This window comes from uncultured Helicobacter sp., from assembly GCF_910577135.1.
In the GTDB taxonomy this organism is placed as follows: Bacteria; Campylobacterota; Campylobacteria; order Campylobacterales; family Helicobacteraceae; genus Helicobacter_C; species Helicobacter_C mastomyrinus.
This window is the reverse complement of sequence record NZ_CAJTLL010000001.1, coordinates 1-115,343: the sequence shown is the minus strand read 5'-3', so window position 1 is coordinate 115,343 and position 115,343 is coordinate 1. Positions and strand designations below refer to the sequence as shown.

Here is a 115,343-nt window from a genome sequence, read left to right as displayed (position 1 = left end):
GCGGGTAGGGAAGATTCTATCCCCTTTGCCACAGCCTGAATGTATCCCCACACAGCTTGAAATCCCGCCAGAAAATGTATGTGCGATATTAGAGCAAATTTATGCGGATAAATATGAAAAGCTCAAAGCAGACAAGAGGCAAAATGTACTTAGAAAACTTGAAAGCAAGAAGCAATCCCTCATAGATACATTAGCTACATTACCCAAACGCGAGGAGCTTTTAGAATCTGCTAAGGAGTATGCTATGTATGGAGAGCTGATTTTTAGTTCATTGCATTTGCTGCCCACACATAAGATCATCACAACGCATATTGTGCTAAAAGATAGTAACGCAAATGATGTGAATCTCCCCTTGCCTTCACACGCAAGGGATTTGCAAGAAGCGGGGAATTGGTATTTTACGCAGAGCAAAAAATATCATAAAAAGGCAAAATTTTTAGAGAAGCAAATAGCCAATTTGCAGGAGAGAATTGCCTTTATCACGCAGCAAATAGGCTTTACCTTGCAGTTTGATGAGAGCGGAGAGGTCTTTGCTCCAGCACACAAGAGGGCAAAAAATATAGGTACAAAGGATATAGAGAGCTTTTTTATACAGGGGTATAAGGTGAGCATTGGGCGCAATGCAAAGGACAATCAAAGGCTTTTAGAAGTGGCAAAAGCCGATGATTTGTGGTTTCATATCCGTGATGTGCCAAGTGCGCATTTGATTATTCATTGTGGTAAAAAAATGCCCCCAAATACCCTACTACAAAGGGTAGCTGAAATCTTAGTGGGGCTTTATGTCGTGCGTAAGGGGGGTGGGGATTTTGTAGTGGATTGGACAAGGAGGCGATTTGTCAAGCCATCATTGAACGCACAGGCGGTATATGCCAAGCATAAAAGCATACATTACCGCGCAGATAGCAAGAGCATAATACAAATATAATGAGAATGTCTCAACCCCCTTATACATAAATTAGAATCCCCCCCCTTTTTTTTAAGCACTTTTTGCATAGATTGCAATAACTCTCTTAGCCCTGCTTTTGTAGGCTTTAAATCTTCTACTCATTTTGTATTTTTAGCTACACTCTCATTTATGGAAGATTCTAAAAACATAAGCTTTAGCCCATTACAAGAAAAAGCACTGCATATAGCCCCGTTATGGCGCAAAAATATACTTGCTTGGTATAAGGACAATGGAAGATTCACTTTGCCTTGGCGTAATCTACAAGGAGAAAATGCGCCCTATGGCGTGTATGTGAGTGAAATGATGTTGCAGCAAACACAAGTAAAACGTGTGCTAGAGTGTTACTATCAGCCTTTTATGGAATCTTTTCCCACGCTCCTTGCCCTCTCTTATGCTACAGAGGAGCAAGTGCTTAAAGCTTGGGAGGGATTAGGCTATTACACACGTGTAAGAAATATGTTAAAAACCGCACATATATGCGCTCAAAAATTCTCCCATACTTTACCACACACATATAATGAGTTGATTGCACTGCCGGGCATTGGTGCATATAGTGCGGGGGCGATTTTATGCTTTGGTTTTAAACAAAATGTATCTTTTGTAGATGGGAATATTAGACGCCTACTCTGCCGTATTTTTGCTCTAAGTAATCCAAAAATGGTGCTTTTAGAAAAGCTTGCTCAAATCCTTTTAGATATAGATTCTAGTTTTGATTACAATCAAGCCTTGCTTGATATTGGTGCTACCCTATGTACTCCTAAATCCCCCTCTTGTCTCATATGTCCCTTGCAATCTTTATGTGATGGATATAATGCCCCTCATCTCTATCCCCTGCCTAAGCAATCCACCCTTATACCTTTAGAACTACATCTTGGTATTTGTGTGCATAATCATCATATTGCTTTAGTGCGATCCTCCAAAGGGCTATATCACGGGCTTTATAATCTTCCCTTGCTTACTAGTGATAGCCTCACGCAAACACATAAGTGTGGAGAATGCAGACATCACTATACTAAATATCATATCAGGGCATATATTTATCATATAGATTTTAAATGCTTTCAAACCTTAAATATCTTTGATGAAATCACGTTGATTCCTATCAATGAGCTTAACTCTAAACCACTTTCATCATTATGCAAAAAAGCCCTTAAAATCGCAGGGCTAGAATACTAAACACCAACTCGCCCTATGAGACTAAAATTAGCTTAGGACTGCAAAAGAAAAATATCAAAAGGATAGTGCTTGCCAAGTGATTTTAAATCTAAATACGCATCAATGAGCTTATATTCGTCCTTAGCGTGACTGCGATGGCGCTCTTTTGCCTTATCTATCATTTCTAGTTCAAATAGCACATAAAAAAATGCCATTTCTGCACTTTCATCATTATCTGCACAAGATTCAAAAAATTTAATCCACTCATCAGGTGTAAGTATCCCTCTACTCATAATGGCATATTGGATATATTCCATTGTGCTTGTTTGGACTTTTCTTAAGGCTTCGCGCATATCTTTAGCGTCTATGCTTTGGGGGTTTTTAAGATAGGTTTTGAACATCTCCTGCGCGAGCGTTTTATTAAGCGTGATATGGGAGATTCGAGAGAGGAGCTTTTCTTGCTCTTTGGGCTGAGCGTTTTTAAGAATCTCAAGCACTGCGTAGTTTTTCAACTCATCGGGATAATCTTGTTCTAAGATTTCAAAGCCATATTTGTAGTGTTGATGGATTTTATTTTTAAGATTTTGGACATTAAATTTATTATCGCGACTTAGATGATAGGTTTTCAAATCCACTACCTTACCGCTCATCACATCTTTATAATTTTCAAAAAGCGTATCAATCTTACGATTGAAACTCTCTGTGGAATCTAATCTGGGCTTCAAATAAAATCGCTGCAAAATTTTAGATAGATTAGAAAAAGCTTTGCGTTTATACACACGAGGCTTGATATCTTGGTTGAGGGATTGCTCATTGATTTGTGAGAGTAATTTATCGTAGTCATTTTTGCGATGATAATTCTCTAGCAAATCCTGCGCCCACGCAGAAGCAAAAAATATTAAAGTCGCTACAAAAAATAAAGCCACAATCCCCACAATCCACACAGCCAAAGGCAGTGTAATCTGCATTTGCGTGAATGGAATCTCATACGTATAGTTATAAGATTCTAAACTATACACATATAGCCCAATAACGAGCATAAACACAAAAGAAAATATCACATAATATTTCAGTTTCACTATCGCTCCTTTTTTTGCGTTTTTTCAAATAGCTCACGACAATTAATGCAGTATTTTGCGTGAGGCTTGACTTTGAGGCGCTCTACATCGATTTCATCATCGCACATTTCACATATCCCAAATATACCATCTTTGATTTTTTGCAGAGATTTGCGAATATCGCGGATTTCATTTTGATATAAATTAATCATACCCATTTCTAGATTCCCTTGTAATCCAGCCCCGACAATATCGCCCTCATCTTTATGATGAGTGTTTTGAATATGTGTAATATGCGTGTTTTTATGCTCGATGCTCTCACAAAGCTTATGTAAGCGTTGCTTAAGAAGTGTCTCAAAAAAAGTATAATCAATCATAAATCCTCCTATTTATGATAAGGGTGAGATGATAAAATGCTTAATGCCCGATAGATTTGCTCACATAGCACAAGCTTGGCGATTTTATGGCTTAATGTCATCGCGCTTAGGCTCACCGCGTGAGTGAGATTCACAAAAGATTTTTCAAGCCCATAAGCCCCACCGATAAAAAATTGTATGAGTTGGTGAGATTCTATCAAATGCGCAAAACTATGAGAATCATAGCTTTTTCCCCCTGGGTCAAGGGCGATATTAAGCCCATTCGTATTAAGATAAGGGGTAAAAATATGCGTATAGCTCTGCTGTGCTTTATTTAAAGAGATTTTTTGGGCATTTTTCACAGATTGGGGGAATAGCTCAAAATGCTTGATATTTGCACCAAATGGCTTACATCGCATACATAGCTCCTCTTGCAATGCTCGATAAGCGGCGTCTTTTTTAGTTATAGAATAAATGTTGATTTGCATAGTTTGGATTAAGCATTTTGCTAATATCGCTCAATGTCTTTTTTAAATCTTTACGATGCACTACCATATCAATAAGCCCGTGTTCTAGGAGAAATTCAGCCGTTTGGAATCCCTCTGGTAAGTCCGCACCAATAGTTTGCTTTATCACACGTGGTCCTGCAAAACCAATAATCGCGCCCGGCTCAGCGATGATAATATCTCCTAAAAATGCAAAAGACGCGCTCACGCCTCCAAAAGTAGGGTCAAGCAACACAGAAATAAAGGGCAATCCCGCATCAGAGAGTTTATTTAACGCACAAGAGGTCTTAGCCATTTGCATAAGTGAAAAGGTGGATTCTTGCATACGTGCGCCTCCACTTGTGGAGAGAATGACTAATGTTTGCTTTTTTGCCACTGCTCGATTGGTAGCACGGACGATTTTCTCTCCCTCTACCGAGCCTAGAGAGCCACCCATGAAGGCAAAGTCAAAAAGCACGATTTGCATTTCTATGCCATTTATAAGCCCCTCCCCTGCGATTACCGAACTTGCCCTGCCGGTTTTCTCCTCACTCTCGCGGATACGTTGTTTGTAGCTTTTTTTATCGACAAATTCAAGCGGGTCAATAGGACGCAAATCCTTATCGATTTCAATAAATGTATCTGTATCGCAAAGCATTTCTATACGCTCAGTAGCAGAGATTCTAAAATGATAATTGCATTTAGGGCAGATATGGCTTTGTGAAAATACCTCTTTATAGTACATCATAGCATTACAACTAGGGCATTTAAGCCAATGATTAGGAGGTGCGTCAATCTTCTGTACGTCTTGGTTTTGCTCTTTATCTTTGTTTTCTTCTTTCTTTGGTTTAAACAAACTACCCAATCCCATTTCTATCCTTTAGATTCTAAAACGATATGTGAAATCATATCAAAAATATGCTTATCTTTGCTTATAAGTGTAAAATTATTTGTGCGAATATGATGCAGCTTTTCGCATAAAAACAATCCTGCCTTGCTATCAAAATCGCGGATATTACCCATAAAAAGCATAAAATTCACTTCATAAGATTGCGCGATAGATAGCGCACTCGCCCCTAAAGAGCGGAACTTTAAGTGATTTTGATATAAAAGTGCAGTGATATGCGGATTAGAATACGCTTTTTCAAAAATTCCGCATTTTGTGAGTGGCAAAGATTCTAATGCGATAAAAGCCGCCTCGCCCTCTTGCAGATAGGATTCAATAGCAAATCGTATGACTTTATCCTCCACTCGCGCTCTGCCCTCTTTAGTGCAGAAGTTAAAAATTACAGCCTCCTTTACTCTGCCATTTGTATCACAAAGTGCCAAAGAAGCGCCATAATAAGGGATATGAGAGAGGAAGTTATCGCTCCCATCGAGCGGGTCTAGCATAATATAATCACTTCTCGCCCCCTGTATAAAGCCGCTCTCTTCGGAATTGATACTTGCCAAAGGCAGCAAATACTCCTTATAAATGCTCTCGCTCACTAAGTCCGCCCCTATGCTTCTATCGCCTCCTGCACCGATTTGATGCAGGGTATAGAGTGATTTGTCTTTATGCTGCAAGGTATCAATAATCTTTTGTGTGGCAAGAGTAGCTTGATATAAAAATGTCCGCAAGAGTGAACCCCTTAAAGCATATAAAATTCAGCTAGAATTATGCGTTAGAAATGCTTAAAGTAAGGATAGTCGTGCAAGGGTATATTTTGTATATGCAAAAAACGCGCACAGAAGATATGATTGTGAAGATTCTCACACCTATGTATATTAAGACATTATATCGATTCTATGGGGCGCGGCATAGCATCATTAATATCGGGCGCAAGATTGATTTTGAAGAAGAGCTCAACCTTGCTTTCCTCCCTAAGCTTAAGCATATTTTGCATTTAGGGCATAAATGGGAATTTGATAGCACACGTTATTATATATGGCAGCATTTTATCAAATTGCTTCATCGGCATCTGTTTGATATATATGAGATTGATACATTTTATTATACGCTTTTAGATGAGGGCGCACATAAGCTACATTCACAGAATCCCAAGCGCGTGGTGCTTGAAATGTATGCTAAGATACTGCACTTTGAGGGGAGGGCACATCAAAGCAAGGATTCTTTATGCTTTATGTGTGAGGGGGCACTTGCCACATCTGTCAGTTTAGCACAGGGCTTTATTTTTGCACATCAGGGCTGCATTGGCGGGAGTAGCTTTGATATAGAGCGGATTTTATCCTTTCTCCATACGCAAAGCACGATTTTGCTTGAAGATGAAGAAGTGAATGGATTATGGGAAATTTTGGGACTTGGTTTGTAAAAATTACCTTTAATTAAACTTAATTAAGAATATTTAAGGTTAATTACTTTATAATGCGTTTGCGTTTAACGCATATCTCAATTTGAAGGAGACACTATGTCGTATGCAGTCAATGTCCTCAACAAACTTAAAGAGCAATATCCTTCACAGACGCTTTTTCATCAAGCTGTGGAGGAAGTATTTGAATCGCTGAAACCAGCACTTCAAAAAGATAAGAAATATGAATCTTATGCGATTTTAGAGCGTCTCACGATTCCAGATAGAGAAATCCACTTCCGCGTAAGCTGGGTTGATGATAAAGGTAAGATTCAAACCAATCGAGCCTATCGTATAGAATTTAATGCTGCTATTGGACCCTATAAAGGTGGATTGCGATTTCACCCAAGTGTAAATGAAGGTGTGATTAAATTTCTAGGATTTGAACAAATTTTGAAAAACTCTCTTACCACACTTGCTATGGGCGGTGGTAAAGGTGGAAGCGACTTTGACCCTAAGGGGAAAAGTGAAGGTGAAATTATGCGTTTTTGTCAAGCGTTTATGAATGAGCTTTTCCGCCATATTGGTGCCACTACCGATGTGCCAGCGGGTGATATTGGTGTAGGTGGGCGAGAAATCGGCTATCTCTATGGACAATACCGCAAACTTACTAATCGTTTTGATGGTGTGCTTACAGGCAAGGCTCTCTCCTGGGGCGGAAGCTTGGTAAGAACGGAAGCTACGGGCTATGGCTGTGTGTATTTCGCTCAAGAAATGCTCAAAGCACGAGGTGAAAGCTTAGAGGGTAAAATCTGTACCGTTTCGGGTGCTGGTAATGTGGCAATTTATACCGTTGAAAAACTTCAACAACTCGGTGCAATTCCTGTTACTGTGAGTGATTCTCAAGGTATGATTTATGATAAAGATGGTATTGATTTAGCATTGCTTAAAGAGATCAAAGAAGTGCGCCGTGCCTCATTGACAGAATATGCTAAAGAGCGCCCAAGTGCGAAATATACTAAGGTGAGTGATTATCCTGCAGGGACAAATGCAGTATGGGCGATACCTTGTTTTGCTGCGTTCCCATCAGCGACACAAAATGAGCTTAACGCTAATGACGCAAAAACACTTCTAGCCAATGGCTGCAAATGCGTGAGCGAGGGAGCGAATATGCCCTCAACCATAGAAGCTGTCCATCAGTTCCTTAATGCAAAAATCTGCTACGGACCGGGCAAGGCTGCAAATGCTGGTGGTGTAGCTGTAAGCGGACTAGAAATGGCACAAAATGCAAGTATGAATCCTTGGACTTTTGAAGTGGTGGATAAACGTTTGCACGGTATTATGGAAAGCATTTATGCTAATGCAAGTGAGACTGCTAAAGAATTTGGTGAGCCTACAAACCTCGTGCTAGGAGCAAATATCGCCGGATTTAGAAAAGTGGCAGGAGCGATGATAGACCAAGGCGTTATCTAATCTCTCAGCTTCTCTTTTAATGTAAGGAATCTTATTTGATTCCTTACACACTTCTCATACTATCAGTTCCTTTTAGGTTGGGCATATTTTCTTTTGAATCGAAGCATTTTTGATTTTTATTTGTGATATGTAATATCGTAAATTAAATTTTGAGCATTGAGGTTTTAGCACTGCAGACAAACAATTATCATAAAATCATATGTCTTTTTGCGCTCCCATTTTTATGGATGTATATGATGTATGCCTTTGATATTTTTGCACAATCTTTGCGAAAATATAAGATACTATATTTTGATTTTTATGTTTGTAGTCTTGCAGATTTAAGGCGTATCAATATGAATATACTTAAAGTATTAAATCTTGAGCTTGCTTATTGAGTGAGTTTTAAAGATTGAGGCTAGAATCTTTATTTATCTTGCATTCAAATCTTTTATGACAACTTGAAACTTTTGTTTTGCAAGCTCTATATACTTTTTTTGGGCTTGCTCACTCATTTTGGAAGTTCGCTGCTTGAGTATGACAAATAGCTTCGGATTCATCGTTTCCCCAACCCACACAAAGCTATCCCTCCTGCTGCAGAGCCAAATCATTGGTGTGCCTAGATTATCTGCAATATGGCTAAGCCCTGTGCTTGGGCTAATGAACAGGGAGGTAGATTCAAGCAATGCTACGATGTTAAGCAAATCAGAATCGTTATTGAATATAGCGACATTTTCCATATCATCAAAGCAAATCTTAGCATTATCTTTATATGTAGGGATAACAAATCCTATATAAGGATAGGTGCGTGCAAGATGTGTGATAAGCTCACGCCAACCCTCAAGCGTTAAATTATGGCTCGTGGTATAGACAAAAGGATTGATGGCGACTATGGGGCGATTTTGCAGGTTGTGCTTATGCAGGAAGTCTGCGATTCTCGCCTTATGGCTTGGGCTGCTTTGTAATCTAATGGGTGAGAAATCAATCTTTGGTGGTTTATGCAATAAGTTACAACGGGGGGGGGGGGGGTTAATAGAATGATATACAAGCTTTAAAATGCGTTTGTATTGGGGGAGTCTCAAAACATATGGCACATAGGCGATGGAAAATCGTGGAATATATACGGTATCAAATCGCTGCTTTGCAAAACTCCAGCGCGTCATAAATGTGATGATTCGTTTGATATTTGTTTGCTTAAAGATATGGCAAGCTGCACGATTTGACTGTGTGAGGATAAAGAGCGCAAAATTGCGGCTATTAATGTCCTCTATAAGCGTTTTTTCGCTCATCTCTCCCACATCGATAAGGACATCAATAAAGTGAAATTGGCTATATAGATTAATACCATAGGCATTTGTATAGACGATGAGCGTAGCATCAGGGTGGAGGCATTTCATAGCGTAGATTCCATACAGAGCGACCATATTATCCCCAATAAGAGATGCTCGATAGAAACCGATATTCATATAATTCTCCTTGTTTGTATCACTTTGAGGGAGGCATTATAGCCTATGTATCATAATGAGGCAATGAGGGGGGGGGGGGGGGGATGTGGTGAGTTTTTTGTTTTGTTAATGAGTAAAAATATTTTGAAATATTTAGAATACGTAAATTTTTATGTTGTGAAAATATTGATATCACTAGAGTAAATTCCTTATAATTGTTAAAAAAGCAGTAATATATGGATTTTATGGTAAAATTAGTGCAGGCAAAGCCTTGAGATCTAAAAATCAAGTGGTGCGTGGATAAGTAGCAGCGAGATAAAAATTTCTAAAAACTCCTTTGTGATTAAAAATGGAATGAAAACAAAGGAATTTTGGAATGGCAAAATCACTTGTGATAAATTTACCCTTAAGATTAAAAGTGCGTAATATATGTGGCGCTGAGAGTGTGATAGAATTAAAATAAGGAGTAAATATGGCAAAAGATATGCATACACAAGAATGGGATAGTGCCACTCTTACAAAACTTGATGTTTTTGAGCAATATGTGCATGATTGGTTTAATATAACTTCAAGCTATGGGCAAAATGAAAAATTTAATGCTTTAGAAATTTATGATTTATTTTGTGGAAGTGGATATGATGGCACAGGCAAATATAAAGGCTCACCATTAAGAATACTTGATGCGATTCTTAAAAGAAATCTCAAAGGAAAGACAATTAAACTTTATTTTAATGATAATAATGAAGAAAAAATTAAAACTTTAAAAGAAATTATCAACAATGAATATAAAATTTTAAGCGATAGAAAAGATATAAAAATAAAATATACATCAGTAGATACTGATGTATATACACTTTATTCTCAAAAATATTTTAAACTAGTATTTTTAGACCAATATGGTATCAAACATATTCATAAAGCTCAAGAATTTTTAACAAAAGGTACTGATATTCTTATTTTCATTGCTTCTTCATATATAAAAAGATTTTTAGAAGAAAAAACATTTAAAAAATATCTTGATGTTAATTCTATTTCAAAGCGAGATTTCGAAAATAAATCAAATTATGAAACTCATAGGATTATCACTCAATATTTTAAAACAATTTTTAAAAATCATTTTATTGCTCCTTTTTCATTAACAAAAGATAATGGAAATACTAATGGATTAATTTTTATCTCTACCCATCGAAAAGGGCAAGAGCAATTTTTAAAAACAGCATGGAAAATAGATGAAAATTTTGGAGAGGGAAACAAAAATATTGATAGAGATTTTACAAAAGATGAGACCAGTTTATTTTATGAACCCAATGAACCAAGTGAAAAAGAACGAAGATATGCAGAATTATTAAAAGAGTTTTTAAAAGAACAAAGAAGCAATATTGAAATTAAGTATTTTAGCTTAGATAATGGTTTTTTATCAAGGCATACCAATAAGATTCTTAATAGTCTAAAAAATCATTTAGAATGCGAATATTGCAATAATGCTAAGAGAGGTTTTCATCTAGATAGAGACGAAGTTAAAGTAAAGGTAAGGCTTAAGTAATAATGAAACCCACCAAAATCGAATGGGCGCAAGCTGTGTGGAATCCAACTATTGGATGCGATAGGGTAAGCAGTGGGTGTAAAAACTGCTATGCTGAAATTATGGCTAAAAGATTGCAGGCTATGGGAAATAAAGACTACAAAGATGGCTTTCAATTTAAAATGCTAGAACACCGCTTAAACGAGCCTTTAAAAAATAAAAAGCCTACTCTTTATTTTGTTAATTCTATGAGTGATTTATTTCATCAAAAAATGAAAATTTATTTTTTAGATTCTATTATGAAAATAATCTCACAAACTCCCTATCATCAGTATCAAATTCTCACTAAACGACCTCAAAAAATGAGGGAGTATTTTTTACATCATAATATACCAACTAATGTATGGCTAGGCACCACGATAGAAAGCAGTAGAGTAAAAGCAAGGATTGACTTAATAAGAGATTTAAAAGCTTCTGTAAAATGGCTTTCAATTGAGCCTTTGCTTGATGATTTGGGAGAGCTTGATTTAAATGGTATTGATTGGGTTATAGTAGGCGGTGAGAGTGGCTATAATGCGCGTATAATGCAAAAATCTTGGCTTATAAATATCAAAATACAATGTGATAGGGCTAAAATTCCTTTTTTCTTCAAACAATGGGGAGCTTATGGAGAAGATGGAATAAAGAGAAATAAAAAGAACAATGGGGCTTTGTTGGACGGAAAAATCTATCAAGCCTTTCCAAACATTAAGCAAGATTATTTAAATTGAGCAATAAAAATAATATTCATTGCTACAGGGAATAGTGTTATGAGGTCTATTTATATGTTAAAATAATACATAAAGGTTTCTCAAACCAACTTTGGTTTGCATACAAGCTAGTGTTTTTACTCTCATTTGATTTAAAACATCTTCTGCATTTGCTCTCTTAAGTTCTTGCTTTTTTCTAAGAAGTCTTCCGTGGTGTAAAAGGGTAAATGAAAAATTCTCACTCCCGTATAAGATTTAATAAATTCATCAATGCTTTCATCTCTTTCTCCCATCATTACAAGGGCTATCAGGGGAATCTCGCGCTTTTTTAGCGCTTCTAAGGAAAGTAAAATATGATTAATCACACCTAGATAATACTTTGCAACTAAAATGCAAGGCTTTTTACATTTATTTATATAATCAAGCATTGTAAAACGCTCATCAATAGGCGTGAAAAGCCCTCCAGCTGTTTCTATCAGCGCATTTTCACTTTGAGGAAGCTTTATATCAAAGGCTTTATAATCAAGCTTTTCAAGCCTTTTACCAATGTGAGGTGAAGCGGGGGTTTGTAAAAACACGCCTTCTTTAAAAATCTTTGTTTGAGGGCTAAACTTAGCTATAAAAGTGCTATCTGTGGGTATGCCTGCTTGAATAAGTTTAAAATAATCATATTTAAAAGCCGCGCAAAAAGCCGCGCAAAAATGCGTCTTTCCCGCATCTGTGTGCACCCCGCAAACATAAATTTGCATAGATTCTAATAATCTCTAAGAATTAAATTATATTTTGAAATAGGACATATACTCTTTTAAAGAATCCGAAATATTTTTCAGCTCATCAATGGTTTTGTTTGCGTGCTCCAAAGATAAGTGCGTCTCTTGAGAGAGCGTAGCAATACCCTGCATATCGTGTGAAATGCTTTGCATAGTGCTTTCTTGCTGGCTAGAAGAAGATGCGACAGTTTGGGCTTTTTCTAGTGAATCTTGAGCTTGAGCTTGAATTTCTTCTAATGTTTGCACCGAATCCATAATAAGCTGCTGTCCTTTTTCAATCTGTGGTACAATCGCTTCAATAGCCTCAACAGAAGTGCCTATGCTATCTTGGATAAGTTTTATCATATTAGCAATTTCAGCCGTTGTAGAAGCGGTACGTTCAGCAAGTTTTCTTACCTCATCGGCAACCACAGCAAAGCCTCGCCCGTGTTCCCCTGCTCTTGCTGCTTCAATAGCAGCGTTAAGCGCTAAAAGATTGGTCTGGTCAGCAATTTCTGCAATGAGATTCGCACTGCCACCAATTTCCATAGATTGCTGTTGTAGCCCACGTATATTATCTGCTGAAGTGCTTATCATCTCGGTAATTTTGCCAATTTCTTGTGCGGTAACATTGATGATTTCCACACCTTTTGTAGAGATCTCCACACTTTTGAGGGAATTTTCCTCTGTTTGTTTAGCGATATTTGACACTTCAATCACAGATTGATTCATTTGCCCTATTTTATCGGTTACGTGTGTGGAGCTTTGCATTTGTGTGTTGGCAGCATCTTGAGCCTTATGAGAAGTCTTAGACACCCGCAAGGCAACATCGTGGATTTGATTTGATGAGTGTATGATATATTCTACAATTTCTCTAAGCCTTTGTTGCATTGCTGCAATAGAGTGGAGCATAGAGTTCTCTCTTTTATAATATACAGGGTCAGAGAGGTTACCATTTGCAATTCTCGATACAATATCCGAAGCAGTGTGAGGCTCGCCCCCAAGGAGATTGAGAAGCATACGTATGATAATAATCGCATCAATCACACCAAAAACAATGCTGCACGCTAAAAGCACCAAAAGAATAAGTCTAAACTTATTAACATTTTCTCTTAATTCTATTGTAAGTCGCTGATTTTCATCTTCTTGATAGTCAATAAATTGATTAATTTCTTTGAGCCATTGCGTGAAATAAGGGGCGAGAGTATTAAGTAATGTATAGGCTTTTTGTGAATCTCCTGCAAGCTTGGCTTGTGTGATTTGCACAATTAAAGGAATGCTCTTAGCCTGTGTAGCTTCAATAGCGTTCAAAATGCTAAGTTCTGTCTCATCAAGCAAATGGGTATCAATAAAGTTTTTCTTCATATTGTCTTCAGCTTCTTTGTAGAATTGCTCTAAAGTGTGGATTTGCTCTAAAAGATCGTGCAATCCTTTTTTGTCTTCATTATCAATAAGCACCACATCACGCACGGCTATGGCTCTATCATGGACGCTTCCACGGAAATTAATCGCGTAACGTTGGGCGAGGGCATTTTTGTCATTAATGTCTGTAAGCGAGGCGTTAATGCTACTTACACGATTAAGACTGATAAATGTCATAATACACGAAAATACAATTAAGACACCAAAGCCAAGACTTAGCATAAAGCCTACATTTATTTTTCTTCTAGCTTTAGATGGTTGTTCTATGTCTATCATATTTTCTCCTTTTGTAAATATTTTCATGTAAAGCTTCATATGATTATAGCTTTATAAAATATATTTTTAACAAATATCATCCCCATCTGCAAACTTAATATTAAAATATGCTACAATCTCGTATCTTATTGCCAAAGGGGCATTGTTGATGAATACAGGAATAATTGCGGTTATGTTGGGCGTTTCTCTCATACTTGGTTTATTTGGGCTTCTTGCTTTTATATGGGGGCTTAAGAATGGACAATTTGATGACGCAAATAAGATGATGCAGGGTGTGCTTTTTGATTCTGTAGAAGATTTGAATCTTGCCGCAAGAGCTGATAAAAAACAAAATACATTACATTCAAATACAAAAGGAGAAAATAATGAGCAAAATATATGATGTAGGCGTAATAGGCTGTGGTCCAGCGGGCATAAGCGCAGCCATAGAGTGTATAAATAAAAATTTAAGTGTTATCGTATGCGAAAAGGGCGAAAGCCATAATATGAGTATTCGTAAATTTTACAAAGAAGGCAAACGCGTGGATAAAGACTACAAGGGGCAGGTAGTGGAGCTTAAAGGCAGTATTGACTTTAAAGATGGCAATAGGGAATCAACACTTAGTTTTTTTGATGAGATTCTCTCTCCTGTTGAGGTTGCCTATCAAAGCGATGTAGAATCTATCACGCCACTTAGCGATAATGAGGGATTTTCTATAAATACAACGGATAATCGTAGCTATAAAGCACGATTTGTTATCATAAGCATTGGCAAAATGGGGCAGCCCAATAAGCCAAGCTATCCTTTTCCTTCCTCTATGAGAAAACGTATCAACTTTAATGCCAATGACGCACAAGGCACAGAGAAGATTCTTGTCGTGGGTGGTGGTAATTCAGCAGTAGAATATGCCTATGATTTAGCTCAAAATATCCAAAATAGCGGAAGTGTAACGCTTAATTATCGTCGCACAGAATTTGCACGCATTAATGATACCAATGCTATGCAGCTTAAAGAAGCCATTACAAAAGGTGTGCTTCAAACAAAACTAGGCATTGATATTCTAAGCCTTGAGGATGATAGTGGTATCGTGGGCGTAAATTTTAGCGATGGGAGCAAAGAGAGCTATGAGCGTGTGATTTATGCTATTGGCGGGGCAAGTCCTGTGGATTTTCTCAAAAAATGTGGCATACAAACAGATGAAAAGGGTGTGCCTACAAGTTCAAATCTTTGGGAAAGCAATGTGAAAAATATTTTTGTCGCAGGGGATATTGCCCTAAAAACAGGCGGTTCTATCGCTGCAGGTCTGCAGCACGGATATGAAATTGCCCAAGAGATTGCAAAAAGACATAGAGTATAATAAAACTTAGGGAGCTATCCCTATCGATATATCTATAACTTGATTCCTTATATAACCCATAGATGTGTTTGGTTTAATGCTTTCATACTACAAAACAAAGCAAGATTAAGTAATGAATCTTGCTTATAAAGTTTATATCCTCGCTACACCACTTTTGATAGCCGCCTCTGCCACAGCATTAGGCACAATATCGATAAGACGTTCGTCAAACGCAGAGGGGATAATATAATCCACTCCAAATTGCATTTTTTTCTTTAAAAGCACTTCTAATTTTTCCGTGATAGGTTCTCGTGCAAGTTCGGCTATCGCCCTTGCAGCGGCAAATTTCATTTCTTCATTAATCTTACTCGCCCTCACTTTAAGCGCACCCTTAAAGATAAAAGGGAAACCAATGACATTATTGATTTGATTAGGGAAATCACTTCGACCTGTTGCTATTATCGCATCAGGTCGGGCTTTTTTAACCACATCAGGCATAATTTCAGGGATAGGATTGCTTAGGGCAAAAATGAGCGGAGAGGCATTCATACCCATAATATCATCAGCCACCAATAAATTGCCCTTTGAAAGCCCAAGTAGCACATCTGCTTCATTAAGTGCGTCTTTAAAAGACTTATAGTTCTCCTTGCAAACAAATTCTTGTTTCATAGCATTTAAGTCTGTCCTATCCGCACTAATAGCCCCCTTAGAATCAAACATCACGAGATTTTTCACGCCAAGTGCTTTATACATTTTCGCACAGGCTATCGCTGCTGCTCCTGCCCCAAATACAACGACTTTAATATCTTCTGCCTTTTTATTAACTAAATGCAGAGCATTAATGATAGCTGCAGTGGAGATAATAGCTGTGCCGTGCTGGTCATCGTGCATAACGGGTATATCAAGTTCTTTAATCAAACGGGATTCTATCTCAAAGCATTCAGGAGCTTTAATATCTTCTAAATTAATGCCGCCAAATGTAGGGGCAATTGCCTTTACCACAGCGACAAACTTATCCACATCTTTTTCATTCACTTCAATATCAAAGGCATCAACATCGGCAAATGTTTTGAATAAAATCGCCTTTCCTTCCATAACGGGCTTGCTCGCTACCGCGCCAATATCGCCAAGCCCAAGCACAGCTGTGCCATTACTAATAACAGCTACAAGATTGCTTTTAGAAGTATAATCATAAGCACTTAAAGGATTTGCTTCAATCTGCTTGCAAGGCACTGCCACACCGGGCGTATAAGCTAATCCTAATTCATCAATAGAGCGCAATCGCTTGCGTGGGGCAGTGCTGACTTTCCCACCTTTATGATACTTTAAAGCCTCAGGGTAAGCGGCTTTGAGTGTTTCTAAATCCATAGCATATCTTCTTTGGCTTTTTAAATAATGGAGGATTTTAGCACTTTTTGACAAACAAAGTATAATAAAAGGCAAAACTCGCATAAATACCTCTCTTATTTTCTTTTACATATTTTTAAAGTTAATCTTTTGCTTACTTTTGTGATTTTTAAGCATTTTTAGAATTTATGCCTTCTAGCACTAAATGCACGATTTCGCTTGGAGCAAGAAAGCGGATAGCCGGTCCCCAAAAGCCCACGCCGCTACTCACATAAAGTTGGGTACGTTTGGGATTAGGCAATGTATAAAGCCCGTGTATATAATGCTGGTCTAACCACACAAGCAAAGAAAGTGGGAACACTTGCCCGCCGTGCGTATGTCCGCACAGCACAATATCAAATTCACTCACATCATTTTGTCGCACGAATTTTGGCTGATGCGCGAGTAATATACTTGGCTTATCTGCATTTATTCCCTGCTTCGCTGCATTCAAATCAGGAGGGAATAGCTTAAATTGCTCTCCTGCTATATCGCTTACCCCTACAAGATTCACATTTTCAAGCTCTGTATTGGTATTATTCAAAATGCGAAGATTAAGTGTTTTAAGATGAGCTAAAATTGGCTCGATGCTGTGATAATACTCGTGATTACCCGATACATAATACACGCCTTCCACACTTTGCAAATCTTTTAGCGGCTCTAAATCATCTTTGATAAGATGTATTTTATCATCGACTAAATCCCCTACAATAACGACAATATCGACATTAAGTGCATTGATACGAGCTACAACTTTTTCTAAGAATTCTCTGCCTAATGTCTTGCCTATATGCACATCGCTTATCATCGCAATACTCATTTTGCGCCTTAAGTGAGGGACTTTTAAATAAACTTCCTTGATATGTGGCACACTTAGGGCGTTTGTGAGGCTTTTGAAGCTAAAGTATGCAAAGAGTGTTGCTACGCTCCAATCGATGATTTTGCGTAAAAATACGCGGCGAGAGGCAATAGCTTTAGCATCTGTAGATTCTACACTCTCATTCAGGGAGGCTGTGCGCGATATGTGCTTAGAATGTCGCCTTTGATATTTTGTTGCTAAAAAAGCACAGATTCTAAACATATCCACACATAAACACGCTAAAAAAAGCGAATACCCTAGCACTACACAAGATCCTACGAGCAAATACTGCCAATGAGCAAAGTGTGAATCCCTCACCACAAAGAGTAAAATCTCTCCTGTTGCCAAAAGCACTAAAAAGCCTAGCCCTAGCCATTTATTAATCATAGCACTATGCCGCATAAAGCGCATATACACATAGGCTTTCATCAATGTCAGCACAGCAAAAATAACACCCACAAAAATAAGAATCTTCATCATCACTCCATTTTGTAATCTATCCCAAAGATTCCCAAGCAATGGGACTTATGCCATTTTGTGCCAAATAGGCATTTGCCTCTATAAATACATTGCTCCCTATGAATCCTCGCGCTAAAGGGCTAGGGTGCGGTGCGGTGATAATCTTATGCTTTGTGCTATCAATTAGAGTCGCCTTTTTCTTCGCATAATTCCCCCATAACATAAATACCAAATGTGTTTTATGTGAGGAAAGCGCCTTAATCACGCCATCGCTAAATCGCTCCCAACCAAAATGCTGATGGGAGGCTGCCACATTGGCACGAACACTTAAAATCGCATTGAGCAGTAGCACCCCCTGTCTTGCCCAACCGCTTAAATCTCCGTGTGTAGGCGGAGCGATATGCAAACTCCGTTCTAGTTCTTTATAGATATTTTGCAATGATGGTGGAATCTTCATACCACGTGGCACACTAAAACTTAAGCCCATCGCTTGAGGTGTAAGCTCTCCATTTATTACCGCGCTTCCGTGATAGGGGTCTTGCCCGAGTATGATGACTTTGAGTGAATCTAAGGGCGTGAGGGCAAAGGCGGTAAATATATCTTTAGGCTTGGGATAGATGACTTCTCCCTTTTGCAAGGCTGCCATATAATGTGCTTTAATATCTGCAAAATAGGGGCTTAATAGTTCATCTTTAAGGAGCGATTTCCAATCGGGTGGAATCTTTACCCTATCAAGTGCGATACTCATTCAATGATTTTGGGCACGATGAAAAAGTTATCTTCCGCACAGGGCGCATTTTTAAGCACATCTTGGGCGATAGCAGCATCTTGTGGGACATCTTCTCTTAATGGCGTTTTTAAATCCTCTTTGAAACAATCCTGCGGCACTTCTATACTTGCGATATTTTCTACAAATCCTAGAATCTCTGTTAGCTCTGTTTGCATACTTTGACGCTTATTTTCATTAATATGTATCATAGAAAGTCGCTCTAAGCGCGATAGTAACGCTTCATCAATATGCATTTGCCCTCCTTTAATAAATAAATGCAGATTATAACACAGAATCTTGCCCTTAGGGTAAAGCCTCGCCCATTAGTGTAGCAATGGCATTTGATTCACACTCAACTCCCATACTCGCACTAAAAAGCTCAAAGGCAAGGGCGGCTTGATGGATAAGCATAGCTCTCCCATCACTGCAAATAAGCTTAAATTCACTTGCTAGATGTAAAAAAGGCGTTTGCTTCCCATAAATCAAATCAAAGGCATAAGAAGCGTGGGTAAAGAGCGCTTCAAGCTGTGATTTAGCACAAGGCAAATGTGTATCATTTAGCCCCGCACTCGTGGTATTGATGATTAAATCATACGTGTTATTTGGCTTAAATGCACTACTTACACTACATTCAAAGCCTTTATCTGCAAAAAATGTAAGTTTAGAATCCGAGCGATTGATGATGGTCGTGGGGATTTGATATGCCTTTAGAATCATCGCTACCGCCTTAGCCGATCCACCCGCACCGATAATAAGGGCATTTTTTATCTTATAGTCTTTAATGCACTCATAAAAACCCTGTGCGTCTGTGTTGTAGCCTATGATTGCGCCATTATCGTGCACCCACGTATTACACGCACCTATGTCCTTAGCCACGCCACGCACCTCATCGCATAAGCTGAAGGCATATTCTTTAAAAGGAATGGTGATATTTGCGCCATTTAAATGATGAGATTCAAAGCTCTTGTAAAGTTCCTCGCCATTTTCTAGCAAAATACGTCCGTAATAGGCATTTATATCACATTTTGCAAAGGCATAATTATGCAAAAGCGGGGATTTAGAATGTGCGATAGGATTCCCATATACTGCGAAAAATCCAAGCATTGAGGGCTATTCTTTAGCAATAAAGTTTGTTGAGATATAGCCATATTGTTTATTAGGGAGTTGAATCTTCGCCCACTCGCCTTGTGTCTCAAGCACAGCAATACGTGTATGATAATTTAAACGCCCAATAATAGCTGCTTGCGTATCTGGCTTAAGGCGGACATTAAGCGTTGTTGATGAGACAATATATATTTTTCCCTCAAGATTCTCTTGTTTTGTTAAAAGACGTGAGGCGACATAACCCTCTACGCCTGATTGTTTTCTTACTTTGCTCCATTGCTCTTGCCAATCAAGCACTTCTAAAGCCTCTCCTACACTTGCACGAGAGATAACCATTCCTTCACTGGAGGGCATATTGCGGATATTGATACGATATTGCGCATAATAGATAGAATCTTGATGTGATTGCTTGGGTGGGGATATTGGATTCTCGATAGGGGTGGGCTGTGAGGCTATACTCTTATCCTCTACATTTTCTGTATTATGGTTATTGTCAATAGTTGTAGCGGGTAAGGATACATTATTAGGATTTGTGTTTTTTTTATCATCACTTTTGTCTAAATGTGCTATATGCTCTAAAGTCGTGAGTTCGTGGGAATGGTTGGGACGAGAGAGAATGAGATTTCCTTGATCCATAAAAATAATAATACTAGCATATATAGCAAGTCCAATGAGGACGATAAGGAATGGAAATGAATAGATTTTAAAAAAAGTTCGTGTGTTCAAATTAAAGCCTCTTTTAGTTTATAAATAATTTATATGAAATGCACACCGCTTTGCGCACACACTTCGCCAATAATATACCCATCAAAAGGATGGACAAACTGCAGCATTTCATCGCTTTTAGCCTTATCGACAGCAAGAATCATACCAGTTCCCATATTGAAAGTGCGATACATTTCATCTTTTTCTACATATCGGCTAAGAAGCATAAAAATAGATGGGATTTTCATCGCTTTTGAATCTATTTTGGCACCAAGCCCATTAGGCAATATACGAGGTAGATTCTCCACAATGCCTCCACCGGTGATATGCGCTAATCCGTGCAAATATGGACGCAAAGTAGATTGATAGATTGCCTTAAAAAGCGGCACATAAATGCGTGTAGGAGTAAGCAATATATCAAGTAAAGGCTGTCCCTCAAAATCTGCCTCAAGAGACATTTGCAATTTCTCAAAAAGCACCTTTCTCACTAAAGAATAGCCATTACTATGCAGTCCACTACTTGGTAAGGCGATAAGCACATCTCCTGCTTTGATACATTGGGTTTGCACATCTTCTTTTTCTGCAATCCCTACGGCAAATCCAGCTAAATCAAAATCATCTTTGGCATACATACAGGGCATTTCTGCACTCTCTCCGCCAATGAGGGCACATTGGGCTATTTTACAGCCCTCAACAATCCCGCTAATAACTGCAAGCGCATCTTTTGAGCATAATTTACTCGTAGCATAATAATCCAAGAAAAACATTGGTGTGGCAAAATTGCAAATCAAGTCATTTACGCACATTGCCACCAAATCAATGCCAACGCTAGAAAGTCTATGGCTATCAATAGCAAGGCGAAGCTTTGTGCCAACACCATCAGTCGCACCCAAAATCACAGGATTTTTATATCCACTAGGCAAAGCGTATGCCCCGGCAAAAGAGCCTATCCCGCCGATTACATTAGTATCAAAGGTTGATTTCACAAGTGGCTTTAAACCCTCCACAAGTGCATTTCCTGCATCAATATCCACACCAGAATCTTTATAGCTTATCATTAAATATCCTTTGAATACTGCATATATTTTTGAGTCAAAATGCGTAAATATACCATAAAAATGATTTAGATTCTGTTGTATAGTTTTAGCTTTAATTACTCGTGCGATAGCGGAATTGTCCGTTTTTGTAGACAAGTTTTGCACCACCAATGCTAAAAAGCCATTTATTTTCAATAAAGTTTTTCAAAAACGCTGCCAGTTCACCGTTGATATGCTTTTTATACACCACACCCACGCCATCAGTATGCCCGATAGAACACACAGTGCCACGATGTTTAAAGCGAAAGGTCTTTTTTTGTTCTTGCTTGCGGAGTATTTTTAATAAACTTTTGCCGACATAATCGCCCATTTGTGCGGAAAGTTGTGCAGTAGGAGCGTGGATTACATCACGTGAGGCAAATAAAGCACAATCCCCCACCACATAGATATTTTCATATTGTGGACATCGTAGATAGCTATCCACTTTTATACGTCCCTTTTTGGTTTCAAAGCAGGATTTCTCAAGGCTATCATTGCCTTTTACTCCAGCGCTCCATAAAATCGTATTGCCCTTAATATGTTTGCTTTTTCCATTATGTTTGATTATCACGCCATCCTCGAGGCATTCTTGTACTTCTCCATTGCATATTACCTCCACACCAAAGGCTTCAAGCTTCTTTTGTGCCAAGGCACTTGCCTTTTTGCTAAACATTGGCAGGATTCGCTCACTCCTGCCAATACAGGTAACCTTAGGCACATCACGTGGAATCCCGCTAATTAAACATAGCTCATCAAGCCTAGAGGCAAGCTCTGCGGCAAATTCAATGCCTGTGAATCCTGTTCCACACACAATCACACTTAAATCATTTGCATTCTTTGTGTGGCAATATTCTTTGAAACGATATTCAATGAGTTTATCAAGCTTTAATGCAGCATTGAGAGATGAAAGCTTATGAGCGTATTTTTTCACCCCTTTAATGCCAAAATCATCGGGTCTAAAACCAAGCCCTATTACCAAATAATCGTATTCATACGCTCCGCCATTACCAATAACACGCTTTTTTTCTGGTTCAAAGGAGAGAATCTTATCTTTTATAAAATGCACTTTGTCTAAATCGAGCACCTTGCGAATGTAGATTCTCGCTTTACGTGCGCTCAATGTGCCAATGGCTACTTTATGCAAAAGTGTCGTTTGGTAGTGATAGTCGTGTTTACTAATGAGTGTAACCTCTGCCTCATCTTTAAGATTCTGCTGTAGCGTAATGGCTGTGCGTAAGCCCCCATATCCCCCACCAAGAGTTAGAATTTTGGGTTTCATACTTTGCCTCTTTGAAAAGAAGTTGTAAATATGTAGTGAAATAGTATCGATTTTTTATCAAAATAAGCATAAATAATATTAAAAAGTAAAAAAATAATTTATTTTTTGTGAATTTTACTCATTTTTGCAGCTTTTAGTATTCTTAAAAAAGCGAAATATTTAGAATAGTCTAAAATGTTTCAGGGACAGAGTTATTTAATCTTAATAAGAAAGAAAGTATAGTTTTGTTTTGAAGGCTTAGTTTCTAACTATTATGGCTGCGCTGTTGTAGCTAAAGCTACCGTGTAGTCTTGCTCGTTCTGTATTATACACTCATTTCATAGAGTCTTTTGCGTTCATTAGAGCTTGCTATATCAAGCTGCTGGCGGTATTTAGTAATCGTGCGCCGCACCATTTTAAGCTCAAACTTTTCCTCTACCATTTTAAGAATCTTCAAATCACTTAAAGGCTTTTTTCTATCTTCATTTTTGACAAGATTTAAAATGAAATCCTTAATAGATGCATTAGAAGTATCCCCATCAATAGCTGCAGTAAAGAAGCTTTTGATAGGGAAAATCCCCCTATCGCATTCAAGATATTTGTTTGCAATCGCACGTGAGATCGTGCTAGGGGCATAGCCTAAGTCTTGGGCTATATCTTTTAGCTTCATAGGGCGAATCTCCCCACCCATAAAAAAATCATATTGATTTTCCCTCAAAGCAATAGCGATTTTAAGAATCGTAGCCTTGCGCATATCGAGTGCATCGACTAAATCTTTTGCTTCCTTAAGCTTTGTTTTCAAAAACTCCGCACCCGCTTTATCTTTTGTGCTTTTAATATTTTCTTCAATAAGAATCTTAGGATAGTAGCTGTCATTGATGGAAACTTCAAGCTCATAGGCAGTATTTTTAAGACTATCACTTTTGGTGCGTTCAAAAATGAAAATATCAGGTATTACTTCGCTTTCTCTTGCGCCAAATTCAATAGCAGGGGGATTTTTAAAAGTCTTAATTGTTTTCATCACTTCATTATAGGAGCTGTGATTCTTATATTTATTATGGCAGTGTAAATCACGTATGATAGATCGAGCCAACTCATAGCTCTCCCCTTCTAAATCGGTGTTATCAAGTTGAAAGAGAAAGGATTCTATAATATCCTTCGCTCCCACACCATAAGGTTCTAGATAGGCAAACCTCTGTCTTATGCGCTCAACCTCATATTCATCTATGCCCAAATCTATGGCAATCTCACCCACAGCTACGTCTAAATAGCCCTCATCATTGAGATTTTCAAGAATTTTAAAGGCAATTTTACGTGAAATTTCTGTGGGAAAAAGCACAGAATCAATTTGTTCCTCAAGCACCTCATAAAGGCTTTTTTCACTAATATGGGTAGATTCAAAATTATCATTTGAAGTAGGCGTATGGTTTTGAGATACTCGGCGATTTTTGCCTTGCAAGCTATGTGTTATTTGGCTTTGCACATTGGCATAAGGATTTTCTTCCACTACATTGTTTAAAGTCTCTTCAAGTTCTGTTAGCCCACTTTGTAAGATAGGTAGCCAACTTTTCAGCGTTGTAGAAAGCCGTGTTTTAACATTGGGTTTATTTTTTAACCTACCACCTACACTCATACTTTGAAATGCTCTCCTAGATAATATTTTTTCACTAATTCATTCGCATAAATTTCCTCTGCATTGCCACTTGCTAATAACGCACCACCTTTAATAACATAAGTGCGAGAACAGACAGAGAGTGTTTCACGCACATTATGGTCGGTGATAAGCACCCCTATGCCAAGTTCAGTGAGCTTTAGAATAATATTTTGTATATCACTTACTGCGCGGGGATCTACTCCTGCAAAAGGCTCATCAAGCAAAATAAATTTTGGGTCTTTGACTAAAGCACGAGCAATTTCTACACGTCTTCTCTCTCCACCACTTAGACTTATGCCTTTTCTGGCGCGGATAGGCTCGATATTAAATTCTGCGAGCATATTTTCAATTTTTATTTGCCTATTTTTCACACCTTTAATGCTAATTTCAGCAGCTAAAATAAGGTTTTCTTCCACACTTAAATCTTTAAAAATACTTGATTCTTGTGGGAGATAGCCTATACCTAGATTAGAGCGTTGGTGCAAGGGGAGATTGGTAATGTCTGTGTGATTAAGCAAAACTTTACCCGCACTTGGGTGCAAAAGCCCACATATCATATAAAATGTAGTTGTTTTCCCTGCACCATTAGGACCTAAAAGCCCCACAACCTCGCCACTATTAACTTCCAAAGAAATATCTTGCACAATTTTAGTTTTTTTAATATGTTTGCTTAGATTTTGTGCTGATAATTTATTCATGGCTCACCTCATAGATTCTGTGATGTGAAGGTGTGGGTGTAATGTGAATGAAGATTACTTGAAAACCATTTTGTTTTAGTATTTGCCCTAAGTTTTCATCGCCCCATTCGATAAAATGTAATCCTTCCTGCATAAGCATATCAAGCAAGCCTAGTTCAAGCATTTCTCGCAGGGATTTGCGATACATATCATAATGGTAAATTACACCATAGTGCGGATTGTCATAAGCAAGAGAGAGGCTAAAGGTAGGGGAATTTACTCGTGTAGTAGTATCAAAAGATTCTACGAAATGGCGCACAAGAGTAGTTTTTCCACTGCCTATATCACCTTGTAAAAGCACAACATACCTATCTTGTAATATATTTTTTAATTCTTGGCACAATATATGGAGTTCATCTTCTGCTAAAGTAACCTCATTCACAACAAATCCTTTGTGATTACTTTTTTAATCCCCACGCTTTCATTGATAGCCATTATCAAATCTTTATTTTGATTTAAGAAGGCTTGTTTAGAATCGCTTGAAGACACATTTTGTGTTTCTGTGGATTGTGCATCATTTGGAATATTTGGTGTGGGTGCTGCTAATGACTGTGTGTGAGGGATTGAAGTAGGCTGTGCTATATCTGTATTCATAGTATTTGTAGTGGATTCTAAAGATGGAGTGGGAGATTGGGAGGTGTGGGTGGTATCTTGCGAAAGAGGCTCTTGTGTGGTAACTTGCTCGATTTGTGTGCCATCACCAAAAACAGCCCGAACAAGAGAAAAAACAATTTTGCTATGCTCTTTTAAAAGTGCCTTATCTGCACCTTGTGCTACACTCTGCCAACGCAAAAGATGGCTAGATTCTATAAATTCGACAAAGCGGACATTGTGCTCAAATGCTACGCCTAATTGCTCATTGCGGTCTTTGAGTTTGGTAATCAATGTATCAAAACGCATTTTTGCACTAAGTGGGGCTGTTGTGGCAGGGGGTATTTGAGCGGGAGTAGGTGTTATAGTATTGGTTGTATTTGCCATAGGGGTGGGGCTAGTAGGAGATGTATGCGGGATTGAAGGACTTAAGGGGTTTTGTCTATTTTGTATATGAGTGGCATCTTGCTGTCCAAAAAGCTCATTTTCAAGCTCTTCTATCATAGATTCTATATCTTTTACTTTCATTGCTTCTTGCATTTTGAGTGTGCATAAAAGCAGCACGAACACACCATCGGTATTAAGGCTTAAGAGGCTTTTAGATTCGCTCAAAATCCTTGCAAATCTATCAAGGAGCAATGGCGGGAAATCGTTATCTTTTTGCAATAATTTATCTTTTAAAAACAGCATCATCTCATCAAGTATCATTTCGCATTCATATTCAAAGAGCATCTCAAGTATGCCATGCGTTTTTGCCTCATCTTTATGTACGATACTTAAGAAGTAATCCCCCAATACCTGCGGATCTACCACGCCTAGCATCTCACTTATGGCTGCTACTTCAATGTGATTTTTGCAAAATATAATGGCTTGGTCTAGTAAGGTAAGAGTATCGCGCAAACTTCCCGCCCCACTACGTGCGATAATATCAAGGGCTTGTGCCTCATAACTTACGCCCTCTTTGTTAAGAATGTTGCTAATATGTTCTATGACAAGTCTGTGAGGGATTTGTTTAAATCTAAAATGCTGTGTGCGACTTAGAATAGTTGCTGGAAGCTTCAATGGGTCGGTAGTAGCAAGGATAAACTTTACAAATTCTGGTGGTTCTTCAAGTGTCTTAAGTAAGGCGTTAAAAGCCTCTTTGCTTAGCATATGCACCTCATCGATGATAAAAATCTTATATCGTGCAAAGCTCGGGCTGTATTTTGTCTGCTCGATTACACGCTTAATATCATCAATCCCCCTCGAACTTGCTGCGTCCATTTCTATAATATCTATATGTCTGTTTTGCAATGCCGCTACACAGCTCGCGCAAGTGCCACAAGGCGTGCTTGTAGGTCCGCTTTCGCACTGCAAGGCACGGGCGAAGATTCTCGCTGAACTCGTCTTGCCACTTCCGCGAAGCCCACTAAAAAGATATGCGTGAGAGATATGCTTAGAATCTAATGCTAAGGAGAGCGTTTGAGAAATGGCATTTTGCCCTATTAAATCACTAAAGCAAGTAGGGCGGTATTTCAAGGCTAGGGCGGTAGAATTCATTATTTATCCTCTAATGAAACAAACTAAAAATAGCATTGTATAAAAAGAATCTAAAAGTATCATAAGGGCTTATTTGTGTCCTTGTCTTCTTCCTCGCTATAAGTAAATACAGGCAAAGAGAGCTTATAAAAAATTGCGAGTAGTCTTGCACTCACACCAATAGCTAAGGTAATGAGTGTTGCAAGCATTATATCAAGTTTAATATATTCAAGCAGTGCGTAATAAATCGCTCCAGCGATAATGGCAATTCCTGCGTAAATTTCTTTTTGAAACACAAGGGGAATCCGCATACATAAAATATCACGTAAAATCCCGCCAAACACTCCTGTGATCACCGCCGCGCTGACCGCGATAATAAAGCCATAACCCTTATCAATAGCCACCTGTGCGCCCAAAATGCTAAAGACAACCAACCCCACTGCATCGAGTGTTAAAAATACATTTTCTGAACGTGCCACTACGCGGGGGACTTTTGTCGTAAGTAGTGCAGCAACACAAATAAGCACAATATATTGAGGGTGAGCCACCCAAGTGAGCGGATAATGCTCCAATAGAATATCACGAATAGAGCCTCCGCCAATAGCCGTAACAAGCGCGATAAACATCACGCCAAAAAGGTCCATTTTATGCTTTCCTGCGGCAAGTGCGCCTGTCATACCTTCAGCTGTGATGGCAATCACATAAAGTGTAGTAATGAGCATATTTCTCCTTGCCCTATTGTTCATCTAAAAAATTAAAGGTATTCTAACTTGATAGAGCTTAGAAAATTAGAAAATATATTTTATGGAATCACATTTGCTTTAAAGATATGCATAAAAACGCACAAGATTCTAAATGCAAAGGATAGCACAATGATGAGGTCTCTCTATACTGCCACCACAGGTATGCTAGGGCAGCAGTTACAAATCGATACGACATCAAATAATATCGCCAATGTCAATACCACTGGCTACAAAAAGCAGAGGGCGGAATTTGCCGATTTGTTTTATCAAGTGTTGCAATATGCAGGCACAAGCACGAGCGAGACGACTATCTCTCCCACAGGTATTGAGGTAGGCATTGGTGTACGTCCTGTGGCAATTCAAAAGATGTTTTCTCAAGGGCACCCAAAAGAGACAGAAAACAATCTTGATATTGCCATTCAAGGCAATGGATTCTTCCAAATCGAGCTTCCTGATGGGAATATTGCCTATACACGTGCAGGGAGTTTTAAGCTTGATAATGAAGGCAATGTAGTCAATGCCGATGGTTATCGTTTAATACCTGAAATTACTATACCTGAGGGAGCGACACAAATCAATATTGGCACTGATGGGACGGTGAGTGTGGTTGAGGGGAATGAAACGGAAGTGAATATTTTAGGACAAATTGAAATTGTAAATTTCATTAACCCTGCGGGTTTACACTCTTTGGGTGACAATTTATTTATTAATACCAATGCTTCAGGCGATCCCATAGCTGGAGTAGCAGGACTCGATGGCTTTGGGCAATTAAGACAGGGATTTTTAGAAATCAGCAATGTAAAGTTGGTTGAAGAAATGACAGATTTAATTACCGGGCAAAGAGCCTACGAAGCAAATTCAAAAACGATTCAAACTGCAGATTCTATGCTGCAAACGGTCAATAGCTTGAAGCGATAATAATTATTCTTTATAAATTAGAATATGGGGATAAGAGACTTTAGCTATAATCAGTAAGAAGAAGCTGCATTGCATTTAAGAGAATTTTATTTTTTAGATTTCTTAAAAATAGGTGAAATCTATAAAAGTTGAGTTTTAAACCCCCTAAATATTGCTTCCAAGCTCTCCCTCACATAGCGCACCTGCTCTTTAGTGATGATATAAGGAGGCATAAAATAAATCGTATTTCCAAGCGGACGCAATAAAAGCTCCTTTTTTAAAGCCCTTTTAAACACCTCAAGCCCCGCTCTTTTGTAAGGGCTTTGCAAAATATCAAAGGCATATATCATTCCCTTTTGGCGAAAATTTCCTAAAAAATGAAAATCTTTTAAAGATTGAAATTCATCGGCGATATATTTTGACATTTCCTTATTTTTTGCCACCACATTTTGCATTTCAAAAATATCGAGCACCGCATTTGCCGCACTACACGCTAAGGCATTGCCCGTATAAGAGTGTGAATGCAAAAAGGCTTTATTGCTTTCATATTCTGCATAAAAGGCATTATATATTTCATCTTTTACTAGTACCACAGACAAAGGTAAAAATCCGCCCGTAATGCCTTTAGAGAGACATAAAAAATCTGGTTTTTCCCTGCATTGCTCCATTGCAAACATACTGCCACTGCGTCCAAAGCCCACAGCGATTTCATCAAAAATCACTTGCACCCCAAATTGATGGCATAATTTAATCGCCTCATCGATAAAAGCCGCACTATACATATTCATATTTCCTGCACATTGAATCAAAGGCTCTAAGATAAAGGCACAAAGCTCCTCCGCGCGTGTTTGAAGTATAGATTCTAAGGCTTTAAGCTCTTTTTCAAAGTCCTCTCCGCTTGGCATGGGCGTTGTCAGGCACTCTAAAAGCAAGGGTGCATAAGTATCCTTATACAAACTCACATCACCTACGCTTAAAGCCCCCAAAGTCTCACCGTGATAGGCATTGCTAAGCGCTAGGAATTTATTTTTCTTTTTGCTTGTGTTAAGATGATAGTGAAAACTCATTTTCAGCGCTACTTCAATCGCACTTGAGCCATTATCCGCATAAAAGCATTTATCAAAGTTTGTAAGCTTGCAAAGCCTTTGAGAAAGGCGAATAATAGGCTCGTGTGAGAATCCTGCTAAGATAATATGAGCTAATTCATCAACTTGACTTTTGATCGCTGCTGCGATTTGTGCGTTGCAATGCCCGAAAAGATTGACCCACCACGAGCTTACGCAATCCATATACCTTGCCCCATCAAAATCATACAAATACATTCCGTCTGCTTTTTTGATAGGGATTAGCGGGATATTTTCGTGGTCTTTCATCTGGGTGCAAGGATGCCAAATATGTGCTAAATCGAGGTTTTTTAAATCTTGATTGTTTGGATTTAAAGCTAGATTTTGCATTAAATTTTCCTTAAAATAATTAGTATTTTATAAAAACAAAGTTGATATAATCTTGAAAAAATTATAAGGAATTTGATAAGCAATGAATCTTGATAAACGCCCTTTTAAGCATCTTTAAAGCTCATCAAAACCCACAAATTGCAGCCCTAATGGTTAAAATGAAAAGTCAATTTGTATTTTTAGATATACAAAGTAAGCTAAGAAAAGCATTTCAAGGGGTTATTTTAAGGATTTGCAAGATGAAAGTGTGAATGCAACATTGCTAGAATACTCAAAGGATAGTAATATCTGGTTAAGGCGCATAGCTATTTTGCACCAACTTTTACGCAAAGAGCGCACAAATACGCAACTTTTAGAATCTATCATAATAAATAATCTCAATCACAAGGAACCTTTCATCAATAAGGTTATTGGCTGGGCTTTGTGTGATTTTAGTAAGTATAACCCACAATGGATAAGCGCATTTTTGCAAAAATACAAAGATTCCCTTTCAGTTTTTAAGTATCAAAGAAGCGGGCAAGTATATTGAGATAAATTTGTAAAAGAATTTTATAAAAGCAAAAGGATATAATAAGCAAAAAGAAAAAGTTAAATTGATAAGAATGTAAACGCATTTAAATACTAAACAAACTATTGATCGGGGAAGCTTTATATACCTGAAAGAAGCAATTTTTAAGCTGAAATAGAGCGGAATTAGGATTTGGAGAGATATGCAAATGAGAAAAATCCGTTTATTTATTGCGATGAGCCTTGATGGATATATTGCAGATAGCAAAGGCGGTGTTGATTGGCTAGTTGGACAGGGCAATGATGATGAGAATATCGATTCATATTCTAGCTTTGTGAAAGATATTGATACTATTTTGATGGGGTGGAATACATATTATCACATCATTACTGAACTTTCCGCCGAAAAATGGGTTTATGATGAGTTTATAAGCTATGTCATAACGCACAAGAAATGTGTATCTTGTGATAATATCTGTTTTACTGATGAAAGTCCTGTTGAGTTGGTAAAGAAACTGCGAGAAGAAGATGGAAAAGATGTTTGGATATGTGGTGGCGCAAATCTCATTCAGCAGTTGGTGAGGGAGGATTTGATTGATTATTATTATATTACAATCATTCCCACAATTTTGGGTTCAGGTATTAGGCTTTTTGAAAATACAAAATATGAGATTAGGCTAAGATTGCTTAGTACACGCTCATATAATGGTATGACAGATTTAATCTATACACGAAGATAACTTCTAGTTTTTTGCTTTTTGTGTCTTTTGTTGCTATCTTTAATTAAATATATTATTTATATTATTAAGTTAAAACTATATTTATTATAATATTAAATGGTTGCACAAATTTTGTGATTTTAAGGTGATGTAGCCAATGTTGCTTAATACGATTTTAACAAAACTCAAAGCAACTACCGCACTTTGAAAGTGCTTGAAAATAGCAGTTTTTAATAAAAAGAATTTTGTAAAAGCAAAATGGTATATTTAATGAAAAATAAGGAGAGGTGATGACAAAAATATTTGAGAATTTAGAATTGATAGATGAAAATTGTCAAATTTATTGCAAAGATTGTCGCATAGCCTTAAAAGAACTTGCAGAAAATTCTATTGATTGTATCATCACTGACCCACCTTATTTTATTGACGGAATGGGAAGTGAATGGAATGATAAAAATCTTAAAAACAAGGCTTTAAAATCTGGAGTGATTGGCGGGCTACCTGTGGGAATGAAGTTTGATAAGAATCAAAGCACAAGATTACAGGCATTTATGAATCCTATCGCTAAGGAATTTTATAGAATCTTAAAGCCCGGAGGATTCTGCATTGTCTTTTCACAAGCAAGGCTCTATCACGCAATGGCGATGAGTATCGATGTAGCGGGATTTGAAATCCGCGATATGCTCGTGTGGAAATATGAGGGACAGGCAAAGGCATTCTCACAGAGCCATTTTATCAAAAAAGATAAGCATTTAAGTGCGGCACAAAAGGCGGCATTAATAGCAGAGCTAGAGGGATACAAAACTCCGCAGTTAAAGCCACAAATTGAACCTATGGTAATGGCACAAAAGCCCAAAAACGGCACTTTTTTGCAAAATTGGCAGGAATATAAGCTAGGATTAATTGACACAAAAGCAAGTTTAGATGGTAAATTTCCGGGTAATGTGATGGAAGTCTCAAAGCACAGTCGCAAAAGTGAAAGCAAAGCAAAAACCCCTCATCTAACCCCTAAGCCTATAAAGCTCCTCTCTCATCTTATCCGCCTTTTTACGCAAGAAAACCATCTCGTGCTTGACCCCTTTTGCGGCTCTGGTGCGACAGCACTTGCGGCATTGCAAAACAAGCGCAGATTTATAGGATTTGAGATTGAGGAGGCATATTTTAAGTTTGCCAAAAAGCGAGTGATGGAGGTAAAGGGGAGAATATAGGCATATCCTTTAAAGCCTACTTATAATGTAGAGATGAGTATAGGCGCGAATGGAGCGCTCTTTAACATAATGAGTAAATCAAAAAAGATTTTTTGCATTGTTTTGTAAGATTTATCTTAGTAGGGGTAAGCGGGCAATTGAGTAAGATTATTTTCTTAAAGTTTAAGTTTAGGTAAGAAAGATTTTAAAATAAAAGGTTGTCTTTGTTTTAAAGGAGCTGGGTATAAACTCTCGTTTATCGGCTAGTTTGTCAGTGATTTGCTAGCCTCTTAGCTGCTCTAGTCTATCGCGCTTAGTGCCAATGTCAGTAATCTGTATTCCAAAGTTCCCATCGACAATCACCACCTCTCCTTTAGCAATCACCTTATCATCAACAAGAATTTCTAATGGATCATTAGCGAGTTGATTAAGCTCTATCACACTCCCAATGTCCATTGCTATCACATCTTTAAGGAGCATTCGTTTTTGCCCAATACGCACTTTGACATTGAGGCGCACGTCTAAAATCATATTAATATTTTTAAATTCTGTGGGTGAAAGTATATGATTAGTTTGTGCGGAGGTAGATTCTGTATTTGTATCTTGCGCACTCTGCCGAGTATTGGTTTCAAATAAGTTTGCAAAATCTGCATTTGCCAAAACGATAAAACTTGATTGAATAGGTTCTAATAAAAAGTTAAAAACATAGGCTTTATTAAAGCGAGATAGTTCTATATCTTGAGTGATAAATTCAATATTGGTGCAGTTAAAATTAAGCTTTGGCAGTTCTTTTTGTGCATTAAGTGATGTGGAGATAGCACCAAAAATATTAGAGCTAATTTCTTTTATCGCATCTAAATCATCATCGCTCATTTCATTTTTTGCTTCTCCATCACCGCCAAGCATCATATCAGCGAGCGCTGTTGCCATTTCTACAGGTACAATCATACCAAGTTCGCCATTCCCATCACCGCTTACTGTGATGTAGCTTATTGCATAGGACGCAGGGAGATTCTCAAGGCTTACATCGCTATCGCTTGTGTGTGTTACATTGGGTGTTTTGCCCATCAAACCCTCAATAGTGGCAGTCGTTTCAGCGATAATTAAATCTATAAATGCTTTCATTCTCCCTCCTCTGCGATATCGGCTATTCTATTTTTACGTTGTGCTTCAAGCATTTCAAGCACTTCTTTGACTTGGTCTTTTTCTGTTTTGATAACCTCTTGAATCTGCAGGGTTTTGCGGTAACGTTGCAATCCAATAGTCGCTATATATCTTTCACGCCCATCAACAGAAACAAGTATCGTATCATCAGCCGCCCTATCAAGCCGCACAATATCACCTACTTGTAAATCCAAGACTTCTTTTAATGTGAGCGTAGCATTCCCCAAATATCCACTAACAATGACATTCGCCCCAGCAATCAAGGCTTGAAGCTCTTTGTTGCGGCTTTTCTTTGAGCTTGTATCGCTGAGCATTAAATCACGACTTGCTAAACGCGAAAGCACTGTTTCTAGGGAAATCACAGGATAGCAAAGGCTCATCATACCGCTACTATGCCCGATGATAATTTCCATCACCACCATAATCACAATTTCGTTTTGTGCTACGATTTGCACGACATTAGGGCTAGATTCTTTAGCATCTACGGAGGGATAAATTTCTGTTATTGATGCCCACGCCTCTTTAAGATTCTGCATAATTTGCCGCAAGAGGGTATCAAGGAGATTGAGCTCAATATCACTAAATTCACGGGAATTTTCATAAGGGTCGCCCTTCCCGCCTAAAAGCCTATCAATCATAGGGAAGGCAATGCTAGGATTTATTTCTAAAATTGCCGCCCCTTCCAGTGGCTTCATTGAAAAAATATTAAAGCTCGTGGGTGAGGGCAAACTCATCAAAAATTCCCCATACGTCATTTGATCCACACTATGAAGCTGAATCTCCACAATACTCCGCATTACCGCAGAAACTTGCGATGAAAGGCTACGTGCCATTTTATCGTGGATTGACTTAAATGCGCGAAGCTGCTCTTTGCTCACACGATTGGGACGTTTGAAGTCATAAAGTGTAACTTGCTTTTGATGTGTGATATCCTGCTTTTCTATCTCGGCGGTATCGCCCTCATCATCGACAACCTCTAAGAGGGCGTCAATTTCTTCTTGACTTAGTATATCAGCCATTTATATCTCCTAGTGCTTGTCGAATCTTCTTAATCACTTCTTTTGCAATTTGCGAAATGCGGGATTCTGTAATTTCTAAAATCTCGCTAATCTCTTTTAGACTAAGCTCTTCAAAGTAGTAGAGCTGGATTACCATTTGCTCCCTGCTACTGAGTTTTTTTAATACCTTATGGATAATCTCCATAAGCTCTTCGTGCTGTACATCTTCGAGGATGTTTTCTGCACAAATAGCATTATATTGCTCATCAATTGGCACAAGTGCGTATACATCAGAAGCTATACGCGCCTCTTTTATTTTGGCCACATCTTCATTGAGAATCTTTGCTAAATACTCATCGCTTGGTTCTTCTTGATGATCATTAAAGTATTTTGAAATTTCATAATCTATATGTTTTACCAATCTACGATTAGCACGGGAGAGAACATCGAGACTACGTAAATAATCTAGCATTGCGCCATTAACCCGCGTTTTTGCAAAACCCCAAAACGAATCATTGATATTGCTATCATATCTGCGTGCAAGCTTAATGAGCTCTTCTGTGCCAATGGATACCAAATCTGCCATTTCAATCGAGCTAGGCAATCTCTCTTTAAGGCGAAATGCCATACTTTTTACCGCAGGCAAATATTGTAAGGCAAGCTCATCTTGAGCATATTTAAGCGTTTGATTGTATCCATTATTTTTATTAATGCTTTTCACATATTTCTCCTAGCTTACGTTACCATTTTGAGGCTCTATATCTTCATCGCCAGATTCCATACTTCTAATAAAATTACGAATCTTAGTTGATTCTTTTTCGCGTTTATCAAATTCAAGTCGATAGTATTCTAAAGCATTCTCAAGTTTTTGTTTTTTTAATCTTGAGCGTTCAAAATCCAAAAATCGAAAATATAATGACACACTTACTGCAACGATAAGATAAATTCCCATTGTTGTAATGATTGTCCATAGCACCATAAATTCAGGCTCATCAAATTTACTAATAGCAAATGCAAGTCCTATGAAAAATCCCGCCACAATGCTAAAACTCATATAATTATCTGGCTTCATATATTACTATTACCCTTACTTGTCTTTAGAGATAGCCAAGCACCCGCCTTAAAAAATCAGCAAAATGCTTTTTTTGAGGAGAATTAAGCATATTGTGTTCCATTTTGGAGACAAGATTATGTGCGATAACTTCAATTTGCCCACTTACTGCATTTAATGGCTCTGCTTTGACAAAAAGTTCCCTAGCACGCACGGCTTTTGCTATTGTTGGGCTTTGCTCAATGAAACCTAACAAATACAGATGGAGAGAGGGAATGTTTTTGCGTGCAAGATTTTCAATGCGTTCAAAGACAAGTTGTGATTCTTTATTACTCTTTACCATATTAAGAATCATAAAAATTTCATTGCGAACCTTGGCATTAAGCTTGATAGTCGCATATGCATCAGTAAGCGCAGAAGGATCAGGCATAGTAACCACTACGACCATATCGCTTGCATTTAAGAAATTTTGTGTAATACCTCCAATTCCCGCACCTGTATCAATAATCATATAGTCAATATTGTCTAGAATATCGCTTTCTTGCAAGAATCGCTCAAATACCCCGCTATTGGCATATTTGAGTATTTCATCACCATTATCACCAGGGATAAGATACAATCCATCTTGTATAGGGTGAATAATCTCTTGAAAGCTTGCTTCCCCACGTAAGGCGTGAAGGATATTTTTTTGCGATTTTACGCCAAAAATTAAATCAAGGTTTGCTAAGCCAATATCCGCGTCAAAGACAGCTACGCGTTTTTTTAATTTCCATAAACAATAGGCTAGATTCGCACTTATGCTTGATTTTCCCACACCACCTTTGCCTGAAGTGATAGCGATGAATTTTGTATCACTAAAATTACGTTTGTCTTGACTTTGTATAAGAGATTGAAGTTCATAGGCTTGATTTTGTATCATTTTTGCCTCCATATAACTCTATGCTACTTAGATTCTGGGCGTCTAAATCCATCAAGCAAACAATCCACCAAATAGTCATTTCCGGCCAATATCAAATCATTAGGCACACCCTGCCCAATTGATAGATAGGAAATTGGTTTTTTAGTTTCATATACAAGTGAAAACATATTCCCAAAATGGCGGCTTTCATCGAGTTTGCTAAAAATAAGAGTATCAATATCAAATTCGCTAAAAGCATTATAGGTATCGCGCAAATCTTCATATTTTGTATTGACGGCTAAAACAAGGCTTATATCAATCTTATAATCATTGTTGAGATAACTTTTAAGAAGTTGTAGTTTGTGGCGGTCGTGCTGGGAATGCCCTGCTGTATCAATGAGGATAAAATCACAATGCCTAAGAGAATCCAGCGCCTTACCAAACTCTTGAGGTTCTATCACGGTATCAATGCTAAGTTTCATCATACGTGCATACGCCATTAGCTGATCCACGGCTGCTAAGCGATAGGTATCAAGGGTAATTACACCTACGCGATAGCGAGCATTTAGCATTAAAGAATAACGTGCTGCAAGTTTGGCAAGAGTGGTTGTTTTACCCACACCTGTAGGTCCTACAAGCATCATAACTTTTTTAGTATTATTTTGGAGGTTCTCACTTCGGCAGTAAATCATTTTGCGTAGCACTTCGCGGAAATATCGCTTAATGGTTGTAGAGTTTGAGCGCATTTTTAGTGGCATAAGCTCCAAAGAAAGCTGCATAATCGTATCTAAATGCTCTTTATTCATACCACTGCTCTTAGCAATTCTATAAATCTCTGCAAACTCTTGTGGTATATTTATCCCTTCGCTTTTTGGGCTTTTTTCTTCCCAGAGCATACTTTGAATAATCTTCATTTTGTCATTGAGTTCGCCTAGCTCGTTTTTGATGGCTTTAAGCTCGAGTTTTTCATTGATATTTTGAGCTAGGCGCGTTTGTTGTAAGTCCTGAATCTTATCGTTTGCGCGCTCATCAATATTGATATTTGCTTTTTTGACTGTGTTGTTAAGATTTGTTATAGAAGTGCGAGGAGAAGGTTGAATCCTTGGATTTTCGGGCATATTGCTTGGGACATTAGCAATTTGTGAGATTTGCTTTACTGCATCAGAAAGCTGTAAGGTAACTTCATCATAAATCTTGGGTTTTTGCGCTTTTTTGCGCTTTTTTGCCATTTCTTTTTCTGCAATTTCATCAAGTCTTTTTTGCACACTATTGCTATGTGCTTTAGCTTCATCTTGTTCTTGTTTTTGTTGTGCTTTGTTGGATTCTATGCTTTCATCATCAACTTTTACTACTATCTCGTATAAATTCGATTGAGTAAGTGATTTTTTTCGAATTTCTTTATTTTCTACAAGCATAATATCATCACCCAGAGTTTCTTGTGCTTTTTTGAGAGCTTGTGCTGGTGTATCTCCCATAAAAGTATAATGTTTTTCTGCCATGGTATCCGCCTGTATATTAATGTTAAAGTTTTTTGAAATATATATTGTAACTTTGTTGGGCTTAAGCAAACGTTTAAATTCCATCATCTTAACTATGAATTTTTTAAATCTTTAAATATATAGCCGCAATAAAGAAATAGAGTCTTAAGATATAAGCTAAACTTTAGAGAAAAGAGGCTAAAATCGCCCCCTTTGTTTTGCAAAAGATTGCTTTATGGCGATTTTGGCGGACAAATTCACACATACCAATCCTTGTAAGGTTGCAATAGCTTTTGCTTAAGCTTTGTTAAGGGGTATGGAGGATAAACCACATTACTTTTGAGGAGACTACTATGGTAACAATGAAAGATTTACTTGAATGCGGTGTACATTTTGGGCATCAAACACGCCGTTGGAATCCAAAGATGCAACGTTTTATCTTTGGCGTGAGAAAGAATATCCACATTATCGATTTGCAAAAGACTTTGCGATACTTCCGCTATACTTATAATATTGTCAAAGAAGCCGCGAGTGAGGGCAAAGTGATTATGTTTGTAGGGACAAAAAAACAAGCGAGTGAAACACTCAAAACCTATGCAGAAATGACCAATGCTCCCTATGTGAATTATCGTTGGCTTGGCGGTATGCTTACAAACTTTAGCACGATTAAAAAATCTGTGCGCAAACTTGAAATCATCGAAGAAATGGAAAGCAGTGGGCAAATTGATTTGCTCACTAAAAAAGAAAAATTAATGTTACAACGCAAAAAAGAAAAGTTAGATAAGTATCTGGGCGGTGTGCGCCATATGAAAAAAGCTCCAGATATGATTTTTGTTATTGATGCAGCAAAGGAAAAAATCGCCGTAGCAGAGGCGAGAAGACTTGGAATCCCCGTAGTTGCTCCATTAGATACAAATTGCGACCCTGATATGGTGGATTATCCTATTCCGGGGAACGATGATGCGATTCGCTCTATTCAACTTTTTTGTAAGGAAATCAGCGCGGCGATTTTAGAAGGAAGGGCTGAAAATAAAGACGAACAAGATGAGCAAGAAGTACAAAGTGTGCCCGTGACAGACGAAGAAAAAGAAGCATTACTTGATGAGGTAACGCAAGAAATCGCCAAAGATATGCAAGAGGAGGAATAATATGGCAGATATTTCAGCACAGCTTGTAAAACAACTCCGCGAGATGACAGATGCGGGTATGATGGACTGTAAAAAGGCACTTGTGGAAACAAATGGCGATATTGACAAAGCCGTAGAGTATCTAAGAGAAAAGGGTTTAAGCAAAGCCGCTAAAAAAGCCGATAGAGTAGCGAGTGAAGGTATTGTAAGCGTAGAAGTGGCAAGTGATTATAGTAAGGCAAGTATTATTGAGATAAATTCTGAAACTGACTTTGTGGCAAAAAATGAGACATTTAAAGAGCTTGTAGCTCATACAGCAAAAATTGTGTATGAGCATTCACTTTCAAGCACACAAGAGCTACATACAATGAGTGTTAATGGCGTGAAATTTGAGGAATATCTCCAGCAAAATATCGCAAAAATTGGTGAAAATATTGTCGTGCGCCGCATAGCGAGCGTAGAAGCTCAAGGCAATGGTATCATCAATGGCTATGTACATTCAAATGGGCGAGTGGGAGTGTTGATTGCTATGAAATATACCAAAGATAGCTCAAGAGCTGCTTGTGTAGAGCTTGCTAAGGGTATTTGTATGCACGCAGCGGCGATGAAGCCACAAGTATTGAGCTACACAGAGTTTGATAATGACTTTATACAGAAGGAAAAGGTTGCTATTATCGCTGAACTCACTAAAGAAAACGAGGAGCTTAAAAGGCTTGGTAAGCCATTGCATAAGATTCCAGAATACATTAGCCGTAATGAACTGACAGAATCTGTGCTAAAAGCCCAGGAGCAAAAATTGCGCGAGGATTTAAAAACACAAGGCAAACCCGAAGCAATTTGGGATAAAATTTTGCCCGGACAAATGGAGCGCTTTGTGGCTGATAGCACTTTGCTTGACCAACGTATGACATTGCTAGGGCAATTTTATGTAATGGATGATAAGAAAACTATCGCACAGGTGCTAGAATCTAGGGGTAAAGAGCTAAATGATAGCATTGAGATTGTGCAATATATCCGTTTTGAATTGGGCGAGGGTATTGAGAAAAAAGTCGAGGATTTTGCTGCAGAAGTCGCCGCGCAAATGCAATAATATATGCTAATTTTGCGGGATTTTCTTCCCGTATTTAACAACACTGCTTTTATCTTATTGTGAGTATGTATATTCACTCTAAAAAATTTGCTTTTTACTCCATTTGTCAATTAATCTTTATCTCATTTTTCGCTTAGTTGTTATGATATAAGGCATACATTTGATGTTACCCATAGCTGTTGTATCAGCACAAAAATAGCAAATTTATTCAGGTATAAAAGGGGGTAGATGTTTTGGTGTGTTCAAATAGATTGTTTTTATAGTATTTGCGAAGATTTTTCTGCTCATAAGTGAAGAGTGCCACTTTATCACCTTGCTCCATAGAGGGAGTAGGATTCTTTATTGCATTATGCTACAAGGATATTCAATACATTTATCGATGGATGCCAAGATACTTAAAAGAGTTAAGAGAGCGATATTTTGATAAACGTATCGCTCAAAATTTTTGATACAAAGATAGGGACAATATAATGGGAGACTCCTTTTGTGCAAGATTAGAATCTGCATTAATCGTGCTAAGAGTCGCGATAATGTGCTTTTTATCTTATCTAAATTCATCTTGAGCAAAAGATTCTTAGAGAAAAGATATAAATCTGCTCAAAATCGCTTCTTAGTCCTAGGTGGGAAATGCTAACTTCGCTAAAGCCATTACGCAAAAGTGCTTTCTTGCTTCTGTTTTAAGCGCAGGGGGTGGGGTTGCTAAAGTTTTCCAAATTTACTTCTTTGATTCTTTTAGATTGTTTATTTGCTAGGTGGAAAATTTGATATTACCTCCTGTAGCAAACCAAAGGCTCATCACGTTGTCCCTAGCCAAATAATTTACACAAACATAGAGAGCTAGGATTAAACAAGAGATTATACCTTTTGGCTATACTTTTAGCTCCTTTAGGAGGGCTTTAAGCTGTGTATAGTGATGCATATATTGCTCTTTGTGGGTAGCGATTGCTTCGCATTGTTTTTTACATAATGCCTTTTGGTCGTATTCAAATTGCCATAATGCCTTTTTATGCAAAGGCTGGGTCAATAAATGCTCTTGTAAAAAGCCAAAGTGTAGCCCATTATTTAGCTCATCGCGGATATTTTCTAGGGTAGGGTTAAAAAGTGGGAGCGTGTCAGGACTTTTGCTATGCTTTTCTAGGGCTTCTTGGATTTTTAGGCTAATTGTATTAAGGCAGAGATTAATTGCAAGAGGATAATTCAAGCTTAGAATCTTGCTAAATAGCATAAATTGTGCATTTAGCCGCTCACAATGCTCTCTTACTAAATGCTCATAATCGCTTATTATGTTATCAATGCTCTTTTGCAAAAGTGGGCTTTGTAAGACGGGGATAAAGGATTGCCCCCATTGTATGATAAGGCTTTTCAAATTCCCTATGTGGGATTGTAGCAAGGATTCAAACTCGGCTCCTTTGGCATTCATATCAAAACCAAGTTTGATAAAATCTCTCGCAAAATGAGAATCCATATCACACAAACTTAGGCTTAACCGCTCTCTAGGAAGCGTAGTAATCTCCTTTGGCTGCTGATATGCCTTTGTAATACCAAATTTTTTATCTATTCGTATGAAGTCTTTTTGTGTCTTTTCAAGGGCAGCATAAATATGTTGCGTGAGTGTCTCAAGTTGAGATTCAAGAGTATGAAAAAGTGTAGGAAATGACTTATAGAATGCACTTTGAGGGTAAGATTCACTAAAAGTTATAGGTGAATATGAAAGGAGCGATTGAAGCCCTTTAAAACGCAAGGTGGTGTGGAGGCTTAAACGCGCAAAGGTAAGTGTAAGCTGTCGTAACTTAGTGCGTATGGTGTGCTCCTTTGCCTGTGTGGCTTGGGGCGCGATATGCGTTTGTAAAAATGCAATCACATCATCAATATGAGAATCTGCCCTTAAAGCTGCTGCTTGAGCAGATTCTGTGGTATTGTTTGCCTGTGTTTGCGTATTTTGCAATGCTTCATAAGAGAGGAGTGCATTTCTTGCCGATATGGCGATGATGTCCTCAAAAAGCCCTGCAAATGCCTTTTTTGCATATTCAAGGCTCACATCAATCTCGGCTTGATTTTTTAATCTATCTTTTTGATTTAGCACACAGAGGCTCTTACTCGCGTAACGTTTGATGTGTGAAAGGATAATCTCCTTTTCGCTTTGTTTGCCGACATTATCAATAAGGGTAAGCCAAATAATGCCATCTACATTTTCTAACATAGCGTTTGTCGTGTCTGTATCGCTTTGATTAAGGGAATTAAATCCGGGCGTATCAAGGAAGTTAATGCTTTTAAGCAGTGGTAATGGTGCATAGAGTTTGTAAAAGGCAATTTTTGCATTTTCAGCCGTGCTTACTTGCGCGAGATAGGAGAGAGGCTTAGTGGCGGTGTTACCATTTTTATAGGTAATCTCAAGTGCGTAATCCACCCCATAAGTGATATGACAAATCTTAGCCGTAATTGGTGTAATCCCGCTAGGGAGGATACTCTGTCCTAAGAGTGCATTTAAAAATGTGGATTTGCCGCTGCTAAACTGCCCTATAATAGCGATTTTCATCGGCTCTTGTATGCTTTGATGGAGCGATTGCAAGGTATGGAGCGTGTGGGAATCTAGTGGCGTTACTTGGCTTAGCAGATATTGGACTTTGTCAATGAGGGCGTGGAGGGGATTGCTCTTTTGCAGAGCTTGATTTTTCGCTTGGATATATTCTGTGATAAATCGCTCTAAAAGTGGGCTTTGCGTGTTTTTAGTTATGTCTTTCATCTTGCTTCCTATGCTTTATTTAATGCAAATACCCTAACGCATTTTCTATCTTATCTATAAGGGCTTTGAGCTGCTTGTATTGTGCGTCAAGGGCTTGTTTTTGCTCCTGCGTGTCGCCTTTATCGTGCTGGGCTAATGCAGTTTGGAGGCTTTGCTCTTTTTGTGCGATTTTTGTGTGAATGAGTGTTTTTTGATATTGGGCAATTTCATCAAAATGTGCCATAAAGAGTGTGTTAATTTCTTTATTCTTGCTCTCAATGAGGGTAGCAAAAGATGAAAAAAGTGTGTTAAAAAGTGCTTCTAGAGCATTTTTTAAGCTTTGGTCTTTTTTGGTAGATTTGATAAGTGCGGTTATATCATTGAGTAGTGGCTGCATAATGGGTGCAATCTCGGCGTTTTTAAGCTGAAAGTGAATGGGTGGGAGCGTGGGTTCTTCTGTTGCAGCGATAGCATCTTTTAGCTGTGTGATTTTTTTACTTAATTTATAGCGATATTCTCGTCCAATATCGGCAAAGCAGTCTTTTAAACTTAGCTCTATCATTTTATGCAAAGCACTAGATTCTATCCTCGCGCCCCGCCCGTAATCATACATCATATCATCAAAAATCTTGTCTCTAAGGATTGTGGCGACTTTAGAGAGGGTATTAGCACTAAGGGAATGGAGGGCGTGGAGGAAGTTTTTTAGCTCATCATAGAGGGCATTGAGTTGGGATTCTAAAGATACTAACTCACGCAAAAGTGTTTCATTATGGGCTTTTTCTTTAGCGATAATTTTTTCTAAATCTGCCTTGTTTGCATTGAGTAGGGCGGTTTTCAGTGAGATTGCCTCCGCGCTCTCTTGTGCGATTTTGTGCAATGCCTTATAAGCAAGATACAGCATATCCCGAGCCTTAAGGCTATCCTCCCCTAAAAGCATTTTTTGTAAATATAATTCTATATCTAAAATCCCGCTTTGCTCTAATGTGATATTTATATCACTTGTGGCAGTAGCAGTGCGATGAAGCAGGGCGGCATATCCTGCAAGAGGGATAAAGTCAATACGTGAGATGATTTGGGCAATATCGCCTTTGTAGTTAGCGTTTTTTAGCTGAGTGATAAGGCTTGATTTGGTGTATTCAAGCGAGGCATTAAGCTCATCTTTGCTTAATAAATCAATGCGCGTTAGCACCACAAGTAGCCGTGATATATTTTGCTCTAATAAAGATTCTAAAATAAAATCAATATCCTTTTGCGTTGCCGCACAGCTAGCATTCATCACGTGGATTAGCGTATCGCAATGTTGCATATAAGCGCGGGTAATGTCCTCACGTTTAGTGATGGGGTCATCAAGCCCGGGTGTATCAACAATCTCCACGCCATTTTTGAGAAAATCCAATGGTGTGAAAAGCTCGACTTCTTGAATCAAATTGCATAATTTGCTGGGGTGATTAGCAGAAGTGTAAGCACTAAGCTGTTGGGCTTGTATCTCTTGTGATGTGTGAGGCTGGGTAATGTAGCGCTCAAGTTCCTTGCCAAAATGCGCTTTGCACTCTGCCACAAAAACTTTAAGATGTTCATCATACTTGGCCTCTTCGCATAAATCCGCCCATTGCTCCTTGCTCCAAAAATGCACTTTTGCGCTTGTTTTGTCTCCATAGCGCAAGATCGTTAGATTAGCTGTTTCTGGGATATTTGAGCTGCCTAGAATCTCCTCTCCTAAAAGGGCGTTTAAAAAGGTGGATTTCCCCGCACTTAGCACACCTGTAACGCCAATGCACAAATGCTGCTCTTCAAGTTTTGCTTTTATCTGTGCGAGAGTGTCTTGGGCATTTGGTAGCAGGGGGAGAAGTGATTCATAAATGGTATAAAAAGCTTCACGTAGTGCTTTTGTATCTTTTGCTATGGCGGTTTTAGGCGTTTGAGATATGGCATTATGCAAATGTGAGGCAGCATTTTTTAAGGCGACAAATTGGGCTAACTCATCATCATTTATCACAGAGGCGAGATTGAGCTTTGCAAAATAAGGCAGCAAAGATTCTAACATATGGGGATTTTCAGTGAGGATATGTGCCTGTAAATCAAGGATAGAATCTAGCAAATTGGTGTTTTGTATAGGGGATTGATAAGGGAGGGCAAAAGTATGGAGTATGTTTATAAAGCTTTGGCATTGTGTAAAAAGCGGCAGGTTGCGCTCATTCACACAAAATAAAATGCTTAAAAAGTCTAATGGCGCTTGAATAGGTGCGGTAGATGAGGGTGCGCTAGGCGGCGGCAGGTGGTGAAAAGTTTTAAAATATTGTTCCAAAATCGGCATTACTTATCCTTCTGCTACACTTTAATGAGGTTTGCATTATCGTGCGATTTTATACAAGCGGGGTATTCCTCACTTGCGGAGAGAATAAAGACTTTTTAGTTTAAATCTAATGATTTTACATTTCACATTATAAAGAAAGTGTAATTTTACATCAAAACACAAAAAGTAAAATAAAATTATCATTATCGCTCAAAATAGGGCGATTTTGTTGCAAAAAAGTGGCAAATTGATGCCATAAAATGTATGAAATTTGTTAAAATCCTGCGCTTTGTTATGTGATAATTTAAAAGGTATTTGCGTGAGATTTGTGAAGAAAATGGCTATGTTATATATTGATGGATTTAAACATTTGACACTTGGTAAAACATTATGGAAAATTATCATTATAAAGATTCTTGTTATTTTTGTGATACTAAAAATATGTATCTATGATAATAGTCTCTCAACACTAGGCAGCAATGAAAACAAAAGCGCATTTGTGATAGACAATCTCACCGCCCAAAAACACTAAGGAGATGCTATGGAAATGCTAAATGAGCTTTCAAGCGTGAATTGGAGCAGGGCGCAGTTTGCCCTCACTGCACTTTATCATTTTTTGTTTGTGCCTTTGACATTAGGGCTTTCTTTTGTCATAGCGATTATGGAGAGCATTTATGTCAAAACCAATAATCCCCAATGGCGTAAAATCACGCGCTTTTGGCTAACGCTTTTTGCGATTAATTTTGCCATTGGCGTGGCTACGGGTATTATTATGGAATTTGAGTTTGGCACGAATTGGGCAAATTATAGCTGGTTTGTGGGTGATATTTTTGGCGCACCCTTAGCGGTTGAAGGTATTATGGCATTTTTCTTGGAGGCTACATTCTTTGCGGTTATGTTTTTTGGCTGGGATAAAGTCTCTAAAAGATTCCATTTGCTTTCTACTTGGCTCGTCGCCTTAGGGAGCAATCTCAGCGCGTTTTGGATACTCGTGGCAAATGGCTGGATGCAATATCCCATCGGCACGATATTTAATCCCGATAGTGCACGTAATGAGATGAGTAGCTTTTGGGAGGTGGCTCTCTCTCCTGTGGCAATCCCAAAGTTTCTCCACACGGTGGCAAGTGGCTATGTCATTTCTGCGCTCTTTGTCGTGGGTGTTTCCGCGCTTTATCTATTAAAAGGGCGATTTATCAGCGAGGCGAAAAAAAGCCTTGTGGTAGGGGCGAGTTTTGGACTTATTACCTCTATATTTTTATTTTTTAGCGGTGATGAAAGCGCCTATCGGGTAACACAACACCAACCAATGAAACTTGCCGCAATGGAGGGTATTTATCAAGGAGAGCATCGTGCGGGAATCACTGCCTTTGGGATTTTAAATCCTAGCAAACAGCCCGGCGATGATAAAGAGGTATTTTTGTTTGACATAACTATACCCTATGCCCTCTCTATCTTGGGCAATCGCAGCCCAGATAGCTTTGTAGCGGGTATTGAGGATTTGCTCTATGGGAATGAGGAAAAGGGTGTTGTAGGGATAGATTCTAGAATCCAAAATGGCAAAATTGCTCTGCAGGCGTTCAAAGACTATAAAGAAGCAAAGGCACAGAATGACACAGAGGCGATGAATGCACTCAAAGAAGTGATACAAACGCACATAAAGGACTTTGGCTATGGGTATTTGCACGCACCACAAGAGGCGATACCGCCCATTGCTTTGACTTTTTATAGTTTTCATTTAATGGTAGCCTTAGGCAGCGCGTTTTTTGTGCTTTTTGTCGTGGTGCTTTATTTAGCAATGGCAAATAATATTGTGCAATTCCGCAAGATTCTATGGTTATGCGTGATAGCAATTCCCTTTGGTTATATCGCTGCTGAAGCGGGGTGGATAGTTGCAGAAGTGGGGCGGCAGCCTTGGGCGATACAGGATTTGCTTCCGGTGGGGATTGCTGCTACAAATCTCTCAAGCGTGAATGTGCAAATATCTTTTTTCATCTTTGCGATTCTCTTTACTACCCTGCTTTGTGCGGAAATAAGCATTATGGTGCGAAGTATCAAAAAGGGTTTTGAGGAAGAGCATACGCCTTTAATGCAAAGTGTGCAAAAAGGGGGCAAGTGATGTTTTTTGGACTTGATTTGGCAGGATTGCAGGTATATTGGTGGATTGTGGTAAGTGTGCTTGGTGGGCTGCTTGTGTTTATGTTTTTCGTGCAGGGCGGACAGAGCCTTTTGCCTTTTATCGCTAAAAATGAGTTAGAAAAATCTATGCTTATTAATGCTTTGGGGCGCAAGTGGGAGCTTGGATTCACTACTTTGGTGCTTTTTGGTGGTGTGTGCTTCGCTGCGTTTCCATTATTTTATAGCGTAAGCTTTGGCGGGGCGTATTGGGTGTGGCTTGTGATTTTGTTTTGCTTCATCATTCAGGCGGTGAGCTATGAATATCGTAAAAAAGCAGGAAATATGCTTGGTTCAAGGGTATATGAGGTATTTTTGTGGATTAATGGCGTTTTTGGCGTGTTTTTCATCGGCGTGGCATTAAGCACATTTTTTAGCGGCGCTCATTTTGTGCTTGATGAACGTAACTTTGTAGCGTGGAGTGTGGCAAGCAGAGGACTAGAGGCGCTGCTTAATGGGGGAAATTATTTATTAGGATTAGCTCTAGTGTTTTTAAGTCAGATTCTAGGGGCGAGTTATTTTTTAAATAATATTGATGATATGCAAATTGCTAAACGTGCTAGAAAAGCTATCCTCATAGTGAGTATCGCCTTTGTGCCTTGCATACTTGGATTTTTAGTGTGGATTTGCCTAAAAAGTGGATTCTATGTGGGGGTAGATGGCAGAGTGGAGTTGCGTGATTATGTGTATTTGCATAATTTTTTAGATATGCCTTATTTGATAGTGGGATTGTTTGTGGGCGTGGGAGCAGTATTAGCAGGGATTTATATGAATGTCTTTAGGGGCAGCACAAGAGGCATTTTTCCTCTAGCTGTAGGTAGTGTGTTTGTGGGTATGACGGTGCTTTTAAACGTGGGGTTGGGACAAAGTGCATTTTACCCTTCTATCGCGCATTTGCAAAGCTCCCTTACTATACAAAATGCTTCCTCGAGCTATTACACACTCTCTGTAATGGGCTATGTGTCCTTACTAGTGCCTTTTGTGGTGGCTTATATCGTGTATGTGTGGCATAAGATGGATAGGGTGAAGATTACTAAAAGTGAGATAGAGGGAGATTCTCATACGTATTAAGCTATTATGCTTATAAATCTACGCTGTTGTGGTTTTATCATCGCTTAATCTTGCTCGTTTGGAGTGAATCCACACTTGCATACAGCGTAGTAAATCCCGTAAGGACAAAGAGAGTTTCTTTAAAGTATAGAATCTTTGTTCTCCCCACAAGTGAAGTATATCCTCACTTGTATAAAATCAATCGCACGAAGTGTTAATCTCTTTAAAGCGTCGTAGGGTTGGAGGATATAAGGGGAGGGAGCGACCTCGCGCTTGTGTTTTAGCACCAGCCTACACTTGCATATTTAAGCCCCTCCCCCTTAATGCAAAAAGAAAATAGAACAAAGATTCTAAACTTAATAGACTCATTTTGCAAATGTGGGGCGAGAGGCATATCTTTGAAGCGGGAGGGGTTAAAAAGTGGGGAAACCTTATAATGTGATACAATACAAAAAAAAAGAATAAATTTATATTAAGGAGGCGATATGCTCACTTCTATTCTTATGTTGATTGTATGGGTTGTGGTAATTTATCTATGCTATAAGTTTATTTTGCTTAACATCACGCAGATAGAGAAACAAGAGGAAAAAGGAGAATAGCCCCATCAAACAGGGCGGGGTTCTAAGCCTTATACATCTCTATGTCGCCATTTAGGGCTTGTTTTCTTGCACTTAGATTTGCAAGATAAAAGACTTCAAATGAGGGATTTGCAGGCGTAGTGTATTTTGCCTTAACGCTTTCAAATTTCGCAAACATCGCTTGTTTTACCGCTAGATTATTTTCAAACACAGCATTTCCCCTTAGTCGTAAAAATGTGCCATCTGCCGCACAAGAGCAAATCTCTATCCCGCTATGGGCTTGTATGTGTTTGTAGAGATTTTTAGCATTTGAGGTACAAAAGTAGATTTTATCCTCATATAAAAGTGGGCTTTGGAAAGGACGCAAACGAGGATTACCACAATTGCCTAATGTGGCTAAAAACGCCGGAGCATTTGTATCTAAAAAAGTAACAATATTTTCAAGTGTCATAGAATCTCCTTTAATTAATGTAAATTCAGCCCTTATTTTATCTTAATTTCTCCCTTTGCAGTGTAATACCTTCAAGCATTTATACTGCTAAAGCCGCACTTAGACTTACTGCTATTTCCTAGAGAGCTCTTTAATGTGCGGCTTTGGGCTTTTTGAGGAAAGTTTAAGGACTGCGTATGAGAGAGGAGCAAGTTTTATTATTTTACAACGTGCTCAAGGTAGAGTACAACATTCTAATATATGCTTTATGATAGTGGAATGCACCATTAGATTCTGTATCTATAAATATTTTCCTTTGCTATTCCCTTGCGGGATTTGGTCGTTATTTTCTGTGAATTTATGTATTATTCTTTATTTGAACAAGGATAAACAATGAAGCACATCATAGCTTTTTTATCATTTCTGTGCATCTTTACCTATGGCGCACCCTCGCAGGAGATTCCTGCTATCACACAAGAAGCAAAGGCACTTTTTCATATAGAATCTTTTCGTATGCAAAATAAAGCAGGGAGATTCTATACCATTTACATTGCTAAGCCTAAGCAAAAAATAGATAGCACAAGCATTTTTTATACACTTGATGGAAACGCATTTTTTCCTATGCTACTTAATACCATTGCGATAGATAAAGCCGCAGATTCTATCCACGCATTACCCATCATTGTAAGCATTGCCCACGATAGCACACTCGCTTTTGATAGGGAACTAAGGACTTATGACTACACGCCTATACTTGATAAGCACCTGCAAGATGAGTTTAGTGGAGGCGGCGGGATAGATACATTCCTCGATTTTCTCATTCATCAAGTAAAGCCTACCATACACAAACGTTTTGGCACACCTAGCAAAGAGCTGCTTTTTGGGCATTCTTTTGGAGGGCTTTTTGTCCTACATACGATGAGTAGTGTAAATGCGGCATTTACACATTATGTCTGTGCTTCACCATCGCTATGGTGGGGGAATGGGGCATTTATAGAATCTTATAAAACGCTTGTCGCAAAGAATGCTCCCCTCAAATCACATATCATTTTTACGCGCGGAAGTTTAGAGAAAGAGGGGCAAAATAAACACAAAACCCCTAATGCAAAAAAGCCTTTATATGACATTCAATCTGTGGTGAAAATCTACCAAAAGGCCGCTATTAACCCAAAAAATGTAGTCTTTGTAGAAATTACTAATAAGACACACGGCGGCTCTATACCTGGTGCCTTTATGCTAGGATTAGAATCTTTTATGGGTAGATAGGCTTTAGTGTTTATCTTTCCCACTTGAGGATATACTTCTCACTCTCTGCTGGTTGTTTGGAAACTTTTATAGAATCTTGGCTAAAAAGCTCTAGTTTGTAGCTTGAGTCTTGTTAAGATATGTTGAAGGTATATCATTTTTCCTTCATTTTAGGGCTTTTCTTTACCATTCTGCGTAAAGAGACAAAGAATTTTATCCACTCATCAAGCTCCATAAGCGGATGTCCGCCCCATTTAGTATGTGGCGGGAGATTTTTACCTACGGCCCCACGTCCTGCTATTTGCACGAAATCGCCGATATGTATATGTCCGCCTGTCCCTGCTTGTCCGCCCATAACGACATTGCGTCCGGTGGTGGTAGAGCCAGCCAAGCCCACTTGTGAAACTAAAATGCTGTGTTCTCCCACTACGCAGTTATGCCCGATTTGCACGAGATTATCGATTTTTACGCCTTGCTTAATGCGTGTTTCCCCAAACACAGCTCTATCGATAGTGTTATTCGCCCCAATTTCCACATCATCTTCTATCACCACACGTCCGTTATGCTCGATTTTGATATGTCTGCCATCATTTGTATGCGCGTAACCAAAGCCATCACAGCCTATCACGCTCCCCGCGTGGATATTCACACGATTGCCAATAAGACTATCACAGTAGATAACAACATTTGGATAAATTTTGCAAGATTCCCCAATGCGGACATTCGCGCCAATCACTACCCCGGGCATAATCACACTGCCCTCACCAATACTCACATTCTCTCCAATATGTACGTTTGGGGCGATTTGCACACTCTTTGCGATTTGATTTTGTGTAGAACTCTCAAGTGCGAAGCAGGGCTGTGCAAATAGCGCTGAAAGCAGTGCAAAAGCTAAATGAGGATTTTCTACCACTAAGGGCTGTATATGTGCAGGGATTTTTTCAAGTAGATTTTGCCGTATGAGCACCGCCCCCGCCTTAGAATCTGCAAGTGAAGTGATATATTTATCTTGGTCAATATAGCTTATTTGCGAAGATGAGGCAGATTCTAAAGGGGCGATACCGCTTAGCTCAAAGTCATTTGTAATTGCATTTTGCAATGTGAGATAGCCCTCAAAAGCTTGTGAAATAGCACAGGAGAGTAACATAAGCAGCCTTTTTAAATAAAATGTTCAATCATAGCATATTTGATTTATGAATCCGTAATACCCCTTTTGTGTAAGGATTATGCAGCGATGATATAGAATAAAATGTTACAATAATGTGAATGGTTACTAAAGGAGTGCGTATGGGTAAAGGAAATGTAGGCAAGGTAGTGCTACAAATTGGGGCAGGTGGTGTAGGTGGTGTGGTAGCCCATAAAATGGCGATGAATAGAGATGTATTTTCACGCATTATTTTAGCCTCACGCACGATTTCTAAATGTCAGGCGATAGCGGATTCTATTAAGGCTAAGGGCTTGGGGGAAATCGAGGTAGATTTTGTTGATGCAGATAGCGTAGAAACTCTAGTGGCATTGATAGAAAAATACAAGCCCTATTTGGTGGTGAATGTCGCTCTGCCCTATCAGGATTTAGCCATTATGGAAGCGTGCTTAAGGACAAAAACGCATTATTTAGATACTGCAAACTATGAGCACCCCGATAATGCACATTTTGAATACAAAGAGCAATGGGCGTATGATACCCGCTACAAGAGAGCGGGGATTTACGCGCTTTTAGGCAGTGGCTTTGACCCGGGCGTAACTAATATCTTTTGTGCCTATGCGCAGAAGCATTATTTTGATGAGATTCATAGCATTGATATACTTGATTGCAATGCAGGAGACCACGGCTATGCGTTTGCGACAAATTTTAATCCGGAGATTAATTTGAGGGAGGTGAGTTCAAAAGCAAGATATTGGGTGAGAGATTCAGGGCATTCAGCTTGGGGCAATCATTCCGCAGATGTTGGCACATTTTCAAGGGATATCGCAGACTCTATGTCTAGCTCACCCTTGAAAAGTGCCAAAAGCTACGAAAGCACCACCACCAATCTTAGAACGCAAGAAAGTAGGGCAGAATCTCATGCGGATTCTATAAACACACAGAATCTAACAACGCGGCAAGGGCGAAGTATTTTTGATGAAAAATCGGGGTTGTGCAGAAGCGAACAAGGAAATAAGACTAAAACGTCTATTGACGAAGTGAGCGACAAACTCCGCGATTTTTCGCAAAAAGACAAGCCCATAGAAGCCACACATTCTCTTGTCTCTCCTACTGACCTCGCCCTCAATCCTGACTTAAAGCAAGATAGCATTTATCGCAAATTTGAGCGAGAGGAGAAGCATTTTAGATTAGAAAGCAATACGCAGGATTTGAAGGTGGAATCTTACTTTGGGGGGCAGTGGCGAGACATCGCACCCCTAGCATTGATGAAAGAGTGGGAATACCCAGAAGTAGGTGTGAAAAACTCTTACCTCCTCTACCACGAGGAGCTAGAATCTTTAATAAGAAACATTAAGGGCTTAAGGCAAATCCGCTTTTTTATGACCTTTGGAGAGAGCTATCTCACGCATATGAAATGCCTTGAAAACATCGGCTTTTTGAGGGTTGATGAGGTGGAGCATAAGGGGCAAAAGATTGTGCCAATAGAAGTGCTAAAGACGCTTTTACCCGACCCTGCAAGTCTAGCCTCTCGCACTAAAGGGCAGACACACATTGGCTGCTATATGAAAGGGTTGAAAGACGGCAAAGAGCGCACAATCTATATTTATAATATTTGCGAACACGAGAAATGCTACGCCGAAGTGAATGCGCAGGGTGTGAGCTATACCACAGGCGTGCCGGCGATGATTGGGGCGAAACTCATTTGCGAAGGTAAATGGGGAGTTGGGGCAAATTCAGTTTGTAGCGACTTTTTGGGGAGTGCAGCGGACGCTTCATTGCGGAGTATGTCTAATACGCCTCATTCGCTTACCTCGCACAACCCCAAAAATTCATCTGCAACCTTAGAATTTGCAGATTCTAAAATCCAAATGCGTTTGGAGGCAAACAAGGATATGCCAAAAGGTGGGGAATATCAAGGAATTGATAATGCGCTAGAGTTGCAAAATGGAAACAATAAGAATTGTGTGGAAGTGGCAAGTAGTGATAGAAATTCTAAGATTTTAGATGATAAATCAAATACTATTGCGGCAGCGTCTTTGAGGAATTTTAGTGGTTGTCAAGCTCGAAATGAGGGAGTTACCAAAGCGGTAATGACCGAAATTGAGAGCGAAGACTCCGCTAAAATTACCAAAGAGGCAACGCAAGGTGCGGGTGTGTGGAATATGGAGCAAAACAACCCTGATCCATTTATGCAAGAGCTAAACAAGCAAGGGCTTCCTTATGTCGTGCTAGAAATAGAATCCAATGGAGAATCTAAAGTCTTAGAAGATGGGAGAAAATAATTTTTTGAGAGGCGATACCCTAATACAAATACTCTAACATAATGGAGGTAAAATGATTTTTGAAAAGCAAGACTACCAGCAGCATTGTATTGATAATATTAAAAGCATATTGGTACATTATGATTTTAAGACTCATAGCAATCTCAAGCAATGTTTGCAGGAGTTTTATAATATGTCTAATTCGTCTCATTTACCGTCTAAGAAAAATATAAGCGATAATTTAAATATCGATATTCTTATGGAGACAGGCACGGGCAAGACTTTTACTTATCTTAATTTGATTTTTGAACTTCACAAAAGTTTTCAGCAAAATAAATTCATTCTCTTTGTCCCACGCAAGGCGATTTTAGAATCTATCAAGCAAAATATACAGCTTACAAAAGATTATTTTTATATCCAATATTAAAAGCATATCAAAACATATTTTTATACAGGGCGAGAATCTCAAAGTGCAATTATCAGTCAATATATCAAAAATACAGATGAGCTAAGCCTCCTTGTTTTAACCAATAGTGCGATTGATAAAGATAGTAATATTTTAAATAGGGCAAATGAGGGCTTGTTTAATACCAAGAGCATTTTTGAAAATATTATCGCCCTTAATCCCATTAGCATTATTGATGAGCCGCATTTGCTAAAAGGCGAGGCTTTCAAGCAAAACTTTAATAAGCTTAAAAGCTTATATTTCCGCTTTGGAGCGACTTTTCCTAAAGAGAAGACAGATGAATTGAGTAATATGGCATATTGTTTAGATTTTATGAGTGCATTTAGACAATATCTTGTTAAGCAAATAAGGGTTAATAATGCCAGCACAAAAGCCACGGGCTTAAGGCTTAAAAGTGCTAATAAAAAAGGAGCAATTTTTATCTATAATAATAGCGATATAGAGCAAGAGATTATCCTTAAAAAAGGCGACGACTGTGGTAAAATCGGCTTGAATGGCATAGAGATAATGAATATAGAATCTAATAAAGTGTATTTAAGCAATAAGCAAATCATAGAAAAAGAAAATGCCCTAAGTCAAGAAGAGATTTCTAGGATTCTAAAAATTGCTATTGATTTGCATTTTGAAAAAAATATCAAAGCGTTAAGCTTATTTTTTATCCCAAATATTGCAGATTTTCGAGGTGATAAAGCATTTATCAAAGATGAATTTGAAGCATTATACAAAGCAAAAAGAAAAGAGATTCTAAAGCAGGATTTACCCAAATCTTATAGAGAATATCTAACAAAAGATTTTGATGAAAGTGGCAATTTACGCGTTCATCAAGGCTATTTTAGCGGCGATGCAAAACTTTCTTCCAAAGACAGCAAAAATCAGGACAACCAAGAAGCCGCCGATATAGCATTGATTCTAAAAGATAAAGAGAAGCTATTATCCTTTGATACTTCTTTGAGATTTATCTTTAGTGTTTGGGCATTGCAGGAGGGCTGGGATAATCCTAATGTTTTTACTCTTGTGAAATTAGCCTCCACAGATAAAGAGACAAGCATTCATCAGCAAGTAGGGCGAGGCTTGAGACTATGCGTAAATAGCACAGGCAAAAGAATCACACATAGATATTTTAATTATGATGATAATGCCTTTTATGATATAAATTACCTTGATATTGTAGTCAGTGCTAGAGAATCTGGCTTTATAGACACATTGCAAAAAGAAGTCAATGATTTAAGCTTTGAATGCAATAATGAAAACATAGAAGGAGTTTTTCGCAAAATTTGGTCTTAATAAAAGCCAAGCCTCACGCATTTTAATACGTCTTGAAGATGAAAAGATGATAGCATTTAATGAGACACAGAATAATTACACGATTCTAAAGCCGCTTGATGAGTTTTTGCGTAATGATGAGCGATGTAAAGAGCTTTTAGGCATTAAATTTACAGAGATTTTAAACGCCCTCAAAGCCACAGAGAATAAACATAAGCAAATTATTAATGCCTCTCTCCCCTCTAAAAAAGTAAAAATAAAGCAAGATTTAGCCAAAGATTTTAAAGAGCTATGGGATTTAGTCAATAAAAAGGCAAAGATTGTCTATAAAAATATCCAGCACAAACAACTCATTGATGATATAGCCAATGCCTTTAGGGCAAACAAGATAGCAAAAGAGCATATCATTTATGAAAAAAAGATGTTTAACACCCAAACAAACACGATACAAACATTGCAAACCAAGACACTAGAAGACATCTCTTATGAAGCAGAAATAACCAAAGACATACACAATCGACTATTAGACTTTGTTAAAGAGACACAGCTACCCTTATCTTTCTTAATCCAAGTGTATAATAAGCTTGATAAAACATATTTCTACAATTCCCCTTTTAAAGCTTTTGAAAGCCTCAAAACCTGCATAAAAGAGAGCATTCATACAAATCTTCTCCAAAGCATAGATTATGACTTTTCTTGCAATATTTTTTCATCAAATTATTATAGCCTCATTGATAAAAATGGCAATATAAAAGATTCCATAGATATGCAAAAGCTAGGACATTATAGAGAGCAAGGACAAACGCCCGATAATTATCTCTATGAAGATATTATCTGTGATTCCAATATAGAAAAAGCTATTATAGAAGAACGTCATACAAAGCTAGAGCATTCAACCCTCAAAGTCTTTGCCAAACTTCCCAAGCTTAGCATTCCCACACCATATAAAAACTATGAGCCAGATTTTGCCTATTTTTTAGAAAATAGCAATGGTAAAAAAATCTTTTTTATTTGCGAGAGTAAGGGCTATGATACATATAGCGATATACCCAAAAAAGAGCAGCAAAAAATCGATTATGCAAAAGTCTTTTTTGACAAACTTCAGCAAGAATTAAAAGAGAGTAATATACAAATTATATTTGAAACTAGAATCAACAAACAAGCACTTTTAGAAGTCCTAAAAGAAGCACTGCAAAGGAGAGAAAATGCTAAATCATAATGACAAATCCGCACTTCAAGCACAAGGCATAAATATCATCGATAGCACGGATTCTAAAGAGCATTTTAAGGAGCAATTCAAAGCATTTTTACAGCATAATGCCAAAGAAGTATTAAAAGAAAATCACATTGATTTGAAAGCCTTAAGCTATCTTTTGGGTATAGATGAGAATCTAGCCAATATGCAAGGCTATGAGCTAACGTTCACGGGTAAGGGCTTAGCAAATGCTTTGTATAATACCCCTTGCCAAAAGGAGCTAAAACATAAAGAAACATTTTATGATTCTAGCAATACTAATGCTTGTCATTCTGACAATACTAACTCTTGCGATTCTAGCGACATTAACTTTTATCATTCTAAAGAAGTGAAAGAAACACCTTGTCATTCTGAAGAAGCGAAAGCGACTGAAGAATCTCAAAAAGAGACTTCCCATCTCACTCAAAATGACAAAAGCAATCTCGCCCAAAACAGCATTATCATAGGCGATAATTTAGACGCACTCAAAATCTTAAAATCCGCGTATAGCCAAAAAATCAAAATGATTTATATCGACCCGCCCTATAACACAGGGAAAGATGACTTTATCTACCCCGATGATTTCAGGGCAGATTATAAAGAGATTCTAAAAGAAGTAGGACTATTAGAAATCAACGAAAATGGAGAGGCAATAGAATCTCAAACATTAAAGTTTTTAAATCCATTACAAGCAGTCGCTCTCATAGCGGGTGGCTTAGCTTTATGCTGCCTCGCCTCAAACTCGCAAGAGATTTACTCAAAGATGATGGCGTGATTTTCATTAGCATTGATGATAACGAACAAGCAAATTTAAAATTACTCTGTGATGAAATTTTCGGGGAGGAGAATTTTGTAGCGTGTTTAATGTGGCGAAAAATAGAGGAAAATGCTTCATCTGGAGGAACGATGAAGCAAACAAAAACTTTTAGAAAAGACCACGAATATATTTTATGTTATGCTAAAACACAGGGTGAATTCTTAACAAAGAAATATATGGAGTTGCCAAATTTTGAGGGAAATTATAAAAACTTAGATAATGACCCAAGAGGTGCATTTAAAGCTGGTTCAATAAGTATGAAAGGCAATAAAAAATCTGCAAAATATTATGAAGTAACAACACCAAGTGGTAAAAAATATGCTAGAGTTTGGAGAATCACAAAAGATGAATTTGACGAGTTGGACCAAGACAACAGAATCTACTACGGCAAGAAGCAAGATTCTGTGCCACAAATTAAAATATTTTTAAATGAGGAAAGACCCGTTACGCCAAAAACTATTTTTGAAAATTTAGGAAGTGCTTACGAAGCTTCTGAAAACTTAAAAAAGATGTTTCAAATCCCAATAGATAATGAACCTATTTTTGATAGCCCTAAACCAGTTGAACTTATTAAACGGATCTTAGAAGTCTCTACCTCTCCAAATCCTGCCAATAATGCCCTAGATTCTGCGGGGGGGGGGGGGGATTACAAGCCTCATAGCTTAAATGTTAGTCATTGCGAGGCACGAAGTAACGAAGCAATCCAAGATTCTAAAGAATGGATTGCCACGAATGCTACGCATTCTCGCAATGACAAGGGAGGAGATTCTAAGGCGGAAGGGGATATTGTTTTAGACTTCTTTGCTAGCAGTGGCACCACCGCCCAAGCCGTTATGGAGCTAAATGCAGAAGATGGCGGCAATCGTCAGTTTATCCTAGTCCAACTTGATGAAAAAATAGATGAAGCAAAATCCAAAACCGCCTATGATTTTTGTAAAAATGAGCTAGGAAGTAAAAATCCTGCAATAAGCGATATTACGATTGAGCGCGTAAAACGTGCCGCACAAAAAATCAAAAATACCCAAGATTCAAGTACAGAATCTAGCTTTTGCGTATATAGTTTAGAATCTAAGCCCGAAATCATAAATAAAGAGGGACATTTGCACTTAAAAATGAGTAATTCTCTCACACCATTTGATAAAGCACGAAATCTCGCCTTGTAAAGTGGCAAAACGTTAGATAAGCCTTTAAAAGCAATCATAGAATCTAGGCTCTATAAATGCGAGGATTGCTATTATATTGTGAATTATGAGAAGTCTCTCTTAGCATATTTGCAAAAGGCAGAGAATGTGTTTGTCTTTATCAGTGCTTATGAGGAGATAGCCCTAGAGGATTTTTTAAATCTTGAAGTGTCCTCAAAAGAGCGACTATACGTTGTGTATTAGATTATCTTTATGGGTGCGTTACTCATTTTGTAAAGCATAAGCCAGCATAATATTTCACAATAGGCAGCCTAAAGCATTTCGCCACACCTTTTAGCCTTTTGCTCTCCATTTAACACAAATAACAACAAACTTATATTATGATTTACACAGCTATTTAAGGCATAATCCGCTACAAGCACCAAAGGAGCAAAATGCAAGTTTATATCACGCACGGCTTTGAAGCCTATCCGCAAAAGCATTGGTTTATGTGGCTTAAAAATGAGTTAGCCAAAAAAGGCATTTCTACCACTATCCCCGCTATGCCCAATGCGGACAATCCTGCCCCGAATGAGTGGCTTGCCACCCTGCAACAAGAAGCCCAAAATATCAATACGCATAGCTATTTTATCGGGCATAGCCTTGGCTGCATTGCGACTTTAAATTTTCTTAATACCCTGCCAGATTCTACACGTATTGGCGGAACTATCTTGATTTCGGGCTTTGATACGCCTTTAAGCATTTACCCACAGCTTAATGCCTTTATTGATGGGAAGCTAAATTATGACAAGCTTTGCGCCTTAACGACTAATCGCCTTGTGATTTCCGCACGTAATGATACTATTGTGCCTTCGCATTTAAGCCACACTCTAGCACAAAATCTTAAAGCCACATTTGTGCAAACCCACACAGGAGGGCACTTTATGCAAGATGATGGATTTACAAGCTTCCCGCTATTGCTACATTATCTTAATTACTTTCTTGATTATTGAGAATCTTGTATAAAGATTTTCTTATTCCCTCAAAATAAAAAACAAATGCAAAATTTTGATTAAAGCTGACTTTTAATTAGCCTTTATCATTAAAGATTTTTAAGCATAGTTTCATAGGCTGCTTTCGTTCCCGGACGTACCTTAGTCATTAAACTTGCTACAATAATCACAATACTTGCACATAAAAAGCCCGGCACTATCTCATAAATTTCAAGATAGCTTGAAAGGAAATTCTTATACACCACCACTACAATAGCTCCAGTAACCATACCTAAAATCGCGGCTATTCTGGTCATTCTACTCCAAAATAAAGAAAAAAGCATCACCGAGCCAAAGCTTGCTCCAAATCCAGCCCAAGCATAAGAAACAATACTTAAAACGCTTGAATTTTTATCAGTAGAAATTAAAAAAGCCACGACAGCAACAAGCAATACCCCAAGCCTTCCAAGTCTCATCACGGCAAGTGAGCTTGCTTCTTTGCTAAAAATCCTGCGGTAAAAATCCTCAGCTATGGTTGAACTAGATACCAAAAGTTGAGAACTAGCAGTGCTCATAATGGCCGCAAGTATAGCTGAAAGCAAAATACCAGCCACCCAAGGATCAAATAAAAGCTGACTCATCACAATAAAAATCTTTTCAGGATCGCTTAAACTTAAATCAAATTTATCCACATAAGCTATGCCTAAAACACCTATAAAACAAGAGCCAATAAGTGAAATAGCCATCCAAGAAATGCCTATAAAAGTCGCATTTGGAATTTCTTTAGTTGAACGTATGGACATAAAACGAACCAAAATATGAGGCTGTCCAAAATAACCAAGTCCCCACGCAAGGGCTGATATGATAGCAAGAGCTGAAACACCTTCCCCCATAGAAAGAGCCTCTGGCTTTATTTGTGCAACAATTTCCATAGCCTCAGAAAAACCGCCCAAGTGATTAAGCATAGTAATCGGGACAATAATTAAAGCCCCCATCATCAAAAGCCCTTGTATTAAATCAGTCCAACACACTGCCTTATAGCCACCTAAAAAAGTATAAGCAACGATGATAAGAGTACCAGTAATAAGAGCGTATTCATATTGAAGTCCAAAGGTGCTTTCAAAAAGCTTAGCCCCGCTTACAAGCCCTGAGCTGACATAAAAAGTAAAAAAGACTAAAATCACAAGAGCACACACTACTCTTAATATATGCTTATCATCATCAAATCTTGTTTCAAAATAATCAGGTATAGTAATGCTATTAGCTATCACACTAGTATAAATTCTAAGTCTTTTCGCCACAAAGCTCCAGTTCAAAAAAGCCCCTATAGTCAGTCCTATAGCTATATAACTTTCTATAAAACCGCTTACATACAAAGCACCCGGCAAACCAAGCAAAAGCCAACCACTCATATCGCTTGCTCCAGCACTCAAAGCTGAAATAACAGGACCTAAAGAACGTCCGCCTAAAAAATAATCCTCAGTATTTTTATTTTTAGTAAAAAAATAAAAACCTATAAAAAGCATTAAGGCTGAATATGTTATAAAGGTTATAGCAATTTCAGTGTTAATCTTTACAATTTCCATCTCTTTTCCTTGTTTTTAAAATTCTCGCACCTAAATTTCCATATCTATGATATGAAATGCTTAAAGATTTTTCATTAAAATAATACAAAAGCTCAAAACGTCCATTAATTAATGGTTTATCCCGTTTAATAATCTTACTGTGTAAGGCTGCTTGCTGATAAATCAAATCCTTTCTATCTGCTTTGGCATAATAAAAGATTCTTTCATATTGAGCCAAATTTTGAGCAAATTCTTCTTTATTTTCTTTTTTGCATTCAAAATCAAAATTTAAATTTTGAAGTTCTTGTTGTATAAATTCTATTTTATCATTGTCTGTATAACTTAAAACGGCTTTTATACCCGTAAATTTACTGATAATAAGACTTGACAAAATATCGCTTAAGTCATCATCTTTACTTATTCTTAAAGCAAAATTCTTTATAGGCTTGTAAGAGAAAAAATTATCCTCTCCTCTAATTTGAACATAATCCTTATTTTGCATAAATTCATTTTCATAATGATATAAATAGCTTTGAGCCATTAAAGCTGCTTTTTGAAGCTCTTGTTTGAAATATGAATTTGATTTTAAACTCAGTTCATTTAAAGCTTCACTCAATTCACTTTGTAAAACCTTTTCATCAGATTCAAGTTGAGTGATATTTAAAAACTGAGTGACATAATTATAAATTCCAACCTTTCTTCCAAAGCCTATGGCTGATTTTTTCACCCCTCCAAAAGGCTGGCGAAGCACTATAGCTCCTGTTGTTGGCTTGTTAATATAAATATTTCCAGCTTCTATATGAGTGTGAAAATATTCCCATTCCCTTTCATCTAAGCTTTCAAGTCCAGCAGTAAGTCCATATCCTGTAGAATTAGCTATATCAATGGCTTCTTGTAAATTTTCAGCTCTCATCACAGTGAGCACAGGGGCAAAAAGTTCATTCATATGAGTGAAATCTCCTTTTTTTGTCCCATATTTTATAGCTGGAGTCATTAAATGCTCGTTTTCATCTATAAATTTAGCTTCTAAAACCCAATACTCATAAGGAGCAAGTTCATTTAAAGCCTTTAAAAGTTTGGCACTTGGTTTATCAGCTAAGGCAGCAAGCTTATTTTTAAATTCAAAAGCTGAGCCCACAGCTAAAGATGAAGCTGCATCAACAAGGCATTTTTTGAAATCTTCATCTTCATACACTTCTTTTTCGAGTATAAGCAAAGAAGTGGCTGAACATTTTTGCCCTGAATTTGAAAAAGCTGAATGCACAATATTTTTAACCGCTTGGTCTTTATCTGCCATTTTAGTGACTATAGTAGCATTTTTACCACCTGTTTCAGCACTAAGCCATAAAGTAGGATTTGTTTTTAACAAGGCATAAGCTGTATCTTCTCCTCCTGTTAAAATACAAGCTTTAAGTTCATCTGTATTGATAAGGTATTTTGATACATCACTGCCTTTAGCGGGTAAAAACATCAGTCTATTTTTACTAATACCTGCGTCCCAAAAACATTTACAAAGCTCATAAGCTGTAAGTATAGATAAAGATGAGGGCTTGTAAATGACGATATTGCCACTAGCTAAAAGTGAAGCTATGCTTCCAGCTGAAATACCTATAGGAAAGTTCCAAGGGCTTATTACTAAACTTAAGCCCTTTGAAGTGAATATAGTTTTAGGATTTTCTTTTTGAAGTTTGCTTAAAGAATGAGGATAAAATTCTAAAAAATCAATAGCCTCGCTTACTTCAGGGTCAAGCTCTAAAAAAGTTTTTCCCACTTCAAGAGCGGCTATGCCTATTAAATCACCTCTTCTTTCTCTTAAAAGTTGAGCTGTTTTGGCTAGGATTTTATGCAAATGTTCAAAACTTAAATTTTCATTTGTATTTTGAGCCAGTTCTAAAGCTTGTTTTATTTCTTTTTGTGAGGCTAAATAAATATGAGCTATATTTTCATTATAAATTTTATCCCTTTGTTCTTTTTTTTCTAAAGCATTTTGGGTAAAATCAAGCTCTCCTATCACAGGATAAATTTCTAAAGATCTTAAATTTTGATATTTAGCCAGAATTGTTTGAGCCCAAGCCCTGTTTTGAGCTAAAATAAAATCAGTATCAGGCTCATTTTTAAATACTCCTGTTTCATATGAACTTGCTGTCTTTGGAGTGTTGTTTCTGTCTTGAATCCTGTGAGTGTGATTATCAAGATTTTTGATACCTTTAAGCGAGGCTAAAAAAAGTTCTTTTTGAGCATTCCAAGCTTCATCACCAACCTTAAGAGCGAAAAAATATCTCATAAAATTATCCTCACTGGTATTTTCATCAAGCCTACGCACTAAATAAGCTATAGCGTTATTAAAATGCTTTTCATCACAAACCGGGGCATAAAGTATTAAATTGTGCATTTTTGAAAGCTCTAAAGAACATTGCATACTCATACCCTCAAGCTGCTCAAAGGTAAAACTTTCAAGGGCATTAGCTTTTTTTATTCTCACATAAGCATAAGCAATTTCAAAAATATTATGACTGGCTATGCCTATGTTAATGTATTTATAATTATCTGATTCTAAGATAAAATCAAGCATTTTGTTATAATTGCTATCTGTATCTATTTTTTTGTTAAAAGTAGGCAAAGCCCAAGCTTTTTGATTTGAAATTAATTCTTCTGCTTCCATATTAGCCCCCTTAACAAAGCGGATTTTAATAGGCTTCATTCCCTTTAAAACCCTTTCCTTTGAGAAGGCAAAAAGCTTTTTAAGATATTCATAAGAATCAGGCAAATACGCTTGTAGAACTATACCAGCTTTAATATCAAATTTAGCAATGCTTTCCATAAAAGCAGCCACTGTAAGTTCTAAGTCTTTAAATTCTTCCATATCAAGATTAATAAATTTAGGCTGATTTTGTCTTTTTTCCTCATCTAGGGCTAAAGAATAAAGTTGGTCAAGTCTTTTAACTACTTCTTCTTTAGAATAATCAAAATCTATAATATTAATTTGAGAAAAAATAGTGGTAATTTTTATGGATATATAAGTAATATAATCACTTTTTATAGCCTTTTCGTATTTTCTGATGCGATATTTGCTTTCAAGTTCGCCTAAAACCTCTTCACCTATCAAATTCACATTTAAAGTGATATTATGATTTTGCTTTCTGTTTAGTATATGAGCTTTTAAACTTGTTTCATTTGCATCTAAAACCATAGTTTTAGTGTCATTTCTTAAGTGTTGTATAAAAAATGGTACACTTAATTTTGGAGCAAATTTGCCAAGATTTAAAAAAGCAAAAAGTAAAAATTTCTCAAAAAGAGTGAAAAAATCAGCTACGCCGTATTTTTTTAAAGAATAATGTATAAATTCAAAACTAGTTCGAGCCTCTTTTGAGCGAAATGAACGGTCAAGTAATTCAATAAGCATAACCTTGGCTTTAGGGTCATTTAAAAGTTTTTGCATTTTATGGTGAAAAGCTTTTTCCCTTAAGCTTATGTTTGAGTTAATTTTTTCTTGTAAGTTTTCAGCAAGCTTAAGACTTTCTTCTACAAGTTCTTGCATATTTTTCTCCGTGTTCTATTTTAAAGTTTAGAATCATTATTACACAAAAAAACAAAAACTTTTATTAAAGAAAAATTCATAATTTTGTTTTTATGTTTTTCAAAAATAGAGATTCTATATATCCTTTGCTGTTGCACTACGTGTTGCATATTAGACTTAATTCATTGCCTATGATAAATGCTATAGATTGTGATTTAATAGCTATAATTTTAGCCTCTCAAAAAACCAACAAGTAGCATACGATTCTAAGGAGAGTGATTTATGTCAAAAGATATGAACAAACCCGTAGAATGCCACACTAAAGGGCAAAATCCATCCTGCAGCGCCACCAATTCACATACCACAGATTCAAACGCCAAAAAACCGCTTCCTGCTAAAGAGGGCATTCCTTATCTCGCCCTCCTCTCTTTAGCCTTTGCTGTCTTTGTCTTTAATACTTCTGAATTTGTGCCTATCGGGCTACTAAGCCTTATCGCAAGTGATTTTAATATGAGCGAATCTGGAGCGGGTATGCTTATCACAATGTATGCGTGGGTGGTCGCCCTTGTTTCATTGCCGCTTATGCTGCTGCTCTCAAATATCGAGCTAAAAAGACTTATGCTACTTGTGATTAGCCTCTTTGTGCTAAGTCATATCATCTCTGCATTATCGCAAAATTATGTAATGCTTATGCTCTCTCGTATCGGTGTGGCGTGTGCTCACGCTGTATTTTGGTCGATTGCCTCGCCTATGGCGGTGCGTCTTGTGCCTAAAAATAAGCAAAGCATTGCTCTAAGCTTTATCATCACAGGCGGTGCGATTGCTATTATCTTAGGGCTTCCTTTGGGGCGAGTGATAGGGCTTAGTCTTGGCTGGAGAGCGAGCTTTTTAAGCATTGGGGGCGTGGCATTACTCACAGGGCTACTGCTGTGGCGTGTGTTCCCTAAGTTGCCTAACACAGATTTTATATCGCTTGATATGTTGCCTAAAATGCTTAAAAATAAAAGCCTCATTGCCATTTATGGTATCACGGCGGTTTTGGTTACCGCACATTTTAGCGCGTATAGCTATATTGAGCCGTTTTTGCTGCAGATAGCGCATTTTAGCGAGGAGGGCATTACTTTTACATTGGTGGCATTTGGGGCGATTGGCATTGTGGGGAGTGTGATTTTTGCGAAGTTTTATGAGGGGAGGGCTAGTCTCTTTGTGGGGATTGCGTTATTTGGAATCTGTGGGAGCTTATTTTTACTGCATTTTGGGGCGATTCATACATATTTAATCCTGTTTATTTGTATCTTTTGGGGGCTTGTCATTACGCTCTTTAATCTTAGCTTTCAATCACAAGTGATTTTCCTCTCTCCTCAAGGCACGGCGATTGCGATGTCTATTTATTCAGGGATTTATAATGTTGGCATAGGGAGTGGTGCGTTGATTGGAGGATTGGTGAGCGACTGGCTTAATGTAGGGTATGTGGGATATTTTGGCGGGGCTATCGCCCTGCTTGTGTGTGGATTTTACATCAAGCGCATAGTGTGGAGTAGTGCAAAATCTGCTACAAAGTAGTGTGACTTGCCTTATATTAAGCTATGTCTAAGAGTCTAAGTATCCAACAAACAATGTTTTGAAGGGCTTGTATCAAAGAAAGTTTTTGCAAAGCAGCAATACTGCATAAATATGGAGTGAATATTGATAGGGTAGCTTCTCGTTTTTAAATGAAAAAAGCAGGGCTATAAAAATTTATGCAGCATATTTGCCTGCGCCATAAACGCCTCTAAACCCTCCCAATCCTCATTTTCTAGTAATATCCTTGCTTCTTCAAACTTATCTTGAAAATAAGCCATCGCCTGAAGTACATTGTCTTTGTTTTGCTTAAAGACATCTTTCCACATCAGTGGCGAACTCTTAGAAATTCTACTCATCGAGCGGAATCCCCCGCCCACAAGCGCTAGAATCGTTTGTGGGTCTTCTTGTGCAAGGGTGGCATTTGCGAGGGCATAACTCATAATATGAGGCATATGTGATATAAGCGCAATATGCTTATCGTGCTCCTGTGCGGACATTTTGAGAATCTTCATACCAATGCTAATAAAAATATCCTTTGCTACTTCGACTTGATATGCTCCGCTTTGCTCCACATCTGTCAAAATCACAATATTGTTTTTATACAGCTCTGCTAATGCCGCACTAGGACCAAAAAACTCCGTCCCACACATCGGGTGCGCTCCTACAAAATATGTCCTTAGCCATTCGGGAATACTTTTTAGAATCTCCACCTTTGCTCCGCCCACATCAATAAGCGTGATTTGCGGGTGTATCATATCAGGTGTGAGGGATTGGATAATCTCTATAATCCCGCCAAGAGGCACACTCAAAAACACTACATCGCATTGCCATATTTCATTTAATGCGACACATTCATCAATAAGCCCGAGATTTAAGGCTTGCTGTGCGTGGAGAGGATTATTATCATAGCCCACGATTCTATTAATATATCGCTGCTGAATCTGCCCTATGTCTTTTAAAGCCAAGCCCATAGAGCCACCCATAAGCCCTAAACCAATAATGCCAATTTTCATTTACTCCCCCTTGTATTGATACTCTGCCATATTTTTGCCATACTTGCTAAAAACACACAAGCACTTTCACTGCGCAAAATAAGTCTATCACGTAAAGTTATGATTTGTGCAAATTGCACCCTTTCTTTTGGGCTAAAGCCCCCCTCAGGTCCTACCATAATGCGTAAAGGTGGCATATATTGCGTTTTGTTGTTTGTATTATGCAAACTTTCAAGCACATTCCATTCACAGATATCCTCTCCTTCAAAATCAAAGGCATAAAAGGGTGCATATCGCGCACATACCTCATCAAATCCCCTGTACAGTTCTAAAGACATCAAATCTCCCCTCCCGCATTGTTGTGAGGATTGAATGCAGATTCTGCGCATTCTCTCTAAAGAGGGCATAAATTGCCTTTGTGAATATTCCGCATAAAAAAAGCTAATGCCCCCCACGTTTAATTCATTAAGCATAGGGAGCGTTTTTTCAATGATTTTTGGCTCGATAATCGCCCATAATAAATGCAAAGAAGCCCTGATATGCGGCACTTTCTCACTATTGAGTAAAGATAAAAGCATATCACGTTTTTGTATTTGCATAATTTTATAAGTATGCAAATATTCATCGTGCAAATTGCGCACCTTAACCACATCTCCTGTTTTGCAACGGCGCACTTTAGCTAAATGAGTAAATTCCTCTCCGCTTACGCATAAAAGTGCCTCTCCTGCATTATTATGGTGTAAAAACTGCATTACACAAGCCATACAAGCAAAATAAAGAAAAGCAAATCAAGCCCATAGAGAAATTTGCAAAATTTCACATAGCTTTGCATAGCAGCAAAGCTCGTGCGTTTAGCAACTTTGAGAATCTTTATACGGAAAAGCTCTCCCACAAACACAAAAATACAAAATGTTATCATAGCAATAAGCGGGAGACTAAGCTTAATATCTCCAAACACCCACAGATTCACGCCACTTAGCACACTTACAGAAAGTAAAAAGAATGTAATAGGTGCAATAAACCATATCTTTTTATTCATACGCACAAGATTCTTTGAGGCAAAAAAGAGCGTGAGGAGGTTTAAAACAAAGGGCAATGCAAAAAAATAAGCAAAGATTTTATGATAAAGCAAAAGGCTTATAAAAGTCTCCTGCAAACTGAGCGAATCAAAATCTTGCATAGCTTCTCCTTGATGATGATTAACTTTAGTAGTTTATTATCACTTAAAATTTTTAACCCTAAGTTTAAAAGGATTCCCCATTAAATCAGAGGCTGTTGTTTTACTCAATATGGGCGCACCAAATAGTATTTTTGAGATAGAAAACTTTTTAAAAAATATGTTTAATGACCCTTTGATTTTGGGAATCAAAAATGATTTTATGCGTAAAATGTTAGCGAGTTTTATCGTTAATAAACGTCTTGAGGATACAAAAAAAAATTATCAAGCTATCGGTGGCAAGTCTCCACTTACCGCCCATACGCTTAATCTTGTCAATAAGCTTAATGCTAAAGATTCTAAGCGATTTTATACTTATGCTATGCGCTATACTCCGCCATTTGCCTATAATGTGCTAGAGGACATACAAAAACAGGGTATTCAATCGCTTATCCTTTTTAGCCTCTACCCGCAATTTTCCAGCTCTACGATTCACTCTTCCTTGCTTGATGCGAAAGCCGCATTGGAAAATCTTGCCTTTACCCCGATATTGCGCGAAATCTCATATTATCATACACATAGTGGCTATATTGATTGTATCGTGCGGAGCGTGGATGAAGCACTCAATGGAGATAGGGCGGAGGAGTTTGTGCTGCTTCTTTCTGCCCATAGCCTTCCACAAGCAAGAATCAAAGAGGGCGACCCATATCAGCAGCATTGCGAGGAAAATCTCAAAGCCCTAGAATCTGCCCTTCATCAAAAAGACATACATTTTGAGAAAATCGATTTAGTCTATCAGTCTAAAGCCACACCTGTAAAATGGCTAAGTCCCAGCACAAAAGAGGGTATCACAAAATATAAAAAGCATAAAATGATACTCTTTCCGCTTTCTTTTAGCTTGGATAATTCGGAGACGGAATTTGAGCTAAAGATTCTTTATGCCAATCTTGCTAAAAGTTTAGGAGTTCCAGAATATCGCGTATGCAGCTGCTTTAATGATAGTGAGCATTTCGTCGATACTATTATGAATATTATTGAAGAACAAGGAGAATAAATGAGACGTATTACAATATATGCCATGGGTGGCATTATGGGCTTATTTTTATGGGCTTGTAGCGAGGAGCAGGAGGTGAAAATCTCCACAGGAGCAAAAAATGCAGATGAGATTCTTAAACAAGCTGAAAGTGTAGATAGGGCGAGTTATGCGGGATTAGAGGATGTATTTTTAGATACTAAACATCTCTATACAAACAAAGATGACAAACTCACGCTTTTTATTTTTGCAAGAAATAACTGCTTTTATTGCGATAAATTAAAAGGTGATATTGCGCAAAATTCCCAGCTGAAGCAAACACTTCAAGAGCGCTTCTTGCCTTATTATATCAATTCTAGCTACACGAAAAAGCATATCCTCTATAGAGGTGAGGATACCCAAAGCTTTAATACCCACCAGCTTATAGAATCCTATGTTAAATCTCCTTTGCGTCCCACACCTACACTTGTGTTTGTAGATACGCAAGGCAAGAGTATTTATGAGCTGCCCGGCTACCTCCCTAGCGAATCTATGATTAAAATCTTAGATTATATGGCAAGTGGTAAATGGAAAGGTAAAGACGTTAAACAAATCAATAATGAGATAAGAGAGGAATTGCTCTAATGAGTATTATTAAAAGCCTGTTTTGCTCTATGAAAGTGGTGCTTGTGCTAATGGCTATATATGCTATTGCCTGCGGGATAGCGACATTTATTGAAAAGTTTGATGGCACATTGGCAGCGCGGTATTATGTATATAATGCCTTTTGGTTTGAAATGTTGCATTTGTGGCTTTTGCTTTCCCTTATTGGTTGCTTGATCACTTCAAAAGCGTGGGAGAGGAAGAGATATGCCTCTTTACTTTTGCATACCTCTTTTATTGTGATTATTATTGGGGCGGGGATTACACGGCATTTTGGCTTTGAGGGGCTTATGAGTATAAGAGAGGGGGAAAGTGCAAATACCATTAGCACAAGTGAGCATTATATCTTCATCCAAGTAGTAAATTCACAGGGCGATACACAATATGCGAAGATTCCCACTTTTATAGATGATAAAATCAATAGCCATATCAAACGTACGATTGATTTTTTTGACAAGCCCTTAAAGCTTGAAACAGGCGAACTTATGAAGGATAATGTCCCTAATGGTATCTTTTTGCTCAATGCTGATATGAATTTTTTAGACAAGGATTTTCATATAATGCTTGTAAGAGATGGCGATGAAGCCCCTAAAAAAGAGGGTATTACAATACGTGAAATAGATGGATATAAGGTTTATTTTGCGTGGGGTGTCGATCATATTCCACTTCCTTTCAAAATTACGCTTAAAAATTTTGAGCTTGAGCGCTATCCAGGGTCAAACTCCCCTGCCTCGTATGCCTCACAAGTAGAAGTGCTTGATGGAGATAGGCCACCTATGCCTTTTAGAATCTTTATGAATAATGTGCTTGATTATGGCGGTTATCGCTTTTTCCAATCCTCTTATCACCAAGATGAGGGCGGCACAATTCTCTCTGTGAATAATGACCCGGGCAAAAATCCTACTTATATCGGCTATACTATGCTCATCATCGGTGTGATATGGCTGCTTTTTGATAAAAACGGACGTTTTGCTATGCTAGGGAGATTCTTAAAAACACAGCAATTTTTTGCCTTTGTCCTATGTGTTGTTCTAGCTTTACTCACATTGCCTCAAAATACCTATGCTATGCCAAATATTGCCGCCACGCACGAAATAGATAGTACGCATACTGCTACTCAAGAGACAAAGAATATGCTACATTTACAGGATATTCCTACGATGATAAAGGCTTTGCAGGATTCAACCCCACTTACTCAAGAATTTAACAAAGTCCTTGTGCAAGACTTTGGCGGACGCACAAAGCCACTCCACACGCTTACAAATGATTACATTCATAAAATCACACAAAAAAATACCTTTTTAGGCTTAAATCCTACACAAATCTTTTTAGGTATGATTTTTTATCCGCAAGAGTGGCAAAGTGTGCAAATGATAGTGACTAAAAGCCCCAAACTAAGGCAGATTCTAGGTGTTGATGAAAATCAAAAGTATATTGCTTTTAATGACGTTTTTGCTGATGGGCAGTATGTTTTGCAAAATTATGTAGAAGAGGCTAATCGTAAGGATCCTGCCCTACGTGATACCTTTGAAAAAGATGTGATTAGCGTAGATGAGCGCATTAACGTAGCATTTCTCATTTACACCGGGCAGGTGCTTAGAATCTTCCCCGATAGTAAAGTAGAAAACAATCAATGGCTCTATCCACTTGAAGCCATTAGCTCTGCAGTAGCAGCAGCCGATACGGTGAGGGCAACGCAGCTTTTACATATTTATAAAGATTTCGCAGAAGGTGTGGAAAATGGATTAGCAAATAATCAATGGGAGCAAGCCATAAAAGCCGTGCAGGAAATGCGCTCCTATCAGCAGCAATATGGTGAAAATACGCTTATATCTGATGCGAAAGTGGATTCTGAAATCTTGCTCAATACCTACAATCCCTTTCACCAGCTCATATATCCTTATATCTTTATAAGCATTATATTTTTCATTGTCGTACTAAGCGGGATTCTCACTAATAAGCCTATGAGAGCACTCGTGCATAAAGTATTTTATGCCCTCTTGTTTGCATTATTTGTGATTCACACTTGTGCATTAGCTTTGCGGTGGTATGTGAGCGGACACGCTCCTTGGAGCAACGCCTATGAATCAATGCTTTATATTGCGTGGGCAGCTATCCTCTCTGGGGTGATATGCTTTAGACGCTCAAATCTCGCATTATGCGCGGCGAGTTTTCTTTCGGGTATTACACTTTTTGTCGCACATCTTGGTTCTATGGACCCACAGATTGGGAATCTTGTCCCTGTGCTGAAATCCTATTGGCTCAATATCCACGTATCCGTGATTACTGCAAGTTATGGATTCTTAGGATTATGTTTTATGCTAGGGCTTATCACGCTTGTGATGTTTGTCTTAAGGGCTTCAAAGATTAACTTCTCCTCGCAAGTGAAGGCAAATATTGATAATTCTATTCTATCGCTAAGTGCGCTTAATGAAATGGGTATGATTCTAGGGCTATTTTTACTCACAGTGGGGAATTTCCTCGGTGGGATTTGGGCAAATGAATCTTGGGGGCGATATTGGGGCTGGGATTCTAAAGAAACTTGGGCGCTTATTAGCATAGGTGTGTATGCGATTATTTTGCATTTGCGCTTTGTCTTTAAGTATAATCTCCCCTTTATTCTCGCTACTGCTTCTGTGGTAGGCTTTTTCTCAATCCTTATGACATATTTTGGGGTGAATTTTTATCTCTCCGGTATGCACAGCTATGCTGCAGGCGAGGCTGTACCTGTGCCATTGTGGGTAAAAATTATGGTGGCTTTAATCTTTGTGCTTATACTTGGGGCAAGTAGAGGTAGACAGCTTGAAATGCCTAAAATTTCTTAAATCGCTTTAATGGAGGACAAAATGAAAAAAATACTTTTGTGGATACTTGGTATCTTTCTAGCACTCATAGTACTGATTCTTGGAGTGCTTTTCACACCTCCGGGTAATGCGTTGGTAAAGAGTATCATTCAAGGACAAGTGGACAATTATGCGCCTATCAAGCTTGATGTGGAGAAATTCTCTCTAGGATTTTCAAGCATAGATGTGCTTATCACGCATAATGATAAGATTCTCATTACGCTTAATGGAGATTTCTCCCTCTTTTCCCAAACACTTGATTTGATATTCAAAGTTGATGCGAGGGATATTTCTCCGCTAGGGGAACTTGTGGATACGCCATTGCAGGGTGCATTTATCATTAATACCACGCTTAAAGGCACGCTCAATCGCCTTGAAATTCACACTATAAGTGATATTGCAAAATCTTTTACTGATATTGCGCTGCTTTTAGAGGATTATTCACCTACTTCTATTAAGGCACATATCAAAGACTTGCAAATTAGAGAAGCTCTTGCTATGGGTGGCATGAAGCCTTATGCAAGTGGGGCACTTAATCTTGAAGCAGATATCAAAGGCGATGCGGAGATGAATTTTAATGGTAATGCGCTTTTGGGTGTTGCGCAAGGCTTGGTTGATAGCGCATTAATTAAAAAAGATTTTGAAATTGATGTGCCAAAGACCACATTTGTGATTACACTCAATGCCCTCTTTGATATGGATAAACTTAATCACGACCTTAGTTTCAATGCCAATATTGGCAATATCCACTCTCAAGGGCAAACGCTCATTAATGAACTTACCACGCAAACAACCTATGATGTGAGCCTAAGCGATTTATCTGCTTTCACGCCTTTGGTAGGAATGCCTATACGAGGAGCTTTTAGCACAAAAGGTAAAGTTAAGGGTGGAATGGAATCTTTAGTGATAAATGGTAGCTCGGACGTGGCAAACTCTACTACCACCTATACTGCCACACTTGAAGAACTCGCACCTAAGACTGCTGAAGCACATATTAAAAATTTACGTCTAGATACGCTTTTATGGATGATATATATGCCACGCTATGCGACTATGAATTTGAATTTAGATTCGGTAGTGAGCGATTTGGACGCGGGGATTTCTACGACAACAGCCCTCACGCTCTCTGGCACGACTAATAACGCCGTAATGAAAAAGGAGATGGACTTAGATATGCCTAATACCAAATTCACGCTTAAATCTAATATAGGGCTTGATAAGGGCGTAGGGGAGGCAAATACGACTTTAGATTCTGATATAGCACAGGTAAAACTTGCAAAAACAAGTATTAATCTTAATGATATGATATTTTCTGCTCCTTATGAAGCCACTATCCCTAATCTCAAAAAGCTTAAATTTGCTACTGGTGTGGAACTTGCCGGGGATTTCAAAGCCACAGGTATAGCTAAACTCGCAGAGAACCTCTATGCAGATTTTTATACACAATCGCTCGGGGGCAATATAGATGCTGTGCTTGATGGCAATAAACTCACCGCTTCATTAAAAGATGTCAATACCTTAAAACTTTTCAAAATCGTGCAACTCCCTGAAGTCTTTAGCTCGGATATGAATGGGGATTTAAACTATGATACCTTAACAGAAAAAGGCACGCTCAAAGCTGTTCTTAGCAATGGCAAACTGATGCCTAATCAAGTAACAGATTTGACTGCTAAATACCTAAAGACGGATATTACAAAAGAAAGCTATGAAAATGCGGGGTTAAATGCGGTGATTGATAAAAATATCATCACTACTGATATTGGCTTAAAAAGTGCTAATACTACTATTGCCGCACAAGGAGCGAGTATTGACACAGATAAAGGCACGATTAATGCTGATGTAAAATTTCAAATCAAAGATAAATATATTTATCTCAAAGCTCGCAATAGCCTCTCCTCACCCACTATTAGCATTGATGCAAATGAGCTGATTAAGGCTGAAGCGAGTAAGGCAATCACTCAAGGTGCAGAACAAGCCATTGATAAATATATTAAAGATGATAGGGTAAAAGAAGGAGCGCAAAAATTGCTTAATAATCTTTTTAAATAAGATTTTTGATATAAATGATATGTTTTGAGTAAAAATAACAAGTAAGTAGGCATATCAAGCTAACCTTTATTTAAGCTATTTAACATCGCTTTTTTGTAAGATAGACTCTCTTAAATAAAATTTGTGGATTATTCAAGTTTCATAAGTTCATAATAGAGTTTATCGGCGATGAGTCTATAACCATTAGGGAGTAAATGCACATCGGGTTTTGCGAGATTAGCACTCTCCCATTTAGCTTTGCCTCCGCTTTCATTGATAAAATCCTCCATACTAAAAAGCATTATTTGCTTCTCTTGAGCAAGTTTAACAATGGCAGTTTTAACAGGGTTGGCATTTTTGGTGAGTTTATATACGGCTTTTTTACGTTTTGTCGCATTGCTTACCTTTTGCACTACAGGCGGAGGCGATAGGAGTAAAATATTTGCATTTGGATTTGCTGCCTTTATGGTGTCAATCAAATTGCCATAATTTTTCAAAAAAAGTGCTTCGTTAAAATTACTATAAAGTGCGTCATTTGAGCCATAGCATAATATATATAAATCTGCTGGGAGGATACGCATTTGCTGCATAAACAGCTCTTTATCCCATTTGAGCCAAATATCTGCCTTAGCTCCATTGATACCAAGATTCTCAATGATATTGTTTGCCCCTTCTTCATTGGAGATAAATAACCCTCCAAGCAGCACTTTTTCGTTGAGGGCGTGAATGGTGATAGGATAGCGTAATTTAAGCGTGAGAATCTGCCATACAAAAGGGTGTTTGGCGTTAATAATAAATTGCTGCTTTGCGCTGTCCTCAATTACAAGCGCACTATTTTGGTTAGTGGATTTGAATATGATTTTGCTTAGTGTTTGTTCTGTGGTGTTTTGAGGTGAGAGTGTGATATGGGCGGGTAGCTCTATAGGTTTTGCCACTATGCCACCCAAGGGATATTCATCAAGCTCATTATCGCGAGAATTGAGGACTTCAAAATTAGAGCTTTCATATTTGAGGGCGATATGCTGATGATAAGCAGGAAACAAAGGATACACCAGACCAAAAGTATATTCTTCAAACATCAATCCTCGTAGCCTATGGGAGATAAAATCCCCAGCAATATGTGAATCTCCCAAGATTCTAATAATGAGATTTTCCCTTGTTTGTAGCTTTGCTTTAAAAGTGGGAGATATGCCATTTTGGTAGTTTTTTATACCGCTTGTAGATTCTAAGAGGTTCTTGCTTAATGTGGGAATCTTGGCGACTTGCTCGGGTTTGCTTAAAGCAATACCTATGGATTTGAGTGGATAATCTGCACAAAATGCAAATACGCACAAACACAAATAGAGTAGGCATATTTTCATAGCATTTCCCTTATTGCTTTTTTATAGAATCTTCTAGGGGGCTAATCTCAAGTGCATTGAGAAAGATATTTGCCATTATTTGATATCCCTTTGAAGTGAAATGTACCCCATCATCATCGCGCACTTGCACACTTTTGCCACTTTTATTTTTGATAAATGCAGAATACTTCCCTCCTTGTGTAACAATGCCATTGCTCTGTAAAAAATATTCCCCACCACTTCTCATTTCGCGCTCATACAGGCTATTAAGATACATAAGCTTATCATTAAGGGATTTTTCTCTCACAGAAGGAATCTCATACCAAACTATACGAGCGCCATTGGATTGGGCTATGATAAGGATTTCTTCTATGCGTTGAGTGTAGATTTCCTCCCATAAAGGGCTTTTAAAGGCAATATTTTTCTTTATCGTCCAAGGATCGTTTGCACCCAAAAGCACAACCACAAGGGCAATATTGTCATTTTTACTAAAGGCATCTTTAATTGCCTCCGCCCAATCAAAATAATGCTTGTAGGTTAAGCCTGTGCTGTGTTTGCTAAGGTTGATTCCTTGTAGATTCATTTTTTTAAAGGTTTTTAGCATATAGGGGGCGACACCTTGCATCATAGAATCTCCCACAAGTAGGACAGATGAGCCTTCTTCAATCTTTATTCGGGGATTGCTAATGGCGCGTATAGGTGTGTAACTCTCCACTATGGGAGGCCGAATCTTTTGAGGTTGGTTTGTTGCTACTTCTGCTTGTATCTCCGTATGGGAAGATTCTTTATGATTAAAAAAATGGCGAGTATTCTCTATGGGCATACTCTTGGCTACTTCACTATGGGGATTGTGGGGGGGGGGAGTAGTTTTTGAAATGGGAGGTTTGAGAGATGAAGTAGAATGAGGTGTTTTACTTTGCTCCTTTGCTGCTGTTTTTTGAGGGCTTTGATGAAAACTAAAAAAATTGCTAGAGAGGGTATTGAGAGTATTTATAGCACCATCTGTATAGGTAAAAAGTATATTCTCTTGTAGCATTGTGTTTTGATAGATGATATTTAAGACTTGGGTAAGGGGATGTTGGGATTCACTAAAATTGTGGTATTGCTGTTCTATATATATGAGTATGGAGCTATGCAGTATGATGAGAAGCTGCAAAAGTGTGAAAAAGGCGATAAATATAAATTTTGCCTGCTGCATTAGAAACTCGCATAAATAAAATGAGGTATGCCAGAGGGCATAATGACAATACATAACGTAAAAATGACACTTAAAATGATGGGCTTAATAACCCACGGAATAAAAGCTAAGGCTTTTTGGCATATTTCCATAGAATCGCGCATAAGAGGATAACATACAAAAAGCACAAGAAATCCACCAAGTAATGCCCACGTATAAAATGGCACAGGTAGAGTAAAGCCATAATAAAATGCAAGAAAAAATCCTCTCACCTCTTCAAGCGAATGATAGTAAAAGAAAATCCAGCAAAAACTTACAAAAAGGAATGTAAAAAATGCTCCTACAAAAGGCACATTATGTAAATCAATTCCAAGTTTTCGTAACACATTGAGCCAAACAATACCGAAGCCGTGCATTAGCCCCCAAATAAGAAAAGTTAGAGTATTGCCATGCCATAAGCCAGAAAGCCCAAAAGCGATAAGCACAAAAAGTTGTGTGTTCAAAAAACCCTTTTTATTTCCACCAAGTGGGATATAGATATAATCACGTATGAAGGTTGAGAGGCTAATATGCCATCTACTCCAAAAATCTTTCAAATTTTTTGCCATATAGGGCATATTAAAGTTAAGCGGCAGGGTGAATCCAAGCATAAGTCCAAACGCACAAACTAAATTTACATATCCGCTAAAATCACAATAAAGCTGAATGCTGTATGCAAAAAGTGCGCTTAAAAGCTCTAAAGCATGGTATTCAAAAGGGGTATTTAAGATAGGCATAGCATAAATGCCTAAATAGTTTGCAATAATTGCCTTTTTCACAAATCCAAATAATATAAGGGTAATAATCATATCAATCGAGCCAAACTCACGTTTTGTGTGATATTGAGAGAAGAAAGATTCACTTCTCATAATGGGACCTGCCATAAAAGTAGCAAAAAATGAAAGATAAGTCGCCACCCCAACAAAGCTTTCTAGTGCAGGATTCTCTTCTTGATAGTAATCATCTTGTGCAAGGTATTTGCTATTTTCATACACAGAGCACAAATAGGTGATAGAAGCAAAGGTATAAAAGCTAATGCCTAAGGGAAAGATAATATCTATTTCTAAAAAATCAAGCCCCAAAAGCGCAAGAAGCGCGTCAAACTCATCTTTAATATATGAATAATATTTAAAGAAACACAAAAAAAGTAACACAAATATCATAGAAGCAAGAAGCGCAAAACGCGTTCGCAAGCTATCGATAAAAAGAGCAAGGGAATACACAAGGCAGGTATAGATAAGCACAATGAGGGCAAAATAGGGGCTAAAAAGATAAATAACAAGGTAATTAAAAGCAAGGAGAGAGAGGTTACGCCACGATAAGAATGGAATGCTCCAATATAGAATAAAAAATAGCAATAGGAGAATACTAAATTCAATAGAAAAAAAACTCATTACACATTCTCTTGTGGTTGGAAGTATCTTAAGTGATAGATTATAACATAAAACTCACTTAAGATACCTGCTTTAAGTTTCTACTCTTTATTTTGTAATATCTCTTTAAATGCCTTGATATGTTCTACTATGCTAGGACTTACGCGCAAAAGAGAATAAGTATGTGGATAGGCAAAAATATGATTATTTTTTGCTGCTTTTGTGTTTTTTAGGGCGGGATTTTGTTTTAGAAGTATTTGTGAATCTTTAGCTTCAATGCCTAGAACAATCATATCTGGATTTGTTTTTAAAATAAACTCACTTGAGATAATGGGGCGATCTATCTCACTTGGGGGTGTTACATTTTTCACGCCAATAAGGGCAAATATATCGGCTATCACAGAATTATCTGTGAATCCCATAAGAGGGTTGCTTGAGAAGAGAAAAAGTGCGCTTTTATTTAAAGGCTCTTGTTCTAGAAGCAAAAACTCTTCTTTAATGCGGTTATTAAGCGCGATACCGGCTTTTTCCTTATGAAGCAAGGTGGCTAGGGTGGTAATATTTTTTTCCAAATCACTTAATCTTTTTGCTTGAAGATACATTGTTTTAATCCCTAATTGCGCTAATCGCTCTTGCAATCCCAAAGAATACGAGCTAAGAATCACAAGCGTAGGCTTAAAAGAAATGATTTTTTCAATGGAAGGATTTGAGAAGCTCCCCACACTTGGTAGCTTTGATGTTTTATCTTTTGGGGCGATGTTACTATGCTGTAAATGTGCAATAGCGATAATCTCATCTCCACTCCCAAGCTCATAGATAATCTCAATACTTGCCGGGTCTAGCACCACTAATCTCTCTTGTGCAAAAACCATACACACAAAACCAATCATACAGAGAAAAATTTTCATACATACTCCTTTGAAATAATAATATGCGCTTTGCCCTTATGAGACATTACTTCGCATTCTAATCCATAAATGTCTTTTAATATTGGTGGCTTGAGTAGCTCATCACTTTTCCCATCATAGTGCACTTGTCCGTTTTTAAGAAAAATGAGGCGATGGCAAAAGAGGGAGGCGAGATTCACATCGTGTAAAATAGCTATTATGGCGATATTATGCGTGCGGATATAATCCTCACACAAGGAAAGAAGCTCGATAGAAAAATGTAAATCAAGCGCAGAGGTGGGCTCATCAAGACAAAGTATGCGGGGATTCTTAAGCAATGCTCTTGCGAGCAAAACACGTTGGAATTCGCCTCCACTAAGTGAAAGGATATTGCGCGTTAAAAAAGATTCTATTTTGAGTGTATTTGCTAACTCCCGCATCGATTCTAAATCGTCCTTTGTATATCCGCCAAACATACTTTTTAATGCGCTATATCGCCCCATAAGTAGCACATCTTGTACTAAAAGAGGCATATTTATGCCTGATTTTTGAGGCACAAAGCCAATAAGATGTGAGAGCTGCTTCATATCATGAGATTCTATAGGTTTATCAAAGAGCGTAATGCTACCCTTTTGCAATGGGATAATGCCGAGTATATGCTTTAGCAATGTGCTTTTGCCTGAGCCATTAGGTCCTAGAATACCTACAAATTCGCCCTGTGTAATGCAAAATGACACATCTTGTAATAATATTTTATTATCAATGCGATATTCTAAGCCATTCACACGCACACTCATATACTTCTCCTAGCATATAATGCAAGATACAAGAAGAGAGGCACACCAAAAAATGCGGTAATAATCCCTATGGGTAATTCTACATTAAGCGCACTTCGTGCAATCCCATCACAAAATAGCAAAAAGATACCACCTAAAGCCGTGCATAAAGGTAAAACAATGGCATTATTATAATCTTTAAGCAATAATCGCACGATGTGGGGGATTACCAATCCCACAAAGCCAATCAATCCGCTAAATGCCACACTAAAGGCTACACCAAATGATGAAACAATAAGCAAGTTGCGTTTAAGCCTTGTGGCATCTACGCCAAGATTCCGTGCCTCCTCATCGCCACTAAGGATAATATTCATCTCATAGCGATACATATAAAAATAGAGCATACACAATATAAGCGGGATACAGAGAATCCCCACCTTATCCCACGAGCTAAGTCCTAAATATCCCATAAGCCAAGCCACAATTTTAAACGAGCTTTCTCCAATGTAGTAGATAAAAAGCGAAGTGAGCGCACCCAAAAATGAAGAAATGGCTATGCCAATGATGAGCAAGGTAGTGATGTTAGCATATTTGTGGAGCTTAAAAATTAGCAATGAAAAGGCAGCACAAAAGACAAATCCTAGTATGCCAAAATAAAAATCAGCCAAACCTATTGCATAAGCCACCACTGCTCCAAAGGTAGCTGCTGAAGCTATGCCAATAATATAGGGATCAGCTATGGGATTGGCAAAAATACTTTGTGTAACGCAACCACACGATGCAAGGAGCATACCAATGAGTATTGCCATTATGATACGTGGCAAGCGCACATCAAATAAAATGCTTTTATGCACTCCTACTTCACTTTCTGTGCTAAAAAATACCCCTACAAGGCGAGATATACTCCATATCTCATCACCTATAAGCATAGATATGCCTACTCCCAAGATATACAAACATATCAAGCCATACTTAATAATATGAACACGAGAAATCACCATATAAACCTTGAATCAATAACTTTATGATACTTGTATAAATCACTTTACTAGAACAATTAGAGATTATAAAACAGAAAGGTTAAAATAAAAATAATAAATAATATTATTTTTTAAATACGTTTTGTTCTGCAAGAAAGGAGTAGGTAGATGGGGTGGTAGGTGAGTGTGTTATGAAATTGCAATTCATACTCTGTAAGCATTTTTTTAGAGATGTAGCCACCTCTTTGCAGGGCATTCACACCGCTTTGCTTTAAATGCCTAAACACATCAAGCGCACTAGGGAATTGCAAACTCAATAGCTCATCGTGAAAATAGAGAATCTCAAAATATTGAGTCAATATATCACGCATCGTTCCTAGCTCCATATAGGGCAGTCCCTGATGTGTGATAGCCCTTACCTCATAGCAGTTTTTCTGCCCAAATGTGCTTAAAAGACACAAGCCATTGGGGGCGAGAATGCTATGAATCTCGCTTATGCTCTTTTCAAAATCAAGCCATTGCAGAGAGGCATTAGAGAGGATTAAATCAAATTTGCATTGCCACAAAGGACTGTTGCGTAAATGTGCCATATCAAAAATATGATATTCCACATTTGGCAAATCCCTCAAATCTACGCCATAATCGTTAATATCATTGCAAATATAAGATTCATAATGCAATATCGGCGTGAGTAAGCGCATAAGCTCTCCATTACCCGCGCCAAACTCAAATATATGTGTAAATTCCCTCCTGTGTGTGCGACTTAATATCTCAACGAGTCTATGGCGCATTTGCCTTTGGATTAAAGCGGATTGCGCGTAAGTATGCTTCGCTTGGAGGAATCGCTCTAAATAGTGCATATTTCCTCCCAACTTTGAAAGGCTAGGAATGCAAAATGCGGCGCGGGAGATTCCACAATACGCACAGGCGGAATGCGTGAATCAAAAAATACCTTTGAAGCACTAAAGGGGAAAATCTTATCATTTAGCGATAAAAATGCTACATCATAGCTAAAATCTTGCAAGTGAGGCTTGTTTAGCGCATAATTATAAAGGCTTTGTAGCTCTGCTTGTAGCTTATCTTTAGGGCTTAGGGGCATATCGCTTTGTGTGCCAAAAAGCGCGGTTTTAAAATCAGGCACATTAAGATGTGAGATAGTCTTTTTAAACACAAGCGGGTGAATCCCAAAATGTCTATCAATGCCGATATTTGTGCCATTAATGGCAATTTTGCGATGAAGGTTAAAAGTAGAGATAAAATGCGGTGCGATACTCACCCCCATAGAAAAGGCAATGAGGTAGAGCATCTTATATGAAGCGAGGCTATCAAAAAATGCTTGAGGTAGCACAAAATCCCTGTAATCATACACCATAATCACATCACAATCCGCGCTAAGATGTGCAAAATGTGCTGCTTGAGTAGCAAATCCGCCAAAAAATATAATACATTTCTCGCTCTGTGCGTGAGTATGCAAAAAAGTATATTTCATAACAACGCCTTGATGATAGATTCTATATGTGCCTCATTGAGTGCGGCATTGAGAGAGAAGCGAATGCGTGATGTGCCTTTGGGGATAGTAGGCTCTTTAATCGCTGGGGCGAAAATGCCTCCTTGCAAAAGATTGTTGGAAATCATATCGGCTTTTGCATTGCTCCCACAAAGCAAGGAGATGATATATTCATCGCCTAATATTTTAAAGCCTTGTTTTAAAAGCACATCTTTAAAAAAATGGCTTATGTTATGCAGATTTTGCCTTTGATTATGGAATCTTGCAAGATTTGCAAAAATGAAATGACTCCAAGCGACATTTAAAGGCGGGAGGGCAGTAGAGTAGATAAACGCCCTTGCTTTATTGATAAAAAATGCTTTAAAATCACTGCTACACAGCATACACGCACCTACAGAGGCGATGGCTTTGCCAAAGGTGAAAACTAAAAAATCTATTTTCTTATCTAGTCCTAAGCTTTTTGCATAACCTAGTCCACTTTCATCAAAACAGCCCACAGAATGCGCCTCATCGACATAGAGTAAGATGTTTTGATAGCGTTTTTTAAACTCTGTGAGTTCTTTTAAGGGTGCGAAATCCCCGTTCATACTGAAAAGTGCTTCGGTAATAATGATGATATGCTCATAGTCTTTGTGATATTGTTTGAGTAAATTTTCTAAAGATTCTAAATCATTATGTTTAAAGCGCAAAAACCTGCTTCCACCCAATCTCAAGCCATCAATCACACTTGCGTGTATGAGTTTATCAGCGATTAAAAGGGTGTTTGGTAGGGTGCTTAGAGCTTGTATGCACGAAAGATTCAAATGATAGCCGCTATTAAAGTGTAAAACTTCTTTATTTTGAAAAGACTTTGCTAGGCTGCTTTCAAATTTTTCGTAAATGCTAAAATTCCCACTTAAGCTCCTGCTGCTTGAGCTTGAAAGATAAAAATCTTTTGCATCAAGTTGGCGCAAAAACTCATCTTTTAAGCCCTCATCTTTAGTTAAATGAAGGTAATCATTCCCGGCAAGATTAAGCAATTTTTGCCCTTTAAAATATACATACTGCCCCTCGTGTGTAAGGGTTTTTAAACGGCGATAGTTGCCTTGTGTTTTAAGATCTGCTAAAATCGTATCAAGTGGCATTGTTTAGTCTTTTACAAAATTTTTAAAATACATATCAGTTTCCTCTTACGCTTCTTATTTCATTTTCTCTAAGTAAGATTTTAAAATCATATCATAGCTTCCCTTACCACTCAAAAATCCCTTCTACTTTACAAAATTGTTAAGATTCTAACAATTTTCTCGGTTTTATCAGCTCTAGCATTGCCATTCACCTTAAGGAATCTATAATATCTTATATTTGTCTTTAGAGTAGCCCTAGTGATAATATTTCCTGCTTTGTGCTATCTCTTTATGATGTCAAAATGATTTGTAATGCACAAAGCCTTGCTGGTTCTATGAATTTTTATATGTTTTTTGAATATTAAGGAATATGTTTTGCTTTTCAATGGGGGTAATTTCATCATAAAGGGGCTTTATGCAAAGCGGATATTATAACACCACTGGCGGTATGGTAACGCAGTTTAACCGCCTTGATTTAATCTCAAATAATTTAGCCAATCTCAACACCACAGGCTTTAAGCGCGATGACGTGGTGATTGGTGATTATTTGCGACTTTATGAAACGCACAAAGAGCAGCTTCCCATAGAAGACCACACACGCAAGGCTGCTAAATTTCTCAATCGCACACTTGATAGAGTGCCTATCATCAGTGAGGAATACACCGATAGAAGCGTGGGGAATCTCACTCAAACGGATAATCCGCTTGATTTCGCCCTCCAACGTGAAAATGCCTTTTTTGCTATCCAAACACCTGATGGAATCCGCTATACCCGTGATGGGAGCTTTAATATCAATAGCGATGGGCAGATTGTCAATAAAGATGGGCATTTGGTGCTTAGTCGCAATGGGCTAGATTCTGGTGAGGGGCTTGTAGTCTCTGCGGGATTGCACCTTGAGGCTGATAAGAATGGCAATATCTATGTCCGCAATCTTAATAATGACGCCATCGCCGAGCAAATCAATCTCGGCGCACTTGCCATAGTGGGCTTTGAGAATCCGCGATATTTAAAAAAAGTGGGTAAAAATCTCTATGAATACCCAAAAGAGCGCGAGAATGAACGAGAAATCGTATATAATGATGTCCTCACACAAGGCTTTGTAGAAAAAAGCAATGTCAATGCGGTGCGTGAGATGACTGCGTTGATTGAGACTAATCGCCTTGTGGATATGTATTCTAAAGTAATGAGAAGCCATATGGACGATCTCAATACAGAAGCAATTACAAAGCTTGCTGTCCGTGCTTAAAGAGATATGATTTTAATGCAATTTTCTTAAGGGGAATGATGAAAGAGCTGCTTAACTGCTTTGAATATATCAAACGCTATCATATTGATATGTTTGATTCTATTGCTATTATGCTAGAGATGTTTTATCTCAAACGTCATTGTCCCGATTTTATAGAATCTCTCATCGCCCTTGCAGTAAAACGAAAGCCTATTTATGAAGAATATGCTAATGCCCTTAAAAGCGCGCTAGGAGAGGAGCTTTACACTCCGCTTAATCCGCATTGCAATTTGCTAAAGATTCTAAAAGTTATCTTGGGAAATGACGTTTCAAACCGCACGATTGAAGAGTTTTTACACATTATCACGCAAAAAAAGACCACACATAAGCTTTTTTCCTATTCGACGCCTTTAGAGATTAATGAATTGCTCGTAGGGCTACTTGATATCAAACAATCTCAAAGTGTGTATAACCCCTGCTATGGTATGGGGAGCTTGTTTTTTGCTATTGCTAATGCCGCTCATCAGTTTGAACTCTACGGTGAGGAGCTAGAGAGTGCATTAGTGCGAATAGCTAAGATTATTTGCAAGATTTTAGATCTTAGCTCCTCGCATTTGCTTTTGAATAATATCCTTAAAAATGAGCAGTTTAAGCATCAAAAATTTGATAAAATCATTTGTAATCCCCCGCTTGATAGCCATATCGGCACACAATTTTTAAAAGAAGATAAACGTTTTGCTACTTATGAGACATTGATTAAGACCTACCCCGAGCTACTTTTTCTTATCCATTCACTTTCCTATCTTAAGGATAAGGGCGTGTTTATCCTCCGCACACAAACCTTGCTGAAATCTTCCATAGAAGGGCGATTGCGAGAGAGGCTATGTGAGGAGGGATTGATAGAATCTATCATTGAGCTACCTAAAAATATTTTCCCCCATCAAACCTATGATTTTTCTATCATTGTGCTTTCTCCCAATAATGAATCTATACTTCATATTAACGCTAACACGCCATATTTTTACCATAAAGATGGCAAATACAATCGCCTTATCCACCTCAAAGAATTGCTTGATATTTATCGCTACAAGTGCACAGGGGAGCATTCTTCCCTCACGCCCCTTTCTCAAATCAATCCGCACGATTTAAGCGTGAGTGCCTATGTCCAAAAGCCCACTTCAAGCCATACAAATCACACAACCCTAAGCGCACTTGGCACAAGCGTATTTCGAGGGCAGCGCGTCTATGGTGGGAGCAAAGATGAGAAGATTATCTATTTTGATTTAGGCATTGCAGATTTTACAGATTATGGATTTTGCTATGAGTTTTCTACACAGCGATTTAAGGGTGATATACATAAGATTCACAAATACAGCTTAAAACCCTATGACATCGCTATATCCATTCGTGGCACGATGCCTAAATTTACTATTTTAAGCCCAGCGATGAAAGATGCTAAAATAGTGGCAAATGCCGGAATCATTATCGTGCGTTCAAAAAGTCCAGAAATTGCGATAGGGATTTACTGCTATCTTTTCTCTACACAAGGACAGCAAATGCTTTCAAAGCTTTATGAGCGCAATCTAGGCAATCTCAATCCCCTTGATTTAGAGCAGCTCCCTATACCTAATGATTTCACACTCCACGCGCAGCAGACTTTCACGCAAATAGAATCTTATGCCGCACAGCTTAAAGATATACAAGATAAACTACAAGCATTGAGAGGCTAGTGTGAATCCAACAATCAAAGAAGTAGGCATTGTGAATGTGAAATGTGGAAAAAATGTAGTGATTATTACCCCTAGCAACCTCTATGGCTGCACGTTGGATGAAGATGTGTTTGTAGGACCATTTTGTGAGATACAATGTGATGTATATATTGGCAAACGCACACGTGTGCAATCCCATAGCTTTATTTGCTCATCTGTGTGTATTGGGGAGGATTGCTTCATCGGGCATAGTGTGGTATTTATCAACGATACCTTCTTTCAAGGTGCTCCCGCACCGAGTAAAGATATGTGGAAATCTACAAATATTGGAAATCGCGTGAGTATTGGTTCAAATGCCACGATTTTGCCCGTGAATATTTGCGATGATGTGGTGATTGGTGCGGGAGCTGTGGTGAGCAAAGATATTGTGCAAAGTGGATTTTATGTCGGTAATCCCGCAAGATTCTTGCGTCCATTGGTAGATTCTATAAGGTAGCAAATATGAAAAAGCCCCCCTTACAGCATATTGCTATCATAATGGATGGCAACGGACGTTGGGCGCAAAGTCAAGGTAAAAAGCGCACACATGGACATAAAGAGGGCGCAAAAATTGTGCGTGACGTAACACAATGGTGTGCTAACCAAAAAATTCCCTATCTCACACTTTATGCTTTTTCTACTGAAAATTGGAAACGTCCTAAGGTGGAGGTGGATTTCCTAATGAAGCTATTAGAGCAATATTTGCGCAATGAAAAGCCCGTGTATATGAAAAACAATATTAGATTCCGTGCCATAGGGGATATTAGCATTTTTAGTCATACGTTAAAAAATGCTATTTTAGAGCTAGAGCATCTCACGCAAAATCACACCAATCTCACGCAGATTCTCGCACTCAATTATGGCTCGCATAATGAGATAGCACGAACTTTTATCAAAATAGCACAAAGCCTTAGCAAAGACGAGATAAGCACACTTACTCCGCAGGAGGCAACCACACTCATTAATGCTAATTTGGATACAGCTACACTGCCTAATGTAGATTTGCTTATTCGCACAGGTGGGGAGAGCCGCCTATCAAATTTTTTGCTATGGCAATCAAGCTATGCAGAGCTATTTTTTACCCCCACACTTTGGCCTAATCTATGCACGGATGAGTTAGATGGAATCTTAGAGGCATTCTATCTAAAGCAGAGGCGATTTGGCGCTTTAAAATAGCAAATTATTCCTCTAGGATAGTAATGTTTTGTTTTGCTGATTTTGTATTTTGCTTCTGCTTTATATTTTTGTCTTGTAGCTGTGAGATTTTATCTTGCAAGTCTGCATTTTTTATAAAATCAATAGCATAGTCTTTTTTAGCAAGTTTTGCAGTGCTTGAGCTGATTTTGGGTATATAGGTTTGTAGAATCTTTACACGTTTTTGCACATCTTTGGCGTATTCTTGCGCTATTTTATCACGTTCTTTGTCCTTTTCCCAGCTAAAGCCCTTGTTGTAGGATTTAATCACTTCATACCAATTCCCCTTACGCACCCTGTGCCAATAGTTTAGCTCTTCAAGTGCAGTAGCAGAGGCAAAATCATCATCACGCATAAGCAGCTCTCCCACCATATTGCGCATAAAGTTCGTATCTTTTTGCTTATGCTTTTTAAGAAGTCCGGGAATATGCGCGTGGTAGATACCTGCTGAAGGGTCAGCGAAATTCACACGATATTCTCCTGCGCAAGATTCTTTCCAAGCAATAGCTGCCATTGTGTAGCCAAAGCCGCTTTTTGCGCCGTATTTAAAGGCTTTTAAAATCACTTGCTTTTGATTCCTGTTAAAATCTTTAGGCTGCACACATTTACCCTCAATTTTATGCAGTGGCAGGGCAAAAGCAGGAGTTAGAGCGACTAATAGCATAATGATAGAATATATTATTTTCAATGTTTTGTTTCCTGTAATATTTATCTCTCTAAATGACTTTTTAATAACTCTGCGTTACAATCACGCAATCATATCTAAAATTTTAAAGGAATAACTTGAAAGCCGCACATTTACCCTTGCTTATTGAAGTTTTTACCGAAGAACTTCCCGCATTGCCATTTTTAAAGGAACTACCCAATATGGTAGAAAAATGGCAAAAAATTGCTAAAGCCCATAATATTGCCTCCACCCCTCTATTATACTTTACGCCTAGACGTATTGTGCTGTATGAGGAGCACTTTCCCACTACCACGCAAGATATGCTGATAGAATCCTATGGTCCCCCTTTAAGCATTGCTTTCAATAATGGCGATAAGACACAGGGCTTAAGCAAGGCAGGAGAAAGCTTTTATAAAAAAAATGGCTTGAGTGTAGATACCACCTTGCAAATAACGCAAAAAGATGGCAAGGAAGTGCTTTATCATACCTACACAAAAAAGGGCGTGGCAACAAGCACCTTGCTTGGTGAAGTACTCATTAAATGGCTTGAATCTTTGCAATTTGGCAAGAGTATGTTTTGGGGAGATGTAAGGCAAAGTTTTATCCGCCCTATACGCAATATCTGTGTGCTTTTGGGTAAAGAAAGCATAGCGCTCAACGCCTTTGGATTGCACAGCAAGGCACAAACGTATGTCCATAGAGATGTGAGTTTCGCCCCTGTGGCAATAGATAGCGCAGAATCTTATTTCCAAGCACTTGATAAGGGTAAAGTCATTTTGAATCAAGATAAACGCAAAACCCTTATTTTAGAGCAAATTCGCAGAATTGAATCCACCCATCACATTAAAGTAGAAATTGATGAAAGCCTCTTGAATGAGATTGTAGCCATTACAGAATATCCTCGTGCGGTGTGTGGGAGCTTTGATGAGGTGTTCTTACGTCTGCCTCCGGAGGTGATTATCATCTCTATGAAGGAGCATCAGCGGTATTTTGCTACTTATATGAATGGGAATCTGCATAATGGCTTTGTGCTTGTGGCAAACAGCACCACAGAGCATCTTGCTCCCATCGTGCAGGGCAATCAAAAGGTGCTCAAAGCAAGGCTAAGTGATGCGATGTTTTTTTATGAAAATGATATAAAAAATGGTTTTAAGGTGGAGGATTTAGAGCAGATTCTCTTTGTGGAGGGGGCAGGGTCTTTGCTTGATAAATCTAAGCGTGAGGGCATTATCGCGCATATACTTTTAGAATCCTATGCGACTAAGATAGATATGCCCTTAGTGGATATGCAGGAGATTCTAAGTAATGCTATTATGTATGCAAAGGCGGATTTACTCACGCAAATGGTGTATGAGTTTCCAGAGTTGCAGGGCATTATGGGCTATTATTATGCTAAGCGTTTTGGCTTCCACCCGCTTGTTGCTTTGAGTATAAAGGAGCAGTATCTCCCCACAGGAGAGGATTCTGTCTTGCCTAGTCATCTCATCAGCGCTATTGTTGCTCTAAGCATAAAGCTTGATAATATCTTTACACTTTTTAGTTTGGGGAAGATTCCAAGTGGTTCAAAAGACCCTTTTGCCCTAAGACGCGCGGCTAATGGGATATTAAAGATTATTTCTTACTATGAGCTAGATTTTGACTTACACACTGATATAGCAAGGCTCTATGAAGCTGCTGGCTATAAGACAAGTGATTTAAGCCATATAGAATCTTTCTTTTTAGAGCGATTAGAGGGTATGCTTAAAGTCAATCCCTCGCTTATCCGCTGTGTGCTAAATGCTCGTGTGGATAATAAGCCTATGCGTAATCTCCGCAGTATCATCACGCATACCCAAAGCCTAAGTGCATTCTTTGAAAATAGCGATAAGGAAGCCCTTGTGAGGCTCTTTAAACGAGTGGCAAATATTTTAGAAGATAGCATAGAGCCTACGCCCATAATAGAATCGCTTCTCACACTTAATGCAGAAAAGTCTCTCTATCAAGCCCTTAAATCGCTTCAATCTCAACATTTTGCAAACACAGATACGCATATCGCCGCGCTCTTTGCGCTTAAAATTCCTCTAGAAGCATTTTTTGAATCTGTGCTTGTCAATGTCGAGAACAAGGCACTTAAAACCAATCGTCAAATGCTCGTTTTAGAAGCATATAATGAATTTTTACGTATCGGCGATATTAAGGATATTTCATTGTGAGAGACTTTTATTCTACCTTTATTTGCGAGGCAAGAAATATCTTTACATCCGTGTCTGCAATGCTCATTATCTTTGGTGGCTCACTTTTTTATCTCTTTTTGTATCCTACGCCTTATTATGGCGATGTGGTAAGCCCCCAAAAGATTGCCATTGTCGATTATGATGGCACGACTTCATCGCGAGAGATGATTGATTTTTTTAGAGCCTCACCCTATTTGGAGGTGGTGGAGATTCTCCAAAGTGAAGCAGATGTGCAGGATTTGATAGAATCTTATTCTGTCTATGGTGTGATTATTATCCCTAAGGATTTTGAAAAACATATCTATCAACGTATCCCGCCTGTGGTGGCGATTATGGCGAATGCCTCGTATTTACTTATTTATGGGGCAATTGTGAATGCAAGTGCAGATTGCATTAATGCTTTTAATGATTCTCTTAAAACTAAACTGCAAACCCACGAAAGAGAAATTTTACAGCCCTCTTTTATGCCGCTTTTTAATCCCTCAATGGGTTATATTAACTACACACTTGCGCCCATATTGATTTTTATCCTACATCAAACGCTTGTAGCAGGGGCGGGGATTATTGGCGGCACACAGAATCAGCAGTTTGCTCAAGGTGCAAGAAACTACTACAGCATGGCTAATCCGCTTATTTTGGTGTTATCTAAGATTCTCGTATTTTTCTGTATTTATGCGGTGCTTTTTGCCTTTTATTTTGGGTTTGCGTATAAATTTTATGGTGTGTATGTGGGGGCGCATATCCTTGATTTTTGGCTTTTTAGCACGGCTTTTATCCTTTCTACTGCAGCGTTTGGCGTATTTTTTGGTGCTATTTTGCCTAAACGCGCCCTCTCTACCCAAATCATTATGCTTGCTTCTATGCCTATTGTGTTTTTGCTAGGCTTTATGTGGCCAAAGGCGCAAATTGCGGTATGGGCGAGTGCTTTGGTAGGGTTTTTACCCGCATATCACGGCATTAATGGGCTTTTGCAACTTAATCAAATGGGTGCGAGTTTTGGAAGTGTGTGGGAATATTTTGCAAGTTTGTGCTTTTTATGTGTGCTGTATATTGTCGCTAGTGTACTTGTGATTTATAAGAAAACTTTACGATGGTAAAAAGTCTTCATATATGCTATAAGCGTTTTTTTGCCTTTTTGGAGACTTGGGTGATAATGATGTATAAAATCACGCCAAGCACAAGAAGAACTATTGGCATAAGATAAGAATGTGCGTCAATCTTTTCAAGCAGCATAATAATACCACTACTTGCATAGTATCCGCATAAACCCACAATGATTGCCCAAATCACACAAGCAATAAGATTAAACATCAAAAATTTTTTTAGATTAAAACGGCTAAAGCCAATAGCAAGTGGTACAAGTGTTTTAATACCATAGAGATATTTGCTAAAAAAGATAAGCCACGAGCTATATTTTTTGAGCCATAGTTGAGAAAGGGCTATTTTGCGCCTATGTTTTTGCATATACTGCATCATATCTTTTTTTTGATACCGCGCTAAATATGCAAGAAGTGAGCTACCCAGTGTATTCCCTGCACAAGCAACAAATATAGAGATACATAAATCCATCTTGTCAAGTGCACTCATCACCCCAGCAGTAATAAGTCCTACATATCCTCCACCAAAAGAATAGAGAAATAACAGCACATAACCCCATTGCTCAAGTGAATCTATAATACCCTGCATAGCATTCCTTTGCATATTTGTGTTTTATAGGAGTTTAGCATAATTATAATAATAAATATCAAAGATACCTTTATGCTTGTATTTCATACAAGGCTCTATCATATAGATGGTAGATTCTATCACACGAAGAGGCAATGTCCTTATCGTGTGTAGCGAGCAAAAGCGCGGCTTTGTGTGCGCGCACATAGGCAAAAAGAACTTCCATTACATACATGGCGGTTTGTTTATCGAGGTTTCCTGTGGGCTCATCGGCAAAAATAATTTTTGGTTTTTTGGTAAGCACACGCGCGATTGATAATCGCTGTTGTTGCCCGCCGCTTAGCTGTCCTATAGGCTGATTGATAACGTGGGCGATATTAAAAGATTCTAAAAGATTTTTATCAATAGGTTCATTTGAGAGGATAGAAGCTACTTTGAGGTTTTCTATACCGCTAAATCCACGAAAGAGATAGTGTGCTTGAAACACAATGCCTATATGTAGCCTACGTAGCAAGAGCTGCTCTTTGGCGCTTAGGGCATATATATCATCATTGCCAAGCAGCCCTACCTGCCCGCTTTTAGGGGGGAGAAGGGTGGAGAGATTATTTAAAAGAGTAGATTTGCCACTGCCGCTTACACCCATAATAGCAACACTTTCTCCCTCGTATATGCAGAGGTTTATATCTGTATAAAGTGTTGTCTCAAAACTATGAGAAAGCCCTTTGGCATTAAGCAGCGGATTCATAGATTATCCTCGCATTTTGTATTTTGAAAGTATGATTAATTATGCCACAGCATATAAAATATTTAAAGATTCCTTTTGAGATATGTCTTTTGCTTTTCCTTAGAGCATATAAGATTAGTGGTGGTTTTAACTATAGTAGCGTAGAAACTATAAAGAAAACAGAATCCGCATAGTTTGGTTATTGGTAATGTTAGAAACTTTTAATATAATCGCGCTTCTATGTGATCTAAGGAATGCGATGAAAAAAATCTGTATGTGTATGCTCTTATGTCTTCAAATTAGCGTGGTGTGGGCTAAGGAGATTAGTGCAGTGAGGTATGAGGGCTTAAATGCGATTTCAAATGTGCTTGCTGATGAAATTGTGAATATTAAAGCTGGAGAGGAGCTTAATATACAAAAGGTTGATAAAGCTGTGAGGGCATTGTATTTACAAGGGTATTTTGAAGATGTATATGCGACCTTCGAACAAGGTGTGCTTACCTTTCATATTAAGCAAAAGCCAAAAGTTGCAAGTGTGGAGATTAAGGGCTATGGAAGTGAGCAGGAAAAAGAAACGCTTTACTCTCAAATAGGCATTAAAAAGGGGGATAGCTATGATGAGACAAAGCTTAATCGCGCTAAGCTCATTATACGCACGATTTTAGAATATCAGGGTTATTATGGCACAGTGGTGGAGAGCGATATTGCAAAAGTGGGTGATGATGGGGCATATGCCATTATCTTTAATGTCAATCAAGGTGAAAATATCATTATTAAAAAAGTTACCTACAATGGTAGAGAAAAGCTTAAGGTGAAAGAACTAGAAGAGCTAAGTGCCAATAGACAAAAGCAATTTATGGGGTGGCTTTGGGGGCGCAATGATGGGAAGCTCAAACTTGCAGAGCTAGAATATGATAATGCAAGAATCCAAGATGCTTATATGCGTAAAGGTTTCTTAGATGCAAACGTTTCACAAGGCTTTTTAGACGCAAACTTCAATGATTATAGTGCGAATTTGTATTATAAAATCACAGAGGGTGAGCGATACAAGGTATCTGGTATTAAAATTATTTTGCACGTGCCCGTGATTGAAGAAGAAGAATTGCACAAGGTGTTAAAAGTCAAAAAGGGAGAGTATTTTAATATTGAAGATGTGCGGCAAGATATGGAGAGTATCCGTCAAAAAATCGCCGATTTGGGTTATGCCTTTACACGTGTGAGTCCAGATTTAGACAAAGATAGCGAGAATGCGGAAGTCAAGGTGCTTTATCTCATACAAGTAGGGCAAAAAGTAAAGATTCACGATGTGATTATTTCAGGCAATACCCGCACCGCAGACAGAATCATACGACGAGAGTTGCTTTTAGCCCCCGGAGATACATACAGCCTCTCATACCTAAAAGAATCCGAAAATGCCCTTAAGCGTTTGGGATACTTTGGCAAGGTGCAGATTGATGAGCGGCGCGTGAGCGAGAATGCTATGGATTTGCTTGTAAATGTTGAAGAAACTCGCACGGGTGAGCTGATGTTTGGGCTAGGCTATGGGAGCTATGACAAGCTGATGGTAAATGCCTCCATACGTGAGCGTAATCTCTTTGGCACGGGGCAAAGTGGGCAGATTTATGCTGATTGGAGCTATCGCCGGCAATTAGTAAATCTTACATTGAGCAATCCTCGCGTGCTTGATTCTAAATACAGCACATCAGCAAGTGTCTTTCACTCTCTATATTGGAATTGGGATTATAGGGAGCAAACCACAGGCGGCACAATTACCGGAGGGCGATTACTTACAAATACTTTACGTGCCTCACTTAGCTACACACTCTCTACAACACGTATTGTGGAATTTTATGATAGCTCTTTGGAGGCTCTTTATAGGACATATCTTAAAATTGATAATCCCCTCAAATCTGCCATTAGCCCGAGCCTGTATTTTGATAATACCGATGACTACTACTTCCCTAAAAATGGAGCAATTATCTCTGCATATATAGAATATGCCGGACTTGGTGGCGATGAGGAATATACAAAATTCTATGGCAAAATGGCATTATATTATCATCTTAAATCGCTTTTTGGCATTGATTTGATTGCACGTTATAAGACTCAAGCTGGGGCAATTATAGACCACGGCTATGTGCCTATCACATCAAAATTTTATATGGGGGGTATTTCAAGTGTGAGAGGCTATCAAGTCAGCTCACTTACTCCTAGAGATCCCACAGGGCTTATTCGTATCGGTGGGAATTATATGATGACACATTCTGCGGAGTTAAGCTATGGAATCTTAGAAAAAGCACAAATGCGTTTAGCTCTCTTTTTTGACTATGGTATGATTGGTATTAATAATCTTGCTGATACCACTCGCGCATCGTGGGGGCTATCAGTAGAGTGGATAAGCCCAATGGGTCCTATTGTGCTTGTCTTCCCTCGCCCTATCAACGCCCAACCCGGGGATAGAACATCAAACTTTGAATTCACTATGGGAACGAGATTTTAAAATTAAGGAGTAAAAATGAGCGATTTAAGAGGGCATTTGCCTACACACAATCAGCATAAAAATATTAAACGTGTGAGTGATAAAGAGATTTTAGATTTAATGCGATATGGGGATTTGCGAGAGCTAGGCAAAATGGCAAATGCTATCAAGCAGCAGCTTCACCCTGAGAACATCACCACTTTCATTATTGATAGAAATATCAATTATACCAATATTTGCTGGGTGGATTGCAAGTTTTGCGCGTTTAAGCGCAGGATTGGTGAGGAGGGCGTGTATATTTTAAGCTTTGAGGAAATAGATAAGAAAATTGATGAGCTTTTGGCCATTGGGGGGACGCAGATTCTATTCCAAGGGGGGGTGCATCCTAAGTTAAAGATTGAGTGGTATGAGGAGCTTGTCTCACATATCGCGCAAAAATACCCTATGATTACTATTCACGGCTTTTCAGCTATTGAGGTAAATTATATCGCTAAGGTGTCTAAAATCTCCATTCCCGAAGTGTTAAAGCGACTTCAAACAGCGGGGCTATCCTCTATACCGGGTGCGGGAGCAGAGATTCTAAGCGATAGGGTGAGAGATGTAATCGCCCCTAAAAAGCTTGATACAAAAGAATGGCTAGAGGTGCATAGAGAAGCACATAGAATCGGTATGAAAAGCACGGCTACGATGATGTTTGGCTCTGTGGAGAATGATGAGGATATTGTGGCGCATTGGTCGGCATTACGCGATTTACAAGATGAATTTGGCGGGTTTAGGGCGTTTATTTTATGGAGTTTTCAGCCTGATAATACGCCCTTGCAAAAGGAAATGCCTCATATCCATAAGGCTTCATCAAACCGCTATTTACGCCTTTTGGCGTGTAGTCGAATCTATCTTGATAATTTTATGAATATCCAAAGTAGCTGGGTTACTCAGGGCTCATATATCGGGCAGTTAGCCTTGCTTTTTGGGGCAAATGATTTAGGCAGCACGATGATGGAGGAGAATGTCGTATCAAGTGCGGGAGTGTGTAATTCGATGAATGCAAAAGAGATGATTGCACTTATTAAAGACATTGGCAGCCACCCGGCAAAGCGCAATACGGCTTATGAAATTTTGGAGCGGTATTAATGAAGTATATATTGAAATGGATAGCCATAGTTGCGATATTAGGAGGCAATATGAACGCACAAGACAACGAGCAAGTAAAGATAGATTCCGTAGAAATCAACAATGTGAGTGTGCCGCTCCTTTTTGAATCAAGTAAGAATCTGCCTGTGGGTGATGTGCAGCTAATCTTTGTAGGAGGCAGTGCGGACGCTCACATCCCAGGGCTTGGAGCGATGAGCGCGAATCTACTCAATGAAGGCACAAAAGAGCTAGGAAATGTGGCATTTGCGAACCGGCTAGAAAGCAAGGCTATTGGCTTATATGCGAGTGTGGGGCTGCAAACATTGAGCTTTGATTTATCTTTTTTGAAAGAATTTAGCGATGAGAGTTTCTCCCTCCTCTCTATGCTTTTATATGACCCTAACCTCACACCAAAGGCATTTTCTAAGGTAAAATCTTTGATTTTAAACAAAATCGCACGAAATAAAGATAATTTTGATGATGTCGCAGAAAAAAACTTAAAAAGTATACTTTTTAAAGGCACGCCTATGGCGATACCTGTGCTTGGTGATGAAGAGAGTATAGAATCTATCACACTAGAGGATATAAAAGCCTTTCTAGGGCGAAATCTTGTTTTAAAAAGGCTGATTATTGTTGCGGGTGGGGACTTGCAAAAAGAGGAGTTAAAAAAGCAGCTTATTGCCACACTCTCAAAACTCCCTGTGGGCGAGGGTAAGGAGCGATTGCACTTTAGTGCTTCAAAAGAGGTAGATTCTATTATCGTAAAAAAGCCCACACAACAGGCTTTTATATACTTTGGTGCGCCTTTTGATGTAGTAGATAAGGAGAAAAATTACATCGCTAAGGTAATGAGCTTTATCCTTGGCGGTTCGGGCTTTGGCTCGCGCATGATCGAAGAAGTGCGCGTGAAAAGGGGCTTGGCATATTCTGCTTCTATGAGCATTAGCGTGGGTGGCGCGGCAGATTATGCAAGTGGGCATTTGCAAACAAAGATTGAGAGTAAAGACGAGGCAATAAAAGTGGTTAAAGAAGTAGTAAATGACTTTATTGCTAAGGGTGCTACACAGACAGAGTTAGACGCGGCTAAGGCATTTTTGCTTGGGAGTGAGCCTCTGCGGGAGGAGACACTATCTCAACGATTGGGCGCGAAATTTAGCAATTACTTTAGAGGTTTGTCCTTAGATAATCATAAGCGTGAATTAGCCTTGATTAAGGATTTGAGTCTAGAGGAGCTCAATGCCTATATCACATCGCATAAAGAGATTTTACAGATGAGTTTTAGTATAGTCGATGCGGAGTAAGCTTTGTCTTTCATTGCGGGGAAGTCATAGTTATTTGCCGAGGTGTAAGTGATAGTGGTGCTGTCATTCCTAGTTAGCAGTTGCACTCGCATAGACATAATAATCCGTAAAGTTGTGATTTAAGACATTAGAGATAGCAAAATTTGCACGAAGCTTTTTAGTGATATTATATTTACCCCTAAATGCAAAAGAAAAGAGGTCGGGTAGTGTTGGCTTATGCCAGGATTGAGAGTGAGAAACTTTGTTGTATAAGAGCGGGAAAAGACATTGCTCCTTAGCTGTTTAGCCTTTTGCTCCCTGCAAAGCTATACCTCCTAAGTCCCTATAGGTATAGCTTATTGCGCCATTAAATTTATGTCCTAGCACACCTGTGAGTGGCAAACCCTTGCTCTTACTTGAAGTAGATTCATTCTTATTCCAGGTATAAGAGAGATTAATGCTTAAGTCTCCTATGGTTGGCTATATCTATGGGCTTAAGTTGGGCAAATACCTCTACCCATAGCTTATAGCGGTATCGATATTATAGCGAGTTTGGCATCTTGGCACACTCTATCTACTTATAGTTGCGTCACAAATATATTCTGCGGGGAGAGGGGCACCTAGATTCATCACCGATTGAGGGAATCTTATTCCTAGAATCTGTATAGAATCCTGTGATTTCAAAGTTTGTGTAATTTGTCTCGTCATCGCGCGGTAAGCTCATAAAATTAATGCTCGATTGTAGTTTTAAGTTAGATTCCCATAAATAGGCGCAGATCCACCGCCTGTCCTAAAGTCTCACCCGAGAAGTGTGGACGTGATAGAGAGAGAGGGGGGGGGGTTATACCCTGTGCTTACTCAACCCTTAAAGGTCGAATCCCCGATAACGCTCCTTTTTAGTGCATTATAGACAAAATAGCCACGAGGAGAGGCATTAAAGGCAAATAAATCGGTGTAATTCCCCCTCCACCGATAGCAAAAAAGACTATCTGTAATTGCTCATTCATTTTCAGCAAAAAGGCTGAATTGATACTCATTAATGAATCCTTTGTGATCACCTCGTGAGAGAAGTCTAAATAGAGGCAATTGCTCTCATTTATATCATAGCTTATTCTGCCCCCGGTGCCATTGGTGTGAATGCCCCGCACCTATGTAGTTTCTCCCTGCGCTTAATGTGCCTGTGTATCCTTTAGGGGCAGGAAGCTAATTTACGCGAGGGTCATCGCTAAAGATTTCTTTTAGTCGCAGTTGCAGATTCCATTTTTTAGCAGAATCTAGCATTTCTGCGGTGTAGAGTGAAGCGGTATATGCCAAAATAGGACTGCTCCTGCAAAGTGGCATTTAAAGCCGCATTTGCATTCCATTTGTCAAAACTTCTTTTAGTGATGATATTGACCATTCCGCTCCGCTGATAGCATCTGTATCATAAATGGTAGAGGCATATCCTCTAATAATTTTGATTCTATCAATGATAGCAATAGGCGACATAAAGAATCGTTGAGAATAAGTAGAGTTTGGGAAAGTGGTGCTATTGATATCTTGCCTTGCGCCATCAAGGAGTATAAGAGTATAATCTGTTGGCATACCAAGGACAATATCAAACCAAAATTAAAGCAAAAATTAAAAAAATAGGAGACAATAAAGTATTTTGTAATATTTTGAATGAAGGATGCTTGTTTTTGTGCGGGATATTATTGAGATTCTTAATCGAGTTATGTGTGTGAGATATATTCTAGGGCTTGTATGACACGTAGCACGTGGGCTTTGTCTGCTTGGGATTGGGGGCTGTGCTTGATATAGGGCTGAATCTGTGAGGCAAAATATGCAATGGAGTTATCTAAGGCTAGGGTTTTAGGCAGGGTAGGGGTGTATTGACTTCCTAGCTTGTATTCTACCATTTTTTGATAGAGACTATTTTTGTCAAATGGATCCTTTATCACCACGCCGCTGTCAAAAATCGTGATTTTATCGCTCTTAGTCTCATCATAAATCGCACTTTTTTTGCTCCCTCCAATAATCATCTCCCGCACTTTGATAGGGCTTAGCCACGAGACATTGAGCGTAATGATGATATTAGATTCTAAGCGCAAGTTGATATTAGCTAGGGCGTCATTGGGGTAGTTAAGATATGTGGTTTTAAATGTCGAAGCCTCCTTGATATGCAGCCCTACAAGGCGGTCAATAATGCTTAAATCGTGAATAGCTAAGTCCCAAATCACATCTACATTGCTTTGGAAAAGCCCGAGATTAATGCGTCTGGCGTTAATATAGACAATATCCCCAAAGCTTTGAATATGGCTTTTGAGATAGGCAATCGCAGGAGAGTGCAAAAATATATGGTCGCAATACAGCCGCACATTGTGAGAATCTGCCACATCATAAAGGGCTTTAGCCTGTGTGCTTTGTGTTGTAAGGGGTTTTTCTACAAAAGTATGTTTGGCAGATTCTAAAGCGGCGTAAGCAAGGGCATAATGTGTATGTGGGGGTGTGATGATGAAAATGGCTTCAATGCTTTTATCCTGTAAAATCGCCTCATAGCTAGGGTAGGGTGTGAATGCGTAATGTGTGGCTGCTTCGCTTTGGGCTTGTGGGTCATCATCATAGATTGTGTGGAGGTGGAAAGCGGAGCTATTATGCAGGGCTTTAGCGACATTTCGCCCCCAATATCCATAGCCAATAAGCGCACATTTTATCAAGCTGTAATCCTTTGTGATAAAAGAGTATGAGGGATGAAAATTTGCAAAAATTATAGAAAAACATATTGAAAAGTTGCCTTAAGCCTTAAAAGCTTGCAATAAGAGAAAATGGGCTATGATAATGATTTTAAAGCATGCAGGAGATTTTAAGATGAACTACAAAAAAGCGTTTTATTCTAAGTTAGAGGATTGTTATTTGGGTGTGAAAATCAAGGATTTTCATCAAGAGAATATTGCTAAAAGTGGCTTTAGCAATCTGCTTAAAATCAAAGAACAATACTTTGCCCATATCAAAGCCTACTTGGATTCACAAATGGAGGGAGAGCAACAATCCCACGATATTTATAACAAACTCTATACTTTCTTTGATAGCTATTTAAATGAGAGCGGCACACCATTTTTTAGTGATACTCCTGCTTATAAAAACATCTACGCCAAAGTATATAGCAACTCCAAAGACACGAACCTCTTTTACAAAACGCAAAATCTCTATTATGTCAAATCCGACACGCTTTACCAAAGCCTCACTTTAAGCGATGAGAAGCAAACCTATGAAGTCGTTTTTGATGCGAGTGAATATAAGCAAAATGCCGATAATACTAAAAACAAAATTATTTTTAAGTTTGCAAGTATTGAAAGCATAAATGGTGAAGCAAACGATGAGGACAAGCCACAGATTCTTATCAAAGTGAGCAATCAAAAAGACCTCCTCCCCGAGCTTAACAATGTCTTTAAGCAAAACTCTAATGAGTTTAGCGAGGAGTTTTTAAAGGATTTGAGGCAAAATGCACTCCTTAAAGATTCTAGAATGAAAATCAATGAGGAGGAATTGAAAAAAATCTTTAGAAGCTACAAAAAACAAGCTGAAATAGACTTCTTTATTCACAAAAATGCGACTACTTTTTTAAAAGAGCAGTTTGATTTGTGGATGTTTGGCTATCTCTATAGAGAAAGTGCGATTCAAGAATGGAATCCAGACATCATAGCGCATTTGCAGAGGATTAAAAATATCGCCTATGAGGTGATTAAGCTCATTGGCGATTTTGAAAATGAGCTAAAGGCAGTGTGGCTAAAGCCGAAGTTTGCTAAAAAAACAGAATATGTTTTTAGTATGGATATAATACTTCAGCATGCTAATAATGCAAATGCCTTGATAGAATCAATTGTAAATGACAAAGGCTTTGAGGCTCAAATCAAAGAATGGCAGGAACTAAAGCTGATTGATGATTCTAGCTCAAAAGGTGAGGATACCATTATTTCCCCTTCTTTTACAGATGGAGCTACCCCTCCCCAACCCCTCCCGCAAGGGGAGGGGCTTCTTTCTTTCAAGATTCATTCTTCCCTCTCCCTCGCGGAGAGTGATTTTTCTTGTCCCCCATCCCCTGCGGAGGGGGTTAGGGGGTGGGCACAAGCCCTCATAGAATCTGACAAATACCACTATCTCCCCATAGACACGAAGCACTTTAGCAAAGAGACAAAATACAAGATTCTAAGTAGCTTTGAAAATTTGGAATCTATGCTGAATGGTGAGCTTATCAAGGCGGATAACTTTCAAGCCCTCGACACCCTAATGCCCAAATATCAAGGCAAAGTGGATTTAATCTATATCGACCCACCTTATAATACAGGGAGTGATGGCTTTATCTATGCGGATAACTTCAACCACGCTTCGTGGCTAAGTATGATGAATAATCGCCTAGAACTTTCCAAAGAACTTTTAAACGATAAAGGAAGTATGTTTATAAGCATTGATGATAAAGAACAAGCGAGACTAAAGCTCGTATGTGATGAGGTGTTTGGAGAGGAGAATTTTGTAAGTAATGTGATTTGGAGAAAAAGGGCAGGTGGAGGCAATGATTCTAGGCATATTGCAAATGAACAGGAATATTTGTGTTTCTATGCAAAAAATGCAGAAACTTTAATTACAAATGGAATTGCAAGACCAAGTGTAGCTAAATACAAGCAAGATGATAAAGGATATTATACTGAAAAGCCACTTAACGATACAGCCTTGCAAGATAGTGTAGGGTTACATTATGATATAAAATTACCAAATGGCAAAACTTTAGACGGAAACGAACATCAATGGAAAATGTCAGAATCCACATTTTTGGCTCGATTAGAATGCAATGAAATTATTTTCAAATCTAATGATAAGGTATATTATAAGCACTATATTGACATTAACTCAAATTTGATTCCAGCTTCTATTTGGTATGATTTGGTATTAAATGCCGATGCAACACAAGAAATAAAATCATTGTTTAAAGACAAAGCGTTTGATACTCCAAAACCCGAAAAACTCCTAAAACGCATTTGTGAAATTGCTACAAAGGTAGATTCTAAGGCGGAAGTATTTGAGATGAGAAATTGCGGTTTTCAAGACAAAGGCGAAGGGAGTTTAGTAAGCCTAAATGACCAAGACTTTGGCGCAGAATCCGCGATTTATCGCTCAAAGACAACGCCTATTGTGCTTGATTTTTTTGCAGGAAGTGGCACAACTTTAGCAATAGCACAAAAACTTGGGCGTAAATGGCTAGGTGTGGAAATGGGAGAGCATTTTTATAATATGGTGATTCCTCGCCTGAAAAAAGTCCTTGCAGGATTCCAAAGTGGCATTAGCAAAGAGTGTGATTACAAAGGTGGTGGAGCATTTCGCTACTATCAGCTAGAATCCTATGAAGAGGCATTGAGTCATTGCGAATATGTGCTTGAGTGTAAAGAGTCCCAAAAAGTAGAAAATAAAAACGACTACAAAGGCAAAGACTATGCTAAGGCTGAAGCAATCATTGATTATCGCAAATCCCGTAAACTCATTGATAGGCTTAATAAAGGTGAGAGTGTGTGCCTAGATATGCACACAGAGTATAGGCAAGATTTTGATATTTTTCACTCTATGGCAAACCTTATGGGGTGGAAAATCAAGCGATTGTTTTTAGATTCCAATGGCATAGAATCGTGTGAATTTGATAATGGCGAGATTCTTAACTTAGATTCTATTGATTTAGCAAAATACCCAAAGCTTAAAAATCTCATTTGGTGGGAGTAGGAAAATGGAAAATGAACAAATTTTAAATGTTTATTTGGGACAAGAAGAACATTATATTACGCTTGAGGAAATGAATAAAATTATTCAGTCTATAAACAATATTGGTGATAGTCTTACCAAAAAACTTTTTATGAGTTCTTCTAAAGAACTTTTTATTGTTTATCCCTATGAAAAAGGTTCATTTAAAATTAAAATAGGAATTGTTGGAGCTACTTTGGCAATTATAGGTTGGCTTGGCGAAAGTGATTTAGGGAAAGCTTTTGTGAAGGGATTGACAGGTAATGAAACTCCTTATTATGCAGAGAAGGCAGGAGAATTGTTAAGAGATGCAATCAAAGGAGTGTTAGAAAAAAATGTGGATACTCTTGAGATTCTTAATAACAATACAGAGGGAAAATATTTTTTGGATAAATCAATTAAAGAAAAGAGTGAGCTTTATACTTTGATAAATAAGAGCAAGACTATTAAAAGTATAAGTTTTAATCCTAATAATGAAGAACCTATTGAAAAAAAGAATTTTTATGCACATATTAGAAAAGGAGATATTGTTCGGCAATTAGAGCCCGAATACGAAATAAGCGATTTAATTATTTTAAAATCAATGAACACGAGAGAGCAGGGCAAATGGACTTTTGGGTTACTTCATAATAACAAAAATATTAAGGCTGAAATATTGGATAATGATTTTATTTCAGGATTTTTAAGCGGACAATATCCATTAAAGGAAGGAAATCAAGATGATGTTATAAAAGCACTAGTGCGTGTAGATACGATAATGAAAAATGGCAGTAAAGAAAATGGACAATATTTTATACAGGAAATTTTTAATTTCAATGAAAATAAAATAAAAGATATTCCAAAAGATTTAAAGAAGTATTTAAAAATAAAATACCACTATAATGAACCGACACTCTTTGATGATATGTGAGAAACTAATATGCCAAACCTCCTCCTCTACACCACACAAGATAAAAAAGTCAAGGTTGAGCTCTATGAGCTAGGTGAAAGTGTATTTTTGGCACAAGATGCTATGGCAAAACTTTTTGACACCTCAAAACAAAACATAAGTTTGCATATAAGAAATATCCTGCAAGAGGGGGAATTGCGAGAGGATTCGGTTGTCAAGGAATACTTGACAACTGCCACCGATGGCAAATCCTACAAGGTGAAATTTTATTCTTTAGAGATGATTTTGGCTGTGGGCTTTCGCGTGCGAAGCAAACGAGGGGTGCAGTTTAGAATCTGGGCAAATGAGCATTTAAGCGGCTATTTGCAAAAAGGCTTCATCATCGATAGTGATAGGCTAAAAAATCCAAATGGCAGGACGGATTACTTTGATGAGCTTTTAGAGCAGATTCGCGATATAAGGGCGAGTGAGAAAAGATTTTATCAAAAAGTGCGCGAACTTTTTGCTTTGAGTGTGGATTATGACCCAAGCGATAAGGCAACGCAAATGTTTTTTGCTCAAACACAAAACAAGCTTTTGTATGCGACTACGCATAAAACTGCAGCGGAACTTATTTGCGAGCGAGCTAATGCTAATGAACCAAATATGGGGCTAACAAGCTGGAAAGGCAATATTGTGCGTAAAGGCGATGTGATTGTGGCGAAAAATTATTTAAATAAAGAGGAGCTTGATAACCTGAATCGTTTAGTCAATGTATTTTTAGAATCCGCAGAGCTTAGAGTGAGAGATAAACAAACTTTGACTATGGACTTTTGGAGGCAAAATGTGGATTCGTTGCTTACCTTTCAAGGCAAGGAAATTTTAAGAGATAATGGCAGTATTTCCAATGCACAAATGGAACAAATCGCTTATGAACAATATCAACTTTTTGAGGCACAACGAAAAAAAGAAGAATTGCTGAAGGCGCAAAAAGAAGACGAAGAAATTTTAGAATCTACCTATAAGGCATTGAGGAGCAAAAATGGCTAAAGCAAAACCTAACACACAATCATCACAAAAAGAACTGATTCTAAAAGAAATCATTGCACCAAAGATTCAAGATAGCGAATCTTTGCTAAGTAGCTTTGATTTGCAGAGTTTTTCGCACACCATTTCTTTGCAAGACTATCAAATTGCTGCGCTTAAAAGCGCCATAACTGCCTTGAATTTTTATGTAAAAAATATTGACGAATTATATCAGAGCTATCGTGATTATGGAGTTAGGGATATTGCAAAAGAGCAAATCAACACCGCGAGCTTTTGGATGGCGACGGGGAGCGGAAAAAGCATTGTGATGATAAAGCTAATTGCCCTTTTGCATGTTTTGATGGCAAGTGGCGAGTTTCCGAAGAAACCTATTATGCTCCTTGTGCCCAATGAAAAAATTTTAGAACAGTTTAAGGCGCATATCAAAGAATATAACGCCTATCAAAGCAAAACAATTACATTAAAGGATTTAAAAGACTATGAAAACGTGAGTTATGGCACTTCACTCTTTGATGAGAATATCGTTTTTATTGGACGCAGTGATTTGCTTGATATTGACGAAAATGTCGGCAAGGATTCCAAAGCAAAACGATTGAATTATAAAAACTTCCTCAACAAAGAAGGTTGGATTGTCCTGCTTGATGAGGCACATAAGGGCGATAGCAAAGATTCTGTGCGCAAAGGCTATATAAGAGAACTTGCAGAGGGCAAAGGTAAGAAGGGCTTTATTTTTAATTTCTCCGCAACCTTTAGTGATAGTTTTGATTTGCAAACTTGTGCGTTTAATTATAATTTAGAACGATTCAATCTTGAGGGCTATGGCAAAAATATCGCGGTGTTAAATTCTGATTTGAAAGCCTTAAGGATAAAGAAAAAAATGAGGAGCAAATCGTAAAAATCTTAGAGAGTTTTATACTCTTTTGTGCGATAAAAAAGCATAGAGAAAACATAATGCAAAAATTTGCAAATAAGCCCCTTTTCTACCATAAACCGCTAATTATCGCGGTTGCGGATAAAGTTAATACTACAGATGCGGGGATAAAGCTTTACTTTGAGGCGATTTTACAGATTTTAAAAGAGGATAGAGGCATTACGCCCTTAGCGCAGAATCTCTATGAGAAACTTTCACAAAACCAAAACTTGTATTTTGATGAGAATATGCGCTTAGATGAGGAGTTTTTGGAGCTTATTCAAACAATGGATTCTAAGACTTTAAGAAAAGAAATTTTTTATGCCAAAGAAGCTTCTATGATTGAGGCGTGTAGGATAAAGGGCAATACCAAAGAGATTGTCTTTAAGTCTAAAAATGCTAAAGAGCCCTTTTTGCTTCTCAATATTGGGAGCATTAGAGAGTGGGAGAAGCAGTATTTGCAGAATCTCGGCGTTGAAAGTGGTGAGGACATTACAAAGGGATATTTTCAAAGTATTAACGAAGAATCTTCGCCCATACAAATTATGATGGGGAGTAAAGTTTTTAGTGAGGGTTGGGATAGTAATCGCGTGAATATGATTAGTTTTATTAATATAGGCAGCAAAAATGCCAAAAAATATGTTTTGCAAACCATTGGGCGAGGTGTGCGGATTGAGCCTTTTAAGGGAGTGAGAAAAAGGCTTGAAAAATGTGAGGAGCTTGATTTTAATCAGCGGGAGGAGATTTCACATAAAGCTTTGGGCATTGAGACGCTTTTTATAATGGCAACTCAAACAGAGGCGATTAAGGGGATTTTAGAGGGATTAGAGGAATTTATCCAAAGCTACCCCTTAAGTGGATTTAGGAAAAGTAAAGCATTTAAGCCCTTGCTTGTGCCAAAATATAAAGATTCTGCTACTTTGCAAAATAAGCCTTATATCCTCTCGCATTGTGATTTTGAGGAATTGAAAAGTTATATAGAATCTTTTGATGAAGATGTGCTACTTTTGCGCGAGAACATAAGGGCGAAAGATTTGGGCTATAAAACATTATGTAAAATTAAAGAAAAAATGACAAATGATGGTAAGACACAAGCAATTGAAATTAGAGGGGATATACCGACGCTTAAAGCGGAGAATGCTTTGAGAGTTTTGGAGGGTTTCTTTAATGCCAAGAAGCAAGGAATTTGAAAGATTTGCAGAAATTGACAATGAAATTTGCCATTATGAGAGGTTTAGCTCCACGCTTGATTCTATTATTGTAGAAGAGATGAATAAAAAGATTAGAGAGCTTGTAGCAAATCTTGGGGCAAAAAGTGAAAAGCAGTTAAAAATAGAGTTTGAGCAAGGAAAAATAGGCATTGATGAATATACAGAGGCTATCAAGCAAAGCACAAAATAGCATAAAGTAGAGTGTTGCAATTATGAACTTAATACGGAATTAAAAGAACATTATTATAATCCTTTGGTCATAGACAAGAAAAATGATAGCAGAATTATTTATGCGATTAGAGAACCAAGCGAAATAGAATTTTTGCAAGATTTGCAGAAATATTTGCAAGATAACAATAACATCTTAAAGCAATACGATTGGTGTTTTAGTCGGATTGTTGAAAATGTGGATTCGATTTATATCCCTTATTTTGATTCACAAAATCAAGTGTATAGAAAATTTTATCCCGATTTCATCTTTTGGCTAAGGCATAAGCAAAGCGGAGCATATAAGATCATCTTTATTGGCCCTAAAGGCTTAGAACATACGGCTAATAGCATAGCTAAGGCTGATGGCTTTGAAGAAATATTTAAGGAATTTAAAGATGATAAGTTACCTGCAGTGTTTTTGTATTTTTATAACAAATCAGGCACAAATAGAATTGGGAAACTTGAGAAACTTATAAAAGAAAGCATAAAGGACATTTTCGTGTATTAGTTTGGATATTGGGCAAAAAGGGGCATTAGAGCATTCATAAAATGCAAACAAGCCAAAATGTGGAATCTGAAATCAAGGCGATGGACTATTTAACCTTATATTTTTTTATTTCAAAGTTGATAAATCCACAATGCCGACATTTAAAATAATCCGTTTTTTCTTCTACATGGAAGATTTCTCCATCTAGCATATCATCAACATCTTTTTTGCAGTATGAGAGAGCACTCTGTGAGGATATATCATTACCGATAAATTCTAACTTGAAGCTTTTGTGGCAATGTGGGCAATATGTTTTCTGTTTGGTATAAAGATACATCATCAAGGCTATTATAATAGGCACAGGAGCAAAGATATAGGCAAGATAAGAATTTTGAAAATAAATACTTGCAAAAGCCATAATGCAAATAAGCATTAAACTTGACAATAAAAAAAGATGTTCTTTTGTCTTTTTATTCATATTCCCCCATTGCAATGGCTGTGCTACGATAACCAAAAATATAACACAAAAACCTGTTGTATTACCCCCCCCCCCCTTAATAAATTCTTACTTGACACAAAAGAATATGCTAGAATTCGCCATTTAACCCAAAGCTATATAAAGGATAGCCAAATGCATATCACACAAGAACAGATTGCAAACGTTAAAGCATCTCTTAGGACACGAATGGCAATGATTGACTTTGATATATTAGGGCGGACATTGGCTTATAGCCCGTATATGCCCCGCGCCAATAAAGAGTTTTTTATTCGCAATGAGCGGCAAAATACGCCCAAACTAGCCCATACCTTTCATATAGAATCCACCACAGATACAAGCTCACTGCTTTATCAAACCACACAAATGGAGGAGGAAACACATTTTGACGCCTATGTGCTAAATTTATGCCCCCAATACACCCAAGAAAGCGCCAAAGATCCTATGCAGCATTTAGAATCTATCTCCTTGCTCCGCCGCCACAGCACATTGCCCATCATTCATATTGATATATTTATAGACAAGTATCAAATTTTAGAATCTGCTCTTTTTGGTGCGGATACACTGCTTATCCCTGCGGCACCGCTTGAGGGCAAGGCACTTAAAGAGCTACTTAACTTTGCAAGACGTTTGGAGTTTGATGTATTTGTGGGAGCAGATAATAAAGATGAGCTGAAAAAAGCCATTTTTAGCGGTGCGGATATGCTTTTTCTCCCGCAAGAAAGTTTTAAAGAACTCTTAAGTCTTGTGCCAAATACCCAAGTTATTGCTACTAATCACCCCAATGAGTATGGCGTAGATATATGGCTTAGGGGTTAAAAGCCAAGAGTTAAGCGGACTTTAAAGAACCTTTGGTTAAAAGGTATGATTTTTTCTTTACAATAATCATTGGGAGTGTCAAAGAATGGCTTTAATGATAAATAATGAATGTATTGCGTGTGATGCGTGTGCCGAAGAATGTCCTAATGGTGCGATTGAGGAGGGCGATCCGATCTATAGTATAGATCCAGATATATGCACCGAATGTGTGGGAAGTTATGATGAACCAAGTTGTTTGTCCGTATGCCCAGTAGATGCGATTGTACCAGATCCTGATAATATAGAAAGCATTGAAGAATTAAAATATAAGTTTGAAACCCTGCAAAGAGGGGAATAATGGCAAAAATTACCTCTGTTATAGACATTGGCTCAAATTCTGTGCGTATGGCAATTTTCCGTAAAACTTCACGTTTTGCCTTTCATTTGATTTATGAAGTGAAATCCAAAGTGCGCATTTCGGAGGGCTGCTATGAATCGGGTGGGATTTTGGGTGAAGTGCCTATGGAGAGGGCGATTTGTGCCCTTAAAGAATTTGTGCAAATCTCCAAGGCACATAAAAGCCGCAAAACTTTTTGTGTAGCCACTTCCGCATTGAGAGATGCACCCAATGCGCGGGTGTTCTTAGAGCGAGCAAGACGGGAATGTGGTCTTTCTATCAAAGTCATTGATGGCAAAAAGGAGGCACTTTATGGAGGGATTGCCTGTGCGAATTTATTGCATTATAAAGATGGGATTACTATTGATATAGGTGGGGGAAGCACGGAATGTGCCCTTATAGAAGATGGCAAAATCATCGATCTTATCTCACTTAATGTCGGCACTATTCGCCTAAAAGAGCTGTTTTTTGATAAGGAGAATAATATACAGGGGGCTATTACATTTATCCAAGAGCAGCTTAAAAGCATTCCTTCACATTTTAAGCACGAGCGTGTTTTTGGTGTGGGTGGGACGATTCGTGCGCTTTCAAAAATGATAATGAAACACAAAAAATATCCTATTGCAGAAGTGCATGGCTATGAGATTGATGTCGCACAGAATCTTAAATTTTTTGAGAAAGTCTCTCACGCCTCACTTGATAAACTTGCCGATATAGGTGTGCCGCCAGATAGAATTGATAATATTCGCAGTGGGGCGTTGATTTTGCAAATGTTTCTTACACATTTTAATGCAAAAGACATTATCACAAGTGGGGTAGGTGTGCGTGAAGGTGTGTATTTAAGTGATTTATTACGTGGGCATAAAAATACCTTTCCCAAAGCCTTTAATCCCTCTATTAGTGCGATAGAAGATCGATTTATGCTTGATAAGAAATATGCAGAGATGACTCGTAGGGAATCTCTAAAGATTTTTGATACACTTTTCCCTATGCACAAGCTTGATGAGCAGTGTAAAAAGCTTTTAAATACGGCTTCATATCTCTCAAGCATTGGGCGGATTCTCAATTTCTATAATGCAGATAAGCACGGCTCATATTTTTTACTTAATGCCCTTGAATATGGTTTTTCTCACGTAGAGCGTATGAGTATTTGCTTACTTGTGGAATACAGTGGCAAAAAAATCCCCCAAGATGAGAATATTGGGCATATTAGCGATATGATGCCTAAACTTTTGAGTTTGCAGTGGCTTAGCTTCATGCTTGCTCTTGCGGAGACAGTTTGTCGTGGTGAGGGGAATTTGCAGATTCGCTATGAATATATCAAATCTAAAACTTTGAAGATTTATACCGCTACTGATTTGTACCTCGCACGTGAAAATATTAGTAAGCTTCACAAGCCAGAGCCATTGAATATTGAGTTTATTAAAACATTTTAGAGGGACTTAACAATGGAAGTGCAAAATGCGCCTATTAATATTAGCTTTTTGCGACTTTCAAGCCTTGGAGATGTAATAGTAGGAGCGTGTGTGCTGCCTTTTGTGAGAGCATATTTGCAGCGGCAATATCCGCAAGGTGTGCGTTTGCATTGGGTAGTAGATGATATGTTTGCCGCAGTATTGGCAGATAGCCCTTGTATTGATAATCTTGTTCGCATTCCACTCAAAAAAGGCGGGATAAAAGCCATTCCGCGCATTATGAGGATGCTACAATCTTTAGAATCTTGTGAGAAGCTTATTGATTTGCAGGGTTTAATCAAATCCGCGCTATGTGGGAGTTTCATTCAAAAAGGTCAGTTTTGGGGCTTCGCAAAAGATTCTATAAAAGAGCCTGTGGCAAGTATATGCTATACGCATAAGGTGCATATTCCTTATAATGAGCATATTTTAAAACGTAATCTTAGCCTTGTAAATGCTGCATTGGGCATAGATGAGGTCGATGAGAGTATATTTTATGCTAATCGCTCTTGTGCCTTTGGATTCACACAAGGAGCGCAAACGCAGATAGAGGATATTTTAAGAGAATCTTGTGTAGGAAGCTCACAAATGAAGAGAGATAAAGCCTCATATATCTTGCTTGTGCTTGAATCATCTTTAGAATCTAAGACCTACCCGCTAGATTTGTTTGTAGAAGTAATTGATGGGCTTTTGGATTTGAAGCCGCATATACATATTTTACTTTTGCAGCATAGCACGGATAAGGCAGGACGTATAAAAGAACGTTTTGCTACACAAGCGCGAGTAGTGGCTTTACCCCCTCTTTCAATAGACTTGCTTAAGGCATTGATGACAAAAGTCGCTCTAGTGATTGGTGGGGATACGGGTGTTACGCATTTGGCTTGGGCTATGCAGAAAGCTTCTCTTACCCTATATGGCAATACAGCGCCAGAACGTTTTGCGCTTAATAGTCTTATTAATCGCTTTTTGTGTGGAAGTGAGAGGGCGAGTTATAAAAAAGATGATTTTTGTATTGCAAATATCGCTCCAAGCAGTATTTGTGCGAGTGTAAAGGATATATTAGATTCTATAAGCGAGGATAGCAAATGAGTATTACAGCAAGGATTCTAAAAATAATTACTGATAGTATAGGTTTTTGCTTGGCTAAAATGCCTCATTGGCTCTTTGTCTGGCATATCAAGGTGTTAGCTACCATAATGAGAATCTTCGATAATAGGCGGCATAAGGATGCAAGGGCAAACCTAGATTTTGTCTATGGGGAGCAGATGAGCAAAGAGCAAAAGTGTAAGATTATTAAAAAATGCTATGAGAACTTTGCCTTTGTGCTGCTAGAGACCATACGTGTGGCGTTTATCCCTATGGAGAAATATATGCAGTGCTTTCATCTTATCGACGAGCATTATCTTTTAGATACGTTGCATAAGGATAAAGGTGCGATAAGTATATCGGCGCACTATGGATATTGGGAAGCGATAGCAAGCGCGCTACCTCCCCGCTATACGTGGTGTAATATGGCATCTCTTGGGCGTCTAACACCATTTGATGCGATTAATCAAATGATTATTGCACGGCGAGAGTTACAAAAAGTAAAGTTTATTGATAAAAAGGGTGCGTTTAAACATTTATTGAAGCTTTATGGCGGCAGTAACCCGCTCGCAGGGATTCTTGTCGATCAAAATATTTCAATACAAGAGGGAATATGGATAAACTTTTTTGGCAAAAGGGCTACGCATACAACGATTGCTTCAGTGCTTTCAAGACGCTTTAATATGGGTATAGTGCCTATAATGATTAGTATTAATGAGGGCTATAAGAGCTTTGAAGTGCGATATTATCCGCCAATTTATTGCAAAAAAAGCGAGGATAGTAATGCAGATATTTTAGAGGCGACACAGGCTCAAGCTGATGTGATAGAAAAGGCGATAAGGGAGAAGCCAGAAGATTGGTTTTGGTTTCATAAGCGTTGGAAATCGGCTTATAAAGAAATTTATAGTAAATAAGCCCACTTTAAGCTTTATATCTGTAATATTGCGTTCCCATTTGATTGAGCTTCTAGTCTCTTCTTGTAGGTTTTTCGTCAGTTTATAGTTTTTAGTTTTTCTTTATAAATCACTAAAACCATAATCTAATGTCTAAAATCTATGATATTTAGGATAATGAAGCAAGTTCAAGATTTTAACTAAAACTTGAATACTAGTCTTATGGTTGTTCTTTATCAATATAGTCAATGTTTGTTTAGCTTTTAATGTAGAGAGCTTCAAGGTTTTTAGCTTGATTATATTTGGTGCGATCTTTGACATCTAAGCAAGAAAATGAAGTGTTTTGTTACTTTTATAGAGAATAAAAACTTGTATTTTCTTAGTTCATTTCTATACAACTCAATTATGACTTTGAGTAGATTCTAAAAGATGAAACC

General features: G+C 38.2%; 104 protein-coding genes and 1 pseudogene (1 of these 105 running past the window's edge). 50 read left to right on the top strand and 55 right to left on the bottom strand.

Annotated elements, in window-relative coordinates; genetic code table 11:
* Positions 1 to 925, top strand: partial view of an NFACT family protein gene (locus tag QZ289_RS00525; protein WP_295697949.1) — the 3' portion only. Its footprint begins 392 nt before the window's first position; only the last 925 of its 1,317 coding nucleotides appear in the window; the start codon falls outside the window, past its left edge; the stop codon is at positions 923 to 925.
* A gap of 150 nt (positions 926 to 1,075) precedes the next feature.
* Complete coding sequence (gene mutY, locus QZ289_RS00520) at positions 1,076 to 2,122, top strand: A/G-specific adenine glycosylase (protein ID WP_295697946.1); 1,047 nt, start codon at positions 1,076 to 1,078, stop codon at positions 2,120 to 2,122.
* 32 nt (positions 2,123 to 2,154) lie between these two features.
* Here mutY and QZ289_RS00515 read toward each other — a convergent pair whose 3' ends face one another.
* From QZ289_RS00515 to QZ289_RS00495, 5 genes are read right to left on the bottom strand one after another with little or no spacing between them, the layout of a single operon-like run.
* A complete protein-coding gene (locus tag QZ289_RS00515; RefSeq protein WP_295697945.1) occupies positions 2,155 to 3,180 on the bottom strand; it encodes a hypothetical protein in 1,026 nt (341 codons plus the stop codon).
* Positions 3,180 to 3,536 carry an RNA polymerase-binding protein DksA gene (gene dksA, locus QZ289_RS00510; RefSeq protein ID WP_295697942.1) on the bottom strand — a complete coding sequence of 119 codons (357 nt, stop codon included), beginning with the start codon at positions 3,534 to 3,536 and terminating at the stop codon, positions 3,180 to 3,182. Before dksA ends, QZ289_RS00515 begins: the two co-directional genes overlap by 1 nt.
* An 8-nt stretch (positions 3,537 to 3,544) precedes the next feature.
* Entirely contained in the window at positions 3,545 to 4,003 is a 459-nt protein-coding gene (locus QZ289_RS00505) for a 23S rRNA (pseudouridine(1915)-N(3))-methyltransferase RlmH (RefSeq protein ID WP_295697940.1), read from the bottom strand.
* Positions 3,975 to 4,871: an acetyl-CoA carboxylase, carboxyltransferase subunit beta gene (accD, locus tag QZ289_RS00500; RefSeq protein ID WP_295697938.1), complete on the bottom strand. Its 897-nt coding sequence runs from the start codon at positions 4,869 to 4,871 to the stop codon at positions 3,975 to 3,977. The genes QZ289_RS00505 and accD overlap by 29 nt, the downstream gene beginning before the upstream one ends.
* 2 nt (positions 4,872 to 4,873) lie before the next feature.
* Positions 4,874 to 5,620 carry an inositol monophosphatase family protein gene (locus QZ289_RS00495; protein WP_295697936.1) on the bottom strand — a complete coding sequence of 249 codons (747 nt, stop codon included), beginning with the start codon at positions 5,618 to 5,620 and terminating at the stop codon, positions 4,874 to 4,876.
* A 71-nt stretch (positions 5,621 to 5,691) separates the two neighbouring features.
* Here QZ289_RS00495 and recO point away from each other — a divergent pair, with 71 nt between their 5' ends.
* A complete protein-coding gene (recO, locus tag QZ289_RS00490) occupies positions 5,692 to 6,312 on the top strand; it encodes a recombination protein RecO (RefSeq protein ID WP_295697933.1) in 621 nt (206 codons plus the stop codon).
* Between the two features lie 96 nt (positions 6,313 to 6,408).
* On the top strand, positions 6,409 to 7,761 hold the full coding sequence (gene gdhA / locus QZ289_RS00485) for an NADP-specific glutamate dehydrogenase (protein ID WP_295697930.1): 1,353 nt from the start codon (positions 6,409 to 6,411) through the stop codon (positions 7,759 to 7,761).
* Positions 7,762 to 8,171: 410 nt separating this feature from the next.
* Here gdhA and QZ289_RS00480 read toward each other — a convergent pair whose 3' ends face one another.
* On the bottom strand, positions 8,172 to 9,206 hold the full coding sequence (locus QZ289_RS00480) for a glycosyltransferase family 9 protein (RefSeq protein ID WP_295697927.1): 1,035 nt from the start codon (positions 9,204 to 9,206) through the stop codon (positions 8,172 to 8,174).
* A gap of 451 nt (positions 9,207 to 9,657) precedes the next feature.
* Between QZ289_RS00480 and tcmP the strand changes: the two genes are divergently transcribed.
* A complete protein-coding gene (gene tcmP, locus QZ289_RS00475; RefSeq protein ID WP_295697924.1) occupies positions 9,658 to 10,728 on the top strand; it encodes a three-Cys-motif partner protein TcmP in 1,071 nt (356 codons plus the stop codon).
* Positions 10,729 to 10,730: 2 nt separating this feature from the next.
* Positions 10,731 to 11,477, top strand: a complete 747-nt coding sequence (locus QZ289_RS00470; protein ID WP_295697922.1) for a phage Gp37/Gp68 family protein — start codon at positions 10,731 to 10,733, stop codon at positions 11,475 to 11,477.
* Between the two features lie 131 nt (positions 11,478 to 11,608).
* On the opposite strand, the gene QZ289_RS00465 is transcribed toward QZ289_RS00470, so the two are convergent.
* Both QZ289_RS00465 and QZ289_RS00460 read right to left on the bottom strand, forming a co-directional pair.
* A complete protein-coding gene (locus tag QZ289_RS00465; protein ID WP_295697920.1) occupies positions 11,609 to 12,205 on the bottom strand; it encodes a dethiobiotin synthase in 597 nt (198 codons plus the stop codon).
* A gap of 27 nt (positions 12,206 to 12,232) precedes the next feature.
* A complete protein-coding gene (locus QZ289_RS00460) occupies positions 12,233 to 13,903 on the bottom strand; it encodes a methyl-accepting chemotaxis protein (protein WP_295697918.1) in 1,671 nt (556 codons plus the stop codon).
* A 148-nt stretch (positions 13,904 to 14,051) separates the two neighbouring features.
* Here QZ289_RS00460 and ccoS point away from each other — a divergent pair, with 148 nt between their 5' ends.
* Both ccoS and QZ289_RS00450 read left to right on the top strand, forming a co-directional pair.
* Positions 14,052 to 14,285 (top strand): cbb3-type cytochrome oxidase assembly protein CcoS, encoded by a 234-nt coding sequence (ccoS, locus tag QZ289_RS00455; RefSeq protein WP_295697914.1) that lies wholly within the window; start codon positions 14,052 to 14,054, stop codon positions 14,283 to 14,285.
* Complete coding sequence (locus QZ289_RS00450) at positions 14,269 to 15,240, top strand: NAD(P)-binding domain-containing protein (protein ID WP_295697913.1); 972 nt, start codon at positions 14,269 to 14,271, stop codon at positions 15,238 to 15,240. The genes ccoS and QZ289_RS00450 overlap by 17 nt, the downstream gene beginning before the upstream one ends.
* A 132-nt stretch (positions 15,241 to 15,372) precedes the next feature.
* Here QZ289_RS00450 and QZ289_RS00445 read toward each other — a convergent pair whose 3' ends face one another.
* The 13 genes from QZ289_RS00445 to QZ289_RS00385 all read right to left on the bottom strand — a co-directional run bounded on the left by QZ289_RS00445 (position 15,373) and on the right by QZ289_RS00385 (position 28,057).
* Entirely contained in the window at positions 15,373 to 16,587 is a 1,215-nt protein-coding gene (locus tag QZ289_RS00445; protein WP_295697910.1) for a malic enzyme-like NAD(P)-binding protein, read from the bottom strand.
* Between the two features lie 148 nt (positions 16,588 to 16,735).
* Positions 16,736 to 17,941, bottom strand: coding sequence for a metallophosphoesterase (locus QZ289_RS00440; RefSeq protein ID WP_295697907.1), 1,206 nt, complete (start codon positions 17,939 to 17,941; stop codon positions 16,736 to 16,738).
* 19 nt (positions 17,942 to 17,960) lie between these two features.
* On the bottom strand, positions 17,961 to 18,671 hold the full coding sequence (gene ung / locus QZ289_RS00435) for a uracil-DNA glycosylase (RefSeq protein ID WP_295697904.1): 711 nt from the start codon (positions 18,669 to 18,671) through the stop codon (positions 17,961 to 17,963).
* Complete coding sequence (gene gatC / locus QZ289_RS00430) at positions 18,668 to 18,946, bottom strand: Asp-tRNA(Asn)/Glu-tRNA(Gln) amidotransferase subunit GatC (RefSeq protein WP_295697902.1); 279 nt, start codon at positions 18,944 to 18,946, stop codon at positions 18,668 to 18,670. The genes ung and gatC overlap by 4 nt, the downstream gene beginning before the upstream one ends.
* A gap of 49 nt (positions 18,947 to 18,995) precedes the next feature.
* Complete coding sequence (locus QZ289_RS00425; protein ID WP_295697899.1) at positions 18,996 to 19,796, bottom strand: shikimate dehydrogenase; 801 nt, start codon at positions 19,794 to 19,796, stop codon at positions 18,996 to 18,998.
* A gap of 6 nt (positions 19,797 to 19,802) precedes the next feature.
* Positions 19,803 to 20,522 carry an SH3 domain-containing protein gene (locus tag QZ289_RS00420; RefSeq protein WP_295697896.1) on the bottom strand — a complete coding sequence of 240 codons (720 nt, stop codon included), beginning with the start codon at positions 20,520 to 20,522 and terminating at the stop codon, positions 19,803 to 19,805.
* Between the two features lie 29 nt (positions 20,523 to 20,551).
* Positions 20,552 to 21,559, bottom strand: coding sequence for a phosphoribosylformylglycinamidine cyclo-ligase (gene purM / locus QZ289_RS00415; protein WP_295697893.1), 1,008 nt, complete (start codon positions 21,557 to 21,559; stop codon positions 20,552 to 20,554).
* Between the two features lie 91 nt (positions 21,560 to 21,650).
* Positions 21,651 to 22,856, bottom strand: coding sequence for an NAD(P)/FAD-dependent oxidoreductase (locus QZ289_RS00410; RefSeq protein ID WP_295697890.1), 1,206 nt, complete (start codon positions 22,854 to 22,856; stop codon positions 21,651 to 21,653).
* Positions 22,857 to 23,160: 304 nt separating this feature from the next.
* Entirely contained in the window at positions 23,161 to 24,468 is a 1,308-nt protein-coding gene (locus QZ289_RS00405) for an RNA polymerase factor sigma-54 (protein ID WP_295697888.1), read from the bottom strand.
* Positions 24,465 to 25,187 carry an LPS export ABC transporter ATP-binding protein gene (lptB, locus tag QZ289_RS00400; protein ID WP_295697886.1) on the bottom strand — a complete coding sequence of 241 codons (723 nt, stop codon included), beginning with the start codon at positions 25,185 to 25,187 and terminating at the stop codon, positions 24,465 to 24,467. Before lptB ends, QZ289_RS00405 begins: the two co-directional genes overlap by 4 nt.
* On the bottom strand, positions 25,180 to 25,608 hold the full coding sequence (tsaE, locus tag QZ289_RS00395; protein ID WP_295697883.1) for a tRNA (adenosine(37)-N6)-threonylcarbamoyltransferase complex ATPase subunit type 1 TsaE: 429 nt from the start codon (positions 25,606 to 25,608) through the stop codon (positions 25,180 to 25,182). Before tsaE ends, lptB begins: the two co-directional genes overlap by 8 nt.
* Complete coding sequence (locus QZ289_RS00390) at positions 25,605 to 27,356, bottom strand: DNA polymerase III subunit gamma/tau (protein ID WP_295697880.1); 1,752 nt, start codon at positions 27,354 to 27,356, stop codon at positions 25,605 to 25,607. Before QZ289_RS00390 ends, tsaE begins: the two co-directional genes overlap by 4 nt.
* 59 nt (positions 27,357 to 27,415) lie before the next feature.
* A complete protein-coding gene (locus QZ289_RS00385; protein WP_295697877.1) occupies positions 27,416 to 28,057 on the bottom strand; it encodes a trimeric intracellular cation channel family protein in 642 nt (213 codons plus the stop codon).
* A gap of 150 nt (positions 28,058 to 28,207) precedes the next feature.
* On the opposite strand from QZ289_RS00385, the gene flgG reads away from it, so the two are divergent.
* Positions 28,208 to 28,996 (top strand): flagellar basal-body rod protein FlgG, encoded by a 789-nt coding sequence (flgG, locus tag QZ289_RS00380; RefSeq protein ID WP_295697874.1) that lies wholly within the window; start codon positions 28,208 to 28,210, stop codon positions 28,994 to 28,996.
* A 119-nt stretch (positions 28,997 to 29,115) separates the two neighbouring features.
* On the opposite strand, the gene QZ289_RS00375 is transcribed toward flgG, so the two are convergent.
* Entirely contained in the window at positions 29,116 to 30,429 is a 1,314-nt protein-coding gene (locus QZ289_RS00375; protein ID WP_295697872.1) for an adenosylmethionine--8-amino-7-oxononanoate transaminase, read from the bottom strand.
* 232 nt (positions 30,430 to 30,661) lie between these two features.
* On the opposite strand from QZ289_RS00375, the gene QZ289_RS00370 reads away from it, so the two are divergent.
* The 3 genes from QZ289_RS00370 (at position 30,662) to QZ289_RS00360 (ending at position 32,863) form a co-directional block, all read left to right on the top strand.
* On the top strand, positions 30,662 to 30,958 hold the full coding sequence (locus QZ289_RS00370; protein WP_295697869.1) for a DNA alkylation repair protein: 297 nt from the start codon (positions 30,662 to 30,664) through the stop codon (positions 30,956 to 30,958).
* 187 nt (positions 30,959 to 31,145) lie between these two features.
* Positions 31,146 to 31,676: a dihydrofolate reductase family protein gene (locus QZ289_RS00365; protein WP_300717259.1), complete on the top strand. Its 531-nt coding sequence runs from the start codon at positions 31,146 to 31,148 to the stop codon at positions 31,674 to 31,676.
* A 269-nt stretch (positions 31,677 to 31,945) separates the two neighbouring features.
* Positions 31,946 to 32,863, top strand: coding sequence for a site-specific DNA-methyltransferase (locus tag QZ289_RS00360; RefSeq protein WP_295697865.1), 918 nt, complete (start codon positions 31,946 to 31,948; stop codon positions 32,861 to 32,863).
* 261 nt (positions 32,864 to 33,124) lie between these two features.
* On the opposite strand, the gene fliY is transcribed toward QZ289_RS00360, so the two are convergent.
* Genes fliY through flhF form a run of 6 tightly spaced genes read right to left on the bottom strand, consistent with a single transcriptional unit; the run spans position 33,125 to position 38,452 of the window.
* Positions 33,125 to 33,967 (bottom strand): flagellar motor switch protein FliY, encoded by an 843-nt coding sequence (fliY, locus tag QZ289_RS00355; RefSeq protein ID WP_295697862.1) that lies wholly within the window; start codon positions 33,965 to 33,967, stop codon positions 33,125 to 33,127.
* A complete protein-coding gene (gene fliM, locus QZ289_RS00350; RefSeq protein ID WP_295697859.1) occupies positions 33,964 to 35,025 on the bottom strand; it encodes a flagellar motor switch protein FliM in 1,062 nt (353 codons plus the stop codon). The genes fliY and fliM overlap by 4 nt, the downstream gene beginning before the upstream one ends.
* A complete protein-coding gene (locus tag QZ289_RS00345) occupies positions 35,018 to 35,725 on the bottom strand; it encodes an RNA polymerase sigma factor FliA (protein ID WP_295697857.1) in 708 nt (235 codons plus the stop codon). The genes fliM and QZ289_RS00345 overlap by 8 nt, the downstream gene beginning before the upstream one ends.
* 9 nt (positions 35,726 to 35,734) lie before the next feature.
* Positions 35,735 to 36,076: a hypothetical protein gene (locus tag QZ289_RS00340; RefSeq protein WP_295697856.1), complete on the bottom strand. Its 342-nt coding sequence runs from the start codon at positions 36,074 to 36,076 to the stop codon at positions 35,735 to 35,737.
* Positions 36,077 to 36,101: 25 nt separating this feature from the next.
* On the bottom strand, positions 36,102 to 36,974 hold the full coding sequence (locus QZ289_RS00335) for a MinD/ParA family protein (RefSeq protein WP_295697854.1): 873 nt from the start codon (positions 36,972 to 36,974) through the stop codon (positions 36,102 to 36,104).
* Positions 36,975 to 36,997: 23 nt separating this feature from the next.
* Complete coding sequence (flhF, locus tag QZ289_RS00330) at positions 36,998 to 38,452, bottom strand: flagellar biosynthesis protein FlhF (RefSeq protein ID WP_295697852.1); 1,455 nt, start codon at positions 38,450 to 38,452, stop codon at positions 36,998 to 37,000.
* 332 nt (positions 38,453 to 38,784) lie between these two features.
* On the opposite strand from flhF, the gene rpsB reads away from it, so the two are divergent.
* Positions 38,785 to 39,579, top strand: a complete 795-nt coding sequence (gene rpsB, locus QZ289_RS00325) for a 30S ribosomal protein S2 (RefSeq protein ID WP_295697850.1) — start codon at positions 38,785 to 38,787, stop codon at positions 39,577 to 39,579.
* Position 39,580: 1 nt separating this feature from the next.
* Positions 39,581 to 40,648, top strand: coding sequence for a translation elongation factor Ts (gene tsf, locus QZ289_RS00320; RefSeq protein ID WP_295697847.1), 1,068 nt, complete (start codon positions 39,581 to 39,583; stop codon positions 40,646 to 40,648).
* Between the two features lie 868 nt (positions 40,649 to 41,516).
* Here the strand turns inward: tsf and QZ289_RS00315 are convergent.
* Together QZ289_RS00315 and QZ289_RS00310 are read right to left on the bottom strand one after the other, a co-directional pair.
* Positions 41,517 to 43,391, bottom strand: coding sequence for a dynamin family protein (locus tag QZ289_RS00315; RefSeq protein ID WP_295697844.1), 1,875 nt, complete (start codon positions 43,389 to 43,391; stop codon positions 41,517 to 41,519).
* 19 nt (positions 43,392 to 43,410) lie between these two features.
* Complete coding sequence (locus QZ289_RS00310; protein WP_295697842.1) at positions 43,411 to 45,684, bottom strand: dynamin family protein; 2,274 nt, start codon at positions 45,682 to 45,684, stop codon at positions 43,411 to 43,413.
* Between the two features lie 316 nt (positions 45,685 to 46,000).
* Between QZ289_RS00310 and QZ289_RS00305 the strand changes: the two genes are divergently transcribed.
* The 3 genes from QZ289_RS00305 to QZ289_RS00295 are packed head-to-tail and all read left to right on the top strand — an operon-like array spanning position 46,001 to position 48,906.
* Complete coding sequence (locus tag QZ289_RS00305) at positions 46,001 to 46,195, top strand: DUF4492 domain-containing protein (protein ID WP_300446723.1); 195 nt, start codon at positions 46,001 to 46,003, stop codon at positions 46,193 to 46,195.
* A gap of 15 nt (positions 46,196 to 46,210) precedes the next feature.
* Positions 46,211 to 47,779, top strand: a complete 1,569-nt coding sequence (locus QZ289_RS00300; protein ID WP_295698149.1) for a cytochrome ubiquinol oxidase subunit I — start codon at positions 46,211 to 46,213, stop codon at positions 47,777 to 47,779.
* A complete protein-coding gene (locus QZ289_RS00295; RefSeq protein ID WP_295697837.1) occupies positions 47,779 to 48,906 on the top strand; it encodes a cytochrome d ubiquinol oxidase subunit II in 1,128 nt (375 codons plus the stop codon). The genes QZ289_RS00300 and QZ289_RS00295 overlap by 1 nt, the downstream gene beginning before the upstream one ends.
* 600 nt (positions 48,907 to 49,506) lie before the next feature.
* Here QZ289_RS00295 and QZ289_RS00290 read toward each other — a convergent pair.
* Positions 49,507 to 49,914 (bottom strand): pyridoxamine 5'-phosphate oxidase family protein, encoded by a 408-nt coding sequence (locus QZ289_RS00290; RefSeq protein WP_295697834.1) that lies wholly within the window; start codon positions 49,912 to 49,914, stop codon positions 49,507 to 49,509.
* Positions 49,915 to 50,286: 372 nt separating this feature from the next.
* Here QZ289_RS00290 and QZ289_RS00285 point away from each other — a divergent pair, with 372 nt between their 5' ends.
* Positions 50,287 to 51,159, top strand: a complete 873-nt coding sequence (locus QZ289_RS00285; protein WP_295697831.1) for an alpha/beta hydrolase-fold protein — start codon at positions 50,287 to 50,289, stop codon at positions 51,157 to 51,159.
* Between the two features lie 133 nt (positions 51,160 to 51,292).
* Here QZ289_RS00285 and lpxD read toward each other — a convergent pair whose 3' ends face one another.
* Positions 51,293 to 52,285 (bottom strand): UDP-3-O-(3-hydroxymyristoyl)glucosamine N-acyltransferase, encoded by a 993-nt coding sequence (lpxD, locus tag QZ289_RS00280; RefSeq protein ID WP_295697828.1) that lies wholly within the window; start codon positions 52,283 to 52,285, stop codon positions 51,293 to 51,295.
* Between the two features lie 140 nt (positions 52,286 to 52,425).
* Here lpxD and QZ289_RS00275 point away from each other — a divergent pair, with 140 nt between their 5' ends.
* The 6 genes and pseudogenes from QZ289_RS00275 to QZ289_RS00250 all read left to right on the top strand — a co-directional run bounded on the left by QZ289_RS00275 (position 52,426) and on the right by QZ289_RS00250 (position 60,460).
* On the top strand, positions 52,426 to 54,567 hold the full coding sequence (locus tag QZ289_RS00275; RefSeq protein WP_295697827.1) for a saccharopine dehydrogenase family protein: 2,142 nt from the start codon (positions 52,426 to 52,428) through the stop codon (positions 54,565 to 54,567).
* Between the two features lie 52 nt (positions 54,568 to 54,619).
* A pseudogene (locus QZ289_RS00270) lies at positions 54,620 to 57,494 on the top strand (DEAD/DEAH box helicase family protein).
* Complete coding sequence (locus QZ289_RS00265; protein ID WP_295697824.1) at positions 57,481 to 58,284, top strand: hypothetical protein; 804 nt, start codon at positions 57,481 to 57,483, stop codon at positions 58,282 to 58,284. Before QZ289_RS00270 ends, QZ289_RS00265 begins: the two are co-directional and overlap by 14 nt.
* Entirely contained in the window at positions 58,233 to 59,489 is a 1,257-nt protein-coding gene (locus QZ289_RS00260) for a site-specific DNA-methyltransferase (RefSeq protein ID WP_295697821.1), read from the top strand. Before QZ289_RS00265 ends, QZ289_RS00260 begins: the two co-directional genes overlap by 52 nt.
* A 78-nt stretch (positions 59,490 to 59,567) precedes the next feature.
* Complete coding sequence (locus QZ289_RS00255; protein ID WP_295697819.1) at positions 59,568 to 59,711, top strand: hypothetical protein; 144 nt, start codon at positions 59,568 to 59,570, stop codon at positions 59,709 to 59,711.
* A 191-nt stretch (positions 59,712 to 59,902) separates the two neighbouring features.
* Positions 59,903 to 60,460, top strand: coding sequence for an alpha/beta hydrolase (locus QZ289_RS00250; protein WP_295697816.1), 558 nt, complete (start codon positions 59,903 to 59,905; stop codon positions 60,458 to 60,460).
* A gap of 89 nt (positions 60,461 to 60,549) precedes the next feature.
* On the opposite strand, the gene putP is transcribed toward QZ289_RS00250, so the two are convergent.
* Positions 60,550 to 62,025, bottom strand: coding sequence for a sodium/proline symporter PutP (gene putP / locus QZ289_RS00245; RefSeq protein ID WP_295697813.1), 1,476 nt, complete (start codon positions 62,023 to 62,025; stop codon positions 60,550 to 60,552).
* A complete protein-coding gene (locus QZ289_RS00240) occupies positions 62,006 to 65,542 on the bottom strand; it encodes a proline dehydrogenase family protein (RefSeq protein ID WP_295697810.1) in 3,537 nt (1,178 codons plus the stop codon). The genes putP and QZ289_RS00240 overlap by 20 nt, the downstream gene beginning before the upstream one ends.
* A gap of 261 nt (positions 65,543 to 65,803) precedes the next feature.
* Between QZ289_RS00240 and QZ289_RS00235 the strand changes: the two genes are divergently transcribed.
* Positions 65,804 to 67,084 carry a sugar transporter gene (locus tag QZ289_RS00235; protein WP_295697807.1) on the top strand — a complete coding sequence of 427 codons (1,281 nt, stop codon included), beginning with the start codon at positions 65,804 to 65,806 and terminating at the stop codon, positions 67,082 to 67,084.
* A 164-nt stretch (positions 67,085 to 67,248) separates the two neighbouring features.
* On the opposite strand, the gene QZ289_RS00230 is transcribed toward QZ289_RS00235, so the two are convergent.
* The 3 genes from QZ289_RS00230 to QZ289_RS00220 are packed head-to-tail and all read right to left on the bottom strand — an operon-like array spanning position 67,249 to position 69,256.
* On the bottom strand, positions 67,249 to 68,097 hold the full coding sequence (locus QZ289_RS00230; protein ID WP_295697804.1) for a prephenate dehydrogenase: 849 nt from the start codon (positions 68,095 to 68,097) through the stop codon (positions 67,249 to 67,251).
* The gene (locus tag QZ289_RS00225; RefSeq protein ID WP_295697801.1) at positions 68,094 to 68,828 is read right to left on the bottom strand and encodes a 16S rRNA (uracil(1498)-N(3))-methyltransferase; all 735 of its coding nucleotides are present in this window, start codon (positions 68,826 to 68,828) and stop codon (positions 68,094 to 68,096) included. Before QZ289_RS00225 ends, QZ289_RS00230 begins: the two co-directional genes overlap by 4 nt.
* Entirely contained in the window at positions 68,828 to 69,256 is a 429-nt protein-coding gene (locus tag QZ289_RS00220; RefSeq protein ID WP_295697798.1) for a hypothetical protein, read from the bottom strand. The genes QZ289_RS00225 and QZ289_RS00220 overlap by 1 nt, the downstream gene beginning before the upstream one ends.
* Before the next feature lie 79 nt (positions 69,257 to 69,335).
* On the opposite strand from QZ289_RS00220, the gene hemH reads away from it, so the two are divergent.
* The 4 genes from hemH to QZ289_RS00200 are packed head-to-tail and all read left to right on the top strand — an operon-like array spanning position 69,336 to position 75,799.
* A complete protein-coding gene (hemH, locus tag QZ289_RS00215; protein ID WP_295698147.1) occupies positions 69,336 to 70,286 on the top strand; it encodes a ferrochelatase in 951 nt (316 codons plus the stop codon).
* Positions 70,287 to 70,889, top strand: a complete 603-nt coding sequence (locus QZ289_RS00210) for a thioredoxin fold domain-containing protein (protein ID WP_295697796.1) — start codon at positions 70,287 to 70,289, stop codon at positions 70,887 to 70,889.
* Positions 70,889 to 73,732 carry a cytochrome c biogenesis protein CcsA gene (gene ccsA, locus QZ289_RS00205; RefSeq protein WP_295697794.1) on the top strand — a complete coding sequence of 948 codons (2,844 nt, stop codon included), beginning with the start codon at positions 70,889 to 70,891 and terminating at the stop codon, positions 73,730 to 73,732. Before QZ289_RS00210 ends, ccsA begins: the two co-directional genes overlap by 1 nt.
* A 21-nt stretch (positions 73,733 to 73,753) precedes the next feature.
* Positions 73,754 to 75,799, top strand: coding sequence for a hypothetical protein (locus QZ289_RS00200; protein ID WP_295697792.1), 2,046 nt, complete (start codon positions 73,754 to 73,756; stop codon positions 75,797 to 75,799).
* Positions 75,800 to 75,927: 128 nt separating this feature from the next.
* On the opposite strand, the gene QZ289_RS00195 is transcribed toward QZ289_RS00200, so the two are convergent.
* The 9 genes from QZ289_RS00195 to QZ289_RS00155 form a co-directional block, all read right to left on the bottom strand.
* Positions 75,928 to 77,139, bottom strand: coding sequence for a GDSL-type esterase/lipase family protein (locus QZ289_RS00195; RefSeq protein ID WP_295697791.1), 1,212 nt, complete (start codon positions 77,137 to 77,139; stop codon positions 75,928 to 75,930).
* 10 nt (positions 77,140 to 77,149) lie between these two features.
* Positions 77,150 to 78,316 carry an SGNH family hydrolase gene (locus tag QZ289_RS00190; RefSeq protein ID WP_295697789.1) on the bottom strand — a complete coding sequence of 389 codons (1,167 nt, stop codon included), beginning with the start codon at positions 78,314 to 78,316 and terminating at the stop codon, positions 77,150 to 77,152.
* Positions 78,316 to 79,728, bottom strand: a complete 1,413-nt coding sequence (locus tag QZ289_RS00185) for an MBOAT family protein (RefSeq protein ID WP_295697786.1) — start codon at positions 79,726 to 79,728, stop codon at positions 78,316 to 78,318. The genes QZ289_RS00190 and QZ289_RS00185 overlap by 1 nt, the downstream gene beginning before the upstream one ends.
* Positions 79,729 to 79,808: 80 nt before the next feature.
* A complete protein-coding gene (locus tag QZ289_RS00180) occupies positions 79,809 to 80,615 on the bottom strand; it encodes an ABC transporter substrate-binding protein (RefSeq protein WP_295697783.1) in 807 nt (268 codons plus the stop codon).
* Complete coding sequence (locus tag QZ289_RS00175) at positions 80,612 to 81,391, bottom strand: ABC transporter ATP-binding protein (RefSeq protein WP_295697780.1); 780 nt, start codon at positions 81,389 to 81,391, stop codon at positions 80,612 to 80,614. The genes QZ289_RS00180 and QZ289_RS00175 overlap by 4 nt, the downstream gene beginning before the upstream one ends.
* Positions 81,388 to 82,368: an iron chelate uptake ABC transporter family permease subunit gene (locus QZ289_RS00170; protein WP_295697777.1), complete on the bottom strand. Its 981-nt coding sequence runs from the start codon at positions 82,366 to 82,368 to the stop codon at positions 81,388 to 81,390. Before QZ289_RS00170 ends, QZ289_RS00175 begins: the two co-directional genes overlap by 4 nt.
* Positions 82,369 to 82,481: 113 nt before the next feature.
* Positions 82,482 to 83,210: a methyltransferase domain-containing protein gene (locus tag QZ289_RS00165; protein ID WP_295697774.1), complete on the bottom strand. Its 729-nt coding sequence runs from the start codon at positions 83,208 to 83,210 to the stop codon at positions 82,482 to 82,484.
* The gene (locus QZ289_RS00160) at positions 83,198 to 83,839 is read right to left on the bottom strand and encodes a pimeloyl-ACP methyl esterase BioG family protein (protein ID WP_295697771.1); all 642 of its coding nucleotides are present in this window, start codon (positions 83,837 to 83,839) and stop codon (positions 83,198 to 83,200) included. Before QZ289_RS00160 ends, QZ289_RS00165 begins: the two co-directional genes overlap by 13 nt.
* A complete protein-coding gene (locus QZ289_RS00155) occupies positions 83,836 to 84,981 on the bottom strand; it encodes a pyridoxal phosphate-dependent aminotransferase family protein (RefSeq protein WP_295697768.1) in 1,146 nt (381 codons plus the stop codon). The genes QZ289_RS00160 and QZ289_RS00155 overlap by 4 nt, the downstream gene beginning before the upstream one ends.
* Positions 84,982 to 85,375: 394 nt before the next feature.
* Between QZ289_RS00155 and QZ289_RS00150 the strand changes: the two genes are divergently transcribed.
* From QZ289_RS00150 to QZ289_RS00135, 4 genes are read left to right on the top strand one after another with little or no spacing between them, the layout of a single operon-like run.
* Complete coding sequence (locus QZ289_RS00150; RefSeq protein ID WP_295697765.1) at positions 85,376 to 86,206, top strand: flagellar hook-basal body protein; 831 nt, start codon at positions 85,376 to 85,378, stop codon at positions 86,204 to 86,206.
* 38 nt (positions 86,207 to 86,244) lie between these two features.
* The gene (locus QZ289_RS00145; RefSeq protein ID WP_295697762.1) at positions 86,245 to 87,915 is read left to right on the top strand and encodes an N-6 DNA methylase; all 1,671 of its coding nucleotides are present in this window, start codon (positions 86,245 to 86,247) and stop codon (positions 87,913 to 87,915) included.
* Position 87,916: 1 nt separating this feature from the next.
* Positions 87,917 to 88,390, top strand: coding sequence for an acyltransferase (locus QZ289_RS00140; RefSeq protein ID WP_295697760.1), 474 nt, complete (start codon positions 87,917 to 87,919; stop codon positions 88,388 to 88,390).
* A gap of 5 nt (positions 88,391 to 88,395) precedes the next feature.
* Positions 88,396 to 89,109 (top strand): di-trans,poly-cis-decaprenylcistransferase, encoded by a 714-nt coding sequence (locus QZ289_RS00135; RefSeq protein WP_295697757.1) that lies wholly within the window; start codon positions 88,396 to 88,398, stop codon positions 89,107 to 89,109.
* Between the two features lie 4 nt (positions 89,110 to 89,113).
* Here the strand turns inward: QZ289_RS00135 and QZ289_RS00130 are convergent, their stop codons facing one another.
* On the bottom strand, positions 89,114 to 89,815 hold the full coding sequence (locus QZ289_RS00130) for a hypothetical protein (RefSeq protein WP_295697754.1): 702 nt from the start codon (positions 89,813 to 89,815) through the stop codon (positions 89,114 to 89,116).
* Between the two features lie 95 nt (positions 89,816 to 89,910).
* Between QZ289_RS00130 and glyS the strand changes: the two genes are divergently transcribed.
* Both glyS and QZ289_RS00120 read left to right on the top strand, forming a co-directional pair.
* Positions 89,911 to 91,986 carry a glycine--tRNA ligase subunit beta gene (glyS, locus tag QZ289_RS00125; protein WP_295697751.1) on the top strand — a complete coding sequence of 692 codons (2,076 nt, stop codon included), beginning with the start codon at positions 89,911 to 89,913 and terminating at the stop codon, positions 91,984 to 91,986.
* Complete coding sequence (locus QZ289_RS00120; protein WP_295697749.1) at positions 91,983 to 93,104, top strand: ABC transporter permease; 1,122 nt, start codon at positions 91,983 to 91,985, stop codon at positions 93,102 to 93,104. Before glyS ends, QZ289_RS00120 begins: the two co-directional genes overlap by 4 nt.
* 16 nt (positions 93,105 to 93,120) lie before the next feature.
* Here QZ289_RS00120 and QZ289_RS00115 read toward each other — a convergent pair whose 3' ends face one another.
* Positions 93,121 to 93,693 carry a DedA family protein gene (locus QZ289_RS00115; RefSeq protein WP_295697748.1) on the bottom strand — a complete coding sequence of 191 codons (573 nt, stop codon included), beginning with the start codon at positions 93,691 to 93,693 and terminating at the stop codon, positions 93,121 to 93,123.
* 70 nt (positions 93,694 to 93,763) lie between these two features.
* On the bottom strand, positions 93,764 to 94,417 hold the full coding sequence (locus QZ289_RS00110) for an ABC transporter ATP-binding protein (protein WP_295697745.1): 654 nt from the start codon (positions 94,415 to 94,417) through the stop codon (positions 93,764 to 93,766).
* 238 nt (positions 94,418 to 94,655) lie between these two features.
* Here QZ289_RS00110 and bamA point away from each other — a divergent pair, with 238 nt between their 5' ends.
* The 3 genes from bamA to QZ289_RS00095 are packed head-to-tail and all read left to right on the top strand — an operon-like array spanning position 94,656 to position 99,307.
* A complete protein-coding gene (bamA, locus tag QZ289_RS00105; RefSeq protein WP_295697742.1) occupies positions 94,656 to 96,896 on the top strand; it encodes an outer membrane protein assembly factor BamA in 2,241 nt (746 codons plus the stop codon).
* Between the two features lie 15 nt (positions 96,897 to 96,911).
* Positions 96,912 to 98,006: a dehypoxanthine futalosine cyclase gene (locus tag QZ289_RS00100; protein ID WP_295697740.1), complete on the top strand. Its 1,095-nt coding sequence runs from the start codon at positions 96,912 to 96,914 to the stop codon at positions 98,004 to 98,006.
* Positions 98,006 to 99,307, top strand: coding sequence for a pitrilysin family protein (locus QZ289_RS00095; RefSeq protein ID WP_295697739.1), 1,302 nt, complete (start codon positions 98,006 to 98,008; stop codon positions 99,305 to 99,307). The genes QZ289_RS00100 and QZ289_RS00095 overlap by 1 nt, the downstream gene beginning before the upstream one ends.
* 568 nt (positions 99,308 to 99,875) lie before the next feature.
* On the opposite strand, the gene QZ289_RS00090 is transcribed toward QZ289_RS00095, so the two are convergent.
* From QZ289_RS00090 to QZ289_RS00070, 5 genes are all read right to left on the bottom strand, one after another.
* Complete coding sequence (locus tag QZ289_RS00090) at positions 99,876 to 100,010, bottom strand: hypothetical protein (protein ID WP_295697736.1); 135 nt, start codon at positions 100,008 to 100,010, stop codon at positions 99,876 to 99,878.
* A 172-nt stretch (positions 100,011 to 100,182) separates the two neighbouring features.
* Positions 100,183 to 100,323, bottom strand: coding sequence for a hypothetical protein (locus QZ289_RS00085; RefSeq protein ID WP_295697734.1), 141 nt, complete (start codon positions 100,321 to 100,323; stop codon positions 100,183 to 100,185).
* 166 nt (positions 100,324 to 100,489) lie between these two features.
* Complete coding sequence (locus QZ289_RS00080; protein ID WP_295697732.1) at positions 100,490 to 100,627, bottom strand: hypothetical protein; 138 nt, start codon at positions 100,625 to 100,627, stop codon at positions 100,490 to 100,492.
* The gene (locus QZ289_RS00075) at positions 100,628 to 100,870 is read right to left on the bottom strand and encodes a TonB-dependent receptor plug domain-containing protein (RefSeq protein WP_295697730.1); all 243 of its coding nucleotides are present in this window, start codon (positions 100,868 to 100,870) and stop codon (positions 100,628 to 100,630) included.
* 128 nt (positions 100,871 to 100,998) lie between these two features.
* On the bottom strand, positions 100,999 to 101,982 hold the full coding sequence (locus tag QZ289_RS00070) for a Gfo/Idh/MocA family oxidoreductase (RefSeq protein ID WP_295697727.1): 984 nt from the start codon (positions 101,980 to 101,982) through the stop codon (positions 100,999 to 101,001).
* 151 nt (positions 101,983 to 102,133) lie between these two features.
* Here QZ289_RS00070 and QZ289_RS00065 point away from each other — a divergent pair, with 151 nt between their 5' ends.
* The 7 genes from QZ289_RS00065 to QZ289_RS00035 all read left to right on the top strand — a co-directional run bounded on the left by QZ289_RS00065 (position 102,134) and on the right by QZ289_RS00035 (position 109,803).
* Complete coding sequence (locus QZ289_RS00065; RefSeq protein WP_295698145.1) at positions 102,134 to 105,031, top strand: DNA methyltransferase; 2,898 nt, start codon at positions 102,134 to 102,136, stop codon at positions 105,029 to 105,031.
* A 4-nt stretch (positions 105,032 to 105,035) separates the two neighbouring features.
* Entirely contained in the window at positions 105,036 to 105,959 is a 924-nt protein-coding gene (locus QZ289_RS00060) for a hypothetical protein (protein WP_289688038.1), read from the top strand.
* Between the two features lie 9 nt (positions 105,960 to 105,968).
* The gene (locus QZ289_RS00055; protein WP_289688037.1) at positions 105,969 to 106,967 is read left to right on the top strand and encodes a virulence RhuM family protein; all 999 of its coding nucleotides are present in this window, start codon (positions 105,969 to 105,971) and stop codon (positions 106,965 to 106,967) included.
* Positions 106,960 to 107,859: a DEAD/DEAH box helicase family protein gene (locus QZ289_RS00050; protein WP_295697723.1), complete on the top strand. Its 900-nt coding sequence runs from the start codon at positions 106,960 to 106,962 to the stop codon at positions 107,857 to 107,859. Before QZ289_RS00055 ends, QZ289_RS00050 begins: the two co-directional genes overlap by 8 nt.
* Positions 107,860 to 107,915: 56 nt before the next feature.
* Positions 107,916 to 109,064: a hypothetical protein gene (locus QZ289_RS00045; RefSeq protein WP_295697721.1), complete on the top strand. Its 1,149-nt coding sequence runs from the start codon at positions 107,916 to 107,918 to the stop codon at positions 109,062 to 109,064.
* Positions 109,042 to 109,275, top strand: coding sequence for a hypothetical protein (locus QZ289_RS00040; protein ID WP_295697718.1), 234 nt, complete (start codon positions 109,042 to 109,044; stop codon positions 109,273 to 109,275). Before QZ289_RS00045 ends, QZ289_RS00040 begins: the two co-directional genes overlap by 23 nt.
* 63 nt (positions 109,276 to 109,338) lie before the next feature.
* Positions 109,339 to 109,803, top strand: coding sequence for a hypothetical protein (locus tag QZ289_RS00035; RefSeq protein WP_295697716.1), 465 nt, complete (start codon positions 109,339 to 109,341; stop codon positions 109,801 to 109,803).
* An 85-nt stretch (positions 109,804 to 109,888) separates the two neighbouring features.
* Here the strand turns inward: QZ289_RS00035 and QZ289_RS00030 are convergent, their stop codons facing one another.
* Positions 109,889 to 110,260: a hypothetical protein gene (locus QZ289_RS00030; RefSeq protein WP_295697714.1), complete on the bottom strand. Its 372-nt coding sequence runs from the start codon at positions 110,258 to 110,260 to the stop codon at positions 109,889 to 109,891.
* A gap of 153 nt (positions 110,261 to 110,413) precedes the next feature.
* Here QZ289_RS00030 and QZ289_RS00025 point away from each other — a divergent pair, with 153 nt between their 5' ends.
* The 5 genes from QZ289_RS00025 to QZ289_RS00005 all read left to right on the top strand — a co-directional run bounded on the left by QZ289_RS00025 (position 110,414) and on the right by QZ289_RS00005 (position 114,927).
* Complete coding sequence (locus QZ289_RS00025; RefSeq protein ID WP_295697712.1) at positions 110,414 to 111,097, top strand: indole-3-glycerol phosphate synthase; 684 nt, start codon at positions 110,414 to 110,416, stop codon at positions 111,095 to 111,097.
* Positions 111,098 to 111,182: 85 nt separating this feature from the next.
* Positions 111,183 to 111,434 carry a YfhL family 4Fe-4S dicluster ferredoxin gene (locus QZ289_RS00020; RefSeq protein WP_295697709.1) on the top strand — a complete coding sequence of 84 codons (252 nt, stop codon included), beginning with the start codon at positions 111,183 to 111,185 and terminating at the stop codon, positions 111,432 to 111,434.
* The gene (locus tag QZ289_RS00015) at positions 111,434 to 112,909 is read left to right on the top strand and encodes a Ppx/GppA phosphatase family protein (protein WP_295697706.1); all 1,476 of its coding nucleotides are present in this window, start codon (positions 111,434 to 111,436) and stop codon (positions 112,907 to 112,909) included. Before QZ289_RS00020 ends, QZ289_RS00015 begins: the two co-directional genes overlap by 1 nt.
* 12 nt (positions 112,910 to 112,921) lie before the next feature.
* Positions 112,922 to 114,016, top strand: a complete 1,095-nt coding sequence (waaC, locus tag QZ289_RS00010) for a lipopolysaccharide heptosyltransferase I (RefSeq protein WP_295697703.1) — start codon at positions 112,922 to 112,924, stop codon at positions 114,014 to 114,016.
* Positions 114,013 to 114,927, top strand: a complete 915-nt coding sequence (locus QZ289_RS00005; protein ID WP_295697700.1) for a lipid A biosynthesis lauroyl acyltransferase — start codon at positions 114,013 to 114,015, stop codon at positions 114,925 to 114,927. Before waaC ends, QZ289_RS00005 begins: the two co-directional genes overlap by 4 nt.
* Positions 114,928 to 115,343 lie beyond the last annotated feature (416 nt).

Coding starts and splice junctions, on each gene's coding strand:
- mutY (WP_295697946.1), top strand. CDS start 1,076: ATGGAAGATTCTAAAAACATAAGCTTTAGCCCATTACAAGAAAAAGCA.
- dksA (WP_295697942.1), bottom strand. CDS start 3,536: ATGATTGATTATACTTTTTTTGAGACACTTCTTAAGCAACGCTTACAT.
- QZ289_RS00505 (WP_295697940.1), bottom strand. CDS start 4,003: ATGCAAATCAACATTTATTCTATAACTAAAAAAGACGCCGCTTATCGA.
- accD (WP_295697938.1), bottom strand. CDS start 4,871: ATGGGATTGGGTAGTTTGTTTAAACCAAAGAAAGAAGAAAACAAAGAT.
- gdhA (WP_295697930.1), top strand. CDS start 6,409: ATGTCGTATGCAGTCAATGTCCTCAACAAACTTAAAGAGCAATATCCT.
- QZ289_RS00480 (WP_295697927.1), bottom strand. CDS start 9,206: ATGAATATCGGTTTCTATCGAGCATCTCTTATTGGGGATAATATGGTC.
- tcmP (WP_295697924.1), top strand. CDS start 9,658: ATGGCAAAAGATATGCATACACAAGAATGGGATAGTGCCACTCTTACA.
- QZ289_RS00470 (WP_295697922.1), top strand. CDS start 10,731: ATGAAACCCACCAAAATCGAATGGGCGCAAGCTGTGTGGAATCCAACT.
- QZ289_RS00465 (WP_295697920.1), bottom strand. CDS start 12,205: ATGCAAATTTATGTTTGCGGGGTGCACACAGATGCGGGAAAGACGCAT.
- QZ289_RS00460 (WP_295697918.1), bottom strand. CDS start 13,903: ATGATAGACATAGAACAACCATCTAAAGCTAGAAGAAAAATAAATGTA.
- ccoS (WP_295697914.1), top strand. CDS start 14,052: ATGAATACAGGAATAATTGCGGTTATGTTGGGCGTTTCTCTCATACTT.
- QZ289_RS00450 (WP_295697913.1), top strand. CDS start 14,269: ATGAGCAAAATATATGATGTAGGCGTAATAGGCTGTGGTCCAGCGGGC.
- QZ289_RS00445 (WP_295697910.1), bottom strand. CDS start 16,587: ATGGATTTAGAAACACTCAAAGCCGCTTACCCTGAGGCTTTAAAGTAT.
- QZ289_RS00440 (WP_295697907.1), bottom strand. CDS start 17,941: ATGAAGATTCTTATTTTTGTGGGTGTTATTTTTGCTGTGCTGACATTG.
- ung (WP_295697904.1), bottom strand. CDS start 18,671: ATGAGTATCGCACTTGATAGGGTAAAGATTCCACCCGATTGGAAATCG.
- gatC (WP_295697902.1), bottom strand. CDS start 18,946: ATGCATATTGATGAAGCGTTACTATCGCGCTTAGAGCGACTTTCTATG.
- QZ289_RS00425 (WP_295697899.1), bottom strand. CDS start 19,796: ATGCTTGGATTTTTCGCAGTATATGGGAATCCTATCGCACATTCTAAA.
- purM (WP_295697893.1), bottom strand. CDS start 21,559: ATGATAAGCTATAAAGATTCTGGTGTGGATATTGATGCAGGAAATGCA.
- QZ289_RS00410 (WP_295697890.1), bottom strand. CDS start 22,856: ATGAAACCCAAAATTCTAACTCTTGGTGGGGGATATGGGGGCTTACGC.
- QZ289_RS00405 (WP_295697888.1), bottom strand. CDS start 24,468: ATGAGTGTAGGTGGTAGGTTAAAAAATAAACCCAATGTTAAAACACGG.
- lptB (WP_295697886.1), bottom strand. CDS start 25,187: ATGAATAAATTATCAGCACAAAATCTAAGCAAACATATTAAAAAAACT.
- QZ289_RS00390 (WP_295697880.1), bottom strand. CDS start 27,356: ATGAATTCTACCGCCCTAGCCTTGAAATACCGCCCTACTTGCTTTAGT.
- QZ289_RS00385 (WP_295697877.1), bottom strand. CDS start 28,057: ATGCTCATTACTACACTTTATGTGATTGCCATCACAGCTGAAGGTATG.
- flgG (WP_295697874.1), top strand. CDS start 28,208: ATGATGAGGTCTCTCTATACTGCCACCACAGGTATGCTAGGGCAGCAG.
- QZ289_RS00375 (WP_295697872.1), bottom strand. CDS start 30,429: ATGCAAAATCTAGCTTTAAATCCAAACAATCAAGATTTAAAAAACCTC.
- QZ289_RS00365 (WP_300717259.1), top strand. CDS start 31,146: ATGAGAAAAATCCGTTTATTTATTGCGATGAGCCTTGATGGATATATT.
- QZ289_RS00360 (WP_295697865.1), top strand. CDS start 31,946: ATGACAAAAATATTTGAGAATTTAGAATTGATAGATGAAAATTGTCAA.
- fliY (WP_295697862.1), bottom strand. CDS start 33,967: ATGAAAGCATTTATAGATTTAATTATCGCTGAAACGACTGCCACTATT.
- fliM (WP_295697859.1), bottom strand. CDS start 35,025: ATGGCTGATATACTAAGTCAAGAAGAAATTGACGCCCTCTTAGAGGTT.
- QZ289_RS00340 (WP_295697856.1), bottom strand. CDS start 36,076: ATGAAGCCAGATAATTATATGAGTTTTAGCATTGTGGCGGGATTTTTC.
- QZ289_RS00335 (WP_295697854.1), bottom strand. CDS start 36,974: ATGATACAAAATCAAGCCTATGAACTTCAATCTCTTATACAAAGTCAA.
- flhF (WP_295697852.1), bottom strand. CDS start 38,452: ATGGCAGAAAAACATTATACTTTTATGGGAGATACACCAGCACAAGCT.
- rpsB (WP_295697850.1), top strand. CDS start 38,785: ATGGTAACAATGAAAGATTTACTTGAATGCGGTGTACATTTTGGGCAT.
- tsf (WP_295697847.1), top strand. CDS start 39,581: ATGGCAGATATTTCAGCACAGCTTGTAAAACAACTCCGCGAGATGACA.
- QZ289_RS00315 (WP_295697844.1), bottom strand. CDS start 43,391: ATGAAAGACATAACTAAAAACACGCAAAGCCCACTTTTAGAGCGATTT.
- QZ289_RS00310 (WP_295697842.1), bottom strand. CDS start 45,684: ATGCCGATTTTGGAACAATATTTTAAAACTTTTCACCACCTGCCGCCG.
- QZ289_RS00305 (WP_300446723.1), top strand. CDS start 46,001: ATGGCTATGTTATATATTGATGGATTTAAACATTTGACACTTGGTAAA.
- QZ289_RS00300 (WP_295698149.1), top strand. CDS start 46,211: ATGCTAAATGAGCTTTCAAGCGTGAATTGGAGCAGGGCGCAGTTTGCC.
- QZ289_RS00295 (WP_295697837.1), top strand. CDS start 47,779: ATGTTTTTTGGACTTGATTTGGCAGGATTGCAGGTATATTGGTGGATT.
- QZ289_RS00290 (WP_295697834.1), bottom strand. CDS start 49,914: ATGACACTTGAAAATATTGTTACTTTTTTAGATACAAATGCTCCGGCG.
- QZ289_RS00285 (WP_295697831.1), top strand. CDS start 50,287: ATGAAGCACATCATAGCTTTTTTATCATTTCTGTGCATCTTTACCTAT.
- lpxD (WP_295697828.1), bottom strand. CDS start 52,285: ATGTTACTCTCCTGTGCTATTTCACAAGCTTTTGAGGGCTATCTCACA.
- QZ289_RS00275 (WP_295697827.1), top strand. CDS start 52,426: ATGGGTAAAGGAAATGTAGGCAAGGTAGTGCTACAAATTGGGGCAGGT.
- QZ289_RS00265 (WP_295697824.1), top strand. CDS start 57,481: ATGCTAAATCATAATGACAAATCCGCACTTCAAGCACAAGGCATAAAT.
- QZ289_RS00260 (WP_295697821.1), top strand. CDS start 58,233: ATGCTGCCTCGCCTCAAACTCGCAAGAGATTTACTCAAAGATGATGGC.
- QZ289_RS00250 (WP_295697816.1), top strand. CDS start 59,903: ATGCAAGTTTATATCACGCACGGCTTTGAAGCCTATCCGCAAAAGCAT.
- putP (WP_295697813.1), bottom strand. CDS start 62,025: ATGGAAATTGTAAAGATTAACACTGAAATTGCTATAACCTTTATAACA.
- QZ289_RS00240 (WP_295697810.1), bottom strand. CDS start 65,542: ATGCAAGAACTTGTAGAAGAAAGTCTTAAGCTTGCTGAAAACTTACAA.
- QZ289_RS00235 (WP_295697807.1), top strand. CDS start 65,804: ATGTCAAAAGATATGAACAAACCCGTAGAATGCCACACTAAAGGGCAA.
- QZ289_RS00230 (WP_295697804.1), bottom strand. CDS start 68,097: ATGAAAATTGGCATTATTGGTTTAGGGCTTATGGGTGGCTCTATGGGC.
- QZ289_RS00225 (WP_295697801.1), bottom strand. CDS start 68,828: ATGCAGTTTTTACACCATAATAATGCAGGAGAGGCACTTTTATGCGTA.
- QZ289_RS00220 (WP_295697798.1), bottom strand. CDS start 69,256: ATGCAAGATTTTGATTCGCTCAGTTTGCAGGAGACTTTTATAAGCCTT.
- QZ289_RS00210 (WP_295697796.1), top strand. CDS start 70,287: ATGAGACGTATTACAATATATGCCATGGGTGGCATTATGGGCTTATTT.
- ccsA (WP_295697794.1), top strand. CDS start 70,889: ATGAGTATTATTAAAAGCCTGTTTTGCTCTATGAAAGTGGTGCTTGTG.
- QZ289_RS00200 (WP_295697792.1), top strand. CDS start 73,754: ATGAAAAAAATACTTTTGTGGATACTTGGTATCTTTCTAGCACTCATA.
- QZ289_RS00195 (WP_295697791.1), bottom strand. CDS start 77,139: ATGAAAATATGCCTACTCTATTTGTGTTTGTGCGTATTTGCATTTTGT.
- QZ289_RS00190 (WP_295697789.1), bottom strand. CDS start 78,316: ATGCAGCAGGCAAAATTTATATTTATCGCCTTTTTCACACTTTTGCAG.
- QZ289_RS00185 (WP_295697786.1), bottom strand. CDS start 79,728: ATGAGTTTTTTTTCTATTGAATTTAGTATTCTCCTATTGCTATTTTTT.
- QZ289_RS00180 (WP_295697783.1), bottom strand. CDS start 80,615: ATGAAAATTTTTCTCTGTATGATTGGTTTTGTGTGTATGGTTTTTGCA.
- QZ289_RS00175 (WP_295697780.1), bottom strand. CDS start 81,391: ATGAGTGTGCGTGTGAATGGCTTAGAATATCGCATTGATAATAAAATA.
- QZ289_RS00165 (WP_295697774.1), bottom strand. CDS start 83,210: ATGCACTATTTAGAGCGATTCCTCCAAGCGAAGCATACTTACGCGCAA.
- QZ289_RS00160 (WP_295697771.1), bottom strand. CDS start 83,839: ATGAAATATACTTTTTTGCATACTCACGCACAGAGCGAGAAATGTATT.
- QZ289_RS00155 (WP_295697768.1), bottom strand. CDS start 84,981: ATGCCACTTGATACGATTTTAGCAGATCTTAAAACACAAGGCAACTAT.
- QZ289_RS00150 (WP_295697765.1), top strand. CDS start 85,376: ATGCAAAGCGGATATTATAACACCACTGGCGGTATGGTAACGCAGTTT.
- QZ289_RS00145 (WP_295697762.1), top strand. CDS start 86,245: ATGAAAGAGCTGCTTAACTGCTTTGAATATATCAAACGCTATCATATT.
- QZ289_RS00135 (WP_295697757.1), top strand. CDS start 88,396: ATGAAAAAGCCCCCCTTACAGCATATTGCTATCATAATGGATGGCAAC.
- QZ289_RS00115 (WP_295697748.1), bottom strand. CDS start 93,693: ATGCAGGGTATTATAGATTCACTTGAGCAATGGGGTTATGTGCTGTTA.
- QZ289_RS00110 (WP_295697745.1), bottom strand. CDS start 94,417: ATGAATCCGCTGCTTAATGCCAAAGGGCTTTCTCATAGTTTTGAGACA.
- bamA (WP_295697742.1), top strand. CDS start 94,656: ATGAAAAAAATCTGTATGTGTATGCTCTTATGTCTTCAAATTAGCGTG.
- QZ289_RS00100 (WP_295697740.1), top strand. CDS start 96,912: ATGAGCGATTTAAGAGGGCATTTGCCTACACACAATCAGCATAAAAAT.
- QZ289_RS00095 (WP_295697739.1), top strand. CDS start 98,006: ATGAAGTATATATTGAAATGGATAGCCATAGTTGCGATATTAGGAGGC.
- QZ289_RS00090 (WP_295697736.1), bottom strand. CDS start 100,010: ATGAGCTTACCGCGCGATGACGAGACAAATTACACAAACTTTGAAATC.
- QZ289_RS00085 (WP_295697734.1), bottom strand. CDS start 100,323: ATGAGTATCAATTCAGCCTTTTTGCTGAAAATGAATGAGCAATTACAG.
- QZ289_RS00080 (WP_295697732.1), bottom strand. CDS start 100,627: ATGCCACTTTGCAGGAGCAGTCCTATTTTGGCATATACCGCTTCACTC.
- QZ289_RS00075 (WP_295697730.1), bottom strand. CDS start 100,870: ATGCCAACAGATTATACTCTTATACTCCTTGATGGCGCAAGGCAAGAT.
- QZ289_RS00065 (WP_295698145.1), top strand. CDS start 102,134: ATGAACTACAAAAAAGCGTTTTATTCTAAGTTAGAGGATTGTTATTTG.
- QZ289_RS00060 (WP_289688038.1), top strand. CDS start 105,036: ATGGAAAATGAACAAATTTTAAATGTTTATTTGGGACAAGAAGAACAT.
- QZ289_RS00055 (WP_289688037.1), top strand. CDS start 105,969: ATGCCAAACCTCCTCCTCTACACCACACAAGATAAAAAAGTCAAGGTT.
- QZ289_RS00050 (WP_295697723.1), top strand. CDS start 106,960: ATGGCTAAAGCAAAACCTAACACACAATCATCACAAAAAGAACTGATT.
- QZ289_RS00045 (WP_295697721.1), top strand. CDS start 107,916: ATGCAAAAATTTGCAAATAAGCCCCTTTTCTACCATAAACCGCTAATT.
- QZ289_RS00040 (WP_295697718.1), top strand. CDS start 109,042: ATGCCAAGAAGCAAGGAATTTGAAAGATTTGCAGAAATTGACAATGAA.
- QZ289_RS00030 (WP_295697714.1), bottom strand. CDS start 110,260: ATGAATAAAAAGACAAAAGAACATCTTTTTTTATTGTCAAGTTTAATG.
- QZ289_RS00025 (WP_295697712.1), top strand. CDS start 110,414: ATGCATATCACACAAGAACAGATTGCAAACGTTAAAGCATCTCTTAGG.
- QZ289_RS00020 (WP_295697709.1), top strand. CDS start 111,183: ATGGCTTTAATGATAAATAATGAATGTATTGCGTGTGATGCGTGTGCC.
- QZ289_RS00015 (WP_295697706.1), top strand. CDS start 111,434: ATGGCAAAAATTACCTCTGTTATAGACATTGGCTCAAATTCTGTGCGT.
- waaC (WP_295697703.1), top strand. CDS start 112,922: ATGGAAGTGCAAAATGCGCCTATTAATATTAGCTTTTTGCGACTTTCA.
- QZ289_RS00005 (WP_295697700.1), top strand. CDS start 114,013: ATGAGTATTACAGCAAGGATTCTAAAAATAATTACTGATAGTATAGGT.